Here is a 91680-nt window from a genome sequence, read left to right on the forward strand (position 1 = left end):
CGGCTGCCACACCTGCTCGGTCACCTGCAAGCAGGCGTGGACCAACCGCAGCGGCACCGAGTACGTGTGGTTCAACAACGTCGAAACCCGCCCCGGGCAAGGCTATCCGCGCACCTACGAGGACCAGGAGCGCTGGCGCGGCGGGTGGATCCGCGACAAGAAGGGCCGGCTGCGGTTGCGCGACGGCGGCCGGCTGAGCAAGCTGCTGCGGATCTTCGCCAACCCCAAGCTGCCGACCCTCGACGAGTACTACGAGCCGTGGACCTACGACTACGAGAACCTGACCACCGCACCGGCGGGCGATACGTTCCCGACCGCCGCGCCGCGCAGCCTGATCACCGGCAAGCCGATGAAGGTCTCGTGGGGTCCGAACTGGGACGACAACCTGGCCGGGTCACCGGAAATCCTTTCCGGCGACCCGATTTTGAAAAAGGTCTCCGAGGACGTCAAGCTCAAGCTCGAAGAGACCTTCATGTTCTACCTGCCGCGGATCTGCGAGCACTGCCTCAACCCCTCCTGCGTCGCGTCGTGCCCGTCGGGCGCGATGTACAAGCGCAGCGAGGACGGCATCGTGCTGGTCGACCAGGACCGCTGCCGCGGATGGCGGATGTGCGTGTCCGGATGCCCCTACAAGAAGGTGTATTTCAACCACAAGACCGGCAAGGCCGAGAAGTGCACGCTGTGCTACCCGCGGATCGAGGTCGGCCTGCCGACGATCTGCTCGGAGACCTGCGTGGGCCGGCTGCGCTATCTCGGGCTGGTGCTCTACGACGCCGACCGGGTGCTGGAGGCCGCGTCGGTGGAAAACGACACCGATCTCTACGAGGCGCAGCGCCGGATCCTGTTGGATCCCAACGCTCCCGAGGTGATCGCCGCCGCGCGGGCCGAGGGGATCGCCGACGAGTGGATCGAGGCCGCGCAGCGCTCGCCGGTGTACGCGTTGATCAACAAGTACAAGGTGGCGCTGCCGTTGCACCCCGAATACCGGACCATGCCGATGGTCTGGTACATCCCGCCGCTGTCGCCGGTGGTCGACGCGGTCAGCCGCGACGGGCACGACGGCGAGGAACTGGGCAACCTGTTCGGCGCGCTCGACGCGCTGCGCATCCCGATGCAGTACCTGGCCGAGTTGTTCACCGCCGGCGACACCGCCGTCGTCGAGGGTGTGCTGCGGCGGCTGGCGGCGATGCGCTCGTACATGCGCGACATCAACCTCGGCCGCGACACCCAGCCCCACATCCCGCATGCCGTCGGGATGACCGAAGAAGAGATCTACGAGATGTACCGGCTGCTGGCGATCGCGAAATACGAAGAGCGCTACGTCATCCCGACCGCGTTCAGCCCGCAGGCCAAGGACCTGGAGGAGATGGGCTGCTCGCTGTCGGGCGAGGGCGGCCCGGGGATGTACGAATCCGGCCCGTTCGGCGACGGCAGCGGCGCCCCGGTGCCCGTCGCCGTGGAGACCTTCCACGTCCTCAAGCAACAACGCCAGCGCGGGGACGGCGCGGAAGACGGCGATCGCCCCCGCGGCGGCGGCCGCTCCCGGGTCAACCTGCTCAACTGGGACGGCAACGGCACCCCCGCCGGCCTGTTCCCCGAGGCCGGCGAATGAGGCTACTCAGGCAGGCCCGGGACCGCGCGGGCAATAGGACGATGCAGGACCGGTTGGTGTGGCAGGCGGCGTCGCTGCTGCTGGCTTACCCGGACGAGGGGCTGGCCGGCCGGCTGGACACCGTCGAGGAACTGCTGTCCCACCTCGCCGGGACCGCGGCGGCGCAGCTGGGCCACACGGTCGCGGCCCTGCGCGGTCTCGACCCGATGGCCGCCGAGATCGGCTACGTCGAGACGTTCGACATGCGCCGGCGCAACACCATGTACCTGACGTACTGGACGGCCGGGGACACCCGCAACCGCGGCCGGGAGATGCTGGCGTTCGCGACCGCCTACCGCGACGCCGGCGTCGAGCCGCCGCGCACCGAGGCGCCCGATCACCTGCCCGTCGTGCTCGAGTTCGCCGCGACCGTCGACGCCGAGGTGGGGCGCCGGTTGCTGACCGAGCACCGGGTTCCCATCGACGTGTTGCGGAAAGCGCTGGCGGACACCAACTCTCCCTATGAACACACCATCGCGGCGGTCTGCGAGACGCTGCCGGCGGGCACCGACGAAGAGGCGCGCCGCGCCGAACGCCAGGCCCGCCATCTCTGGGAGGCCGGCCCGCCCACCGAAGCCGTTGGGCTGCAACCGTTCACCTTGACCGTTCCGCCGAAGCGCACCGAGGGGGCCTGACGTTGGTTCACATGAAGTTGCTCGAGATCTTCTGGGACGACATCCCCTACGCCGTCCTGGCGGCCGCGGCCGTGGGCACCTGGTGGCGCTACCGTTACGACAAGTTCGGCTGGACCACCCGCTCGTCGCAGATCTACGAGTCCAAGCTGCTCTCGATCGGCAGCCCGCTGTTTCACTTCGGCAGCCTCGCGGTCATCGCGGGCCACATCATGGGCCTGTTCGTCCCGGAATGGCTGACCGAGGACATCGGGATGAGCGACCACATCTATCACCTGCAGGCGCTGCTGCTCGGCGTGCCCGCCGGGTTCGCCACCCTGATCGGCATCGGGCTGCTGGTCTACCGGCGGCGCGCCTACGGCGCCGTCTACCTGGCCACCACCCGCAACGACAAGCTGATGTACCTCGTGCTGGTGTGCGCCCTGGTGGCCGGCATGGCCTGCACGCTGGCCGGGGCCACCCACTTCGGCGAGCTGCACGACTACCGGCAAAAGGTGTCGGTCTGGTTCCGGTCGATCTGGATCCTCGATCCGCGCGGGGACCTGATGGCGCACGCCGCGTTCTACTACCAGATCCACGTGTTCATCGCGCTCGCGTTGTTCGCGCTGTGGCCGTTCACCCGGCTGGTGCACGCGTTCAGCGCCCCGATCGCCTACCTGTTCCGGCCCTACATCGTGTATCGCAGCCGGGAAGTGTCGGACAAACCGGAGCTGATCGGCTCGGCGCCGCGGCGCCCCGGCTGGTAGGCGGCCAACAGCCGGTTCGCTATCTGGGGCGCAAGGCTGCCAGAATCTCCGACGTGCCATTTCGCAACGTCGCCATCGTCGCCCACGTCGACCACGGGAAAACCACCCTGGTCGACGCCATGCTGCGGCAGTCCGGCGCGCTGCACCACCGCGGTGACGACACCCAGGAACGCATCATGGACAGCGGTGACCTGGAGAAGGAAAAGGGCATCACGATCCTGGCCAAGAACACCGCCGTGCACCGCCACCACGAGGATGGAACCGTCACGGTCATCAACGTGATCGACACGCCCGGGCACGCGGACTTCGGCGGCGAGGTCGAGCGCGGGCTGTCCATGGTCGACGGGGTGCTGCTGCTGGTCGACGCCTCCGAGGGCCCGCTGCCGCAGACGCGGTTCGTGCTGCGCAAGGCGCTGGCCGCGCACCTGCCGGTCATCCTGGTCGTGAACAAGACCGACCGGCCCGACGCGCGCATCGCCGAGGTCGTCGAGGACAGCCACGACCTGTTGCTCGACGTGGCATCGGATCTCGACGACGAGGCGGCCGCCGCGGCCGAGCACGCGCTGGGCCTGCCGACGCTGTACGCCTCCGGGCGCGCCGGCGTGGTCAGCACCACCCAGCCCACCGACGGCAGTGTTCCCGACGGCACCAATCTGGACCCGCTCTTCGAGGTCCTCGAGGAGCACGTGCCGCCCCCCAAGGGCGACCCGGACGCGCCGCTGCAGGCCCTGGTCACCAACCTGGACGCGTCGGCGTTTCTGGGCCGGCTGGCGCTGATCCGCATCTACAACGGGCGCATCCGCAAGGGCCAGCAGGTGGCGTGGATGCGCGAGGTGGACGGGGTGCCCGTCATCACCAGCGCCAAGATCACCGAATTGCTTGCGACCGAAGGCGTCGAGCGCAGCGCCACCGACGAGGCGGTCGCCGGCGATATCGTGGCCGTGGCGGGGCTGCCGGAGATCATGATCGGCGACACGCTGGCCGACCCCGACCACGCCCATGCGCTGCGGCGGATCACCGTCGACGAGCCGGCCATCTCGGTGACGGTGGGCACCAACACATCTCCGTTGGCGGGCAAGGTGTCCGGGCACAAGCTGACCGCACGCATGGTGCGCGGCCGGCTGGACACCGAGTTGGTGGGCAACGTCTCCATCCGGGTCGTCGACATCGGCCGGCCCGACGCGTGGGAGGTGCAGGGCCGCGGCGAACTGGCGCTGGCCGTGCTGGTCGAGCAGATGCGCCGCGAGGGTTTCGAGCTCACCGTCGGCAAGCCGCAGGTGGTCACCAAGACGATCGACGGCCGGCTCCATGAGCCGTTCGAGGCGATGACGATCGACTGTCCCGACGAATTCGTCGGAGCGATAACGCAATTGATGGCCGGCCGCAAGGGCCGCATGGAGGAGATGACCAACCATGCCGCCGGCTGGGTCCGGATGGATTTCGTGGTGCCCAGCCGCGGCCTGATCGGCTTCCGGACCGACTTCCTCACGATCACCCGGGGCACCGGCATCGCCAACGCCGTTTTCGACGGCTACCGGCCGTGGGCGGGGGAGATCCGGGCCCGGCACACCGGCTCGCTGGTGTCCGACCGCTCGGGCGTCATCACCCCGTTCGCGCTGCTGCAGCTCGCCGACCGCGGCCAGTTCTTCGTCGAGCCGGGCCAGGACACCTACGAGGGCATGGTCGTCGGAATCAACCCGCGCCCAGAGGATCTCGACATCAACGTCACCCGCGAGAAGAAGCTGACGAACATGCGCTCGTCGACCGCCGACGTGATGGAGACGCTGGCCAAGCCGCTCGAGCTCGACCTCGAACAGGCCATGGAGTTCTGCGCGGCCGACGAATGCGTCGAGGTGACGCCGGAGATCGTGCGGGTACGCAAGGTCGAGCTGGACGCCACCACGCGGGCCCGCAGCCGGGCGCGGGCCAAGGCCCGGGGCTAGCGCGCGTGCCGCCGGGACCCGGCTCGATACCCTGATGACCGTGCCGCGCCGAGCCCGCCGACTGTTCCTGACGGTCGGCGCCGTCGTCTCGCTGGCCGGGCTGGTGCTGGCGGCGTGCACCGTCAACCCGCCGCCGGCCCCGCAAAGCACCGACACGCCGCACAATTCGGCGCCGCCCCCGCAGCGGCCGACCCAGATCATCATGGGCATCGACTCGATCGGCGCCGGGTTCAACCCGCACCTGCTGTCGGATCTGTCGCCGGTGAACGCGGCGATCAGCGCGCTGGTGCTGCCCAGCGCGTTTCGGCCGGTGCCCGACCCCACCACGCCGACGGGCTCGCGCTGGGAGATGGACCCAACCCTGCTGGTGTCGGCGGAGGTGACCGGCCAAAACCCGTTCACCGTGGCCTACAAGATCCGGCCAGAGGCGCAGTGGACCGACAACGCCCCGATCGCCGCCGACGACTTCTGGTACCTGTGGCGCCAGATGGTCAGCCAGCCCGGCGTGGTCGACCCGGCCGGCTACGACCTCATCACCGGCGTGCAGTCGCTGGAGGGCGGCAAGCAGGCCGTGGTCACCTTCGCCCAGCCGTACCCGGCCTGGAAGGAGCTGTTCAGCGACATCCTGCCGGCGCACATCGTCAAGGACGTCCCCGGCGGTTTCGCCGCCGGGCTGGTCCGCGCGCTGCCGGTCACCGGCGGGCAGTTCCGGGTGGAGAGCATCGACCCGCAGCGCGACGAGATCCTGATCGCCCGCAACGACCGGTACTGGGGGCCGCCGGCCAAGCCCGCCCTGATTTTGTTCCGCCGGGCCGGGGCGCCGGCCGCGCTGGCCGACTCGGTGCGCAACGGCGACACCCAGGTGGCCCAGGTGCACGGCGGCTCGGCGGCCTTCGCGCAGCTGTCGGCCATCCCGGACGTGCGGACCGCCCGGATCGTGACGCCGCGGGTCATGCAGCTCACGCTGCGCGCCAACGAGTCGAAGCTGGCCGACGCGCAGGTCCGCAAGGCGATCCTGGGGCTGCTCGACGTCGACCTGCTCGCGGCCGTGGGGGCGGGCAGCGACAACACCGTCACGCTGGACCAGGCGCAGATCCGGTCGCCGAGCGACCCGGGCTACGAGCCGACCGCCCCGCCCGCGATGACGACGCCGGCGGCGCTGGCGCTGCTGTCGGCGTCGGGCTTCCAGGTCGAGGCGACCTCGTCGACCTCGCCGGCGCCCACCCCGCCCACCACGGGGCCGCCGGAGGTGATCCGCGGCCGGATCAGCAAGGACGGCCAACAGCTTTCGCTGGTGATCGGGGTCGCCGCGAACGACCCCACCTCGGTCGCGGTGGCCAACACGGCCGCCGACCAGCTGCGCAACGTCGGCATCTACGCGACCGTGCTGGCGCTCGACCCGGTGACGCTGTATCGCGACGCGCTGACCAACAACCAGGTGGACGCGATCGTCGGCTGGCATCAGGCCGGCGGCAACCTGGCGACGCTGCTGGCCTCGCGCTACGGCTGCCCCGCGCTGCAGTCCACGCAGGTGCCGACCTCGAATGCGGCGGCGCCCGGTTCCTCCACCCCGGCCGCGCTCACGCCGACCGCCGCCCCGGGCCCGAGCACCACCCCCACCCCGTCGCCGCCCGCCAACCCGCCCGAGCCCGGCGCGCTGGTGCAGGCGCCGTCGAACCTCACCGGCATCTGCGACCGCAGCATTCAGTCCAACATCGATGCCGCGCTCAACGGCACCAAGGCCATCAACGACGTGATCACCGCGGTCGAACCGCGGCTGTGGAACATGTCGACGGTCCTGCCGATCCTGCAGGACACCACGATCGTCGCCGCCGGGCCCAGCGTGCAGCACGTCAGCCTGTCGGGCGCGGTGCCGGTCGGCATCGTCGGCGACGCCGGCCAGTGGATCAAGACCGGGCCGTAGGGCGGTGCCGGGGCTTCAAATTCTGAAAACCGCACTTTCCGAAACGCCGGTTTTCGTCTGGACGAGGCGCTACGCTCGGGACGTCCCCAGCAGCCCTGCGGCCGGAGGTGCACGATGTCCTTCCTGATCGCGACGCCGGAATTGGTTTCCGCGGCGACGACGGACCTGGCGAACCTCGCCTCGACGATCGGCTCGGCCAACGGCGCGGTGGCCGCCGCGACAACGGGGATTTTGCCGGCCGCCGCCGACGAGGTGTCGGCGGGGATCGCGGCGATGTTCGGCGCGCACGGCCAGCTGTATCAGGCGCTCAGCGCGCAGGCGGCGCAGTTCCACGAGCAGTTCGTGCAGACCATGGCGGCCACGGCCGGCGCGTATGCCAACGCCGAGGCCAATGTGGTGCAGACCCTGACGGGTTCCACGCCCGCGGCCGTCCAGGCGGCCGCGAACACGCCGGGCAGCCTGCTGCAGCAGATCGAGACGGCGCAGGTCAACTTCAACACCAACCTGGTCGCCGGCGAGCTCAAGTTCAACCAGTCGCTGCTCACCAACGAGGTGGGGCTGGAGAAAGCGATCTTCGGCACCGACAGCGCCCTCAACGGGGTCGTCAACCGCGGCTTCAACGTCGGCAACCTGCTGTGGGGGACGGGCCAGCAAGCGCTCAATACCCTTGTGGGAGCGCCGGTTCCGACGAACTTCACGTCCAGCCTGCTGCTCGGCAGCGCGCAGCAGGTGTTCAACAGCGGCGCGATCGGCGGCCCTCTGGGGGCCTTCGATCAGAGCCTGGTGGTCGGCGCCGACTTCGCCGGGCTGGTCCTGGGCAGCCCGCCCGGCCAGGCGATGCTGAGCGTGCTGCCCGCGTCCACCCAGGCGGCGATCGTCAGCGCGCCGGCGAATTTCCTGCAGGGGCTGGAGACGGCGCAGATCAATTTCAACACCAACCTGATCAACGGCGAGTTCAACTTCAACCACACGTTGCTCACCAACGAGATCGGGTTGGAGAAGGCGATCTTCGGCACCGACTCCGCACTCAACGGCACCGTCAACCGCGCGTTCAACGTCGGCAACCTTTTCGTCGGCACCGGTGAGCAGGTCGTCAACGGCTTCTCGGGCGCGTTGCCCCCGCAGCTGGCCTTCAACCAGAGCCTGCTCACCGGTAGCGCACAGCAAACCTTCAACGGCGGACAGATCGCCGGCCCGGTGGGATCCTTCGACCAGAGCCTGGCGTTCGGCGCCGATCTGGCCGGCCTCTTCGTCGGCGCCTGACGTCCGGCGGCCGCGCGATCCGATGGCGCATCGGGCACGCATCGGGCCGGTGAATCGAATGTAACGAATTAATCACGGTTTTGCCGGATCGACCATTCACTACGGCAATACTTGCAAATAGGCATTTTCAGCACGCCATTTCGATACGCTGCGGGCATCGTGAAACCCGCCCAATGGGCAAAAGGGGGGGATTGCGGTCACTTTGCGCTGAACCGGGGAGGTCAGAATGTCGTTTCTCGTCGTGGGGCCGGAACTAATCGCCGATGCCGCATCGAATTTGGCGAACATCGGGTCCCTGATCGGTACGGCGAACACCGCGGCGGCCGCCGCGACCACGGGGGTGCTGCCCGCCGCAGCCGATGAGGTTTCGGCGCAAATTGCCGCGCTGTTTTCCTCGCACGCGGCCGGCTACCAACAACTCAGCGCACAGGCGGCGGCGTTCCACCAACAGTTCGTGCAAAATCTGACCGCCGGCGCCACCACCTACGCGGCCGCCGAGGTGAACGTCGTGCAGACCCTGGCGAGCGCGGTGCCCGCGGCGGCCTTCGACTTCAGCGCCGGGCTGGGCGGGCTGCAGGCCGCCCTGACCGCCGAGTTGGCCGGGCTCGGCGCCTCGATCAACGGCGCCCTGACGGCGACGTTCGGCGCCAACCTGCTCGGGCTGGCGCCGCTCGGCGCGGCCATCGCGACGCAAATCAACGGCGGGCTGTCGACCCTGGCGCAGACCGGCGGCGCCATCGCCACCAACCTCGGCAGCGGCCTGTCCGGGCTGGCCGGCGGCTTCAACGCCGCCCTGCCGGGGCTGTCGGCCAGCCTCAACGGCGGCCTGTCCGGGTTGGGCGGTTCGTTCAACGGCGCTCTCAACGCCGCCCTGTCGGGCAGCCTCAACGGCAGTCTCGCGGGGCTGGTCCCGCTCGGCGCCGCGCTGACGGCGGGCTTCAACAGCGGGCTGTCGACGCTGGCGCAGACCAGCGGGGCTCTGGCGAACAGCTTCGCCGCCGGAATCAATGGCCTGGCAACCGCTTTCGGCGCCGCGCTGCCCGCGCTCTCGGGCGGCTTCGCCGCCATGCTGCCGGGGCTGTCGGCCAGTTTGGGTGGCAGCCTGTCGGGCCTGGGCGGGGCGATCAATGCCGCCCTGTCGGGCGGCCTCAACCTCGGCGGCAGCCTGGCGGGGCTGGGGCCGCTCGGCGCAACGCTGGCGGCGAACATCAACAGCGGCCTATCGGGATTGGCGCAGACCGGCGGGGCGCTGGCGACGAGCCTGGGCGCCGGGCTCTCCGGCCTGACCGCGGGGCTGCCGGGGCTGGGCGCGATCAACGCCGCGCTGAACGCGGCTCTGTCGGGCGGCCTCGGCGGCAGCCTGTCCGGCCTGGGCGGCCTGCTGCAGACCGGCGCGTCGCTGTTCGCCAACCTGCCCGGCCTGGCCGGCGGCTTCGCGCTGCCGGCCAACCTGAACGCCGCGCTGGCGGCGCTGGGCGGCATCTTCGGGTTCAGCCCGAACCTGGCCGCCAACATCGGCATCGGCCTGTCCGGCCTGGGCGCCCAGCTCAGCGCCGCGCTGAACGGCGGCCTCGCCGCCGGGATCACCGGGCTGCCCACCATGCTGGCCAACATCATCGCCCCGTACCAGACGTTGTTCGCCTCGACCTCGCCCGCCGCGTTCTTCGCGCAGCTGCAGGGCATGGAACTCGGCTTCAACGCGAACCTGATCGCCAACGAGCTCCTCTTCAACGGGGCCCTGGTCGCGCAGGAGACGGCGATCGAGACGGCCCTGTTCGGCGGCACCGGAGCCGTGGGCGGCGTGCTGGACAGCGTCTTCAACGCCGCGAACATGCTGGTGGGCGCCGGCGAGGTGGGCTTCGACAGCCTCCTGGGAGCGCAGCTTCCCGCCGGCGGCGCGCTGCTGGCCAGCCTCCTCATGGGCAACCCGGCCAACATCATCGGCGGCGGCGCGCTCGGCGGGATCCTGGGCGCCATCGACACCAAGTTCCTGTGGGACCTCAACGTCGTCGGCGCGGTGGCCAGCGCGTTCACCGGCAACGGTGCCCTGCAGGCCTCGCTGGGCGCGGCCATCAACGGCCTGGGCTTGCAGGCCTCGCTGACCGGGGCCCTCAACGGCTCGCTGCTGGCCGGGCTGCCCACGACGGGGGCGGCGCTGGTGGCCGCGCCGATCGCCGGGCTGCAGGGGCTGGCGTCGGGCCAGATCGCGTTCCTCAACAACGTGGTCGCGGCCGAGACGGGCTTCAACAACAACCTGCTCGCCAACGAGATCGCTTTCGAGACAGCCACATTCGGGACCAACAGCGCCTTCAACGGGGCACTCAACCGGCTTTTCAACGTGGGCAACCTGTTCATCTCCACCGGCGAGCAGACGGTCAATGGGCTGGTGAGTGGAATTCAGGCCCCGCCGCTGTTCCTGACCGGCAGCGCGGCGCAGGTCTTCAACGCCGGCAACATCGGCGGCCTGGAGGGCATCTTCAACCAGAGCCTGGCGTTCGGCGCCGACCTGGCCGGGCTCCTCTAACCGGCGCGAACGGCCGCCAGCTCAGCCGCCGGCCCGCCGGCGCGGCGGAATCACGGTGTCGACGACCAGCGCCAGCTCGCGCCGGTTCGGCGGCTCCCCGGTGAGCAGGAAGTGGTGGTTGATCAACGCCGGCCCGACCCGCGCGGTCAGCGGGGTGACCGTGGCCGCGTCGATATCGCCGTCGTCGACGGCGGCCCGCAGGATCGACTCGACCATCTCGAGGCGGGGGGTCACCACCGCGTCGGCGAAGATGGCGCGCATCTCCGGCTCGTGCAGCAGCTGATGGATGATCTCCAGGCCGGGGAAGGCCGTCTTCCCCGCCAGGATGTCGCGGTGGTTGGTGAACACCGCCAGCAGGTTCTCCCGTGCCGAGCGGCCCGACCGCAATTCCGAGACCGGCGGCAGGGTGTAGACGAGGGCGGCGTGCACCAAATCGTGCTTGCTGCACCAGCGCCGGTAGAGCGCCGCCTTGCCGGTGTGGGCGCGCGCCGCGATCCCCTCCATCGTCAGCCCGCCGTATCCGACTTCGGCCAACTCCGCCAGCGTGGCTTCGTACAGCGCCCGCTCCAGCACCTCGCCACGGCGGCGGCTCCGGGCGCCACGGCGGTCCCCGGCTAGCTGCGGCATTGCTCGATAGTAGCCGCCCGCGTTCCTATTCGCCGCGCGGTAGGGTGCCTCACATGCCCGAGACGCCGCGGTTGTTGTTCGTCCACGCCCACCCCGACGACGAAACCCTCGGCAACGGCGCCACCATCGCGCACTACGCCGCCCGCGGGGCGCGGGTGCGCGTCGTGACCTGCACGCTCGGCGAGGAGGGCGAGGTCATCGGCGACCGCTGGGCCGGGCTCGCCGTCGATCGCGCGGATCAACTCGGCGGCTACCGGATCGGCGAACTCGGCGCCGCCCTGCGCGCGCTGGGCGCCGGCGAGCCCTGCTATCTCGGCGGTGCGGGGCGGTGGCGCGACTCGGGCATGCCGGGCACGCCAAAACGACTGCGGCAGAGGTTCATTGACGCCGACGAGCGCGAGACCGTCGGCGAACTTGTCGCCATCATCCGCGAGCAGCGCCCCCACGTCGTCGTCGGCTACGACCCCAACGGCGGCTACGGCCACCCCGACCACGTCCACGCCCACACCGTCACGACGGCGGCGGTGGCTGCTGCCGCCTCGCCGGACTTTGCGGGTGAGCCCTGGGCGGTGCCGAAGTTCTACTGGGGGGTGTTCGCCGCCAGCGCCTTCGCGGCCGGCTGGGCGGCGCTGGAGAGCCGAGACCTGCTGGCGCAGTGGACGATTCCGCCGTACGACGAGTTCGACTTCGGATACGCCGACTCCGGCATCGGCGCCGTGGTGGCGACCGGTCCGGACGCGCTGGCCGCCAAAGTGGCCGCGCTGGCCGCGCACGCCACCCAAGTCGTCGTCGGCCCGACGGGCCGGGCCTGCGCGCTGTCCAACAACATGGCGCTGCCGATCCTGGGCGAGGAGCATTACGTGCTGGCCGGCGGAGTCGCGGGGGAGCGCGACGGGCGCGGCTGGGAAACGGATCTGCTCGCGGGACTTGACTTCGCCGCCCCCGCAACGCGGTAAGCTGCCAAGCAGGCAGCCACGGAAGGAATTCGCATGGACCCCGACCTGGACCCTAACCTGCAGCACTGGCAGGACCGGCTCGACAACTTCCAGTGGGTCATCGGCTCGATCCTCTCCAACATCGACAGCGTCCCGACCTGACCGAAACCCGGCCACGCGCCGCGTCCGTCCACGACGGCGGCGCGACAGATCCCGCGATTCGTTTCGTTGTCCTGACGCTGCTGGCCGTCGACGGCATCCTCTCGGCACTGGCCGGCGCGCTGCTGCTGCCTTCCTACCTCGGCGCGATCCCGTTTCCGATCAGCGGGCTGGTCAGTGGACTGCTCAACGCGGCGCTGGTGTGGGCCGCCGGCCTGTGGACGAGGTCGGCGCGGGTGGCCGCGCTGCCGCTGTGGACGTGGCTGGTCACGGTGGCCGTGATGAGCATGGGCGGACCCGCCGACGACGTGATCCTGGGCGGCCGGGGACTGATGGCCTACGGGGCGCTGGTGCTGATCGTGCTGGGTGTGGTGCCGCCGGTGTGGGTGCTGTGGCGGCACAGCCGGTCTAGCTAAGGCAGGTTGACGCCGATCGGCGGCAGCGGCGGCAGGAAGCTCAAGAACCAGTTGATCTCGGTCTGGATGAAATTGTTGACCGACGCCGAGGTGGCGGTGACGAAGTTGTTCAGTCCCTGGACGAACGTGATCGAACCGCCCAACCAGTCCAGGATGTTGAACAGACCGCTCTGCACCATGGGCTCGAACAGGTTGTAGAAGTACATGATCTGTGGTGCCACTATCCAGCCGATCCAGGGCAACCAGCCCGCCGCGTACGAGGCCAATTGGAAGCCGTACTGCACCCACGGCTCGATCGCGAGATAGGCGGACTCGATCGCGGCTCCGATAGGAGCGAATACGTTCGCCGCGGTCACCGCAGCCGCGTTGGTCACGGCGGCCGGGGCCAACAGGGCGCCGGCCGCGGTCAGGGCGCTGACGCCGGCGGTCGGCTGCAGCAGCGCGGCGGCCTGACCGGCGATCGCCTGCACCCCGCCGGGGAGGCCGGAGCCGATCAGCCCCAGCCAGTTGGAGCCCGCGACGGCGCCCTCGATCTGGCTCACGGCCGCCGCCGCCCCCGAGCCGCCCAGCAGCGTGGCGGCGGGCGCGTTCACCGCGCTGGCCAGGGTCTGCGCGGCGCCGGCCTCGGCCGAGGAGTACGCGTTCGCGCCGGCGCTCAGAACCTGCACGAACTGCTCGTGAAACTTGGCGATCTGGGCGCTGACCTGCTGATATCCCAGGCCGTGCTGGGAGAGGAAGGCGGCCACCTGTGCCGAGACGTCGTCGGCGGCGGATGCCACCACCGCGGAGGTGGGCACCGAGGCGGCCGCGTTGGCCGTGCTGAGCGTCGAGCCGATCCCGGCCAAATCCGAAGCCGCCGAGGCCAGCGCCTCGGGGGCCGCGAACAGGAACGACATTCGGCACCTCCTTGTGGACGGATGGTATCGCGATCGCCGGTGGCTAGCGGGCAAGTCCGCAAAACACATAGACAAGGTGCCCCCGTGTACCGCCGCGGGCGCCGGGATGTCGACCGCGGGCCGGCGCGGGCCTGACGCTACTGTTGCGCGTATGGCACCGCGGCCCCAGAAATTCCCAGGTTGGACGGGTGTGAAAAGTGCATAGAACGCGGATGAAATTCGATCGCGGGGAAGTTACACCAACGTGCCGCTAACACCGGAGCCCATCGCTTTGCCCACCCCCGGCACGTCGGCGTTGCGGCGGGTCCTGCGCCGCGCGCGCGACGGCGTCGCGCTGAACCTCGACGAGGCGGCCGTCGCGATGACCGCCCGCGGGGGCGAGCTCGCCGACCTGTGCTCGAGCGCGGCGCGCGTGCGCGACGCGGGCCTGGAATCGGCCGGGCGGCGCGGGCCCACCGGCCGGCTGCCGATCAGCTATTCGCGCAAGGTGTTCATCCCGGTCACCCACCTGTGCCGGGACACCTGCCACTACTGCACCTTTGTCACCGTCCCGGGCAAGCTGCGTGCCGCCGGGGCCGGCATGTACCTGGAGCCCGACGAGATCGTCGACCTGGCCCGGCGCGGGGCCGAACTCGGCTGCAAGGAAGCGCTTTTCACCCTCGGCGACCGGCCCGAGGACCGCTGGCCGGAGGCGCGCGACTGGCTCGGCGAGCGCGGCTACGACTCGACCCTGTCCTATGTGCGGGCGATGGCGATCCGGGTGCTGGAGGAGACCGGGCTGCTGCCGCACCTGAACCCGGGCGTGATGAGCTGGTCGGAGATGTCGCGGCTCAAGCCGGTGGCGCCGTCGATGGGCATGATGCTCGAGACGACGTCGCGGCGACTGTTCGAAACCAAAGGCCTGGCGCACTACGGCAGCCCGGACAAGGACCCGGCGGTTCGGCTGCGCACCCTGACCGACGCCGGGCGGTTGTCCATCCCGTTCACCACCGGGCTGCTCGTCGGCATCGGCGAGACGCTGGCCGAACGCGCCGACACCCTGCACGCGATCCGCAAGTCGCACAAGGAGTTCGGGCACGTCCAGGAAGTGATCGTGCAGAACTTCCGGGCCAAGGAGCACACCGCGATGGCCGCGGTCCCCGACGCCGGGATCGAGGACTACCTGGCGACGGTGGCCGTCGCGCGGCTGGTGCTCGGCCCGGGCATGCGCATCCAGGCGCCGCCCAACCTGGTGTCGCGCGACGAATGCCTGGCGCTGGTCGCGGCCGGTGTCGACGACTGGGGCGGCGTCTCGCCGTTGACCCCCGACCACGTCAACCCCGAGCGGCCGTGGCCCGCGCTGGACGAGCTGGCCGCCGTCACCGCCGAAGCCGGATACGACCTGGTGCAGCGGTTGACGGCCCAGCCCAAATACGTGCAGGCCGGGGCGGCGTGGATCGACCCGCGGGTGTCCGGACACGTTGCGGCGCTGGCGGACCCGGCCACCGGCCTGGCCCGCGACGTCAACCCCGTCGGGCTGCCCTGGCAGGAGCCCGACGACGTGGCGTCCGCCGGCCGGGTCGACCTGCACGCGGCGATCGACACCGACGGCCGCAACACCGAGGCCCGCAGCGACCTCGACAGCGCCTTCGGGGACTGGGAGTCGATCCGGGCGCGCGTGGGCGAGCTCGCGGCGCAAGGCGCCAAAGCGCCAGAACGCCTGGACACCGACGTGCTCGCCGCGCTGGCCTCCGCCGAACGCGACCCCGCCGGCTGCACCGACGACGAGTACCTCGCGCTGGCCACCGCGGACGGCCCCGCACTCGAAGCCGTTGCCGCGCTGGCGGATTCGCTGCGCCGCGAAGCCGTCGGCGACGACGTGACGTTCGTGGTGAACCGCAACATCAACTTCACCAACATCTGCTACACGGGCTGCCGGTTCTGCGCGTTCGCGCAACGCAAGGGCGACGCCGACGCGTATTCGCTGTCCACCGATGAGGTCGCCGACCGCGCGTGGGAGGCGCACGTCGAGGGCGCGACCGAGGTGTGCATGCAGGGCGGCATCGACCCCGAGCTGCCGGTCACCAGTTACGCCGAGCTGGTCCGCGCCGTCAAGGCCCGGGTGCCGTCGATGCACGTGCACGCGTTTTCCCCGATGGAGATCGCCAACGGGGTGACCAAGAGCGGGTTGAGCGTTCGCGAATGGCTGACCAGTCTGCGCGAGGCCGGCCTGGACACCATCCCGGGCACCGCCGCCGAAATCCTCGACGACGAGGTGCGCTGGGTGCTCACCAAGGGCAAGCTGCCGACGTCGATGTGGATCGACATCGTGACCACCGCGCACGAGGTGGGCCTGCGGTCGTCGTCGACGATGATGTACGGGCACGTCGACAGCCCGCGGCACTGGGTCGGCCACCTCAACGTGCTGCGCGAGATCCAGGACCGCACCGGCGGTTTCACCGAGTTCGTGCCGCTGCCGTTCGTGCACCACAACTCGCCGCTGTATCTGGCCGGCGCCGCGCGCCCCGGGCCCACCCACCGCGACAACCGGGCGGTGCACGCTCTGGCCCGAATCATGTTGCACGGCCGCATCTCCCACATCCAGACCAGCTGGGTCAAGCTCGGCATCGAGCGCACGCGGGTGATGCTCAACGGCGGCGCCAACGACCTGGGCGGCACGTTGATGGAGGAGACCATCTCGCGGATGGCCGGCTCCGAGCACGGGTCGTCGAAGACGGTGGCGGAACTGGTCGCGATCGCCGAGGGCATCGGGCGCCCGGCGCGCCAGCGCACCACCACCTACGCTTCGCTCGCGGCCTGAGTTTCCGGCCGCCGGCTACGCCGCGATCGCAATGGCCGGCCCCGAAGGGCCGGCCATGCGGCTACTGAGTTACGCGCTGGGTCAGTAGTTGTTGCAGCTGCCCGCCACGGCCAGCACGTCGTTGAAGTACGGCGCGGCCCCAGGCATGGCCTGGATCTGGTGGGCCATCTGCAGGCGCTTCGACGGCGGCGAGGCGAGGAACTGGTTCAGGTAGCTCACCGCGACCGGTGACGCGGACAGCTGCGCGGCAGCGGCCGGGTCCTGCGCGTTCAGGGCGGCCATCACCTGCCCGTAGTTACAGGTTGTGTTCACGACCGGGTCCAGGGGATCTGCGGATGCGATCCCGGAACCGGCCGTCAACGCGAACGCGACACCGCCAACGGCAGCGGCAATTTTGGTCAACGACAGCCTTACCATCTGTGGACACCTTCCCCATTCAATGCACCGTCGGAAAAACGGCGACGACATCTGCCCAACGGTTGCCGTCTGCGGTCGACGTTACCAGGCCCCGCGAGCTTTCTTCTATCGCAAGGGATATCGCACAGCAAGCTCTAATCGTAACTATCCGCAGGTCAGCGCCGGTTCGCGGCGCTGTTCGCCGACAGTGAAACCCGGCCGGCCCCGGCAACGGGTCGTCGCTGGATCGCCGCCGGCCGGCGCGGGTGGTCCGACGCGTGTCCCCGGTAGTTGACCTGTATGTGCAACGTCTAGTATCAGTAACCGAAAGCTTTCGCCGAAGCGGCCGTGGTGTCGCGGCGAGCCGAACAGCAGCCCACATGCGGTACATGGAGGAGACGCCTGTGACGTACACGATCGCCGAACCCTGCGTCGACATCAAGGACAAGGCATGCATTGAGGAGTGCCCGGTCGACTGCATCTACGAGGGCGCCCGGATGCTGTACATCCACCCCGACGAATGCGTCGACTGCGGGGCCTGCGAGCCCGTCTGCCCCGTCGAGGCGATCTACTACGAAGACGACGTGCCCGAGCAGTGGAGCCAGTACACGCAGATCAACGCCGACTTCTTCGTGGAGCTGGGGTCTCCGGGCGGCGCGGCCAAGGTCGGCATGACCGAGAACGACCCGCAGGTGGTCAAGGACCTGCCGCCGCAGGGCGAGGGCGACTGAGCGGGCCGGTGCGCCACCAGCCCGGGGGCGTCTCGGCGTCGCTGCCGGAGTTTCCCTGGGACACCCTGGCCGACGCGAAGGCGCTGGCCCAGGCCCATCCCGACGGCATCGTCGACCTGTCGGTCGGCACCCCCGTCGACCCCGTCGCGCCGCTGATCCGCGAGGCGCTGGCCGCCGCCAGTTCCGCCGCGGGATATCCCGCCGCCGCCGGCACCGCGCGGCTGCGCGAGGCGGCGGCGTCGGCGCTGGCCCGACGCTTCGGCATCACCGGGGTGAGCGAGGCGGCGGTGCTCCCGGTGATCGGCAGCAAGGAGCTCATCGCCTGGCTGCCGACGCTGCTGGGCCTGGGCGCCGACGACGCGGTCGTGGTCCCGGAGCTGGCCTACCCGACGTACGACGTCGGGGCCCGGCTGGCCGGCGCCCGGGTGTTGCGCGCGGACTCGCTGACCCAGCTCGGGCCGCAGACCCCCGCGCTGTTCTACCTGAACTCGCCGAGCAATCCGACCGGGCGGGTGCTGGGCGCCGACCACCTGCGCAAGGTCGTCGGATGGGCGCGCGAGCGGGGCGTGGTGGTCGCCTCCGACGAGTGCTACCTGGGCCTGGGCTGGGCGGCCCAGCCGCTGTCGGTGCTGCATCCTTCGGTGTGCGGCGGCGACCATGCCGGGCTGCTCGCGATCCACTCGCTGTCGAAGAGCTCGTCGCTGGCCGGCTACCGGGCCGGCTTCGTCGCGGGCGACCCGGCGCTGGTCGCCGAGCTGCTGGCGGTGCGCAAACACGCCGGGATGATGGTGCCCACGCCGGTGCAGGCCGCCATGGTGGCCGCCCTCGACGACGACGCCCACGAACAGCAGCAGCGCGCGCGATACGAACGACGCCGCGACGCCCTGCTGCCGGCGCTGCGGTCGGCCGGCTTCGCCGTCGACCACTCCGAGGCGGGCCTTTACCTGTGGGCCACCCGCGGCGAGCCGTGCGCGGACAGCGTGGCGTGGCTGGCCGCCCGCGGGGTGCTGGTGGCGCCCGGCGATTTCTACGGCCCGGGCGGCGCCCGGCACGTGCGGGTCGCGCTGACCGCCACCGACGAACGCGTCGCCGCCGCCGTGCAGCGGCTTATCGGGGGCTGAGTTAGCCCTACCGCCTGCCGCGCCGACCGGGGGCCCGGCACAATGCATTCGTGACCACTTCGGCCAGCACGTCGGCCCGCAAGCTGCGCATCCCCGCGTCGATCGGTGACATCGCCAAGCGAATCTTTCTGGGCAAGCCGCTGATCACCGAGGAACTCAGCTCCGAGAGGTTGTCGAATCCGGTTGCCCTCGGCGCCCTTTCGCCCGACGCGATCTCGTCGACGGCCTACGGCCCCGAGCAGATCCTGATCGAGCTGCTGCCGCATGCGGGGTTGGCGGCGTTCGTGCTGCTGCTGCCGGTCACCGGCGTCATCCTGCTGATCCTGGTCCTGGTGGCCGCGTCGTATCGCCAGGTCGTCATGGCCTACACCCGCGCCGGCGGCTCCTACATCGTGGCGCGGGAGAACTTCGGTCCCCGGGTGGCCCAGGTCGCCGCCGCGGCGTTGTTGATCGACTACGTGGTCACCGTGGCGGTGCAGTCGGCGGCCGGGACGGTGGCCGTGGTGTCGGCGGTCCCGTCGCTGGGCCCGCACAGCCTGGAGATCACGATCGGCGTGGTGCTGTTCATCTGCTACCTGAACCTGCGCGGGCTGCGGGAAGCGGGCTGGCAGTTCGCCTTTGCGACCTACTTCTTCGTCGTCATGGTCGGCCTCACGATCGTGGTGGGCGTGGCGCGCGTGCTGTTCGGCGACCTGCCGGTCTACGACGCCGCGCGGCTGCCGGGAACCGTGCCCGTTCATCAGGGCAGCGCGCTGGTGATGGGCGCGACCGTGCTGACGCTGTTGCGGGCGTTCGCCAACGGCGGTTCGTCGCTGACGGGCGTCGAGGCCATCTCCAACACGGTCGATGTCTTCCGGAAACCGCAGGGCCGCAACGCACGTCGTGTGCTCACCGCGATGGCGAGCATCCTGGGAGTGTTGCTCGCGGGCGTCGCGTTCCTCGCCTACATGACCCACGCCACGCCGTACCTCAGCGAATACCCGTCGGTCCTGTCGCAGATCGGGCGCGCGGTCTTCGGCCGCGGCGTGCTGGGCAACGTGTTCTTCGCGCTCGTCCAGACCGCCACGGCGGCCATCCTGTTCACCGGCGCGAACACCAGTTTCAACGGGTTTCCCGCCTTGGCCAGTTTCGTCGCCGAGGACCGCTTCCTGCCGCGGCAGCTGACCAAACGCGGTCACCGACTGGTGTTTTCGAACGGCATCATCGCGCTCACGGCTCTGTCGGTGGCGCTGCTGCTGACCACCGGCGGCTCGGTCAACGCGCTGGTCCCGTTCTACGCGATCGGCGTGTTCACCGGGTTCTCGATGGCCGGCTACGGCATGACCAAGCACCATCTGACGCACCGGGAACGGGGCTGGCGGCACCGGCTGGCGATCAACCTGTCCGCGGGCGTGCTGTCGACGATCGTGGTGGGCATCTTCGCGGTGGCCAAGTTCACCGAGGGCGCGTGGCTGGTGGTCGTGGTGTTCCCGGTGCTGGTGTTCCTGCTGATGCGGCTCAACCGCGAATACCGCGCCGAGGCGGCCATTCTCGAGATGTTTCGCACCGACCGGCCCGAGCTGGTGAAGTACGCCCGGCACAAGGTGTTCGTGTTCGTGAACTCGGTCGACCTCGCGGTGATCGAGGGGCTGCGCTACGGCAGGGGATTGCGGGCCGACGAATTGGTCGCGGTCCACTTCATGGTCGACGAGGCCCACGCCAAGGTGCTGCGAAAGCGTTGGGACCACTTCGAACTCGACACGCCACTGCGCGTCGTCGACTGCCCTGACCGCCGGGTCACCCGGGCCGCGCAGGTGCTGGTGGCCAAGGAGCGCGACGAACATCACAACACCAACGTCACGGTGTTGCTGCCGCGCCGGACTTATGCGCCGCTGCTGGGGCGCCTGCTGCACGACCGCACCGCGGACAAGGTGTCCCGCGCGGTCGGTCTCATCCCGGATGCCGCGGCGACGATCGTGCCCTACGACGTGCAGTCCCGGATCAAGGAGGCGTTCCCCGACGGCTTCGAGCAGCGGATCGCGCGCGAGCTCGACAAGATCGAGGCGTGGGTGACCAGCAGCGAGGAGGAGAGCGTCGAGGCCTACGAGCACCCCGAGCGGCCGTCGGTGATCACCGTGGCCGGCCTGATCCCGGGGCAGCGCGCCACGTTCGAGGGGCGGGTCAACGAGGTCCAGGACATCAACAACCGCAGGCGGACGGTGCGCGAGGTCATCGTCGCCGACAACAGCGGCGAGATCACCGTGATGTTCCGGTCCGGCCGCGGGGGCGCCGACATCCAGCCCGGTCAGCTGTTGCGGGTCACCGGCAAGCCCAAGCAGAGCGGCAACCGGCCCATGGTGCTGGTCGACCCTGCGTATCACGTGATCGACGACCCGGCGGTCGATGAATCGTGAGGCGCTTGGCGGCCGTCGTGGTGTCGATGCTGGGCCTGGCGTTGACGACCTCACCCGCGAGCCCTTCCGCCCGGCGTCGCCGATCACGCACATATCCGCCGACGCGCCAACGTTTTTCGTGCTGCACGGCACCGACGATTCGCTGATCCCGGTGCAGCGGGCCCGCAGCTTCACCGCGCGCCTGCGCGAGGCCAGCCGGCAGCCGGTGGTGTACCGCGCTGGCCGTCGAGCAGTTCCTCGCCGAGGTCTACGCGCCGTCAGGCGCCCGTTAGGCCGACGGCCAGCAGCACGCAGCCCACGGTCCCCAGCAGGGCCGCGACCTCGGCACGGCGCCGCGACCGGATCCAGTCGTGCAGCGCACCCATCCACGCGCGCGTCGCCGCGGGTGCCAGCAGGTACGCCAGTAGCGGGATCTCCACCAGCGCGAACGCGACCACATTGAACATCAGCAACGCCCCGACCTGCGTCGTCGCCGCCGCGCCCGAGGCCAGGATGACGGCCAGGGCGGCCAGGTAGTCCACCGACGGCAGCGCCATCCCGAGTCCGGCCATGCCGGCCACCCACAGCGACGGACCGACCGCCAGCCGTTGGGCCCGCGACGCCAGGCGGCCCGATCCTCTGCCTTTGACGCCTTTGACGCCTTTGACGCCTTTGACGCCTTTGACGCCTTTGACGCCTTTGACGCCTTTGACGACCAGCACGGCGACGGCGGCCAGCAGGGCCAGCGCGCCGATGAAGATCTGCACCCGGGGCAGGGTGAAGTACGTCGACACCGGCAGCCGGCGCCGCAGGACGAACAGGACGACGCCGCCCACCGTCATGCCCATCACGAAGCCGCCGGCCAGAAACGCGAGCAGTTGCAGCATCGGCCGGGGTCGGTTCAGCATCAGCACCGTCATGCCGATCCGGAACGGTTCGAGGCTCACGGCGAGCGCCATCACCAGGATGGTGATCAACATCGCCGATCAGGTTACCGCTCCGCTATGTGGCCCAGTTTGACCGCCGGCGCGGCGGTTGCGCCGGCCAGGGGTGTCGCCCAAAACCCGCGGCGGCGCAACGGCTGTGCGCGTCAGGTGGGCAGCGCGTTCTTTTCGGCGTCGGCGCGGTAGCGCTCCACCCACTCGTCGGAGCGTTGGTCGGCCTGGCGTTCCAGGGCCGGTTCGGGCGCCAGCCGCGGGTCGAGACCCAAGGCCTCCAGGACGGTGGCCACCACCTGAGTCAGGTTGCGCCACAACACCGGATACGGAACTTCCATCGGCGTGACATCTTCCTCGGCGAACCAGGTTCGCCAGCCCTCCTCCTGGGCGCGCAGCATGGTGACGACGTGCGCGATCGCCCCGGCGTGATAGATCGCGCGGGCATCGCGCGCCGGGTCGGGCCGGCCGCGCCACACCCGCGTCTGCACCGCTCGCCAGAACGACACCGCCTGGGAGACGACGTCGGGGCGGTGGACGTGGATCAGCAGCGGTTCCTCGCCGACGACGTCGCGGATCGCGGCGAGCAGGCCGTCGCCGGAGCGGTCCGGCAGGTCCTTCGCGCGGTTGCGTAGCAGCGGGGTCTGGTTCCACATCAGCTTGCCGCCCCACACTCCGTTCGGCGTCCTGCCGACCGTGCGGATGTAGTCCCGCCAGATCTCGGCCGGCGCGAGGTCGGGCGTCCCGGCGTCCAAGGGGTCGAGCAGGGCCAGGATCGACTCGTCGTCCACGCCGGCGAACCACTCCCGCGGCTGGGGGGCCTGGCTGGTGCGGGGCATGTACTGGAAGAACTCCTGCGGCTCGCCGGCCACGCCCGTGGCGCGCAGCGACTCCACGAGCAGCGTGCTGCCGCTGCGCTGAGAAGCCAGCACCAGATACGACGACGGCGTCGGGTTCACCACCGCAGCCTAACCGCAGGAAAACACAGTGCACGGCATTCACATTCGGGCAGTGTGAACATAACCGTTGCGTGGTGTCGACCGGGGTTTCGGCGTCGGCGCACGGTGGCGCAGGACGGATGCGATGATTACCGTCCGACCGCACTCCAATAACCGACGGGAAGACCGCATCGTGCAGAACTCCGCCAAAGAGTCGGCCCGCCGGATCATCTGGCGGGCCGACCGGGCCACCACCGCCGCACTCCGGCGGCGGTTCGTGGCGCTGGACCCGGCGGTGGTGGACAAGTTTCGGGAGCACCTGCTGGAAACCTGGGCGAGCCCGGAGTATTGGGATTCCGAGGTGGGCCGCCTCGACCTCGAGGAGCACACCGTCGAGCGGCTGACCTACAGCCGGCACGAATACGTGCCCTGGCTCAACGCGCTGCGGCCCCTGGAGGGGGCACGTGTCTTCGAAATCGGCTGCGGGACAGGCTCGTCCGTCATGGCGCTGGTCGAGCAGGGCAGCGAGGTAACCGGCATCGACGCGGTGCCGGAATCCGTCGAGGTGTCGCGGGCCAGGATGCGTCTTTTCGGCCTCGACGAACCGCCGCTGCATCACATGAACGCGACCGAGATCGGCACGCAATTCGCGCATGGCAGCTTCGATTTCGTCATCTTCTTCGCATCGCTGGAGCACATGACCTACGGCGAGCGGTTGAGCAGCTTGCGCGCCGCGTGGCAGCTGCTGGCCGACGGCGGCATCCTCTGCATCGTCGAAGCGCCCAACCGGCTGTGGTTTTTCGACGACCACACCGCGGATCTGCCGTTCTTCCATTGGTTGCCCGACGAGATCGCGCTGGAGTACCTGAAGCGGACGCCGCGGTTCCAGGCGTCCGCGTTCGACACCGCGTCGGAGGGCGCCAGCCTGGAGCTCAGCCGCCGCGGCCGGGGCGTGAGCTATCACGACCTCGAGCTGGCCCTCGGGCCCATCGGCGAGCTGGACTTCCTGGTCGACCGGCAGAGCTTCCAAACCCGGCAGAACCCGCTGCGCTGGCTGTACTACCGGCAGTCCACCAACCGCCGCTTTGCCAACTTGTTGCACCGGCAATGCCCGGAGTTGCCCCCCGGGCTCTTCATGCCGTACCTCAATATCGCGATCCGCAAGGGGCCGGCCGCGGCCTGACAGGGGGTGCGGGTAGGCCGCCGCTAGAACGGCGGGGGCCGGTTTCGTTCGGCGACGTGCTCGGCGTTGAGGGCGCGTTCGGCGGCGATGCGGCGGGCGCGGTCTTGTTCTCGGGTTCGTCGTCGTCGCGGCATCATGACGCCACTGTCGCCGTCGGGGGTTGTGGGGGTTGGTGTTCGGGGTAATGGGGCGGTGGTGGTGTTCCAGGTGGGAAAGAAGATGCGGCTGCCGGGGTTGGTGGTGTAGGTGCGCCCGTTGGGGGCGGTCCAGATCACGGTCCCGTCGGGCAGTTGCACGTCGTGCCAGCCCGGCCAGAAAGTTTTCAACAAGTGGTGTTTTCTGCAGTCGCACTTGAGGTTTGAGGCGTGGGTGGGCCCGGCCGGCCAGGGTATGGTGTGGTCGATGTCGCAGAATTCGGCGGGCACGTCACAGCCGGGAAACCGACAGGTCATGTCGCGGATGCGGACGAACTCGGCCAGTTTGGCCGAGGGCCGGTAGTGCGGTTCGGGCGGGAGGTCGCCCGGATGGCGGACTTCGCTGATCGTGGCGCCGCCGCGGATCAATTCGGCGACCAGCGACCCGGGCACCACCCCGCCGCCCGTGATCAGAGCCGGCGGTGCCGGTGTCACGGGCACATCGGGCTCGGGTTCGGGGTCGAGCGCCAGGATATCGGCCACGGTCATGCCAGGGGTGACGAGCCGCCCGGGCGGCGCCTCGCCGGATAGGTGCGGGTCGGGGTGGGCCTCGAGCGCGGCGGCTTGGCCGAGCAGGTGCAGGACCACGCCGCCGGCCCGCTGGTCGGTGCCGGTAGCGCAGGGGCATTCGGGGCTACCGCAGGTACAGGCGAGCCGGTCGGCGCCGGCGGCCAGTGCGCCCAGGGCGTCGGCGCGGCGCTGGGCGAGGGTGCGGGGATCGTCGTCGCACACGTCGTGGGCCATCTGGGCCAGTCGCCGGTCCAGCCGGGCGGCGTCTGTCGAGTAGAGCCGGCCCCACAGCGCGGCCGTGGCGGTGTCGTCGTCGGGTTCCCCGATGTGCACGTCGCGGCTGCGGGCGGAGGCGCGCGTGTGCCGCAGCGCGCCGGGGTCGTGGCGGTCGATCCACCAGTCGATGGCCTGCTCGAGCTTGGTCACCGACAGCGGCCCCCAGTCGCGGGCGTGGTCGGCCAGGGCGGCATCGATGCGCCGTAGTGCGTCGGGGTCGCGCACCAGATGAGTGCGCCAGGCGATGACCGACATCAGCCGCGAACTCAGCCGCCCGGACAGATACAGCGCGGCCACGGCCGGCAGCCGATTCAGGGCCAGACTCAACCGCATCTGGGCCGAGGCGCCGCGGTGGCTGAGCCCCAGTGCCGCGGCGACTTCGGCGGCCGCGCAATCCCATTCGTCGCAAGCCCAGTCCGCGTGCTCGTCGCTGCCGGTGCGCCGGCCGGTCAGCTCGGCGATCGCCGACAACCGCCGCGCGCCGGCGGCCGCCTCGGCGCGCGCGCACTCCTCGATCGCGGCGACCAGCGCGGCGTCGTCGGAACGGCGCAGGTCAGCCCGGTCGGGTAGGGATAATTCGAACACATTTGCGAATCTAGCGCGGGCCGGCGACGCCCGCCGCATCCAAGACCCCAGCCTGTGGACAAAGGTCGAACTGTGGATAACTCCGGGGCCTAGGCGGGGCGCTCGGTCGCCCGCAGCCCGACCGAGAACAGCAACCGCACCTCGGGATCGGCCAGCGAGGTCGCCATCAGCTTCTCGATCCGCCGCACCCGGTACCGCACGGTGTTGGGATGCACGCGCAGCGTCCGCGCGGCGGCGCCGATGTCGCCGAAGCTGTCCAGGTAGGCCCGCAGCGTCTCGGCCAACACGGGGTCCCGGGCGCGCAAGTCCCGTATCCGCGGATCGACCAGGCGCTCGTCGGCGCCGACAGCGGTGACGATCTCGTCGAGCAACACGGTGGTGCGCGCCTCCGCGAGGGTGGTGACCTGACCTATCGAAAACGGGTGTCGCTCAGCGCTATCGAGCACCCGGTCGACCTCGATGCGCGCCGCGGCTACCTCCGCCGGGCCGGCGACCGGCGCAGCGATGGCGGCCCGCAGTTCGACGCCGAGTTCGGTGCGCAGGGCGCCGATCGTGCCGCGCACCCACGAGGTGACCGGCCGGGTCTGGGTCTTCGGCAGCAGCACGTAGATGCGCGAGTTGTGCGAGGCAACCTGGGCGTCACGACGAAAAGCGCTGGCGCTCAACGCCACAACGTCGGCCACGCGCGGATGGCGGGTGCCGGCGGTGTCCCAGCCGATCAAGGCGGTGGTCCCGTCGGGCGGGAGACCGAGTTCGCGGGCAAGGGCACCCGGGTCGGTGGGTTCGTCGGATTCGCCGGATAGGCCGAGCAGTTGCCGCACCCGCCGCGCGTGCGTGGACGGCCGGGCGGCCAGCCGAAACATAATGCGGGCGGCCAAAACTGCCGCGCCGCGCAACATCTCGTCGGCGTCGTCGGCCAGCGGCCGCGAACCCTGCTGCACCCAGATCGCGCCGGCGAACGTCGGCGGTCGGTGCGCATCGGCCGGCGGCTGATGAATCCCGACCGCCAGCCGCGGGCGCAGGCCCAGCTCCGGACGCTCGGTAACGCGCACCACCTCGTCGCCGGCCCGCAGCGCGTCGAAGATGCCCCACTGGCCGATCCACTTCAGGTGTTCGGGTGGGCCGGCGCGACCGAGGATGGACAGGCGGCGCAGCTCGTCGGCCTCGTCGTTGGAGGCCGAGTACGCCAGCACGTGTGATTGGGCGTCTTCGATGCTGACCATGCCGTGGATGCGGTCGGCCAGTGATTGCGCCAGGCCGAACAGGTCGGTGCCGGAGTCGTCCACCGCGTCGCCGCGGTCGCCGTGATGCTCCAAGACATGGTTGACCAACCGGTATAGGCGCTCCCACCGCGCCCGCGGTTCCACGGCCACCACGGCCGACCCGGCCCCCACCGCGGCGGCCACCAGGGCCTGCGACGGGCGCTTGACGAAGATCGCCGCCGGGACGCGCTGACGCGACTGCGTGTCGACCCAGCGCAGCGCCTCCTCGTCGGCCACGCCGAGCAGGAAGAAGATATCCGCCGACCCGGCCGCGGCCGCCAGGCCCAGGCGCACGTCGTCGGAATCGATCAGCGCGGCCGACCGCACCGCCAGGTCCAGGCCGCGGGGCGCGTCGACCAGGGTGACCAGCGTCGCGTCCAGCGCGAGCAAGAGTTGTCCCAGGCCGACGCCGCGCATATTGTCCGATCCTACTACGTGAGAGCGATGAGCTTGTCCGATCCGCTAATCCAAACGGCCGCCGCGCCGAGGACCCTGGGCAGCATGGATGCGATCATTCAGGTGCCCGCCCCCGCCAACGAGCCGGTCCACGACTATGCGCCGCAATCCCCGGAACGCGGCCGCCTGCTCGCCGAGTTGCGCGCGCTGGCCGGCAATCCGATCGACCTGCCGCACGTCATCGGCGGCGAGCACCGAATGGGGGCGGGCGAGCGCATCGATGTCGTCCAGCCGCATCGGCACGCCGCGCGGCTGGGCACCCTCGCCAACGCGGTGCACGCCGACGCGGCGGCCGCCGTCGAGGCCGCGATGGCCGCGAAGAGCGCCTGGGCGGCCATGCCTTTCGACGAACGCGCCGCGGTGTTCCTGCGCGCGGCCGACCTGCTGGCCGGGCCGTGGCGGGAAAAAATCGCGGCCGCAACGATGCTCGGGCAATCCAAGTCGGTCTATCAGGCCGAGATCGACTCGCCGTGCGAGCAGGTGGACTTCTGGCGGTTCAACGTCGCGTTCGCCCGTCAGCTGTTGGCGCAGCAGCCGATCAGCGGCCCCGGCGAGTGGAACCGCAGCGACTACCGTCCGCTGGACGGCTTCGTGTACGCGATCACGCCGTTCAACTTCACCTCGATCGCCGGGAACCTGCCGACCGCGCCCGCGCTGATGGGCAACACCGTCGTGTGGAAGCCGTCGATCACCCAGACCCTGTCGGCGTACCTGACGATGCGACTGCTCGAGGCCGCGGGGCTGCCGCCCGGTGTGATCAACCTGGTCACCGGGGACGGCATGGCGGTTTCCGATGTAGCCCTTGATGACCCGCGCCTGGCGGGCATCCACTTCACCGGTTCGACGGCCACCTTCCAGGGGTTGTGGCAGCGGGTAGGCGCCAACATCGGGCGTTACCGCAGCTATCCGCGGCTGGTCGGCGAGACCGGCGGCAAGGACTTCGTCGTCGCGCACGCCTCGGCGCGCCCGGATGTGTTGTGCACCGCCCTGATTCGCGGCGCGTTCGACTATCAGGGACAGAAATGCTCGGCGGCGTCGCGGGCCTTCATCGCGCACTCGGTGTGGCAGCGCATGGGCGACGACTTCCTGGGCGCGACGGCCGCGCTGCGCTACGGCGACGTCACCGACCTGGACAACTACGGCGGCGCGCTGATCGACCGCCGCGCCTTCATCAAGAATGTCGACGCGATCGAGCGGGCGAAGGGCGCGCCCGGCGTGACGATCGCGGTGGGCGGCGAATATGACGACAGCGTGGGGTATTTCGTGCGGCCGACCGTGCTGCTGTCCGACGACCCGACCGACGAGTCGTTCGCGACCGAGTACTTCGGCCCGCTGCTGTCGGTGCACGTCTATCCCGACGACCAGTACGAGCGGATTCTGGACGTCGTGGACACCGGCTCGCGCTACGCGCTGACCGGCGCGGTGATCGCCGACGACCGCGCGGCCGTCCTGGCGGCGGCAGACCGGTTGCGGTTCGCCGCCGGCAACTTCTACGTCAACGACAAGCCGACCGGGGCCGTGGTCGGGCGCCAGCCGTTCGGCGGCTCGCGCGGTTCGGGCACCAACGACAAGGCCGGATCGGTGCTGAACCTGGTGCGCTGGACGTCGGCCCGCACCATCAAGGAGACGTTCGTCCCGGCCACCGACCACACCTATCCGCACATGGCGGCCGACTGATGGGCGGGTTGTTCGCGCGCACGCTGCGGCCGGCGATCATGGCGGCCGGGCGGCGCGAAGGGTTGCGCCGGGCCGCCGAACGATGGCCCGTCACCCGCAGGGTAGTGCGGCGGTTTGTGCCGGGGGAGACGATCGAGTCATCATTGAATACCGTTGCGGCGCTGCGGGCGTCGGGCCGGTGCGTCAGCGTCGACTACCTGGGCGAGGACGTCACCGACGTCGGCGACGCCGACGCCGCGGTGGCGGTCTATTCGGATCTGATCGAGAGGTTGGGGCGGCTCGGCGGTGACGGGCTCGAGGTGTCGGTGAAGTTGTCGGCGCTGGGCCGGGCGCTGGAGCGCGACGGCGAGAAGGTGGCGCGGGAGAACCTGTGGTCGATCTGCGCCGCCGCCCAGCGGGCGGGTGTCCGGGTGACGGTGGATGCGGAGAACCACACCACGACCGATTCGACGCTGTCGATCATTCGCGACTTGCGCACCGAATTCCCTTGGCTGGGAGTTGTTTTGCAGGCCCACTTGCGGCGCACGCTGGGCGATTGCCGGGAGTTCGCCGCGGCCGGAGCGCGGATCCGGCTGTGCAAGGGCGCCTACGACGAACCCGCGTCGGTGGCCTACCGGGATGCCGCCGCGGTCACCGATTCGTACCTGGCCTGCCTTAGGGTCTTGATGGCGGGCCGCGGGTATCCGATGGTGGCCACGCACGACCCCGCCGTTATCGCGGCCGTCGGCGCCATTGCCCGCGAATCGGGCCGCGGCGCAAAAGATTTCGAATACCAGATGCTGTACGGCATCCGCGACCGCGAACAGCTCAGGCTCGCTCAGTCCGGCAATCGCGTCCGCGTGTACGTGCCGTTCGGCACGCAGTGGTACGGGTATTTCATGCGCCGATTGGCCGAACGACCGGCCAATGTGGCGTTCTTCCTGCGGGCGCTGGCGGGTACTAAGCGCGGCGGGGCCGGGAGCGCTCGCTGGCGAATCCGCGCACCACGTGCGCGCGCACGAACTCCGCGGCCACGTCGGGGTCGTCCATGTCCAGCGCCGACGACGGTGTGCTGAAGAGCGAGAACAGTATTCGCGCGAACCATTCGCCGGCCGCCTCGACGTCGAGGTCCTTGCGGACCTCGCCGGTGAGCCGGGCCGCCGACAGGTAGGGGGCGAAGAAGTCGACGCACTCGCGCAGCAGCACGGCGGCGTCCTTGGTCAGCAACAGGCTGACCGCATCCTCGTCGAAGTACTTTTCGGAGGCGATGGCCCGCCGCGCCTGGGTCACGAACACCGCCGCGCGGCTCAACTTGTCCTCGAGCGAGCCGCCCCGGTCCATCGCCGTGGACATCTCGCGATAGAACCGCTCCGAGGCGTGCTCCGCGCATGCCTCGACGATGGCCGACTTGTCGCTGAAGTATTCGTAGACGGTGCTGCGGGAAACCCCTGCCGTGCGGGCGATGTCGACGATCGTCGCCTTCTGCAGGCCCTGTTTGGCGAAACAGGCGTACGCGGATTCCACGATGAGCTCGCGGGTATCGGTCGCCTGCGTCATCAGGCCGGCGCGAGGATCAGCCCACTGGTGGGCACCCCGGTGCCCGACGTCACCAGCACGTGCTCGACGTCGTCGACCTGGTTGTACGACGTGCCGCGCACCTGACGGACGCCCTCGGTGATGCCGTTCATGCCGTGGATGTAGGCCTCGCCGAGCAGCCCGCCGTTGGTGTTGATCGGGAAGTCGCCGCCCAGCGAGAGTCTTTCGACGGTGGCGAAGTCCTTGGCCTCGCCGCGCCCGCAGAAGCCGAGCTCTTCGAGCTGGGTGAACACGAACGGCGTGAAATGGTCGTAGATGAAGGCGGTTTGGATGTCCTGCGGCTTGAGACCTGAGTCGCGCCACAGCCGGTCGGCGACCACGCCCATCTCCGGCAGCCCGGTGATGTCGTCGCGGTAGTAGCTGGTCATCATCTCGCCGTTGGCGGCCGCGCCCTGGGCGGCCGCGGTGATGATCGCCGGCGGCTGGCGAAGGTCGCGGGCGCGCTCCGCGCTGGTCACCACCAGCGCGACCCCACCGTCGCTCTCCTGGCAGCAATCCAGCAGGCGCAGCACGGGTTCGACGATCCAGCGCGAATTCTGGTGATCCTCCAGCGTGATGGGGCGCTGGTAGAACCACGCGTCGGGATTCTTGGCGGCGTGGGCGCGGTCGACGACGGCGATCCGGCCGAAGTCCTCGTTGGTCACCCCGTAGGTGGACATGTAGCGCTGGGCGTGCATCGCGACCCACGCTGCGGGAGTGAGCAATCCGAACGGCGCATAGTGCGCCATGAACAGGGGGGTCTCGGCGCTGGTGCGCCCGCTGCCGCCGAACCGGAACCCGGAGCGCTCGTTGAAGGCGCGCCAGCACACCACCACGTCGGCGACGCCGGTCGCGACGGCCATCGCGGCGTGCACGACCGTTCCGGCGGCCGCGCCCCCGCCGTGATGCACGCGCGAAAAGAAGCTCAGGTCGCCGATGCCCACGTTGCGGGCGATGTCGATCTCGTCGCTGGAGTCCATGGTGAAGGTGACCATGCCGTCGACGTCGCCCGGCGTCAGGCCGGCGTCGTCGAGCGCGGCACTGACCGCCTCGCAAGCCAATTGGAGCTCGCTGCGCCCGGACTGCTTGGAAAACTCGGTCTGCCCGATCCCCACGATGGCGCAGCTGCCGGGCAAAGAGCTCATGCCTCGTCCCTTTCAAAGGCCCCGTCGAGCAGGCTGAGCACCGCCGTGCCCGACACGTGATCGCCGAGGCTGTTGGAGCCCTTGAAGCTCACCTCGACGAAGTTCTCGCCGGCGGGGCCTTGGGTTTTCGCGGTCACGGCACCGGTGAAGCGCAGCGGATCGTCGGGGAAGCACGGCACCCCGAGGCGGATCGAGAGGTTTTTCACCATCGACTCGGGTCCGGCCCAGTCGGTGAGGAAGCGCACGCAGTACCCGTTGGTGGTCAGGATGTTCATGAACAGGTTGGGCGAGCCCTGCTTGTTGGCGTAGTCGCGGTCGTGGTGCACCGGCATGAAGTCCCGCGAGGCGATGGCGCCGGCGACGATCATCGTTGTGGTGACCGGGATTTCGAGCGGGGTGACCTCGTCGCCCACGTTGACATCGGCCCACCGCAGGGTGGTGGCGGTCGTCATCGGGTTCCTTCGTTCGTCCGGGACCGGAACTGGTGCAGCACAAGGTCGTTGTCGAAAGGCTCGTAGTACACCTCGACGGGCATCCCGGCGGTGACGTCGGCGGGGTCGACGCCGCACAGGTTGGACACCAACCGGACCCCCTCGTCGAGCTGCACCAGCGCCACGATGAAGGGGTAGTCGAAGAACGGGAACCGCGGCTCGTGCGGCATCACGTAGCTGTAGACGGTGCCGCGGCCGGACGATTCGATCGCCTCCCACTCGAGGGAACGGCACTGGGGGCACATGGGGCGGGGCGGGTGGCGCAGCGTGCCACACCCGCCGCAGCGCTGGATCAGCAGCTTGTGCTCGCGCAGCCCGTTCCAGAAGAACTCGGTGTCCGGGCTGATCGCCGGGGCCAGACGGGAGGCCATCAGTTGTCCGGCCGGAATCGCAGCACGCGGAATCGCTGTCGCCCCAGCACTTCACCGTGCTGGTCGGTGTAGGTGGTCAGCCAGGTCAGAAAGAAGCCGGTGCCCAGCGCCGTCTTCTTCTCCGCGGAGACGGTCTCGTACACCGCCGTCGCGCTGATGACGTCGCCGAGGCGGGGATAGCGCTCGATCTCGAACTCCGAGTTGGTCGCGACCGTGCTCGTGTAACCCGCCTCGTCGAGGAATGCCGTCGGGTTGCCGGTGATCTCGGTGGGGGCGCCGCCCCGATCCCCGATCCCTTCCAGCTTCGGCGACGGCATCGTCCAGGTTTGCAGCATCACCGGCGGCGACACGATGCCGCCGAACCGCGACGACGCCGCGAACTCGGGATCGAGGTAGGCGGGGTTCATGTCGTCGAGCGCGTGCGCCCAGTGCCGGATCATCGGCTGGTTGACCGGATCCGGTGCCACCGAAGGCTTTCCGCTTCCGCCGGTGGGCTGGCCGACCAGCGCCCGGACTTTGGCGCTGACGGTCTCTGAATCGGTCACCAACCCTGCCTCCTGACGTGCTCGACCCGACAGTCGGCCCGGATCTGTCTGCGACCTTGTGTGTACTCTGCGCGTGCCGTCACTGTCAATACGCCCGAACGCCATGAGATAGCGGGAATTTCGCGCCGTCGATGATTGACGCCGAACTCCGGCGGGGTGAACACTGAGTCTTTATCTGACCGGCGTTCGGGTGAGGGAATCAGATGGGACTTGTCGACGCTTACCGGCTCTACATCGACGGTGGCTGGGTCGAACCGGAGGACGGTCGCTACGACGACGTCGACCCGGGCACCGAAAGGGTCATCGCCACCGCGCCCGATGCCAGCGTCGCGCAGACCGGCGCGGCGATCGCCGCCGCGCGCCGGGCCTTCGACAGCGGCCCGTGGGGCACCGCGAGCCCCGAGGACCGGGCCGGCTGCCTCAACCAGCTCGGCGACGCCCTGACCAAGCACGCCGACGAGTTCTTCGCGCTGTCGCAGACGGAGTGGGGCTGCGTCGCCAACGAGCGGGTGATGCAGATCGACGGCGCGGGGTTCATGTCCATGCACGCGGCCCAGCTCGCCACGAAGCTGACCGACGAGCCGGTCACCGGGATCGGCGCCGGGACGACGCTGCTGCGCCGCGAACCGCTCGGGGTGGTGTCGATCCTGACGCCGTGGAACTTCCCGCACTGCCTCAATGTGATGAAGGTGAACAACGCGCTGGCCGCCGGCAACACCGTCGTGCTCAAGCCGTCGCCGCTGACGCCGCTGGCCGGACTCGCGCTCGCCCGAATCATCCACGAGCACACCGACATTCCACCGGGCGTGGTCAATGTCGTGACGCCGTCGGGCGTCGAGGCGGCCAAGCTGCTCACCACCGACCCGCGCATCGACATGATCAGCTTCACCGGCAGCTCGGCGGTCGGCTGCGAGGTCATGCGCGCGGCGGGCGACGCCATGAAGCGGCTGCTGCTGGAGTGCGGCGGGAAATCGGCCAGCATCGTCCTCGACGACGCGCAGGTGACCGACGAGATGCTGCGGCAGATGCTGTTCGACTGCTGCTCGCTGCACGCCGGGCAGGCCTGCATCCTGCACAGCCGGCTGCTGCTGCCGGACTCGCTGCACGACGACGTCGTCGACCGCCTCGTCGCGCTCGCCCGCGACGTCAAGGTCGGCGACCCCAGGGACCCCGACACGCAGATGGGGCCGCTGATCAGCGCGGCGCAACTGGAGCGCGTGCGCGCGCACGTCGCCGGCGCGCTCGGCGACGGGGCCAAGCTCGCGACCGGCGGCGGCCGCCCCGCCGGCCTGGACACGGGCTTCTACTTCGAGCCGACGATCCTCACCGGCGTCGACCCGGATTCCGCGATCGCCCAGGAGGAGGTGTTCGGGCCCGTGCTGTCGGTGCTGCGCTACCGCGACGACGACGACGCGGTCGCGACCGCCAACAACTCGCGGTACGGGCTGTCGGGCGCGGTGTGGGGCACCGACGTGGACCGGGCCGTCGGCGTCGCCCGTCGCCTGCGCACCGGCCAGGTGGCGGTCAACGGCGTCGGGCCCGGCGACGCCCCGTTCGGCGGGTTCAAGCTCAGCGGGTTCGGCCGGGAGAGCGGCGGAGTCGCCGGCCTGCACCAGTACATGGAGGTGAAGGCCATCGGCGTCCCGGCCTGACGGCCCGGACTTTCGAAGAGCACTTACCGCGTGCAAAGCTGCTGGCATGGCCCTCGAGATCGCCCGCCCCAAGCTGGAAGGCAACGTCGCGGTCGGGAAGAACCGTCAGCTCGGCTTCGCCGAATTCGGTGACCCGCAGGGCCGCGCGGTGTTCTGGTTGCACGGCACCCCCGGGGCGCGCCGGCAGATCCCGACCGAGGCCCGCGTCTACGCCGAACAGCACGGCATCCGCCTGATCGGCATCGACCGGCCGGGCATCGGCTCGTCGACGCCGCACCGCTACGAGAACATCCGGGCGTTCGGCGAGGATCTGGGGACCATCGCGGACACACTCGGCATCGACAAGATGGCGGTCATCGGCCTGTCCGGCGGCGGCCCGTACTCGCTCGCGTCCGCTGCGGTGCTGCCCGACCGGGTGGTGGCGGCCGGCGTGCTGGGCGGCGTCGCGCCGTTCCTCGGCGACGAGGGAATCACCAGCGGCCTGATGAACCTCGGCAAGCGGGTGGCCCCGTTGCTGCGGCTGGGCGGGGACCCGCTGCGGATCGGGGCGAGCCTGGTGGTCCGCGCGATCCGCCCGGTCGCGAACCCCGCGCTGTATTTGTACGCCGCGATATCGCCGGAAGCCGACCGGCGGCTGCTGACCCGGCCCGAGTTCGGCGCCATGTTCCTCGACGACCTGCTCAACGGCAGCCGCAAGCAACTCGCCGCCCCGTTCAACGACATCATTCTGTTCACCCGGGACTGGGGATTCCGGCTCGAGGAGGTCAAGGTCCCGGTCCGGTGGTGGCACGGCGACCACGACCACATCGTCCCGTTCGCCCACGGCGAGCACGTCGTGGCCCGGCTGCCCGATGCCGAGCTGTTCCAGCTGCCCGGGGAGAGTCACCTGGCGGGGCTGGGCCGCGGCGAGGAGATCCTGTCGACTCTGATGAAGGTCTGGGACGAGCGGGGCTCCGGGTAGCCTGCTCACGTGCTGCTCGCGTCCCTGAATCCCGCCGGAGTTGTCGGCGCCACCGACCTCGGTGACGCGGTGCGCATCGACGGCGTCGCGCTGAGCCGCGGCGACCTGGTCGGCGCCGCCACGTCGGTGGCCGAGCGGGTGGCCGGCGCGCAGCGGGTGGCGATCCTGGCCACGCCGACCGCGTCGACGGTGCTGGCGGTCACCGGCTGCCTGATCGCCGGCGTGCCCTTCGTCCCGGTACCCTCCGACGTCGGGGTGGCCGAGCGCCGGCACATGCTCACCGACTCGGGCGCGCACGCGTGGCTGGGCCCGCGGCCGGAGGATCCGGAAGGGTTGCCGCACATACCCGTTCGGCTGCACGCCCGCTCCTGGCACCGTTATGCCGAGCCGCCACCCGACGCCACCGCGATGATCATCTACACCTCGGGCACCACCGGGCTGCCCAAGGGCGTGCAGCTGAGCCGCCGGGCGATCGCCGCCGACCTCGACGCGCTGGCGGAGGCCTGGCAGTGGACGGCCGAGGACGTGCTGGTGCACGGCCTGCCGCTGTTCCACGTGCACGGGCTGGTGCTGGGCCTGCTCGGGTCGCTGCGGGTCGGAAATCGCTTCGTGCACACCGGAAAACCGACGCCCGCTCTTTATGCGGAGGCGGGTGGCACGCTGTATTTCGGGGTGCCCACCGTGTGGTCGCGGATCGTGGCCGACGCGGCCGCGGCCGAGGCGCTGCGACCGGCGCGGCTGCTGGTGTCCGGCAGCGCGCCGCTGCCGGTGCCGGTGTTCGACCGACTGGCCGCGCTCACCGGGCATCAGCCCATCGAGCGGTACGGCACCTCGGAATCGCTGATCACCATCTCCACGCGGGCCGACGGCGAGCGCCGCGCCGGCTGGGTGGGCCTGCCGCTGGCCGGCGTGCAGACCCGGCTGCTCGACGATGACGGAAACCCGGTGCCTGATGACGGGGAAACCGTTGGGCGCCTTCAGGTCCGCGGCCCGACGATGTTCGACGGCTACCTGAATCGGCCCGAGGCCACCGCGGACGCCTTCGACGCCGACGGCTGGTATCGCACCGGGGACGTCGCCGTCGTCGACGCCGGCGGCATGCACCGCATCGTCGGGCGCGAGTCCGTCGACCTGATCAAGTCCGGCGGATACCGCATCGGCGCGGGCGAGATCGAAACGTCGCTGCTGGGCCACGCCGGCGTGCAGGAGGCCGCCGTCGTCGGGCTGCCCGACGACGACCTGGGCCAGCGGATCGTCGCGTTCGTCGTCGGTGCTCCGGACCTGAACGCCGATGAACTGATCGACCATGTCGCCCAGGAGCTTTCGGTACACAAGCGGCCCCGTGAGGTACGGCTGGTCGAGGAGCTGCCGCGCAATGCCATGGGCAAGGTGCTCAAGAAGCAGTTGCTGGCCGACGGCTGAGCGCTGGCCTCGGTGTTGGCCGCCGCGAGCGCCCCTAAATGCACACGTTTTGCGGCGTGTCGGCGTACAGACACGCGCGCTCGCGGCAACTGGCCGCGTCGCGGACCGTCACCTACCGTCGTACGGGTGAACTCCACCGTGGTGGCCGGGTCCACGCCGATGCGGCGCGTGGCGGCCGCGTGTCTGGTCGGCTCGGCGATCGAGTTCTACGACTTCCTGATCTACGGCACCGCCGCGGCCCTGGTGTTTCCGATGGTGTTCTTCCCGCACCTCGGCCAAGCCGCCGCGACGATCGCCTCGATGGGCACGTTCGCGACGGCATTTTTGTCCCGGCCGCTCGGTGCCGCGGTGTTCGGGTACTTCGGCGACCGGCTGGGCCGCAAGAAGACCCTGGTCGCCACGATGCTGATCATGGGCCTGTCGACGGTGGGCGTGGGCCTGGTCCCCAGCACCGGGACGATCGGCGCGGCCGCCCCGCTGACCCTCGTCGCGCTGCGGCTGCTGCAGGGCTTCGCCGTCGGCGGCGAATGGGCGGGGTCGGCGCTGCTGAGCGCCGAGTACGCGCCGGCCGACAAGCGCGGCCGGTACGGCATGTTCACGCTGCTGGGCGGCGGCACCGCGGCGGTGCTGAGCAGCGCGACCTTCCTCGCGGTGAACCTCACCATCGGCGCGGACAGCCCGGCGTTTCTGCAGTGGGGGTGGCGGGTGCCGTTTTTGCTCAGCGCGGCGCTGATCGCGCTGGCCCTGTATGTGCGGCTGAACATCGAGGAGACGCCGGTGTTCGCCGCGGAGAAAGCGCGGGAACTGGTGCCCAAAGCCCCGCTCGCGGAGCTGCTGCGGCTGCAGCGCCGCGAGATCGCGCTGGTCGCCGGCAGCATCGTCGGCGCGTTGGGGTTCATCTACATGGCCCACACGTATCTGGCCGTCTACGCGCACTCCCACCTGGGGTATTCGCGCAACTTCATCTGGTTCGTCGGCGCGCTGGGCGGGCTGGCGAGCATGACGTTCATGGCGGCCTCGGCCATCCTGAGCGACCGGCTCGGGCGCCGGCGCCTGATGCTGGTGGGCTGGACCGGGTGCCTGCTGTGGGCGTTCGCGGTGATGCCGCTGCTGAACACCGGCGGGCCCGCCGGGTACGCGGTGGCGATCGTCGGCATGTGCACCGCCGCGGCGATCGGCTCGGGCCCGACGGCGGCGTTCATCCCCGAGCTGTTCGCCACCCGCTACCGCTACAGCGGGGTGGCGCTGGCGCAAAACCTCGCCGGCCTCGTCGGCAGCGCCACGCCGCCGCTGATCGCCGGGACGCTGCTGGCGACCTACGGCAGCTGGGCGATCGGGCTGATGCTGGCCACCCTGACGTCGGTCAGCCTGGTGTGCACCTCTGTGCTGCCCGAAACCAACGGGACGGCGCTCGGCATCTAGTTGGCGTGCAGGTCCTCGTTCAGGGCGATCCCCTGACCGTCGCGGGCCACCACCTCGACGGCCCCGGTGACCGAATTGCGCCGGAACAACAGGTTATTGGCGCCGGAGAGCTCACGGGCCTTGACCGATCCGCCGTCGGGCATGGCGACCTTGGTGCCCGCGGTGACGTACAGGCCGGCCTCGACGACGCAGTCGTCGCCCAGTGAGATGCCCACGCCCGCGTTGGCGCCGAGCAGGCACCGCTTGCCGAGCGAAATCACTTGCGTGCCACCGCCGGACAGCGTGCCCATGATCGACGCCCCGCCGCCGATGTCGGTGCCGTCGCCCACCACCACGCCGGCCGAGATGCGGCCCTCGACCATCGAGGCGCCCAGGGTGCCGGCGTTGTAGTTGACGAAACCCTCGTGCATCACCGTCGTACCGGGCGCCAGGTGGGCGCCGAGGCGCACCCGGTCGGCGTCGGCGATGCGCACGCCGGTCGGCAGGACGTAGTCGACCATCCGCGGGAACTTGTCGACGCCGTAGACGGCCACCGGCCCGTGCCGGCGCAGCCGCGCGCGCACGGCCTCGAAACCCTCGATCGCGCAGGGCCCGCGATTGGTCCACACGACATTGGTCAATACCCCGAACAAGCCGCCGGCGTTCAGCCCGTGCGGCGCCACCAACCGGTGCGAGAGCAGATGCAATCGCAGGTAGGCGTCGTAGGCGTCGGCGGCCACCTCGTCCAGCGCGCCGATGACCGTGCGCACCGCGACGGTCTCGGTGCCGCGGTCGTCGTCGCGGCCCACCAACGCGGCCAGCTCCGGCGGCACGTCCGAGAGTGCGAGCCTGGTGGTGGCGGTGGTGTCGGCGTCGGCCAGTTCCGGTGCGGGAAACCACGTGTCGAGCACCGACCCGTCGGAGGCCAGCGTCGCCACCCCGATACCTGCAGCTCCAGTCACGGCGGCCAGGTTACTTGGCCCGGCGCGCCAGATACCCTTGGGGCGTGCTGGACCTACGTGGCGACCCCGTCGAGCTGACCGCGGCGCTGGTCGACATCCCCAGCGAATCGCGCGACGAGGCGCGCCTGGCCGACGAGGTGGAGGCCGCGTTACGGGCCCAGGCGCCCGGCTTCGACGTCGTCCGCAACGGCGACGCCGTGCTCGCGCGCACGTCGCTGGGCCGGCCGACGCGGGTGCTGCTGGCCGGGCACCTCGACACCGTGCCGGTGGCGGGCAACCTGCCCAGCCGCCTGGCGGGCGGCGACCTCTACGGCTGCGGCACCGCGGACATGAAATCCGGTGACGCGGTCTTTTTGCACCTGGCCGCCACCGTGGCCGAGCCTTTGCACGACCTCACCCTGGTGTTCTATGACTGCGAGGAAATCGACGCGGCCGCAAACGGTTTGGGCCGCATCGAGCGCGAGCTGCCGGATTGGCTGGCCGCCGACGTCGCCATTCTCGGCGAGCCCACCGGCGGCTACATCGAGGCCGGCTGCCAGGGCACGCTGCGCGTGGTGATCAGCTCCGCCGGGACCCGCGCCCACTCGGCGCGAGCGTGGTTGGGCGACAACGCCATTCACAAGCTGGGCGCGGTGCTGGACCGGCTGGCCTCCTACAGTGCGCGCGCCGTGGACATCGACGGCTGCGAGTACCGCGAGGGCTTGTCGGCGGTGCTTATCGGCGGCGGCGTCGCCGGCAACGTGATCCCCGACGCGGCGTCGGTGACGGTCAACTTCCGCTTCGCGCCGGACCGGTCGGTGGACGCCGCGCTGGCGCACGTGCACGAGGTGTTCGACGGGCTCGACGTCGCCATCGAGCAGACCGACGCCGCCGCGGGCGCGCTGCCCGGCCTGTCGCAGCCCGCGGCCAAGGCGCTGGTCGAGGCGGCCGGCGGGCGGGTGCGCGCCAAGTACGGCTGGACCGACGTGGCGCGGTTCGCCGCGCTGGGCATCCCGGCGGTCAACTTCGGTCCCGGCGATCCGAACCTGGCGCACACCCGCGACGAGCGGGTGGCCGTCGCCGACATCACCGCCGCGGTGGAGTTGCTGCGGGGATACTTGAGCGCGTAGCGAGCTGTAGCACATTCTGCTACGATCGATGAGTGGTTCGGACTATCGCCCAGCGCGAACTGCGCAATGAGAACGCGAAGGTGATCGAAGCGGTCACCGCGGGTGAGACCTTCGTCGTCACCCGAAATGGCGAACCCGTGGCCGAACTCCGACCGATCCGGACCGGTCGTCGTACTTTCGTCTCCCGCGACGACGTCGCCGCACTGGCGACCGCCGCCGTGCGTATCGACCACCGTCGCTTCCGTGCGGACCTCGACCGGTCGATCGATCAAGGACTCTGAGGGTGCCGTCGGGCCTCCTCGACACCTCGGTGGTCGTCGATTGGCACGACCCGGCAGTGGTGCCCATGTTGCCCGACGAGATCGCCATTTCTGCAATCACCGCGGCCGAATTGGCCGCCGGTCCGCTGCTGGCGGCGGACCCGGTGGAAGCCGCGAAGCGGCAGGCCCGGCTGCAAGAGGTCGAATCGATACTCGAGCCGATTCCGTTCGACGCGGGCGCCGCGCGCAGCTACGGGCTCGTCGTCGCCGCCGTCGTCCGCGAAGGAACGAAGCCGCGCAGCCGTTTCGCCGACCTGCTCATCGCGGCGACGGCGCACGCCAACCGGCTCGATCTCTACACCCGAAACGGCGACGACTTCGCGGGACTGGACGGCCTCGTCCGCGTCGTTGCCATCTGAGCGCCGGTTCGGAGCGACTGCAGCTTCGGCGATTTCGTCCCATCGTCGTCACGACCCTGCACGCGGCGCGGCGACCGTGATTCCCAGTGCATGAGCGGCCGCAGCAAGGCGACCGTCGTAGGTGACCATTGCTGTCAACGGCGCAGTCGCACCGGCGATCTGAGCCGTGGCCAGGTGGATGGCGTCCAGGGAGCGCAGCGCAGGGTCGACGTAGGCCGCCGCCGTCGAGCGAAGCACTGCGTCAACCTCAAACCGGTCCAGCCGGGCCAGGACTGCCGGGACCGCGGCTAAGCCGTCGGGGGCGGCCGCCCGGATAGCGCGGGTCAGCTCGACTTCGGTGAGAACCGAAGTGACCCAGGGAGATTCTCTTCGTTGATCAAGCCAGTCACCAAGCGCCTCGGATTCCGGCTCGATCCGGATGAGCTTGACCAGCGCCGAGGTGTCCAGATAGATCACGGTCAGTAGCGTTCTTCCCCGCGCATACGTTCCAGCAGTGCGCCGGCTTCCGGGCCGTTCCGCATGGGGACAGTCGGCCGAGGTGCGGGGCCGTGCAGCGTGGACGGTTGCACTCTGCCGGAACTGATCAGCGCATCCAACGGACTGGCAGACGCCGGAATTATGCGGGCGATCACCTCGCCGCGCTCCGTCACGGTGATTTCCTCACCGCGCTTCACACGCGCCAACACCCTGGAGGTTTCCTGGTTCAGCACTCGCACGGGTACTTCGCTCACCCACACAATGTACTACGAAATCGTTCTACAGTCGACGGCTTCACGGCGTCACGGTGACGTCGACGGTCCCGGCGCCCGCGTTGGCGACGACGGCCAGCACGGGGGCGTTGGGCGGCGAAACCACCTGTCCGCCAGTCACACTCACGTGATAGCCGTTGGGATACTCGATCGGCGGCACCGAGACGAGGGTCTGCGCGGCGGGGGAGAAGCCGCCCGCGCGGTCGGCCCGCTGGGTCGTGTAACACAGCCGGAAGACGCCACCCCGGAAGGACCAATCCCGAGGCGTGCCGGCGATCACCTGCGGGTAGGGCGCGGCGAGTACGGCGAGCTTGGCGGTGTTGACGTTGGCGCCCGTCGGCGGCTGGCCGGGGTCGAACACCAGCGCCTGACCGGTCGGCGACGAGCTGGTCTTGTCGTTGCCGGTGTAGGCCCACTCGAACCAGCCCATCCGGTGGCGGTCGGTGTGGCGCATCACCTCGGCGAGGTTGCTCAGGTCGTTGGTCGCGCCGAACTCCGTCAGCAGTGGCGGGATGTGCATGATGTCCGCGTACAGGCTGGCGTTGGTGATCGTGAGGCCGTCCTCGAAGCGGCAGCCGATGTTCTTCTGCAGCACCGACTCGATGGCGCAGTAGTCGTGGAAGGTGAACCCGGTGCTCGGATCGACCACCCGGCCGACGTCGGTGTGGATGCCCTCGGCGAACAACGTGTTCGGCTCGTAGAACACCAACTTGGTCGGGTCGGCCGCGCGAATCGTCGGCACTACCTTGCGATAGAACACGGTCAGCTTGTGGTCCTGCAGCGGGCAGCCCAGGATCGGGTCGAAACATCCCTCCCAGATGAAGCCGGGCCACGGCTCGTTGAGCACCTCGTAGCCGAAAACCCCTGGGTTGCCGCGGAAGAACGACGCGACGTGCGCCCAGGCCCGCGCGTAGTGGTCCTGCAGCCCGATGCCGTCGGGCGCGGGGGCGTCGCTCCAGAAGGCGTGCCAGGCGTGCTCCTCGGCGGGGTTGAGGAAGTAGTTGCCGGGAAAGCCGAGTTGCGGGTTGGGCAGTCCCGCGGTCTGCACCGCCCACGCCGGCGCGCCCTCGCCCTGGAACGCCTCGTTGTAGAGGTCCTGATGGAAGTCGAGCAGGCTGACGATGCCGTGCGACGCCAGCGTCGCCACGGTCTGCGCGATCGAGGTGAGGTAGTTGTCGTCGTAGCTGAGCGGCTGGGGCTCCACCGCCGCCCAGATGACCCCGACCCGCATCGCGTTGAACCCGCTGGCTTGCAGGAAGGCCGCGTCGTCGTCGCCGAACCCGTCGGCCGACGGCTCGTACGGCGGCACCTTGTACACCTGGTTGAGCCCGTGCAGGATGACGACGCGCCCGTCGGTGTCGGTCAGCCACCGCCCGGCGTGCCCGAGCGGCAGCGTCGGCCCGGTGGCCGCGGCCACGGCGTGCGGCGGTGCGACGACCGAGGCCGCGTCGGTGGTCAGCGCGGCGATCAGCAGGCCGACGGCCACCACGCTGAGCGCGCGGGAAGGGCGCATTCGCATCGTGCCTCCGAAACACTTTCGCCAAACAGTGAGGCGTCATGGTCACCGCAGTGGCACGGCAGCGTCACGGTTCGCGCACAATGCGGCGCGCCTGCGCGGCCGCTGAAATTGCCGACGCCGCGGCCGCGCGCATCCCGGCCGCCGCCAGCTCGTCCGACACCGCGCGCAGCGCCGCCTCGTCGCCGGCGCTCAGCGCCCGCGCGTGGGCGAGCGCGAGCCTGCCCGCCGCGCAGTCGATTTCGCCGCACAGCCGGGCCAGTGCATCGACCGCGCGGGTGTCGCCGAGGCGGACGGCCTCGTGCCAGGCGCGCAGCGCCACCGCGGACTGCCCGCCGCGCTCGGCCGTGCGGGCGGCGTCGCGGGCGGCGGCCACCGCCCCGTGCGTATCGCGCATGACGGCCAGCCGCCACGCCCGCGCCACCCCGAGCTCCGCGCTGAACAGCGCCGACTTGGTTCCGTGCCGGGATTCCGCGCGGCTCAGGGCTTTTGCCGTCGCGGCGGTGTCGCCCTGCTGGGCCAGCGCGGTGGCCAGCAGCGTCAGCGACAGCGGTCCCCACGAGTAGCCGGTGCGTTCCAGGGTGGCGGCCGCGGGGCCGAGTAGCGCTGCGGCCCGGGCGAATTCGCCCTCGACGATCAGCACGTGGGAAAGCAGGACCTCGCCGATCGCGCGGCCGGGCTGCTGCAGCTCGGCGAAGTCGGTGAACTGCTGGGCCAGCTCGCGCGCGGCGTCGAGGCGGCCGGCCATCAGCAGCGCGGTGGTCTGGCCGAACCCGATCGTGAAGCGCAGCAGCCCGGGATGCTCGGCGGCCAGGGCGCGCCGCGCCAGCGGCTCGACGTCGCCGAAGCGGCCCTGCCGCGCCGCGCACAGCGCCGAGGCGCTGGCGGCCCAGGCCACCGCCTGGTCGTCGGCCCCCGGCGCGTGAAGCACCTCGCCGGCGACCTTGACCGCGTAGGCGACGTTGCCGGCGTTCATCGCGAAGGTGGCGCTCAGCGCGTCGAGGGTGAGGCGCGGCCCGGCGTCCGAGACCCGGCCCCGGATGGTCCGCAGGAACGCGGTGGCGCGCTCCGGTTCGCTGAGCATCCAGAACTGGTTGGCCGCGCGCAGCAGCGCCCAGTCCATGAGCGCCGGCTCGGCCAGCGCGGCGGAGTCGACCTCGGCCAGCACCGCGTCGGCCTCGCGGCCCCGGCCCTGCCACCCCAGCGCGTGGGCCAGCGCCAGCCGCGCCGCCAGGCCGCCGGTGCGCCGCAGCGCCGAGCGGGCCAGCCGCTCGCCGAGCGCGAGGTCGCCGAGCCGCAGCGCCTGCTGCGCGGCGGCCACGACGTCGGCGACGGGCTGCGGGGTGTCGCTGTCCAGCGCCAGCGACGCCAGCCGCAGCCGGTCGCTGAGGTGCTCCGACGGCCGCCGCGCCAGCGCCTCGACGACCCCGGTGCGCAGCCGCCGCGCGTCGTCGGCGCCGAGCGCCGCGCGCGCCCGCTCGGCGAACAGCGGGTGCGCGGTGTACACGACGGGGTCGCCGCCCCCGCGCTCCCGGGTCTCGGCCGCCCCCAGCTCCTCGGCCGCGCCGACCGCGCCGTCGCCGGCCAGGACGGTCAGGTCGGCCAGCGCCAGCGGCTCCGCGACGGCAAGGTAGTCGAGCACCGCGCGCGCCGGGGCGGGCAGCCCGGCGATGAACGCGTCCACCTCGCCAGGTGTGCTCGCGCCGCCGGGCGCCTCGACGTCGATGCGCGGCAGCAGGTCGTCGGTCCACAGCGCAGCGATGGCCTCGGGCGCGGCGTCAGCGCGGGCGGTGACGATCATCCGGGCGTCGCCGGCCAGGGCGAGCTGGTACACCAGGGTGGCGGACAGGACGTCGAGCTCGTGGGCGTCGTCGACGATCAGCAGCAGCTCGTCGTGCCCGGCGCTCAGCGACTCCCGGGCCGCACGCAACAGCGCCGCCGGCTTGCCGATCTCGGAGATCGCGACCAGGTGGCTGAACGCGCCGAACGGGACGGCGCGCTCGGTGGGGGTGCCGGTGACCCAGCGGACCAGCGTGTGCGCACCGTCGTAATCCTCGGCGGCCAGCCGGGCCAGCGTCGATTTGCCGCAGCCGTCGGGACCCAGGACGACGGCCCCCCGGCCGGCCACCAGGGCGTCGCCCAGCCGCTGCAGCGCCGCCTCGTGCTGGGGGACGTTCCAACGCATCGGCACCAGCGGGATTTTATTGCGCGCGGTGTGCGGCGCGCACCCCGCGTGGTCTACGTTTCGGGGTATGCCCACGCCCAGCGATCCCGCGCCGCCGTGGGCGGTGTGTGTGTACTGCGCGTCGGGCCCCGAGCATCCCGAATTGCTGGAGCTGGCTTCGGAACTCGGCGCGGCGATCGCCGAGCGCGGCTGGACGCTGGTCTGGGGCGGCGGCCGGGTCTCGGCGATGGGCGCGGTGGCCGGCGCGGTGCGCGCCCGTGGCGGGCGGACCGTCGGCGTCATCCCGCAGCACCTGATGCGCCTCGAGGTCGCCGACACCCGGGCCGACGAGCTGATCGTCACCGACACCATGCACGAACGCAAACAGGTCATGGAAAGCCGCGCCGACGCGTTTCTCGTGCTGCCCGGCGGCATCGGCACGCTGGACGAGCTGTTCGACGCCTGGACCACCGGTTCCCTCGGCGTGCACGACAAGCCCGTCGTCCTGCTGGACCCCTTCGGGCACTACGAGGGCCTGTGGCTGTGGCTGTGCGGGCTGCTCGACGGCGGATACATCACGCAAGCGGCGATGGACCGGTTGGTGCTGGTCGATAAGGTGGGGGCCGCAGTGGAGGCGTGCGCTCCCGCCTGAGGACCGGCGTCCGCGGGGGGATCACGGGAATAGGGGTACCAATTGTCCGATCACGACGGGGGAGCGCGCACCGCGGTCCGGCTGGCCGACATCGCGGCCCGGGTGCCGAGGGTGCTGGCCGACGTGCCGACGATCGTGCGCGGGACGCTGACCGGGCTGCTGGCCCAGCCGGGCTCGCACAAGTCGATCGGCACGGTGTTCGCCGAGCGGGCCGCCCGCTACGGTGACCGGGTCTTCCTGCGGTTCGGCGATCAGCAGCTGACCTACCGCGACGCCAACGCGGCCGCCAACCGGTATGCCTCGGTGCTGGCGGCGCGCGGCGTGGGCAGCGGCGACGTGGTCGCGATCATGCTGCGCAACTCGCCGCACGCGGTGCTGTCGATGCTGGCCGCGGTCAAGTGCGGTGCGGTCGCCGGCATGCTCAACTACCACCAGCGCGGCGAGGTGCTGGCCCACAGCCTGGGCCTGCTGGACGCCAAGGTCCTGGTCGCGGAGACCGATCTGGTCAGCGCCGTGGCCGAGTGCGGCGGCGCGGGCGCCACCGAGACGCTGACCGTCGAGGACCTGGAGCGATTCGCCGTCGGCGCGCCCGCGGCCAACCCGGCGTCGGCGTCGGCGGTGCGGGCACGCGACACCGCGTTCTACATCTTCACCTCGGGCACAACGGGTTTCCCCAAGGCCAGCGTGATGACGCATCGCCGGTGGCTGGCCGCCCTGGCCGCGTTCGGCGGGCTGGGGTTGCGGCTGAAAAGCTCCGACACGCTCTACAGCTGCCTGCCGCTGTACCACAACAACGCGCTGACGGTCGCGTTGTCGTCGGTGATCAACTCCGGGGCGGCGCTGGCGCTGGGCCGCTCGTTTTCGGCGTCGAAGTTCTGGGACGACGTGATCGCCTACGACGCCACGGCGTTCATCTACATCGGCGAGATCTGCCGCTACCTGCTCAACCAGCCGGCCAAACCGACCGACCGCGCGCACAAGATCCGGGTGATCGCCGGCAACGGGCTGCGCCCGGAGATCTGGGACGAGTTCACCAAGCGATTCGGGATCGCGCGGGTGTGTGAGTTCTACGCGTCCAGCGAGGGCAACACCGCGTTCATCAACATCTTCAACGTGCCGCGGACCACCGGCATCTCGCCGATGCCCCTTGCCTACGTGGAGTACGACCCCGACACCGGCGAGCCGCTGCGCGGCGCCGACGGGCGGGTGCGCAAGGTGCCGGCCGGCCAGCCCGGGCTGCTGCTCAGCCCGGTCAACAAGCTGCAGCCGTTCGACGGCTACACCGATAAGGAGTCGACCGAAAAGAAGTTGGTGCGCAACGCTTTTCGCGAGGGCGACTGCTGGTTCAACTCGGGCGACGTGATGAGTCCGCAGGGCATGGGGCACGCCGCGTTCGTCGACCGGCTCGGCGATACGTTCCGGTGGAAGGGCGAGAACGTGGCCACCACGCAGGTCGAGGCGGCGCTGGCCTCCGACGCGTCCGTCGAGGAGTGCACGGTGTTCGGCGTGGAGATCCCGCGCACCGGCGGGCGCGCCGGGATGGCCGCGGTCCAACTGCGCGAGGGCGCCGAGTTCGACGGGGCGTCTTTGGCCCGGGCGGTGTACGGCCAGCTGCCCGCCTACGCGTTGCCGCTGTTCGTGCGGGTGGTCAAGACGCTGGAGCACACGTCGACGTTCAAGAGCCGCAAGGTTGAGCTGCGCGAGCAGGGGTACGGCGCCGATGTCGAGGACCCGCTGTACGTGCTGGCCGGCCGCGACGAGGGCTACGTGCCGTACTACGACGGCTATCCCGAAGAGGTTGCGGGCGGTAAGCGGCCGAAGGGCTGAGATTTTGGGCGCCGAGACTGCGCTGAGAGCGTGTTTGCGCGCCCGGGGATAGCACTGGATGCAGTTTCGATGCGTCGGGCGGGGCAGTATGGACGCGTGCACTCGACGCTGTGCGGCCGCCCGGTCGCCGGGGATCGCCCGCTGATCATGGCGATCGTGAATCGCACCCCGGATTCGTTCTACGACCGGGGCGCGACCTTCAGCGACGAGGCCGCCCGCGACGCCGCGCACCGGGCCATCGCCGACGGCGCCGACGTCATCGACGTCGGCGGCGTCAAGGCGGGCCCCGGCGAGGCCGTCGACGAGGATACCGAGATCGCCCGGCTGGTGCCGTTCGTCGAATGGCTGCGCGGCGCCTACCCCGACCAGCTGATCAGCGTCGACACCTGGCGCTCGCGGGTGGCGAAGGTGGCCTGCGCCGCGGGCGCGGACCTGATCAACGACACCTGGGCCGGCGTCGACCCGGTCCTGCCCGAGGTGGCCGCCGAGTTCGGGGCGGGGCTGGTGTGTTCGCACACCGGCGGCGCGCTGCCGCGCACGCGGCCGTTCCGGGTCAGCTACGGGACCAGCACGCGCGGGGTCGTCGACGACGTCATCGGCCAGGTCACCGCCGCGGCGCAGCGGGCCGTCGCGGCCGGCGTGGCCCGCGACCGGGTCCTGATCGACCCCGCCCACGACTTCGGCAAGAACACATTCCACGGCCTGGCGCTGCTGCGCCACGTGGGCGATCTCGTCGAAACCGGCTGGCCGGTGCTGCTCGCTTTGAGCAACAAGGACTTCGTCGGGGAGACTCTGGGTGTGGAACTGACCGAACGGCTCGAGGGAACGCTGGCGGCCACCGCGCTGGCCGCGGCGGCCGGCGTCCGGATGTTCCGGGTGCACCAGGTCGCGGCCACCCGGCGGGTGCTGGAGATGGTGGCCGCGATCCAGGGCACCCGCCCGCCCGCGCGCACGGTGAGGGGACTCGCATGACCGAGCTGGTCGACCTTGCCGGTACGGGCGTCCTCGCCGCGCGGCCCGGCGACGTCTGGCTGTCCGACCGCAACTGGAGCCGTCCCGCCTGGACCGTCGGCGAACTCGAGGACGCGAAGGCCGGGCGGACGATCTCGGTGGTGCTGCCCGCCCTCAACGAGGAGGCCACCGTCGAGTCGGTGATCGACAGCATCTCCCCGCTGGTGGACGGCCTGGTCGACGAGCTGATCGTGCTGGACTCCGGCTCCACCGACGACACCGAGATCCGCGCCATCGCCGCCGGCGCCCGCGTCGTCAGCCGCGAACAGGCCCTGCCCGAGGTGCCCACCCGGCCCGGCAAGGGCGAGGCGCTGTGGCGCTCGCTCGCGGCCACCAGCGGCGACGTCGTCGTGTTCGTCGACTCCGACCTGATCAACCCGCACCCGATGTTCGTGCCGTGGCTGGTGGCGCCGCTGCTCACCGGTGACGGGATCCACCTGGTCAAAAGCTTCTACCGGCGGCCGCTGGCGGTCGGCGACGCGGGCGGCGGCGCCGGCGCCACCGGCGGCGGGCGGGTGACCGAGCTGGTGGCCCGGCCGCTGCTCGCGGCGCTGCGCCCCGAGCTCGGCGGCATCCTGCAGCCGCTCGGCGGCGAGTACGCGGCCAGCCGGGAGCTGCTGACCTCGCTGCCGTTCGCCCCGGGCTACGGCGTGGAGATCGGCCTGCTGGTGGACACCTTCGACCGGTTGGGGCTGGACGCGATCGCCCAGGTCAATCTCGGCGTGCGGGCGCATCGCAACCGGCCGCTGGCCGAGCTGGGCGCGATGAGCCGCCAGGTCATCGCGACGCTGTTGTCGCGCTGCGGGATTCCCGACTCCGGGGTCGGGCTGACCCAGTTCTTCGCCGACGGGCCGGCCGGCTACACCGCCCGGACCGCGCCGGTGTCGCTTCAGGACCGCCCGCCGATGAACGGCGTAAGGCCACGCTGACCGGAATGGCGGCGGTGTCGGCGCAATAGGGCAATATCGAACGCGTGGCGTTGGTGTTGCTGTACCTGGTGGTGCTGGTCCTGGTGGCGATCGTGCTGTTCGGCGCGGCCAGCCTGCTGTTCGGTCGCGGCGAGCAGCTGCCGCCGTTGCCGCGGGGGACGACGGCCACGGTGCTGCCCGCCTTCGGCGTGACCGGCGCCGACGTCGACGCCGTGAAGTTCACCCAGGTGCTGCGCGGCTACAAGACCAGCGAGGTGGACTGGGTGCTGGACCGGCTGGCCCGCGAGCTCGAGGCGCTACGCGGGCAGCTCGGTGCAGTGCACGCTGGTGCCGAGAACCAGACCGACGGAGACTCCGTGGAACCGGAGGACGCCGAGGAGCGTCAGGACACAGTGTGAGCGATGACGGGCTGATCCGGTGCGGCTGGGCGGGCATTCGGCCCGGGCCGGACTTTCAGATGTACCGCGACTACCACGACCAGGAATGGGGCCGCGAACTGCGCGACGGGGTGGCGTTGTTCGAGCGGATGAGCCTCGAGGCATTCCAGAGCGGGCTGTCGTGGCTGATCATCCTGCGCAAACGGGAGAACTTCCGGCGTGCCTTCGACGGGTTCGACATCGAGACCGTCGCCGGCTACACCGACGCCGACGCGGCGCGGCTGATGGCGGACGCGGGAATCGTGCGCAACCGGGCCAAGATCGACGCCACCATCGCCAACGCCCGCGCCGCCGCCGAGCTGGGGTCCGCGGCGGACCTGTCGACGCTGCTGTGGTCGTTCGCGCCGTCGTCGCGGCCCCGCCCCGCCGAGGCGTCCGAAATCCCCTCGGCCACAGACGAATCGAAGGCCATGGCCCGGGAGCTGAAACGGCGGGGGTTCCGCTTCGTCGGGCCGACCACCGCCTATGCGCTGATGCAGGCAACGGGCATGGTCGACGACCATCTGCGCGATTGCTGGGTGCCCGGGGCGGCCTGATCGGGCGCCAGAAGCGGGTCTTTGTATAACTGCCGACCCGGATAGGGAACAATGGGGGGGTGATTTGGCAGTCGACGCAGTCCGAATCTGGAGGGAGCACTCGATGGCGGCGATGAAGCCCCGTACCGGAGACGGTCCTTTGGAGGCGACCAAGGAGGGGCGCGGGATCGTGATGCGGGTACCGCTCGAGGGTGGTGGTCGGCTGGTCGTGGAGCTGACGCCCGACGAAGCCGCCGCCCTGGGCGACGAACTCAAGGGCGTCACCAGCTAACTGCGGCTCACGCGCGCACCTTCCGATAGATCTCGAGCGTCTGCTCGGCAACCTGCGCCCACGAGAAGTCCTCGACGCAGCGCTGGCGTCCCGCCTCGCCATAGCGCTTTGCCTTGTCGGGATCGGCGACCAACGCGTTGACCGCGTCGGCCAGCGCGGCCTCGAAACCGGCCGGATCGTCGGGCTCGTAATGCACCAGCGTCCCGGTGACGCCGTCGGCGACCGCCTCCGGGATCCCGCCGACGTCGGAGGCCACCACCGCCGTCGCGCACGCCGCCGCCTCCAGGTTCACGATCCCCAGCGGCTCATACATCGACGGGCATACGAAAACCGTTGCTGCCGATACTATTTCGCGTATCTCCGCGGTGGGCAGCATTTCCGGGATCCAGAACACCCCCGCCCGGCTGCGGGCCAGCGCCGCTATCGCGGCGCCGACCTCGTCGGCCAGCTCCGGGGTGTCGGGCGCGCCTGCACACAGCACCACCTGCACCCCGGGCGCGAACCGGTGCGCGGCCGCCACCAGGTGGGCGACCCCCTTCTGCCGGGTGATGCGCCCGACGAACGCCACGATGGGCCGTTGCGGATCGACGCCGAGTTCGGCCAGCACCGATCCGGTTTCCCCCGGGCCCGCGGGATGCCAGACGCCGGTGTCGACCCCGTTGCGGATGACGTGCACCAGGCTGGGATCCAGGGTCGGGTACACGCGCAGGATGTCCTCGCGCATCGCCGCGCTGACCGCGATCACGGCGCCGGCGGCCAGCACCGCGGTGTGCTCCACCCACGTCGACACCCGGTACCCGCCGCCGAGCTGTTCGGCCTTCCAGGGCCGCAGCGGCTCGAGCGAGTGCGCGGTCAGGACGTGCGGGATGTCGTAGAGCAACGCGGTCAGGTGCCCGGCCAGGCCGGTGTACCAGGTGTGCGAATGCACGACGTCGGCGGCCGACGCGACGTTGGCCATCATCAGGTCCGCCGAGAGCGCGGCCAGCGCCGGGTTGGCGCCGGGCATGCGCGGGTCGGGCTGCTGGGCGAAGGCGTCCGGGCGGGGCGCGCCGATGCAGTGCACGTCGACCGCGCACAGCCGGCGCAGCTGGGCGACGAGTTCGGTGACGTGTACCCCCGCTCCGCCGTAGACCTCGGGCGGGTACTCCCGGGTCATCATCGCCACGCGCATATCCGCACGGTAGTTCGGAGACGTGGCGGCGCGCGAGTGGGCCGTGGGCATAATGGAGTAATCGGGTCCTGGATCACGCCAAACACCTTGACTGACAATCCGTCAGCACAGCGGGCACGCCGGTTCCCGCTGGCAGCGGTTGGCGGCGGCCGATAGTTTGGAGCCATGAGGGAAGCGCCACACGTGCTGGGCATTGTCCTGGCCGGCGGTGAGGGCAAGCGGTTGTACCCCCTGACCGCGGACCGGGCCAAACCCGCCGTTCCCTTCGGGGGTGCCTACCGGCTGATCGATTTCGTGTTGTCGAATCTCGTCAACGCCCGCTATTTGCGGATCTGCGTTCTGACCCAATACAAGTCGCATTCGCTCGACCGACACATTTCGCAGAACTGGCGGCTGTCGGGCCTGGCCGGTGAATACATCACGCCGGTGCCGGCCCAGCAGCGCCTCGGCCCGCGGTGGTACACCGGCTCCGCCGACGCGATCTATCAGTCCCTCAACCTGATCTACGACGAAGACCCCGACTATCTCGTCGTTTTCGGCGCCGACCACGTCTACCGGATGGACCCCGAGCAGATGGTCCGCTACCACATCGACAGCGGGGCCGGCGCGACCGTGGCCGGCATCCGGGTGCCGCGCGCCGAGGCCTCGGCGTTCGGCTGCATCGACGCCGACGAGTCCGGCCGCATCCGCGATTTCGTGGAAAAGCCGGTGGATCCGCCGGCCACGCCCGGCGACCCCGCGTCGACGTTCGTGTCGATGGGCAACTACATCTTCACCACCAAGGTGCTCGTCGACGCGATCCGCGCCGACGCCGACGACGACCACTCCGATCACGACATGGGCGGCGACATCATCCCGCGGTTGGTGGACGACGGGATGGCCTCGGTCTACGACTTCTCCGACAACGAGGTGCCCGGCGCCACCGACCGCGACCGGGGCTACTGGCGTGACGTCGGAACGCTGGACGCGTTCTACGACGCGCACATGGACCTGGTGTCGGTGCATCCGGTGTTCAACCTCTACAACAAGCGCTGGCCGATCCGCGGCGAGTCGGAGAACCTGGCGCCGGCCAAGTTCGTCAACGGCGGCTCGGCCCAGGAGTCGGTGGTGGGCGCCGGCAGCATCATCTCGGCGGCCTCGGTGCGCAACTCGGTGCTGTCGTCGAACGTCGTCGTCGACGACGGCGCGATCGTGGAGGGCAGCGTGATCATGCCGGGCGCCCGCGTCGGCCGCGGCGCGGTGGTGCGCCACGCGATCCTGGACAAGAACGTCGTCGTGGGGCCCGGGGAGATGGTCGGCGTGGACCTGGAGAAGGACCGCGAGCGTTTCGCGATCAGCGCCGGGGGCGTGGTCGCCGTGGGCAAGGGCATCTGGATCTAGGGCGCGGGGGTCACCACACGTGGGGCACCAGCCGGTAGCGTACGCGCTGCGTGTACTCGCGGTAGCCGGGCAGCTCCTGGGCGAGCAACCGCTCCTCGTCGCGGATGCGCAGCACATGCACCGCGACGCCCGGCACGAGGAACAGCAGCCCCCAATACGAGCCGAGCGCGAGGGGTATGCCGGGCATCAGGAACATGTTGCCGACATACATCGGGTGCCGCACGTGCTTGTAGAGGCCGGTGGAGACCACCGTCTGACCAGACTCCACCGTGACCGTGGTTGCCGCGTAACCGTTTTGGATGACCACCAGCATCGCGATGCCGAGCCCCGTCGCCACCAGGACGTCGCCGAGCACCGACACCCACGCCGGCACCGACGACCACCCCATCCGATGGTCGAACGCGCTGAACACCACGACGCCGAACAGGGTCAAAAACGCCAAGGTGATCACCACCTTTTGCACCGGCCGGGTCTCGGCCATCGGGCCGCCGCGCATCCGGCGCTGCAGGGCCGCCGGGTTCGTCCGCAGCAGGTAGATGCTCGGGATGGTGGTGGCCACGGTGAACGTGGCGGCGAAAGCCCATGCCTGCCAATAGTTCAGCGTGCCCGCCGGCAGGAACAGCATCAACCCCAATCCGACGAGCCCGCACACCGACGACGTCGCGGCCTGCGCCCCGGTCCTCATAGCCGCAGATCCCTCCGTCGAAAGGCGATGGCCCCCAAGGTGATCAGTGCCGCGTCGATCGCCAGCAACCACAGCAGCGGTGCCGCGGTGAAGTCGGCGCCGACCCGGGGAATGTGGGCGAACGGTTCGAGGTCGAGCACCCACTGCGGAAACCGGGCCAGCGAGCCGATCAGGTAGATCGCGACGATGGCGACCAGCACCCCCCACGCCACCGGGGTGAACCGCGGCACCACGCCGAACACGCCGACCGTGACCGCGGCGAGCAGCCAGACGGCGGGCAGTTGGACCATTGCGGCGCCGACGACGATACCCAGCTTGCCGCCGACGTCACCGGCCGCGGCGCCGTAGACCAGCCCACCCGTCACTCCGGCGGCCAGCAGCGCGGCCGCGGGCCCGAGCAGCGCGGCGGCCAAATGGCTTGCCAGCCAGCGGGTCCGGGAGACCGCGCCGGCCAGCATCGGCTCGGCGTGTTGGCTTGTCTCCTCCTGGTGCAGCCGCAGGGTGAGCGAAATGGCGAACGCGGCGGCCGCCATGCCGATCATGGTGAAGGCCACCGCGATGAAGGCGTCCTCCAGTGCGCTGGTGCCGCCCATCCGCGCGACGATGTCGCGTGCGGTGGTGCCGTCACCGAGCTCGTCGCCGATGCCGTGCACGACGCTGCCCATCAGCAGGCCGTACAGGCACAGGCCCACGGTCCACAGCAGCAGCGCGCCGCGGTCGAGTCGCCACGTCAGCCCGTCGACACCGCGCAATCGCGTTCCGGCGGAGCCCGGTCCGGCGCGTTCGGCGATGAGCCCGGCGCCCACGTCGCGCCCGGCGAGCAGCCGGTAGGCCACCAGGGTGAGCGCGGCCGTCGTCACCAGATGCAGCAGCAGGACCCACCAGCGGTCACCCGCGTACGGCCGCACCTGCAGCGACCAGCCAAGCGGGGAGAGCCACGACAGCTTTCCGTCGCCGGCGTCGCCGACGGCGCGCAGGGTGAACGCGGTGCCCAGCGCGGCGAACGCGGCGCCGCGGGCGAACCGGGAGCTCGGCGAGAGCTGTGCGGTCACCGCGGCGACGGCGGTGAAGACCAGGCCCGAGCAGGCCAGCGCGGCGCCGAAAGCGAGCGACCCGCCGGCCGGGACGTCGGTGCCCAGCAAGCCGGCCGCGCCGATCGCGCCGGTGGCGATGGACGCTCCGAACGCCAGCAGCAGCGCCGCGCTGAGGGCGGCGTACCGGCCGACCGCGGTGGAGTCCATCAGTTCGGTGCGCCCGGTCTCCTCGTCGGCGCGGGTGTGGCGGATCACCGTCAGGATGACGGCCACCGCGATCAGCAGGTGGAACATCCCGGCCTTCCAAATGCCAACGGCCCCAAGGCTATCGTTGTAGACCTGCCCGTACAGGGCGCGCTGGGCGGGGCTGGCCATGATGGAGGCCGCGAATCCGGCGCGGTCGGCCTGGTGTGGGTAGACCTTTTCGATGCTGCCGACGTACACGGTGGCCAGCGGCACCGACAGCAGCAGCACCCACAGCGGCATCGACACCCGGTCGCGGCGCAGGTAGAACCGCAGCATCCCGAGCGTGCCGGAGAAGTTGGACGCGGCCCGCGGTTGCGCGGGGCGCGGCCTTTCCAGGGTCGCGGTGCTCATGCGGACACCTTGGTGGTCTCGGCGCCGTTGTAGTGGCGCAGGAAGAGCTCCTCGAGGGTCGGGGGCTGGCTGATGAGGCTGCGCACCCCGGCGTCGCCCAGGGTCCGGATGAGCTCGCCGAGGCTTTCGCTGTCGACCTGGGCGCGCAGCGTGTTGCCGTCGAAGCTGACGTCCTCGACACCCTTGATGCGGCTGAGATCGCCTGGGTCGCCGATCATTTCGGCCTTGATCGAGGTGCGGCTGAGGTGGCGCATCGACTCCAGCGTTCCGCTCTCGACGGTCCTGCCGGCGCGGATGATGGTCACCCGTTCGCACAGCGCCTCCGTCTCGGCCAGGATGTGGCTGGACAGCAACACCGTCGTGCCGCGGTCGCGGGCCTCGGCGACGCATTGCTGAAACACGTTCTCCATCAACGGGTCCAGGCCGCTGCTGGGCTCGTCGAGTAGGAGCAGCCGCGCGTGGGACGAGAAGGCCGAGATCAAGGAGACCTTTTGCCGGTTGCCCTTGGAGTAGGTGCGCGCCCTCTTGTGCGGGTCCAGGTCGAAGCGCTCGATGAGCTCGGCGCGGCGGCGTTCGTCGATGCCGCCGCGCATGCGGGCCAGCAGGTCGATCGTCTCGCCACCGGTCAGCGACGGCCACAGCGTCACATCGCCGGGCACGTAGGCGATGTCGCGGTGCAGCGCGACGGCGTCGGCCCACGGGTCGCCGCCGAGCAACCGCACGCTGCCGCCGTCGGCCCTCACCAGGCCCAGCAGGATGCGGATGGTCGTCGACTTCCCGGCCCCGTTGGGCCCCAGGAACCCGTGCACCTCGCCTTCGCGCACGGACAGGTCCAGGCCGTCCAGCGCCCGTACCGTCCCGAAGTTCTTTGTCAGGCCCCGGATTTCGATGGGCGCGCGGTGGTCAGTTGTCATGGGATTCTCCTTGATCATCGGCGGCCAAAAATGCGTCGTACATGGTGCGGTCGACCATGAGGCCTTCGGTGTAGATCTCCAGCGCGGGCAGCACCATCTCGTCGGCGTAGTCGCGCAGTACCGCGCGGATGTCCGTTGGGGTGTCGTGCATTTGCAGGTACAGCAGAAAACCGCCGCCCCCGGTGATGCCCAGGTAGCGGGCCCGGGCGCGCGGGTCGCGACTGGCCTTGATGGTGCCGGCCCGAACGCCCTCGTCGAGGTATTCCTCGGTGTTGTCGACCATCCTGCGCCACAATGTCGTCGCGAGCTGGCCGCCGGACTGCATGCTGCGCACCAGGTAGGCCATCAGCGGTGCGTAGTCCTCGATCTCGGCCAGCTGCGCGAACCACGTGGCCGGGTCCTTGGACTGCATCGCCTCGATTTTGGAGCTGCGGATCTCGGCGGCGATGTAGTCGTCGCAGGCGTTGCGCAGGCCGTCCTTGGAGCCGAAGTGGTGGATGACCAGCGCGGCGCTCACCCCCGCGGCCTCGGCGATGGCGCGCAACCCGATGCCGAACCCGTGCCGGCCGAACTGCTCGATGGCCGCGTCGCGGATCCGGGCGGCGGCGGTCAGGTCGGCTGAACGCATGTTCAGTAGACTAAACGCACGTTCAGGCCGGCGTCAAGGAGGCGTCGGCGCTTGGGCGGATTTCGCGTTCACCCTGCGCCTATGGCGTTGTCTTCTCGCATTTTGGCGCCATAGCCGCAGAGCCAATTGGCCAAAATTAGTCGCGGACCGCGGCCAGCAGGCCGTCGCCCAGCGGGACCAGCGCGGGCGTAAGGCGCTCGTCCTCGGCGATGAGCCGGGCGGCCTCGCGCACCGCGGTCACCTCGGCGTCGCGGGCGGCGGGATCGCCGGCCCGGCCGCCCAGCGCCGCGCGGTGCACCACGATCACACCGCCGGAGCGCAGCAGCCGCACGCCCTGCACGACGTAGTCCGGCTGGTCGATCGGGTCGGCGTCGATGAACACCAGGTCATAGGATTCGTCGGCGAGCCGGGTGAGCACCTCCTGGGCGCGGCCACCGATCAGCCGGGTGCGCGACGGCCCGACGCCCGCCTCGGAGAACGACTGCTTGGCCAACCGCAGATACTCGGGCTCGATGTCGATGGTGGTCAACACGCCGTCGTCGCCCATGCCGGACAACAACCACAGCCCGCTGACCCCCGCGCCGGTGCCGACCTCGGCGACGGCCTTGCCGCCGCTGAGCTTGACCAGCAGGCTCAACAGCGCGCCGACGGCGGGCGTCACAGCCCCTGCCCCGATCTCCTCCGCGCGCTCGCGGGCGGCGGCCAGCAACGCGTCCTCGGATATCGACGCCTCGGCGTGCGCGCACAGCGAGTCGGCCCGACTCGGTGCCGCCGGGGGTTCGGTGTCGGTGCCGTCCATGCCCCGCAGCGTATGCCAATTCGCCGCGCGGTCGGGCAGGCGCGCCTGATTCGGGCCGCGGCGACACGCCCGGCATCCGCGTAGCGAGCAAGCTCACTCGCGGCGAGGTTCGCCCTGATCAACCCGGGTAACGATCTGGTTTCTCAGCCAAACCTCAGTCTGCTCCTATGCCCCGCATACGCCGATGGGCGACGGTATGCGTATGGAGCGTGGAGGTCGGGGGACCGGGAATACAAATCACCGGAATGGGAATACGCACTGGCAGCTTCGCGTTGACGCCGACGAACTGCCAAACCTGGAGGATCCAATCACCACAGCGCTTTTGAGCCCGACGACCATGTCGCACCCGCAGGAGTGCCGCGACGACGAATGGGTGGAAACGACCGAAGAGCTGCAGGGCACCGCGGTGTTCGACGCAACGGGGGACAAGGCGACGATGCCGTCCTGGGACGAGCTGGTCCGCCAGCACGCCGACCGCGTCTACCGCCTGGCCTACCGGCTTTCGGGCAACCCGCAGGACGCCGAGGACCTGACCCAGGAGACGTTCATTCGGGTCTTCCGTTCGGTGCAGAACTACCAGCCGGGAACCTTCGAAGGCTGGCTGCACCGCATCACCACCAACCTGTTCCTCGACATGGTGCGCCGGCGCGCGCGCATCCGCATGGAGGCGCTGCCCGAGGACTACGACCGGGTGCCCGCCGACGAGCCCAATCCCGAGCAGATCTACCACGATTCGCGGCTGGGTCCAGACCTGCAGGCCGCGCTGGATTCGCTGCCGCCGGAGTTCCGTGCCGCGGTGGTGCTGTGCGATATCGAGGGGTTGTCGTACGAGGAGATCGGCGCCACCCTGGGCGTGAAGCTGGGCACCGTGCGCAGCCGCATCCATCGCGGACGCCAGGCGCTGCGCGACTACCTGGCCGCGCACCCCGAGCACGGCGAGCGCGCCGACGCGGCCCGGATCTGACACTTTCGGCGAGCTAACGGGGCCATTTCGGCCCGGCGTCGCGCTACATTCGAGGGATAAGTGTGCGACGAAGGGATTTGTCGATGGCCGACCGGGGAGAGGTGTTTCGCCGCGCGTTCTCCTGGCTGCCCGCACAGTTCGCGTCCCAGAGCGACGCGCCCGTCGGCGTGCCGCGCCGGTTCCGCTCCACCGAGCACCTGTCCATCGAGGCCGTCGCGGCGTTCGTCGACGGCGAGTTGCGGATGAACGCCCACCTGCGCGCCGCGCATCACCTGTCGCTGTGCCCGGAATGCGCGGCCGAGGTCGAGGATCAGGGCCGCGCGCGTGCGGCGCTGCGCGACTCGCGCCCGATCCACATCCCCAGCAACCTGCTGGGGATGCTGTCGGAAATTCCGCATCATCCGTCGGATGACGAGGCGACATCCGAGTTCGACGAGCGCGACCAGCGTAAGCGCCGCTAGCCGCCGCACCCGTGGATACTAGGGTGGACACGGACAACGGCCGTGCGCCCAAACCGGCCGGTAAGCGGCATGTTTCGAGGGGATGATGTGACCTCCGACGCCAATAACAGCGGCAACGACAACGGCGAGCGCCTGCCGCCGCGCCCCATCTCCCGGCCACCGGTCGACGCCGCCTCGCGTCAGATGTTCAGCCGCCCCGCCGGGCTGCGCGGCTCCTTCATCGCCGAGCGTGTCCGCCCGCGGAAGTACCGCGAGGAGGTCGAGTACGTACCCCACGAGCAACCGGCCGACCCCGTCCTCGGCGAGGCGTTCGGGCGGCCCGTCGGCACCGTGGAGTCGCTGCAGCGCCACCCGATCGACGCCGGTGCGCTGGCCGGCGAGAAGGACGGCGCCGAGGCCGAGGCCGCCGCCGACCCGTGGCGTGACCCCGCCGCCGGGGCCGCGCTGGGGACCCCGGCGGTGGCGCCGGCGGGACCGCACGGCGTGCCGGGCTACCGCGGCAAGCTCGGGGTCCGCGACGTGCTGTTCGGGCGCCACGTGTCCTACCTGGCGCTGGGCGTCCTGCTGGCGACCGCGCTGGTGATCGGCGCGATCGGCGGGGTGATCGGGCGCAAGACGGCCGAGGTCGTCGAGGCGTTCACCACCTCGAAGGTGACGTTGTCGACCAGCAACAACGGCGAATCACCGGCCGGCCGGTTCGCCAAGGTGGCGTCGGCGACGGCCAACTCGGTGGTGACCATCGAGTCCAAGAGCGACCAGGAGGGCATGCAGGGCTCCGGCGTCGTCATCGACGGACGCGGCTACATCGTCACCAACAACCACGTCATCTCCGAGGCGGCCAACAACCCCAGCCAGTTCAAGACGACGGTGGTGTTCAACGACGGCAAGGAGGTGCCGGCCAACCTGGTCGGCCGCGACCCCAAGACCGACCTGGCGGTGCTCAAGGTCGACAACGTCGACAACCTGAGCGTGGCCCAGCTCGGTGACTCCGACAAGATCCGCGTCGGCGACGAGGTGCTGGCCGCCGGCGCGCCGCTGGGCCTGCGCAGCACCGTGACCCATGGGATCGTCAGCGCGCTGCACCGGCCCGTCCCGCTGTCCGGCGAGGGCTCCGACACCGACACCGTCATCGACGCCGTGCAGACCGACGCCTCGATCAACCACGGCAACTCCGGCGGCCCGCTGATCGACATGAGTTCGCAGGTGATCGGCATCAACACCGCCGGCAAATCGCTGTCGGACAGCGCCAGCGGGCTGGGCTTCGCCATCCCGATCAACGAGGCCAAGCAGGTCGCGCAGACGCTGATCAAGGACGGCAAGATCGTGCACCCCACGCTGGGCGTCAGCACCCGCAGCGTGAGCAACGCGATCGCGGCCGGCGCCCAGGTCGCCAACGTGAAGGCGGGCAGCCCCGCGCAAAAGGGCGGGATCCTGGAGAACGACGTGATCGTCAAGGTCGGCAACCGCAAGGTCGCCGACGCCGACGAGTTCGTCGTCGCCGTGCGGCAGCTGACGATCGGGCAGGACGCCCCGATCGAGGTCGTCCGCGACGGCCGGCACGTCACGCTGACGGTGAAACCCGACGGGGATAAGGGCTAGATGTTCGCCAACGTCGGCTGGGGAGAAATGCTCGTCCTCGTGGTGGTCGGGCTGCTGGTCCTCGGCCCCGAGCGGCTCCCCGGCGCCATCCGCTGGAGCGCCACCGCGCTGCGCCAGGCCCGCGACTACCTGTCCGGCGTGACCAGCCAGCTGCGCGAGGACATCGGCCCCGAGTTCGACGACCTGCGCGGTCCCCTCTCGGAGCTGCAGAAGCTGCGCGGCATGACGCCGCGCGCCGCGCTGACCAAGCATTTGTTGGACGGCGACGACTCTTTCTTCACGGGCAACTTCGAGAAGCCGGTAAACGGCGCGGCGCCGAAGCCGGTGGCGCCCGGGCCTGCTTCGGGGCCGGCACCGTTCGACGCCGACGCGACGTAATCCTCGGGCGCGATCCTCGGGCGCGAGCGACCCCAAATGCACGCCCTGGACGGCGTGTCGGTGTACAGACACGGCCGCTCGCGGGTAGGGGGGTTAGTGCTTGGTCGGGTCGAGCCCCAGCGACACGCCCGCCAGGCCGCGCCGTCGCGAGGACAGGCTGTCGGCCACCCCGCGCAGTTCCTTGCCGGCGGGGGAGTCGGGCGCGCTCAATACGATCGGAACGCCGGAATCGCCGGCGGCGACCAGCGCCGGGTCCAGCGGGATCTGGCCCAGCAGCGGCACGTCGGCGCCGACCGCGCGCGACAACCGCTCGGCGACCTGCCGCCCGCCGCCCTCGCCGAACACCGCCAGCGTGCTGCCGTCGGGCAGCGTCAGCCCGGACATGTTCTCCACCACGCCGACGACGCGCTGGCGGGTTTGCAGCGCGATGCTGCCGGCGCGTTCGGCGACCTCGGCCGCGGCCTGCTGCGGCGTGGTCACCACCAGGATCTCCGCGCTGGGCAGCAGCTGCGCCAGCGAGATGGCGACGTCGCCGGTGCCGGGCGGCAGGTCGAGCAGCAGCACGTCCAGGTCGCCCCAGTAGACGTCGGACAAGAACTGCTGCAGCGCGCGGTGCAGCATCGGGCCGCGCCACACCACCGCGGTGTTGCCCTCGGTGAACTGCGCGATCGAGATGATCTTCACCTCGTGGGCGATGGGCGGCAGGATCATCGACTCGACCTGGGTGGGCCGGTCGGTGCTGCCCATCATCCGGGGCACGGAGTGGCCGTGGATGTCGGCGTCGAGTACGCCGACCGACAGGCCGCGCGCGGCCATCGCCGCAGCGAGATTGACTGTGACGCTTGACTTCCCGACGCCGCCCTTGCCCGACGCGACGGCGTACACCCGGGTCAGGGAGTTGGGTTGGGCGAACGGGATGACCGGCTCGCGGGCGTCCCCGCGCAGCTGCTTGCGCAACTCGGTGCGCTGCTCGTCGCTCATCACGTCGAGGGTGACCTTGACCGTGCCGGTGCCGGGGACGTCGGCGGCCACGGCGGTGACGCGCTCGCTGATTTCGGTCTTCTTCGGGCAGGCGGCGGTGGTCAGGTAGATCGCGACGTGCACGTCGCCGCTTGGTTCGACGTCGACGCTTTTGACCATCCCGAGTTCGGTGATGGGACGGCGCAATTCGGGGTCGATCACCTTCGCCAGTGCGGTGCGGATGGCGGCGCTCAGCTCGGCGGCATCATTGTTGGACATCGCCACCGAGTGTAGGCGTGCCCCGGGTGAGGCTCCTCAGCCGCCCGCCGGGCCCGGCCCCGCGGGCCGCGGAGCGCCGGCCGCCGGGGCCGGCGGCATCGGCGGGGGCGGGGCGAAGGCGGGCGGCGCGAAAGCCGGCGGCGGCGCGAACGCGGGTGGCGGCGGCGGGCTTTGCGGACCGATGCAGATCACGGTGCAGCCGGGCAACTGTGTGGGTGCCTGCTGCTGTTGCGGGGGCGTCATCCACGGGAACATCGGCTGCTGCTGCGCAACGGTGGGTTGCGTCCCGCTCAGGTCGAACAGCGGCGTGCGCGCGAACGGATCGTCGGTCGGCAGCCCGATGACGTTCATCGGCAGGCCGGGGCCCAGGCCCTCGGGGTTCTCGTCGTGCGCGTTGCCCAGCGGCGGCGGCGGCCCCGTCATCGGCGGCAGGTCGACCGGGACCACGCCGGTGGCGTATGCCGCGGCCCACCCCAGCACGTTCTGCGCGTAGGCCATCGAGTTGTTGTAGCGCAGGATCGCGGACATGACCTGTGCCGGGTCGCGCAGGTTGAGCCCGCCGCTGCACAGGTAGCGGGCGGCCGCGAGCGCGGAGTCGAACAGGTTCTGCGGGTCGGCGGTGCCGTCGCCCTTGCCGTCGACGGCGTAGCGCGCCCAGGTACCGGGCAGGAACTGCATCGGCCCCATGGCGCGCGCGTAGGTGGGACGGCTGCCGACGCTGCTCTGCAGGATGACCTCGTTGCCGGGCAGCGTGCCGTCCAGCGCCGGGCCGTAGATCGGGACGACCGCGGTGCCGCGCGCGTCGACGGCCCCGCCGCCCGCGTGGCCCGACTCGATGCGCCCGATGCCGGCGAGCAGGTTCCAGCTGAGCCCGCAGCCGGGCGCGACGGAGGCCATCTTCATCTCCGCGCTGCGGTATGCGGCCAGCGCGATCGACGGGATCCCCAGCGCGCCAGGGGCATTCACGATCATCGGCGGCGGCGGTGCGGACGGGGCGGCCTCGGCGATGTGGAACGCCGTCGGCGCGCGGTCGAGGGCGATGACCACCGGACCGGTGGTGTCGGGGACCGTCGGCGAGACCGCGGCGACCGGAAAAATGGCCGCGCTCACCGGCGCGACCTGGCTGTGGACCGGCGGGGCCTGCCCCGGAACGGCGGGCGCCGCGGCCCCGACCGCTCCGGCGAATATCAGGGGGCTGATCACGGCGACGCCGAATGCCGGGCTTCTCGTCATGCCGCTCAAGTGAAGTGCTCGCGGCCGGTCCGCCGCGGCGGCCGGGCGTGCACCCCAGCGTCCCCCAATGCGCACTCGACCGTCCTAAGGTCGGGAAACTACCTGCTTAGCTTCGTGAACCAGATCACAATACATAACCCCCGTGACGGGAGTGGCGCAATGGTGGATTTGATAATTAGCGGGATTTCTTAGCCGCCCGCTCCCCGTCGTCACCCGCACCCACGGCCTCCCCGTCCGCGCCTTCCGGCAGTAGCCCGGCCAGCATAGTGCGGATGTCCTCGAGCTCGTGACGCAGGTATTCGCGCGTCGCGACCTCGCCCACGGCCAGCCGCAGCGCCGCCAGCTCGCGGGCCAGGTATTCGGTGTCGGCCTTGGTCTGTGCGGCGCGGCGGCGGTCCTCGTCGAGCGCGACACGGTCGCGGTTCTCCTGGCGGTTCTGGGCCAGCAGGATCAGCGGCGCCGCGTAGGCGGCCTGCGTGGAGAAGGCCAGGTTGAGCAGGATGAACGGGTAGGGGTCCCAGCGCACCGCCACCGCGAACACGTTCAGCAAGATCCACAACACCACCGCGATCGTCTGCAACAGCAGGTAGCGGCCGGTGCCGAAGAACCGCGCGATGGACTCGGTGATCTGCCCGACGGCCTCGGGGTCCAGCCGCGGCGAGTACCTGCGCGACGTCCGGGGGGTGTACAGCCGTCGCGGCGCCGTGGTTTTGCTCACCCGGATCCCTCCAGTCGTCGTTCGATGCGGCCGGTGGTGTCCAGCTCCTGCGCGTCCCGGCGCCAGTCGTGCGGCAGCAGGTGGTCGAGCAGGTCGTCCACGGTGACCGCCCCCAGCAGATGGTTCTGGTCGTCGAGCACCGGCCCGCAGACCAGGTTGTAGGCGGCGAGGTAGCGGGTCACCGCGCCCAGCGGGGTCTCCGGCGTCAGGGTGAGCAGGTCGCTGTCGACGATCCCGCCGACCAGCTCGGCCGGCGCCTCGCGCAGCAGCCGCTGCAGCTGGACGACGCCCAGGTAGCGCCCCGTGGGGGTGGCCGTCGGCGGGCGCGCCACGAAGATCATCGACGACAGCGCCGGGGTGAGGTCGGGATCGCGGACGCGGGCCAGCGCCTCGGCGACCGAGGTGTCCGGGGTCAGCACCACCGGGTTGGAGGTCATCAGGCCGCCGGCGGTGTCGGGGGAGTGGGTGAGCAGCCGGCGCACCGGCTCGGACTCGTCGGGATCCATCCGCGTCAGCAGCATCTCGGCGTCGGTCGGATTCAGCACGCCGAGCAGGTCGGCGGCGTCGTCGGGATCCATCTCTTCGAGCACGTCGGCGGAGCGGTCGGTGCCCAGCTGGGAGAGCACGTCGGCCTGGTCCAACTCGGGCAGCTCCTGCAGGATGTCGGCCAGCCGCTCGTCGTTGAGGGCCTTGAGCACCTCGTAGCGGCGCTTGGGCGGCAGCCCGCGGATCGCGTCGGCCACGTCGACGGCCTTGCGGCCTTCGAACTGGTCGAGCAGCTGCGCCACCCCCTGGCCCGGCAGCGCCAGCGCCGACGGGGTCAGGCCCTGCACGTTGTGCCAGTCCACGACGTGCACGGGACCGCGCCGTCCCAGCCGCCGGTGGGTGCGCACGGCGACCCGGGTCACCAGCCAGTCGCGGGTGCGGATCTGCTCGATGCCCAGGTCGGTGATGACGACCTCGAGGCCGGCCAGCTCAGGAAGTTCGGGGTCGGCGACCTTGACCGGCGTGTCGAGCACCTGGCCCATCGCCAGCACCTCCCCGGGCCGCTGCTCGAAGTGGCGCAGCGACACGTTGCCGGTGTTGAGCGTCACCGCGTTGGGCTCGATCGCCGCCACGCGCAACATCGGGATGAAGATGCTGCGGCGCGTGGCCAGGTCGACGACCAGCCCCAGGACACGGGGCTGCTGGCGGACGATGCTGATGCTGATCACGACGTCGCGGACGCGGCCGAAGCTTTCGCCGAGCGGGCCCAGCACCAACATGCGCGGCAGCCGCGCGACGTAGACCCTGTTGACCGATCCCATAGGGAGAGCCTATTCAGCCGCCGTGCGGAAGGCAGTCTTGAGCTAGCGCGAATGGATGCTGAACATCGCGATGATCAAGAACACCACCAGGGTGCCGACGCCGATCACGATGCCGGCCACGGCCAGGCCGTAACCGTCCTGGCGCGTCTGCTTGATCTGGTTCAGCGCGATCACGCCCAGCACGATGGCCAGCGTCGAGCCGATGACGCACAACAGAAATCCGGTGAACGACGCGACAAACGAGGCGATCGCCAAGCTATTGGTCCCGGCCTGAACCGGGTAGCCCGGCGGCGGAGGGCCATACCCCGGCGGTGGGCCGTACGCGGGCGGCGGGCCGTAGGCGGGCGGGGGGCCGTAGGCGGGCGGCGGATTCCAGGGCGGTGTCCAGTCGTCCCGGCCGCCCTGCGGCGGGTGGGCCTCGTCGCCGAAGCCACCGCCGGGAGCTGACATGGATTCAACCTAACGCATGGGGTGCGGCCGACTCGGCCGCGAAATGACGGCCCGGAGGTGAGAAGATGGCCGAGGCGGAGGAGAGTGAGCAGCGATGACTAGTCCGTTCCAGCCGGGGCAGGTTCCCGGCGCCACGCCCCAGGGCCCCGCGGCCGGCCGGCGTGGCGTGCCGTCGTTGCCGACGCCGCCCAAGGGCTGGCCGGTCGGGTCGTATCCCACCTACGCCGAGGCGCAGCGCGCGGTCGACTACCTGTCCGAGCAGGAATTCCCGGTGCAGCAGGTGACCATCGTCGGCGTGGACCTCATGCAGGTCGAGCGCGTCACCGGCCGGCTGACGTGGCCGAAGGTGCTCGGCGGCGGCGTCCTCAGCGGGGCCTGGCTCGGCCTGTTCATCGGCTTGGTGCTCGGCTTCTTCAGCCCCAGCCCATGGGGGGCGCTGGTCACCGGCCTGGTCGCCGGGGTGTTCTTCGGCCTGATCACCTCGGCCGTCCCATACGCAATGGCCAAAGGCACAAGGGATTTCAGCTCGACGATGCAATTGGTGGCCGGCCGCTACGACGTGCTCTGCGATCCGCAAAACGCAGAGAAGGCGCGGGATCTGCTGGCGCGCCTGGCGATCTGAGTGACCGACGGTCCTGGGCGGGCGCGCCGGATGGGCGCAATCGCCCTGGTGCTGCTCACCGTCGCGCTGTCCGGGTGCGGGTCCGGCGGGAGCGGCGTGGTGGTCACCGTTTACACGCCGGCCACCGACGCGGCCACCTTCACCGCGCTCGCGGCGGAGTGCACGCGACAGTTTCGGGGACGTTTCGCCATCCGGCACGTGAGCCTGCCGCGGGGGCCCGGCGAGCAGCGGGTGCAGCTTGCGCGGCGGCTGAGCGCCCACGACCGCGGCCTGGACGTGATGGCGCTGGACGTGGTGTGGACCGCGGAGTTCGCCGAGGCGGGCTGGGCGCTGCCGCTGTCCGACGACCCGGCGGGGCGGGCCGAGGCCGACGCCCTCGCCGACACGCTGCCCGGCCCGCTCGCGACGGCCCGGTGGAAGCACCGACTGTACGGCGCGCCGGTGACGACCAACACCGAATCGCTATGGTACCGGCCGGATCTGGTGAGCCAACCGCCGGCGACGTGGGACGCCATGGTGGCCGAGGCCGCCAGGCTGCACGCCACCGGCGGGCCGGCGTGGATTGCCGTGCAGGCCAACCAGGGCGAGGGCCTGGTGGTGTGGTTCAACACGCTGTTGGTCAGCGCCGGGGGTCAGGTGCTCTCCGAGGACGGCCGGCAGGTCACGCTGACCGACACGCCCGACCACCGCGACGCCACCGTGCGCGCGCTGCGGATCCTCAAAGCCGTCGCCACCGCGCCGGGGGCCGACCCGTCGATCAGCCGGACCGACGAGGGCACCGCGCGGCTGGCGGTGGAGCAGGGTAGGGCCGCACTGGAGGTCAACTGGCCGTATGTGCTGGCGTCGCTGCTGGAGAACGCGGTGAAGGGCGGCGTGCCGTTTCTGCCGCTGAACCGCGACCCCGCGCTGGCCGGCGCCGTCAACGACGTCGGGACGTTCGCGCCCACCGACGAGCAGTTCCGCATCGCCTACGACGCCAGCCGGAGGGTGTTCGGCTTCGCGCCGTATCCCGGCGTGGCCCGGGACCGCCCGGCCAAGGTGACGATCGGCGGGCTGAACCTGGCGGTGGCCGGCACCACCCGTCACCGCGCCGAGGCGTTCGAGGCGGTGCGCTGCCTGCGCAGCGTGGCGAGCCAGAGGTACGTGTCGATTCAGGGCGGGCTGCCCGCGGTGCGCGCATCGCTGTATTCCGATCCGCAGTTTCAGGCCAAGTACCCGATGTGGGCGGTGATCCGCCGGCAGCTCACCGACGCCGCCGTGCGCCCGGCGACGCCGGTGTATCAGGCGCTGTCGCTGCGGCTGTCGTCGGCATTGAGCCCGATCACCCGGATCGACCCGGAGCGCACGGCCGACGAACTCGCCGCGCAGGCGCGCCAGGCCCTCGACGGCCGGGGGCTGTTGCCGTGACCGAACGGCGGCTCGCGTTTTTGCTCGTCGCGCCGGCGGCGACCCTGATGCTGGCGGTGACGGCATACCCGATCGGCTACGCGGTGTGGCTCAGCCTGCAGCGCAACAACTTTGCCACCCCGAATGACACCGCGTTCGTCGGGTTGGGTAACTACGTCACAATTTTGACCGACCGGTATTGGTGGACGGCGCTGGCGGTGACGCTGGGCATCACGGTGGTGTCGGTGGCGATCGAGTTCGCGCTCGGCCTGGCGCTGGCGCTGGTGATGCACCGCACGCTCGTCGGCAGGGGTTTGGTGCGCACCGCGGTGCTGATCCCGTACGGCATTGTCACCGTCGTCGCGTCGTACAGCTGGTACTACGCGTGGACGCCGGGGACCGGCTACCTGGCGAATTTGTTGCCCGCTTCGAGCGCGCCGCTGACGCAACAGATTCCGTCGCTGGGCATCGTGGTGCTCGCCGAGGTCTGGAAGACGACGCCGTTCATGTCGCTGCTGCTGCTGGCGGGGCTGGCGCTGGTGCCCGAGGACCTGATGAAGGCCGCCCACGTCGACGGGGCGGGCGCCTGGCGGCGGCTGACCCGGGTCATCCTGCCGATCATCAAGCCGGCCGTGGTGGTGGCGCTGCTGTTCCGGACGCTGGACGCCTTCCGCATCTTCGACAACATCTACGTGCTGACCGACGGCGCCAACAACACCGACTCGGTGTCGATCCTGGGCTACGACAACCTGTTCAAGGGCTTCAACGTGGGCCTGGGTTCGGCGATCAGCGTGCTGATCTTCCTGTGTGTGGGGGTGATCGCGTTGGTCTACATCAAGGTGTTCGGCGCGTCTCAACCAGGATCAGCGCCCGGCGGTGCGGCCGAATGAACGGGCGACGGGTTGCGTTCTGGGCCGTGGTCGACGCTCTTGTCGTGGTTTACGCGCTGCTTCCGGTGGCCTGGATTGTGTCGCTCTCGCTCAAACCGGCGTCAATGGTCAAGGACGGCAGGCTGATTCCGTCGTCGGTGACGCTGGAGAACTATCGCGGCATCTTCCGGGGCGAGTTCTTCAGCTCGGCGCTGGTCAATTCCGTCGGGATCGGGCTGATCACCACCGCGATCGCGGTGGTCCTCGGCGCGATGGCGGCCTATGCGATCGCCCGGCTGGACTTTCCGGGCAAGCGGCTGCTGATCGGGGCCGCCTTGCTGATCGCCATGTTCCCGGCCATCTCGCTCGTCACACCGTTGTTCGACATCGAGCGCGTTATCGGGCTGTTCGACACGTGGCCCGGCCTGATCCTGCCCTACATCACTTTCGCGCTGCCCCTGGCCATTTACACGTTGTCGGCCTTCTTCCGCGAGATCCCGTGGGATTTGGAGAAGGCGGCCAAGGTGGACGGCGCCACGCCGGGTCAGGCCTTCCGCATGGTGATCGTGCCGCTGGCGGCACCCGGGCTGGTGACCGCGGCGATCCTGGTGTTCATCTTCGCCTGGAACGACCTGCTGCTGGCGCTGTCGCTGACCGCCACCGAGGCCGCGATCACCGCACCGGTGGCGATCGCGAACTTCAGCGGCAGTTCGCAGTTCGAGGAGCCCACCGGATCGATCGCGGCCGGCGCCGTGGTGATTACCGTCCCGATCATCGTTTTTGTTCTAATTTTCCAACGACGGATTGTCGCCGGGTTGACCTCTGGCGCTGTGAAGGGATAGCGCGATGGCCGAGATTGTCTTGGAGCACGTCAGCAAGAGCTACGCCGACGGCTCCCCCGCGGTGCGCGACCTCAACCTCGCCATCGGCGACGGCGAGTTTTTGATCCTGGTCGGGCCCTCCGGCTGCGGCAAGACCACCACGCTGAATATGATTGCCGGGCTTGAGGATATCTCGTCGGGCGAGCTGCGCATCGACGGCGTGCGGGTGAACGACAAGGCGCCCAAGGACCGCGACATCGCGATGGTCTTCCAGTCGTATGCCTTGTACCCGCACATGACCGTGCGGCAGAACATCGCGTTCCCGCTTACGCTGGCCAAGATGAAGAAGGCCGCGATCGCGCAGAAGGTCGCCGAGACGGCGAAAACCCTAGACCTGACCGAGCTTTTGGACCGCAAGCCCGCCCAATTGTCGGGCGGGCAGCGGCAGCGGGTCGCGATGGGCCGGGCGATCGTGCGCCAGCCCAAGGCGTTTTTGATGGACGAGCCGCTGTCCAACCTGGACGCCAAGCTGCGGGTGCAGATGCGCGGCGAGATCGCCCGGTTGCAGCGCAGGCTGGGCACCACCACCGTCTACGTCACCCACGATCAGACCGAGGCCATGACGCTGGGCGACCGGGTGGTAGTGATGCACGGCGGTGTGGCGCAGCAAATCGGCACGCCCGAAGAGCTTTACGAGCGGCCGGCCAACCTGTTCGTCGCGGGCTTCATCGGCTCGCCGGCGATGAACTTCTTCCCCGCGACCCTGACGTCTTTCGGGCTGACGCTGCCCTTCGGCGAGGTGACGCTGGCGCCCGAGGTGTGTCAGGTGATCGAGCGGCACCCCAAACCCGCGGCCGGCGTTATTGTCGGGGTGCGTCCCGAGCACCTGGCCGACGCCGCGCTGATCGACGGCTATACGCGCATCGGGGCCCTGACGTTCCAGGCGAAGGTCGAGTTGGTCGAGTCGCTCGGCGCCGACAAGTACGTCTACTTCGCCACGGCGGGCCCGGCCGTGCACGCCGCACAGCTGGACGAGCTGGAGGCCGAGGGTGAGATGCACGAAAACCGGTTCGTGGCAAGGGTTCCCGCCGAGTCCCGGGCTTCGCTGGGACAGTCGATCGAGCTGGCGCTGGACACGTCGAAGGTGGCGGTGTTCGACGCCGCCTCCGGGGCGAACATGACCGTCGCGCCGTGACCGCGATCGTGGACCGCGTGCGCGCGCACCTGGTCGGGCACTATGGGGGGCGGCCGGATTCGGCGAGCGTGACGTTTCTGGGCGTCGAACCGATCGAGGTGGCGCGATTCGTTGTGGGCACGCTGGCGCACTACGTGTCGCTGGGCTGTGCGCGTCAACCCATGGTCGATCCGGCCGAGTTGATCGCCGACCCGCTGCGTGGCCCGCGCGCCGAAGTCGTGCTGCGGCTGCGTAACCCGGGCCCGTTGGCCGGGCTGGTGCGCGGTTTGGCGATCGTCGCGGCCACGCCCGCCGTGGAGGGAACGGTGCTGGTGCCCGACGCGCTGATCGACCTCGGCGCGCCGCTGTGGGCGGGCGCGCCGTTCACCGCGGTGCTGCTGGGGCATTGCGACATCCCGGAGTTGCCGCTGGACCCGCCCGCCGACCCGGTGACATTTTTATCGGCGACGCCGATCACCGCGACCGAGGCCGCCTGGGTGCGGCTCAAGGGCGTCGACGCGATGCGCCAGGCGTGGGAGACCGACGGCGTCGACGTGCTGGACCCCAAACGCCCCGCCGCGCAACCACGCTGAGGCCTGCTGGCTGTTCGCCGAGCGTGCTCTCATGGCGAGAATCTGGCCGCTTTTCCGCTTTTTTCCGCCACAGTTTCACGCTCGGCGAAGGGGGAGGGGCGGGTGGGGGCGCTCGGCGAAGGGGGGAGGGGCCGGCGAGCCTAGAGCCAGTTGCGGTTGCGGAATTGGAAGTACAGCACCAGGCACACCACGGCCATGGCGGCCATCACCGCCGGGTAGCCCCACGTCCAGTTCAGCTCCGGCATGAAATGAAAGTTCATCCCGTAGATGGCGGCCACCATGGTGGGAACCGCCAGGATGCCGGCCCAGGCCGCCATCTTGCGCATGTCGTTGTTCTGCTGCATGCCGACGCGGGCCAGCGCGGCCTGCACCAGCGAGTTGAGCATGTCGTCGTAGCTGGCGATCTGGTCGGCCGCCTCGGTGTGGTGGTCGGTGACGTCGCGGAAGTAGCGCCGCACCTCCTTCGAGACGAGGTCCTTGTACTCGGTCTGTATGCGCCCGAACGCAACGCCCAACGGGTTGACGCACCGGCGCAGCTCGACGACCTCGCGCTTGAGCAGGTAGATCGGTTCGACGTCGATCTTGCGGCCGGGCGAAAACGCCACCTCCTCGATGGCGTCGATGTCGTTTTCCATCAGGCCGGTCACCTCGAGGTAGTGGTCCACCACGCAGTCGGCGATGGCGTGCATCACCGCGGCCGGGCCCAGCCGCAGCTGGTCGGGGTCGGCCTCCATGTGCTTGCGCACGTCGGCCAGGCCGCCGTGCTCGCCGTGGCGGACGGTGACCACGAAATCCTTGTCGACGAAGACCATCACCTCGCCGGTCTCGACGATCTCGCGGGCCAGCGCGACGGACTCGTGCGGCACATAGTTGACGGTCTTGAGCACCAGGAACAGCGTGTCGTCGTAGCGCTCCAGCTTGGGCCGCTGGTGGGCGTGCACGGCGTCCTCGACGGCCAGCGGGTGCAGGCCGAAGACGTCGGCCACCTCCTGCATGTGGGTTTCGTCGGGCTCGTGCAGCCCGATCCAGACGAATCCCTGCTGGCCTCCGGTGGCCTCGATCTCGCGCACCTTGCCGCGCGCCGCGGCGTAGCCGAAGGTGCCGGGCAGCCGCCGGCCGTCGACGTAGACGGCGCAGTCGACCAACGCGGGCTGGGCAGCGGGGTCAGTGGGATGGGCGTCGGGCACGGGACGCGGCTTGGCGACCGGTCGCAGCGCTTCCGGCAGTGCGTCGAACCCGGGAAACACGGTGCATCATGCTACGCGTCGGGCCTGGTAGCGGACCGCGATCCGGCACGCGGCGCGGGTGCGCTAGTTTCGAGCTGATCCGAAAACCACAAGGAGTAAGACGACGTGAGCGCAAGTCCTCTCAAGGTTGCCGTCACCGGCGCCGCCGGCCAGATCGGCTACAGCCTGTTGTTCCGCCTGGCCAGCGGCTCGCTGCTGGGCCCGGACCGCCCGATCGAGCTGCGCCTGCTGGAGATCGAGCCCGCGCTCAAGGCGCTCGAGGGCGTGGTGATGGAGCTCGACGACTGCGCCTTCCCGCTGCTGTCCGGCGTCGAGATCGGCGCCGACCCGAACAAGATCTTCGACGGCGTGAACCTCGCCCTGCTCGTCGGCGCCCGCCCCCGCGGCCCGGGCATGGAGCGCGGCGACCTGCTCGAGGCCAACGGCGCGATCTTCACCGCCCAGGGCAAGGCGCTCAACTCGGTGGCCGCCGACGACGTGCGCGTCGGCGTGACCGGCAACCCGGCCAACACCAACGCGCTGATCGCGATGAGCAACGCCCCCGACATCCCGCGTGAGCGGTTCTCGGCGCTGACCCGCCTGGACCACAACCGCGCGATCACCCAGCTGGCGCGCAAGACCGGCGCCAAGGTCACCGACATCAAGAAGATGACGATCTGGGGCAACCACTCGGCCACCCAGTACCCCGACATCTTCCACGCCGAGGTCGGCGGCAAGAACGCCGCCGAGGCCGTGGGCGACCAGGCGTGGATCGAGAACGACTTCATCCCGACCGTCGCCAAGCGCGGCGCGGCGATCATCGACGCGCGCGGCGCCTCCTCGGCCGCCTCGGCCGCGTCGGCGACCATCGACGCGGCCCGCTCCTGGCTGCTGGGCAGCCCGGCCGGCGACTGGGTGTCGATGGCGGTCTACTCCGACGGCTCCTACGGCGTGCCGGAGGGTCTGATCTCGTCGTTCCCGGTGACCACCAAGGACGGCAACTGGTCGATCGTGCAGGGGCTCGAGATCGACGAGTTCTCCCGCGGCCGCATCGACAAGTCGACCGCCGAGCTGGCCGACGAGCGCAAGGCCGTCACCGAGCTCGGCTTGATCTGACGCGCAAATTAGGCCTACTAACCGGTAGTCAGTACCCTGATTCCGTGCCAGAAACCGCGCATCCACAGGTCGCCATCGGAGACGACGAGATCTTCGAGGCGCACGTAGGCGGCAAGCTCTCGGTGGCGCTGCAGTCCCCGCTGGACACCCAGCGCGCCCTGTCGATCGCCTACACCCCGGGCGTGGCGCAGGTCAGCCGCGCGATCGCCGCCGATCGCACCCTGGCCGCCCGCTACACCTGGTCGAACCGGCTGGTGGCCGTCGTCAGCGACGGCAGCGCCGTGCTCGGGCTGGGTGACATCGGGCCCGAGGCGTCGCTGCCGGTGATGGAGGGCAAGTGCGCCCTGTTCCAGGCGTACGGCGGGCTGAACGCGATCCCGATCGTGCTGGACACCAAGGATCCCGACGAGATCGTCGAGACCCTGGTGCGGCTGCGGCCGACGTTCGGCGCGGTCAACCTCGAGGACATCTCCGCCCCGCGCTGCTTCGAGATCGAGCGCCGCGCCATCGAGGCCCTGGACTGCCCGGTGATGCACGACGACCAGCACGGCACCGCGATCGTCGTGCTGGCCGCCCTGATGGGCGCTTCCAAGCTGCTCGGCCGCGACATGTCCTCGCTGCGCGTGGTGGTCTCCGGCGCCGGCGCCGCGGGTGTCGCATGCACGAAACTCCTTCTGACGATGGGGGTTTCGGACATCACGGTGCTCGACTCGCGCGGCATCCTGCACGCCGGGCGCGACGACATGAACGTCGTCAAGACCGACCTGGCCCGGTGCACGAACCCCGACGGGCTGACCGGCGGAATGGTCGAGGCGCTCGAGGGCGCCGAGGTGTTCCTCGGGCTGTCGGGCGGCGTGGTGCCCGAGGAGCTGATCGCCACCATGGCGCCCGGCGGGATCGTGTTCGCGCTGAGCAACCCCGACCCGGAGATCCACCCCGACGTCGCTTCGAAGTACGCGGCCGTCGTCGCCACCGGCCGCAGCGACTTCTGCAACCAGATCAACAACGTGCTGGCGTTCCCCGGCGTGTTCCGCGGCGCGCTGGACGCCGGGGCGCGGCGGATCACCGAGAAGATGATGGTGTCCGCGGCCGAGGCGATCTTCTCCGTCGTCAGCGACGACCTCGCCGTCGACCGGATCGTGCCCAGCCCGCTGGACGCGCGCGTCGGGGAGGCGGTCGCCGCCGCCGTCGCGATCGCCGCCGACGCCTCCGTGTGAGCAGGCTGGTTTTAGCCCTGCTGGCCGCGCTGCTCGCGGTGGCCGGCTGCGGATCGGGCCGTCCCGCCGCGGAATTGGTGGTCGGCGCACGGCCCGAGTTGGCGCTGCTGGCCGGCGTCTACGCGGCGGCGCTGCGGTCCTACGGTTTCCCGGCGCGGCCCGAGACCGCCGCCGACCCGCTCGCCGGGCTGGACTCCGGCGCCGTCACCGTCGTCCCCGCCTTCACCGGCCGCACGCTGGCCCGCGTGCAGCCCGGCTCGACCGCGTTGGGCGACGCGCAGGTCTACCGCGCGATGATCGCGGCGCTGCCCGAGGGCGTGCTGGCCGGCGACTACACCACCGCGGCCGAGGACAAACCCGTGCTGCTGGTCACGCAGGCCACCGCCCGCGCGTGGGGCGGGCACGACCTGAGCTTGCTGGCGCAGCATTGCGACGGGTCGACGGTCGGGGCGGTTGCCGGTTTTGACGCGCCCGCGTCGGTGGGCTCCTGCCGGTTAGTGCCGCGCGAATTTAGTTCTGGCGCGGCGGTTTTCGACGCCGTGCGGGCCGGCGCGCTGACGGCGGGGTGGACCACCACCGCCGACCCCGACAGCCCCGCCGACCTGGTGGCGCTGGCCGACGGCAAGCCCGCGCTGATCCGCGCGGAGAACGTGGTGCCGCTGTATCGGCGCAACGCGCTGAGCGATCGGCAGCTGCTGGCGATCAACGAGGTGGCCGGCGTGCTGGACACCGCGGCGCTGGCCGACATGCGCCGGCAGGTGGCCGCCGGCGCCGACCCGCAGGCGGTGGCCGGCGGGTGGCTCGCCGAGCACCCGCTGGGGCGCTGAGTTTCGCGCATCGAAACTGCGCCCAGAGCGTGCTTCGACGCCTTTTGGGCGCGCTGAGCGCAGTCTCGGCGAAGAGGGTGGGCGTCAGGTCTTCGGCAGCAGGCGGCCCATCACGGGCCCGAAGAGCTGCTGATAGTAAGGCCCCGCCATACGCACCATCAGGTCCAGCAGCTTGGCGTCGGTGCCGACGAGCACCCGGGCCTTCTTCTTGCGGACGGCCTCCAGGATGATCTTGGCGGCCTTTTCCGGGCTGGTCCGGGCGAGCCGCTTGTCGAACAGCTTGGCCAGTTGCTCGGGGTCGAGGCCGTCGGCGGCGGTGGCGTTGCGCGCGATCGCGGTCTTGATGCCGCCGGGGTGCACCGTGGTCACCGCGACGGGGTGGTGGGCCAGCACCATCTCCTGGCGCAGGGCCTCGGTGAAGCCGCGCACGGCGAACTTGGCCGCGTTGTAGGCCGCCTGCCCCGGCACCGAGAACAGCCCGAACACGCTCGAGACGTTGACGACGTGGCCGTCGCCGGAGGCGATGAGGTGCGGCAGGAATGCCTTGGTGCCGTTGACGACGCCCCAGAAGTCGACGTCGATCACCCGCTCGATGTCCTTGAACTGGCTGACCTCGATGTCGCCGGTGAACGCGATGCCGGCGTTGTTGTAGATCTGGTTGACCTTGCCGAAGTGCTCGGCGACCTGGTCGGCGTAGGCCAGGAAGGCCTCGCGCTCGGTGACGTTGAGCCGGTCGGCTTTGACGTCCGCGCCGATCGCCTTCAGCTTCTCCTCGGTCTGCGCCAGGCCTTCGGCGTCGACGTCGCTGATCGCCACCTTGGCGCCCGAGCGGCCCAATTCGATGGCCAGCGCCTGCCCGATGCCCGATCCCGCGCCGGTGACCACCGCGACCTTGCCCGCGAACCCCTGCATGAGCGCCCTCCTGTCGGTCGGTCCTCGTCGAGGCTAGCCGGTACCCGGGGTATCGGGCGCAAGGGGGGAGAGCGTCGGCGATATTCCCGCCCGGCGGCGGGCCGATCTGGGATGCTTCGGAGCGTCCGGCGATCCGACCCCTGGAGGCTGCGCTGCAATGAAACAAGATCCACGCGCCGACGTCGTCTCCCAACAGTACGAGCGGTGGCGCTACCCGCAGCCCATCACGGACCTCACGCAGCTGCCCGACGGCATCTGGCACTGGTACGACCCCATGCACTTTCACCGAAACCTGTGGCCGGACCGGGATTACCAGCCCGACCTCGACATCCTCATCGCGGGCTGCGGCACCAACCAGGCGGCGGTCTTCGCGCACCGGAACCCCGGTGCGAAGGTGGTGGGCATCGACATCAGCCGGCCGTCACTGGACCACCAGCAATACCTCAAGGACAAGCACGGCCTGTGGAACCTGGAGCTGCACCTGCTGCCGATCGAGGAAGTGGGTTCGCTGGGCCTGGACTTCGATCTGATCGTCTCGACCGGCGTCCTGCACCACATGGCCGATCCGTTGGTGGGGATGAAGGCGCTCGGCTCGTGTTTGCGCAAGGACGGCGCGATCGGGCTGACGCTCTACGCCAAATACGGGCGCGTGGGCGTGGAGATGCTGCAATCGATCTTTCGCGACCTGGGGCTGCGCCAGGACGAGGCGTCGGTGGAGATCGTCAAAGAGCTGATGGCGCTGCTGCCGGCGGATCATCACATCCAGAGCTACCTGCGGATCGAGGGAGCCGAGCTGCGCTACGACGGCGCCGTCGTCGACACCTTCCTGCACGGCCGCGACCGCAGCTACGACGTCGACGACTGCATCGACCTGGTCACCTCGGCCGGACTGGTTTTCCAGGGCTGGCTGCTCAATGCGCCGTATTACCCGCATGATTCGTTCGCGCCGGGGACCGGCCTCAACCGCGCCGTGAATGCGTTGCCGGAGCGCCAGATCTGGTCGGTGATGGAGCGGGTGCACACGTTCGCCGGCTGTCACTTCTTCATGGCGTGCCGCCCCGAGCGGCCGAAAGAGAGCTACACGATTGACTTTTCGGCCGATGGCTGTCTGGACTACGTGCCGATGTATCGCATGCGCTGCGGGCTGTCCGGCAGCGAGATCTTCCGCGTGGATTGGCGCATGGCGCTCAACGCGGCGCAACTGCCGTTCGTGCAACACGTCGACGGCCGCCGCACGATCCGCGAGATCGCCGAAGCCGTGGCTTTAAGCGGCGCGTCGCCGCAGGCCGGCCTGGCCGACGTAGCTGGGTTCGCCCGCAAGCTGTTTCAGTCGCTGTGGCGGCTGGACTTCCTCGCGATGGGGCTGCCGGCCGTTTAGCGGAACGCCGTGTCGAGGATCTCCTGCTGCTCGACGGCGTGCACCTTCGACGAACCTGACGACGGCGCCGACATCGCCCGGCGCGAGATGCGCTTGAGCCCAACCAGCTTGTCGGGCAACAGCTCCGGCAGCTCGAGGCCGAACCGCGGCCAGGCGCCCTGGTTGGCCGGCTCCTCCTGGACCCAGAAGAACTCCTCGGCGCCCGGGTAGCGGTCCAGCGTCTCGTTGAGCCGGCGCTTGGGCAGCGGGGCGAGCTGCTCGATGCGCACGATCGCGACGTCCTCACGGTTGTCCTTGGCCTTGCGGGCGGCCAGCTCGTAGTAGATCTTGCCGCTGGTCAACAGGATCCGCCGGACCTTGCTCCGGTCGCCGATGCCGTCCTCGTAGGCGGGCTCCTCGAGCACCGAGCGGAACTTGATCTCGGTGAAGTCCTTGATGTCGCTGACCACGGCCTTGTTGCGCAGCATGGACTTCGGCGTGAACACGATCAGCGGGCGCTGGATGCCGTCCATGGCGTGGCGGCGCAGCAGGTGGAAGTAGTTGGACGGCGTCGAGGGCATCGCGACCGTCATCGAACCCTCGGCCCACAGCTGCAGGAAGCGCTCGATGCGGGCCGAGGTGTGGTCGGGGCCCTGGCCCTCGTGCCCGTGCGGCAGCAGCAGCACCACGTTGGACAGCTGGCCCCACTTGGCCTCGCCGGAGCTGATGAACTCGTCGATGATCGACTGCGCGCCGTTGACGAAGTCGCCGAATTGGGCCTCCCACAACACAAGTGCGTCCGGGTTGCCCACGGTGTAGCCGTACTCGAAGCCGACGGCGGCGTACTCCGACAGCGGCGAGTCGTAGACCAGGAACTTACCTCCGGTGGGGCTGCCGTCGAGGTTGGTCGCCAGCAGCTGCAGCGGGGTGAACTCCGCGCCGGTGTTGCGGTCGATGATCACCGAATGCCGTTGGGAGAAGGTGCCGCGCCTGGTGTCCTGCCCCGACAGCCGCACCAGCTTGCCCTCGGACACCAGCGAACCCAGCGCCAGCAATTCACCGAACGCCCAGTCGATCTTGCCCTCGTAGGCCATCTCCCGGCGCCGGTCGAGCACCGGCTGCACGCGCGGGTGCACGGTGAACCCGTCGGGCACGTCGAGGAACGCGTCGCCGATGCGGGCCAGCAGCGACTTGTCCACGGCCGTCGACAGTCCCGCCGGAACCTGCTGGTCGGCCTCGACCGACTCGCTGGGCTGCACGCCGTGCTTTTCCAGCTCACGGACCTCGTTGAACACCCGCTCCAGCTGGCCCTGGTAGTCGCGCAGGGCGTCCTCGGCCTCCTTCAGCGAGATGTCACCGCGGCCGATCAGGGCCTCGGTGTAGCTCTTGCGGGCCCCGCGCTTGGTGTCGACGACGTCGTACATGTACGGGTTGGTCATCGACGGGTCGTCGCCCTCGTTGTGGCCGCGGCGGCGGTAGCACAGCATGTCGATGACGACGTCCTTCTTGAACCGCTGCCGGAAGTCGACGGCCAGCTGGGCCACCCACACGCAGGCTTCCGGGTCGTCGCCGTTGACGTGAAAGATCGGCGCCCCAACCATTTTCGCGACATCGGTGCAGTACTCGCTGGACCGCGAGTACTCCGGCGCGGTGGTGAAGCCGATCTGGTTGTTGACGATGAGGTGAATCGTTCCGCCGACGCGGTAGCCCGGCAGGTTGGCCAGGTTCAGCGTCTCGGCCACCACCCCCTGGCCGGCGAAGGCGGCGTCGCCGTGCATCATCATCGGCACCACGGAGAAGGCCTTCTCGTCGCCGTGGTCCTCGGCGCCGCGGTTCAGCAGGTCCTGCTTGGCCCGCACCAGGCCCTCCATTACCGGGTCGACGGCCTCCAGATGCGACGGGTTCGCGGTCAGCGACACCTGAATGTCGTTGTCGCCGAACATCTGCAGGTACACCCCGGTGGCGCCGAGGTGGTACTTGACGTCGCCGGAGCCGTGGGCCTGCGACGGGTTGAGGTTGCCCTCGAACTCACTGAAGATCTGCGAGTACGGCTTGCCGACGATGTTGGCCAGCACGTTGAGCCGGCCGCGGTGCGGCATCCCGATGACCACCTCGTCGAGGCCGTACTCGGCGCACTGGTCGATCGCCGCGTCCATCATCGGGATCACGCTTTCCGCACCCTCCAGCGAAAAGCGTTTCTGCCCAACGTATTTGGTCTGCAAGAACGTTTCGAAGGCCTCGGCGGCGTTCAGCTTGCTCAGGATGAACTTCTGTTCGGCCACAGTGGGTTTGACGTGCTTGGTCTCGACGCGGTGCTGCAGCCACTCCTGCTGCTCGGGCTCGAGGATGTGGGTGTACTCCACGCCGATGTGGCGGCAGTAGGCGTCGCGCAGCAGCCCCAGCACGTCGCGCAGCTTCTTGTACTCGGCGCCGGCGAAGCCGTTGACCTTGAAGACGCGGTCGAGGTCCCACAGCGTCAGGCCGTGGTTGAGGATCTCGAGGTCGGGGTGGCTGCGGAACCGGGTGCCGTCCAGGCGCAGCGGGTCGATGTCGGCCATCAGGTGCCCGCGGTTGCGGTACGCCGCGATGAGTTCCATGACCCGGGCGTTCTTGTCGACGATCGAGTCCGGGTTGTCGGTGCTCCAGCGCACCGGCAGGTACGGGATGGACAGCTCGCGGAAGATCTCGTCCCAGAAGGTGTCCGAGAGCAGCATCTCGTGGATGACGCGCAGGAAGTCGCCGGACTCCGCGCCCTGGATGATGCGGTGGTCGTAGGTCGACGTCAGGGTGATCAGCTTGCCGATGCCCAACTCGGCGATGCGCTCCTCGCTGGCCCCCTGGTATTCGGCGGGGTACTCCATGGCGCCGACGCCGATGATGGCGCCCTGCCCGGCCATCAGCCGGGGCACCGAGTGCACGGTGCCGATGGTGCCGGGGTTGGTCAGCGAAATCGTCACGCCCGCAAAGTCTTCGGCGGTCAGCTTGCCGTCACGCGCCCGGCGGACGATGTCTTCGTACGCGGTGACGAACTGCGCGAAGCGCATGGCCTCGCAGCGCTTGATGCCGGCCACCACCAGCGCGCGCTTGCCGTCCTTGCCCTGCAGGTCGATCGCCAGCCCGAGATTGGTGTGCGCCGGGGTGACCGCATTCGGCTTGCCGTCGATCTCGGCGTAGTGGCGGTTCATGTTCGGGAACTGCTTGATCGCCTGCACCAGCGCGTAGCCGAGGATGTGGGTGAACGAGATCTTGCCGCCGCGGGTGCGCTTGAGTTGGTTGTTGATGACGATGCGGTTGTCGATCAGCAGCTTGGCCGGGACGGCCCGGACGCTGGTCGCCGTGGGCAGCGCCAGCGACGCGGACATGTTCTTGACGACGGCGGCGGCCGCGCCGCGCAGCACCTGCACCTCGTCGCCCTCGGCGGGCGGGGGAGCGGCGGGCTTCGGCGTCGCTTTGGGCGGGGCTGCTGCGGGGGCCTCTTTGGCCTCTTTGGTCTCTGCCGGCTTGGCGGGGGCGCCGTTGCCGGCCGGGGGCGTCGGCTCCGCGGGCTTCGCCGGCTCTGGCGCGGGAGTGGGGGCGGCCTGCCCGTCGCCCGGGGCCGCGTCCGTCGTCGGCCCGGGGTTGTAGTCGACCAGGAACTCGTGCCAGCTCGGGTCCACCGACGAGGGGTCATCGCGGAACTTGCGATACATCTCCTCGACCAGCCATTCGTTTTGCCCGAATGGAGAAAAGTTGCTCACGGCCGCTGTTCGCCTCAATTCTGTGGTCCTGGAACGATTCCGCCCCAATAAAGGCTAGCCGTTCGCGGGGAATGTCGGGCGATCGAGTCTGCGTAGAGATCGCGTTTCACCCGGTCAGGGACGCTCTGAGTGCAGTCTCGGCGCGGAGGTAAGGGTCAGCCCACCCCGTGGACCGGCGGCGGCAGCAACCGCAACGCGCCCGGCCAGCGGGCCGGCGGCGCGCCGAACGCGTCGCGGGCGTTGCGGACGATCTTCTTGCCCGCCATCCGATTGCCGGCACCCCCGACGACGGCGCCGATGCCGACCGGCAACAGCTTGCCGAACATCAGCGCCCCCTTGCGCACCGTGTACCGCTTGACGAAGTAGCGCAGCATGCGGTTGTTCAGCCGCGACAGCGTCGGCAATGGCACCGACGCCATGCCCTCGGCCAGCCAGCCGCCATTGGTGCGGCCCGGGCCGATCAGCTCGCCGATGGCGCGCTTGCTGTCGTCGCCGACCAGGACGGACAGCACCAGCGCGCGGCGGCGTTCCCGGTGGTCGGCCGGGACGTTGTAGACCACGGCCTTCGCCAGCACGAACAGCGCGGTGGCCTCGATGAAGAAGACGGTCTCCCCGGCGCCGGCCGACACCGCCGTCAGCGTGCCGACCCCCGGGAACGTCGCGGCCGACCCGACGGCGGCGCCACTGGCCGTCAGCGCGGCCAGGAAGCGCTTTTCCAGCTTGGCGTCGATCTGGGCGGGGCTGGCGCCAGGGTGCGCCCGTCGCAGCCGCGCCACATACGCCTGCGCGGCGGGGCCGTGGACCCGGGTGCTGCGCTCGATGACCTGCGCCAACGCCCGCGCCGACGCCTTGGGCCGGCCGCCGTCGTCCGGCTCTGAGATATGTGAGGCTCTGTTCCGTCGGGCCCGCATATTGTCTCTCCTGCCAATTTCGTCCCTTCAGGCTAACGCGCCGCCCGTTGGCCCACCCGCAATAATGCGGTCAGGGTTCGGGAGCGAAGCGAGGTGGGGACATGACGTGGGCGACGTCCCGGTCGGACAACCCCTGGCACGCGCTGTGGGCGATGATGATCGGCTTTTTCATGATCATGGTCGACTCGACCATCGTCGCGATCGCCAACCCGACGATCATGGCCGACCTGCGCATCGGCTACGACGCCGTGGTCTGGGTGACCAGCGCCTACCTGCTGGGCTACGCGGTGGTCCTGCTGGTGGCCGGGCGCCTCGGGGACCGGTTCGGGCCCAAGAATCTCTACCTGATCGGCCTGGTGGTGTTCACCGTGGCCTCGATGTGGTGCGGGCTGTCGGGCAGCGCGGCCATGCTGATCGCCGCGCGGGTGGTGCAGGGCGTCGGCGCCGGGGTGCTCACCCCGCAGACCCTGTCGACGATCACCCGGATCTTCCCGGCGGCCCGCCGCGGCGTCGCCGTGAGCCTGTGGGGCGCCACCGCCGGCGTCGCCAGCCTGGTGGGCCCGCTGGCCGGCGGCGCTCTGGTCGACGGGCTGGGCTGGCAGTGGATCTTCTTCGTCAACGTCCCGATCGGCGTGCTCGGGCTGGCGCTGGCGGTGCGGCTGGTGCCGGTGCTGCCCACCCAGGCCCACCGGTTCGACCTGCTCGGCGTCGCGCTGTCCGGGGTGGGCGTGTTCTTGATCGTGTTCGGCCTGCAGCAGGGGCAGGCCGCGCACTGGCAGCCGTGGATCTGGGCGATGATCGTCGCCGGCGTCGGGTTCGTCACGGCGTTCGTCTACTGGCAGTCGGTGAACACCGGCGAGCCGCTGATCCCGCTGGCGATCTTCGCCGACCGCGACTTCGGCCTGTGCAACGCCGGGGTGGCCATCGTGTCGTTCGCGGCGACGGCGATCATGCTGCCGCTGACCTTCTACGCGCAGGGGGTCTGCGGGCTGTCGCCGACGCGCTCTGCGCTGCTGATCGCGCCGATGGCGGTGGCCAATGGGGTGCTCGCGCCGTTCGTCGGCAAGCTGGTCGACCGCTACCATCCGCGGCCCGTGCTCGGGTTCGGCTTCTCGGTGCTGGCGATCGCGCTGACGTGGTTGTCGTTCGAGATGTCGCCGACGACGCCCATCTGGCGGCTGGTGCCGCCGTTCTTCGCGGTGGGCGCCGGGATGGCGTTCGTGTGGTCGCCGCTGACGGCCACCGCCACCCGCAACCTGCCGCCATCCCTGGCGGGTGCGGGGTCGGCCGTGTACAACTCGGTCCGCCAGCTCGGGGCGGTGCTCGGCAGCGCGGGGATGGCCGCGTTCATGACGTCGCGGATCGGGGCGGAGATGCCCGCGGGGGTTTCGGCCTCTGAGGGTGCCGTCGGACTGCAGCTGCCGTCGTTTCTGCGCGAGCCGTTTTCGGCCGCGATGGCGCAGTCGGTGTTGTTGCCGGCGTTCATCGCGTTGTTCGGGATTGTGGCCGCGCTGTTTCTGGTGGGGTTCGTTGGGGCCGCCGGCCCGGTGGAGGACTTGGACGGCTCAGACGGCTCGGAATCTGACGACTACGACGACTACGTCGAGTTCCTACTGGTCCGCGAACACGACGCCGGCGCGCCGCGCGTCTGACGCGGTTTCGGTGAGCGCCAGGAACGCGCCGAGGTCGATCAGGCCCGCGGGCGTGCCGGGCAGGTACTCGGTCAGCAGCTGCGAGCGCACGATCACCGCCGCGTATTGCGCCCGGCTGACCGCGACGTTGAGCCGATTCCTGTTGAGCAGGAACGAGATTCCGCGCGGCACGTCGTCGATGGACGACGCCGTCATCGACACGAACACGACCGGCGCCTGGCCGCCCTGGAACTTGTCGACGGTGCCGACCCGCACCGCGTCGAGCCCCGCGGAGTCCAGCCGCCCGCGGATCAGCGTCACCTGGGCGTTGTAGGGCGCCAGCACCAGCACGTCGGCCGCGGCCAGCGGACGGGTGCCGCGTTCGTCGGTCCACGCCCGGCCGAGCAGCCGCCCGATCTGTTCGGCGATCGCCTCGGCCTCCTCCGGGCTCTCCGTCGAATTTCCCTGATGGGCAACCGAACTCACGTGCACCCCGGGGGCGTACCCGTCGAGACGGCGCGCCGCGGCGCAGTCGTGGGCGCGCAGGCGGCCCTCGTAGGACAGCGCGGACACCGCGGCGCACACCGCCGGGTGCATGCGGTAAGACAGGTTCAGGAAGTAGCCGCGCTCGTCGGGCAGCGTGCGCGCGCCGTCGACCAGCCAGTCCAGCGCCGACGTGTCGACGGGCTCGGGATGGGTGCCCTGGCTGACCTGCGGCAGCTGCCGGGGGTCGCCGAGCAGCAACAGGTTGGTCGCCGCCGGCGCCACGGCGATGGTGTTGGCCAGGCAGAACTGGCCCGCCTCGTCGATCACCAGCAGGTCCAGGCTGCCCGGGGTTATCCGGTTGGCGTTGGCGAAATCCCATGCCGTGCCGCCGATCACGCAGCCGGGATGATCCGCGATGAACGCCGCGTACTGGCCGCCGTCGATCTCCTGCCAGCGCGGGGCGTCGCGGTGGTGGGGCTTCTTGGCGACCCGGGCGGGATCCAGCCCGGCGTCGATCACGCAGTCCAGCAGGTTCTCCACCGTGGCATGCGATTGCGCCACCACGCCGACTCGCCAGCCGCGCTCGGTGACCAAGCTCTTGATCACCCGGGCGGCGGTGTGGGTCTTGCCGGTGCCGGGCGGGCCGTGCACCGCGAGGTACGACGAGTCCAAATCGGCTGCGGCGGCGGTCATGTCGGCCACGACGTCGGCGCTGCGTGGCAGCGCGGCCCCGCTGCGGGTGCGCGGCGCGCGGCGCAACAGGATGTCGACGACGGCGGTGTCCGGCAGCCGCGGCAGCCCGTCGGCCACGGCGGCGGCCGTCGCCTCGATCGAGTCCCGCAGCGCCGTCGTCGGGATGGGCGGCCCGGGGGTGAGGGCGAACGGTAGTTGGTGAAAGGTGTTGCCGTCGTTGCCGACTCGTTCGCAGATCACGACCCCGGTGGGCACCGCCGGATCGTCGACGCCTATCACCTCGGCGCGCCCGGCCGCACGCCGGTCGGGGTTGTCGGCCATGCCGGGCGGGGCCGGGGGTTCGTAGAGCGCGAAGACGTCCCTGGCCAGGTCGCCGCGCGCCAGCTCCCCGCGCAGCCGCACCTCGCGGCGCGCCTTGCGCGCGCGGGGCGGGGTGTGCCAGTCGGTTTCGAGCGACGCCGCTTCGGCGAGGAAGACGTCGGTGTCGTCGGACCATTCCTCGACGGGGAAGTTCAGCCGGTCGAAATGCGCCCACCAGAACGGCTTGTCCTCGCGCCGGTGGTAGCCCCGCGCGGCCGACACCAGCGCCACCGCGATCTGCTCGGGCGTGCGGTCACCGACGCCCGCGTCGCCGGCGAACGCCGCCAGCGTCGCGGCCAGCCGGTCGCGGTCCTCGACGATGTTGCCGTCCGGAACCGGTTGGGCGCCAACGGGCACCACGCCGGACTCGTAGGCACGCAGCATCAGCCAGTTGCGCAGCTCGCGGGTCGAGCGGCAGTCGTAGTGGTTGTAGTCCTCGATTTCCTTGAGCACCGATGCTGCGTCGTCGGGCCGGCCGGCGGCCTGCAGCTCGCAGTAGCGGGCGTAGGAGGTGATGGAGTCGGCGGCCGTGGTGACCTCGCCGGCACGCAGCTGGGCACCCATGTAGAGCGGTTCGAGCGCCTTGAGGCCGAACGACTCCGCACCCGTCCGAATGCTCTTGCGCACCAACGGATACAGGTCGACCAGCGTCCCGCTGCGCAGCAGCTCGTCCACGTCGTCCTCGCCCACACCGTAGCGCCCGGCCAGCCGCAGCAGCGCGGTCTTCTCGTAGGGCGCGTAGTGGTAGATGTGCATGTGGGGATAGCGCCGGCGGCGCTTGTTCACCAGCGCCAGGAAGTCGATGAGCGCCTTGCGCTCCTCGGCCCGGTCGTGCGCCCACAGCGGGTGGAAGTCGCCGCCGACACCCAGGACGCCGAACAGGTATTCCAGGCCCCAGTCGTGCCCGTCGGCCGTCCACAGCGGGTCGCCCTCGAAGTCGAAGAACAGGTCGCCGGGGTTCGGCTCGGGCAGTAGGGCCAGCGGCTGCGGGTCGACGACCTCGTACCGCGGGACGCCGGTGTCGCGTTGGTGCACTTGCAGTTTGGCCTGTTGGGCGAGTTTGCCCAACGCTCCGGACAGCTCCTGTTCGGCCAGCTCGGTGACCGTGGTGATCCCGGCTTCGATGAGCGTGTCGCGCTGGGAGATTCGCATGCCGGCGACCAGCAGCAGGTCGTCGGTGGCGCGGACCTGCTCGGTGCACAACGGACAGCGCATGCACGCGTTGACGCCCTGGTCGTCCCAGCGCACCGGGGCGCCCGCCGCGTAGTGCTCGTCGAGCAGGCGCTGCAGCAGCGCGCGCTGGGAGCGGTAGACCGGGATCAGGTCGGCGACGCGGTAGGGCACGACGGTGCCGTCGCCCAGTTCCAGCTCGGCCTCCGGCGCCACCGGGACACCCGAGGCGGCCAGCGCGTCGGCGTAGGCGGCCAGCTGTAGCAGTGCGGTGACCTTGGGCGAGCGCGCGAGTTTGGTGTCGGTGACGCGATAGCGCTCGCCGTCGCGCACCAGGAAGTCGGCGAACCCGACGAAGCGGCCGTCGAACATCGCGGCCTGGTACACGACCGGCGCACCGTTGGCGATCGCGCGCCGCGTCGCCTCGGCGGCGGCCGTCAGCCCGGCGAGCGTGTAGGCGGGGCGCTCGATGATCGCAACGCCGTCGCCGAACTCGTCGCGCAGCTTTTCCAGCCGGCGCCGCTCGTGCTCGGTGCCCAGCGCCGACGTCCGCGCCAGCAGCTCGTCCTCGACGGACACCGCGGGCCCCCAGCCGAGTTTCGCGTCGAAATCGCGCAGCAGCGCGTACTCGCAGCGCGCCGCGCCCGCGAGATCCGTCGCGCTGTAGACGACGCTGTCGCCGGTGACGAACACAGCCGCAACTGTAGGCGGGACGTCCGACGCCGACGGGCGGCCGCGCGCCACGCCCCCAACGGGAGGTAGCTTTGGCCAGGTGATCGTCACCGGGGCTTTTCTCGCCGAAGCGGCCTGGGTGGTGGACAACAAACTCTGCGTGAGCGGCGGCGTGCTGTCCCGGTACGTGGTCGGCCCCGACCGGTGGGCGACCTTCCTGCTCGTGGTGCTGACCCAGTCGGAGGCCGGCGAATCCGATCAGCGCGTGCACGTCGAGATCTGGCCCCCGGCCGGCGACGAGCCCATGCGCGTCGTGTACGAGATGCCCGAACAAGCCACCGTCGGCGAGATCGGCTTCGCATTCTTCCCGGTCGAGGTCACCCTGCCCGACGACGGCCGCTGGGTGATCGTCGTGGCCGGCGGGCCCGGGGTGATCTCGCTTCCGCTCGTGGTCAGCGGCTGACGCGATTTGCTGGGCGACGCGGCCGCGCAGAAATTTGCAGTACCGTCAACCAAGCGAAATCGGCGTTTAGCCGACTGACGCCCTGCCATCCGCGCGTTCCCTCGTCTAAGGGTCTCCGCAAACCGGCACATATGTCCCTCCCGCCGCGTCAGCCACGATGGTCTCAGGAGTGTTCTTTTGAAAATAAAACGAATTGGGAGATTTGCCCGAAACCGGAAACGCCATGTGCTATGCGCGTACAGTCCCGGAGCTAATACAGGTCGTGCAGCCCAGGGAACGGGGGCCCGAGATGGCGTCGTTTGTCATCGCAACACCCGAGTCGGTGGCGGCGGCGGCCGCGGATTTGACCGGGATCGGGTCGGCGGTGCGGTCGGCCAATTTGGCGGCGGCGGGGTCAACGACGCAGGTGCTGGCGGCGGCCAAGGACGAGGTGTCGGCAGCGATCGCGACGTTGTTCGGCACGTACGGCCAGGATTTTCAGGCTCTTTCTGCGCAGGCCACGGCGTTCCATGAACAGTTCGTGCAGACGCTGACGGGTGCGGGCGCTGCCTACGGCTTCGCCGAGGCGGCGAACGTCTCGCCGTTGCAAACGCTGCAGGACGACATTCTGGGCGCGATCAACGCACCCACGAACCTGCTGCTGGGGCGCCCGCTGATCGGTAATGGCACCGACGGGGCAGCCGGCACTGGCCAGGCCGGTGGTCCCGGCGGGATGTTGTGGGGGAATGGCGGAAACGGCGGCTCGGGTGGGGCCGGCCAGGCCGGTGGGGCCGGCGGCGCGGCGGGCTTGTTCGGTACCGGCGGTACCGGCGGCGCCGGCGGCGCCGGTGTCAACGGCGGGTCCGGCGGGGCAGGCGGCATGGGCGGTGCCGGCGGGTTGTTGGGTGGCAACGGTGGTACCGGCGGCGCCGGCGGTGCCGGGGGTGAAGGCCTTGCCGGCGCTGCCGGGGGCGCCGGGGGTGTGGGCGGCACCGGGGGCATCGACCGGGCGATGATGGGCTGGTCCGGCGGGGCCGGCGGGGCCGGCGGCGCCGGGGGTACCGGCGGTATTGGCACCACCGGTGGGGTCGGCGGGCTGGGCGGAACCGGAGCCGGTGGCGGGCTCGGCGGCGCCGGGGGCAGCGGCGGTGCGGACGCGGGCATGTTCGGCACGGGTGGGCTGTTGGGCTCGGGCGGCACCGGCGGTCTCGGTGGCGCCGGCGGAGTTGGTGGCATGGGCGGGACCGGCGGCAGCGGCGTCGGGCATGGTCTGGCCGGCGGCACCGGCGGGCAGGGCGGCATCGGTGGCGACGCGGGCGCAGGCGGAGCCGGCGGCTCGGGCGGCTCTTTAGGCAGCGCGGGTGCCGCGGGCGTCTACGGCTCGGGCGGGACCGGCGGGGCTGGTGGGACCGGCGGGGCCGGTGACGTTGGTGCGCTGGGCGCGGCCGGTGGTGGTCAGGGCGGCAGCGGTCTGGCCGGTGGGGCCGGCGGCACCGGCGGGCAGGGCGGTGGATCGGCCGGGGGCATCGCGGGCTCGGGCGGGGCCGGCGGTCAAGGTGGCACGGGCGGCGGCGGCGGCCAGGGTGGTGCCGGAACCGACAACACCCTCAACGCCGGCGTGGCCGGGGGTCAGGGCGGTATCGGCGGCACAGGCGGCACAGGCGGAGGTGCCGGTAGCGGTGGCGCGGCCGGGCTGGGCGCCACGGCTGGGACCGCGGGCGCGGCGGGCGTCGCCGGCAATGGCGGCCAAGGCGGTCAGGGCGGCACCGGTGGTGGCGGCGGCCAAGGCGCGGTGGGTGCGGCCGGTGGCGGTCAGGGTGTGCAGGGCGCCGACGGCGGGGCCGGCGGTCAGGGCGGTCAAGGCGGGGCGGCCGGCAGCGGGAGCGGGGGGCATCAGGGTGTCGGCGGTCAGGGCGGCACCGGCGGCACCGGCGGAGTCGGTGGCCAGGGTGGGGCCGGCACCGACAACACCCTCAACGCCGGCGTGGCCGGCGGCGCCGGCGGCATCGGGGGCACGGGCGGCACCGGCGGCGACGCCGGCACCGGCGGTAGCGGGTTTGGCGGCACGGCCGCCTCGGGCACCGCGGGAAGTGGTGGCCAGGGCGGGCTGGGCGGCACCGGGGGCGGTGGTGGCCTGGGCAGCATCGGCGCGACTGGTGGCGGTCAGGGTGTTCAGGGCGCCGACGGAGGCGCCGGTGGCCAGGGCGGTCAGGGCGGGGCGGCCGGTAACGCCCATGGCGGTACGGCCGGGCAGCTGGGCGTTGGCGGTCAGGGCGGCACCGGCGGCACCGGCGGAGTCGGTGGCCAGGGTGGGGCCGGCACGGACAACACCCTCAACGCGGGAGTGGCTGGCGGTCAGGGCGGC

At 70.4% G+C, this 91680-nt stretch carries 80 protein-coding genes and 2 pseudogenes (1 of these 82 running past the window's edge); 49 read left to right on the plus strand and 33 right to left on the minus strand.

Annotation, left to right across the window (positions count from 1 at the left end; genetic code table 11):
• The 7 genes from narH to AC5Y43_RS19960 form a co-directional block, all read left to right on the plus strand.
• Window positions 1-1612, plus strand: partial view of a nitrate reductase subunit beta gene (gene narH, locus AC5Y43_RS19930; RefSeq protein ID WP_499975257.1) — the 3' portion only. 50 nt of this gene lie to the left of the window's left edge; 1612 of the gene's 1662 nt are visible here — the last part of the coding sequence; the start codon falls outside the window, past its left edge; it ends in the stop codon at window positions 1610-1612.
• Complete coding sequence (narJ, locus tag AC5Y43_RS19935) at window positions 1609-2286, plus strand: nitrate reductase molybdenum cofactor assembly chaperone (RefSeq protein WP_499975258.1); 678 nt, start codon at window positions 1609-1611, stop codon at window positions 2284-2286. The genes narH and narJ overlap by 4 nt, the downstream gene beginning before the upstream one ends.
• 11 nt (window positions 2287-2297) lie before the next feature.
• Window positions 2298-3029, plus strand: coding sequence for a respiratory nitrate reductase subunit gamma (gene narI / locus AC5Y43_RS19940; protein ID WP_499975259.1), 732 nt, complete (start codon window positions 2298-2300; stop codon window positions 3027-3029).
• Between the two features lie 53 nt (window positions 3030-3082).
• Entirely contained in the window at window positions 3083-4972 is a 1890-nt protein-coding gene (typA, locus tag AC5Y43_RS19945) for a translational GTPase TypA (protein WP_499975261.1), read from the plus strand.
• Between the two features lie 34 nt (window positions 4973-5006).
• The gene (locus AC5Y43_RS19950; RefSeq protein ID WP_499975262.1) at window positions 5007-6896 is read left to right on the plus strand and encodes an ABC transporter family substrate-binding protein; all 1890 of its coding nucleotides are present in this window, start codon (window positions 5007-5009) and stop codon (window positions 6894-6896) included.
• A gap of 114 nt (window positions 6897-7010) precedes the next feature.
• Window positions 7011-8159 carry a PE family protein gene (locus AC5Y43_RS19955; RefSeq protein WP_499975263.1) on the plus strand — a complete coding sequence of 383 codons (1149 nt, stop codon included), beginning with the start codon at window positions 7011-7013 and terminating at the stop codon, window positions 8157-8159.
• 226 nt (window positions 8160-8385) lie between these two features.
• Window positions 8386-10683: a PE domain-containing protein gene (locus AC5Y43_RS19960; RefSeq protein WP_499975265.1), complete on the plus strand. Its 2298-nt coding sequence runs from the start codon at window positions 8386-8388 to the stop codon at window positions 10681-10683.
• A 21-nt stretch (window positions 10684-10704) separates the two neighbouring features.
• Here AC5Y43_RS19960 and AC5Y43_RS19965 read toward each other — a convergent pair whose 3' ends face one another.
• Window positions 10705-11310: a TetR/AcrR family transcriptional regulator gene (locus tag AC5Y43_RS19965; RefSeq protein WP_499975266.1), complete on the minus strand. Its 606-nt coding sequence runs from the start codon at window positions 11308-11310 to the stop codon at window positions 10705-10707.
• A 53-nt stretch (window positions 11311-11363) separates the two neighbouring features.
• Between AC5Y43_RS19965 and mshB the strand changes: the two genes are divergently transcribed.
• Together mshB and AC5Y43_RS19975 are read left to right on the plus strand one after the other, a co-directional pair.
• Window positions 11364-12266, plus strand: a complete 903-nt coding sequence (mshB, locus tag AC5Y43_RS19970) for an N-acetyl-1-D-myo-inositol-2-amino-2-deoxy-alpha-D-glucopyranoside deacetylase (protein WP_499975268.1) — start codon at window positions 11364-11366, stop codon at window positions 12264-12266.
• A gap of 92 nt (window positions 12267-12358) precedes the next feature.
• A complete protein-coding gene (locus AC5Y43_RS19975) occupies window positions 12359-12820 on the plus strand; it encodes a hypothetical protein (RefSeq protein ID WP_499975269.1) in 462 nt (153 codons plus the stop codon).
• Here AC5Y43_RS19975 and AC5Y43_RS19980 read toward each other — a convergent pair.
• Complete coding sequence (locus AC5Y43_RS19980) at window positions 12817-13716, minus strand: PE family protein (RefSeq protein ID WP_499975271.1); 900 nt, start codon at window positions 13714-13716, stop codon at window positions 12817-12819. The two genes, AC5Y43_RS19975 and AC5Y43_RS19980, sit on opposite strands and share 4 nt — an antisense overlap.
• A 244-nt stretch (window positions 13717-13960) precedes the next feature.
• Here AC5Y43_RS19980 and AC5Y43_RS19985 point away from each other — a divergent pair, with 244 nt between their 5' ends.
• Window positions 13961-16516, plus strand: coding sequence for a bifunctional FO biosynthesis protein CofGH (locus AC5Y43_RS19985; RefSeq protein WP_499975273.1), 2556 nt, complete (start codon window positions 13961-13963; stop codon window positions 16514-16516).
• Window positions 16517-16597: 81 nt separating this feature from the next.
• On the opposite strand, the gene AC5Y43_RS19990 is transcribed toward AC5Y43_RS19985, so the two are convergent.
• Window positions 16598-16933 carry a hemophore-related protein gene (locus tag AC5Y43_RS19990; RefSeq protein WP_499975274.1) on the minus strand — a complete coding sequence of 112 codons (336 nt, stop codon included), beginning with the start codon at window positions 16931-16933 and terminating at the stop codon, window positions 16598-16600.
• A gap of 383 nt (window positions 16934-17316) precedes the next feature.
• Here AC5Y43_RS19990 and fdxA point away from each other — a divergent pair, with 383 nt between their 5' ends.
• The 4 genes and pseudogenes from fdxA to AC5Y43_RS20010 form a co-directional block, all read left to right on the plus strand.
• On the plus strand, window positions 17317-17643 hold the full coding sequence (fdxA, locus tag AC5Y43_RS19995; protein WP_007168467.1) for a ferredoxin: 327 nt from the start codon (window positions 17317-17319) through the stop codon (window positions 17641-17643).
• Between the two features lie 8 nt (window positions 17644-17651).
• Window positions 17652-18764 (plus strand): succinyldiaminopimelate transaminase, encoded by a 1113-nt coding sequence (gene dapC, locus AC5Y43_RS20000; RefSeq protein ID WP_499975276.1) that lies wholly within the window; start codon window positions 17652-17654, stop codon window positions 18762-18764.
• Between the two features lie 50 nt (window positions 18765-18814).
• On the plus strand, window positions 18815-21157 hold the full coding sequence (locus tag AC5Y43_RS20005) for an APC family permease (protein ID WP_499975277.1): 2343 nt from the start codon (window positions 18815-18817) through the stop codon (window positions 21155-21157).
• A 58-nt stretch (window positions 21158-21215) separates the two neighbouring features.
• A pseudogene (locus AC5Y43_RS20010) lies at window positions 21216-21429 on the plus strand (alpha/beta hydrolase); the annotation flags it as partial.
• Here AC5Y43_RS20010 and AC5Y43_RS20015 read toward each other — a convergent pair.
• The gene (locus tag AC5Y43_RS20015) at window positions 21415-22116 is read right to left on the minus strand and encodes a GAP family protein (protein ID WP_499975278.1); all 702 of its coding nucleotides are present in this window, start codon (window positions 22114-22116) and stop codon (window positions 21415-21417) included. The pseudogene AC5Y43_RS20010 and the gene AC5Y43_RS20015 sit on opposite strands and share 15 nt — an antisense overlap.
• A gap of 110 nt (window positions 22117-22226) precedes the next feature.
• Window positions 22227-23030 (minus strand): trehalose 2-sulfotransferase, encoded by an 804-nt coding sequence (gene stf0 / locus AC5Y43_RS20020; RefSeq protein WP_499975280.1) that lies wholly within the window; start codon window positions 23028-23030, stop codon window positions 22227-22229.
• A 124-nt stretch (window positions 23031-23154) separates the two neighbouring features.
• Here stf0 and AC5Y43_RS20025 point away from each other — a divergent pair, with 124 nt between their 5' ends.
• Window positions 23155-24192 carry a class I SAM-dependent methyltransferase gene (locus AC5Y43_RS20025; protein WP_499975282.1) on the plus strand — a complete coding sequence of 346 codons (1038 nt, stop codon included), beginning with the start codon at window positions 23155-23157 and terminating at the stop codon, window positions 24190-24192.
• Window positions 24193-24215: 23 nt separating this feature from the next.
• Here the strand turns inward: AC5Y43_RS20025 and AC5Y43_RS20030 are convergent, their stop codons facing one another.
• Together AC5Y43_RS20030 and AC5Y43_RS20035 are read right to left on the minus strand one after the other, a co-directional pair.
• A complete protein-coding gene (locus tag AC5Y43_RS20030; protein WP_499975283.1) occupies window positions 24216-25757 on the minus strand; it encodes an HNH endonuclease signature motif containing protein in 1542 nt (513 codons plus the stop codon).
• 89 nt (window positions 25758-25846) lie between these two features.
• Entirely contained in the window at window positions 25847-27436 is a 1590-nt protein-coding gene (locus AC5Y43_RS20035) for a PucR family transcriptional regulator (RefSeq protein ID WP_499975285.1), read from the minus strand.
• A gap of 84 nt (window positions 27437-27520) precedes the next feature.
• Here AC5Y43_RS20035 and pruA point away from each other — a divergent pair, with 84 nt between their 5' ends.
• Window positions 27521-29152 (plus strand): L-glutamate gamma-semialdehyde dehydrogenase, encoded by a 1632-nt coding sequence (gene pruA / locus AC5Y43_RS20040; RefSeq protein WP_499975286.1) that lies wholly within the window; start codon window positions 27521-27523, stop codon window positions 29150-29152.
• Window positions 29152-30099 (plus strand): annotated as a pseudogene (locus AC5Y43_RS20045) (proline dehydrogenase family protein); the annotation flags it as partial. The gene pruA and the pseudogene AC5Y43_RS20045, both read left to right, overlap by 1 nt.
• Here AC5Y43_RS20045 and AC5Y43_RS20050 read toward each other — a convergent pair.
• The 5 genes from AC5Y43_RS20050 to AC5Y43_RS20070 are packed head-to-tail and all read right to left on the minus strand — an operon-like array spanning window position 30092 to window position 33258.
• Complete coding sequence (locus AC5Y43_RS20050) at window positions 30092-30688, minus strand: TetR/AcrR family transcriptional regulator (RefSeq protein ID WP_499975287.1); 597 nt, start codon at window positions 30686-30688, stop codon at window positions 30092-30094. The pseudogene AC5Y43_RS20045 and the gene AC5Y43_RS20050 overlap by 8 nt on opposite strands.
• The gene (locus tag AC5Y43_RS20055) at window positions 30688-31851 is read right to left on the minus strand and encodes a lipid-transfer protein (RefSeq protein WP_499975288.1); all 1164 of its coding nucleotides are present in this window, start codon (window positions 31849-31851) and stop codon (window positions 30688-30690) included. The genes AC5Y43_RS20050 and AC5Y43_RS20055 overlap by 1 nt, the downstream gene beginning before the upstream one ends.
• Window positions 31848-32303 (minus strand): MaoC family dehydratase, encoded by a 456-nt coding sequence (locus AC5Y43_RS20060; protein ID WP_499975290.1) that lies wholly within the window; start codon window positions 32301-32303, stop codon window positions 31848-31850. The genes AC5Y43_RS20055 and AC5Y43_RS20060 overlap by 4 nt, the downstream gene beginning before the upstream one ends.
• Window positions 32300-32713 (minus strand): Zn-ribbon domain-containing OB-fold protein, encoded by a 414-nt coding sequence (locus tag AC5Y43_RS20065; protein WP_499975291.1) that lies wholly within the window; start codon window positions 32711-32713, stop codon window positions 32300-32302. The genes AC5Y43_RS20060 and AC5Y43_RS20065 overlap by 4 nt, the downstream gene beginning before the upstream one ends.
• Complete coding sequence (locus tag AC5Y43_RS20070) at window positions 32713-33258, minus strand: FAS1-like dehydratase domain-containing protein (protein ID WP_499975293.1); 546 nt, start codon at window positions 33256-33258, stop codon at window positions 32713-32715. The genes AC5Y43_RS20065 and AC5Y43_RS20070 overlap by 1 nt, the downstream gene beginning before the upstream one ends.
• A gap of 203 nt (window positions 33259-33461) precedes the next feature.
• On the opposite strand from AC5Y43_RS20070, the gene AC5Y43_RS20075 reads away from it, so the two are divergent.
• From AC5Y43_RS20075 to AC5Y43_RS20090, 4 genes are all read left to right on the plus strand, one after another.
• On the plus strand, window positions 33462-34910 hold the full coding sequence (locus AC5Y43_RS20075) for an aldehyde dehydrogenase family protein (RefSeq protein ID WP_499975294.1): 1449 nt from the start codon (window positions 33462-33464) through the stop codon (window positions 34908-34910).
• Between the two features lie 46 nt (window positions 34911-34956).
• Complete coding sequence (locus tag AC5Y43_RS20080) at window positions 34957-35871, plus strand: alpha/beta fold hydrolase (RefSeq protein ID WP_499975296.1); 915 nt, start codon at window positions 34957-34959, stop codon at window positions 35869-35871.
• Window positions 35872-35880: 9 nt separating this feature from the next.
• A complete protein-coding gene (locus AC5Y43_RS20085) occupies window positions 35881-37293 on the plus strand; it encodes an acyl-CoA synthetase (protein ID WP_499975297.1) in 1413 nt (470 codons plus the stop codon).
• A gap of 159 nt (window positions 37294-37452) precedes the next feature.
• Window positions 37453-38715, plus strand: coding sequence for an MFS transporter (locus tag AC5Y43_RS20090; protein WP_499975393.1), 1263 nt, complete (start codon window positions 37453-37455; stop codon window positions 38713-38715).
• Here the strand turns inward: AC5Y43_RS20090 and dapD are convergent.
• A complete protein-coding gene (gene dapD, locus AC5Y43_RS20095; RefSeq protein ID WP_499975395.1) occupies window positions 38712-39665 on the minus strand; it encodes a 2,3,4,5-tetrahydropyridine-2,6-dicarboxylate N-succinyltransferase in 954 nt (317 codons plus the stop codon). The two genes, AC5Y43_RS20090 and dapD, sit on opposite strands and share 4 nt — an antisense overlap.
• A gap of 35 nt (window positions 39666-39700) precedes the next feature.
• Here dapD and dapE point away from each other — a divergent pair, with 35 nt between their 5' ends.
• Genes dapE through AC5Y43_RS20110 form a run of 3 tightly spaced genes read left to right on the plus strand, consistent with a single transcriptional unit; the run spans window position 39701 to window position 41444 of the window.
• Window positions 39701-40765, plus strand: coding sequence for a succinyl-diaminopimelate desuccinylase (gene dapE / locus AC5Y43_RS20100; RefSeq protein ID WP_499975299.1), 1065 nt, complete (start codon window positions 39701-39703; stop codon window positions 40763-40765).
• A gap of 32 nt (window positions 40766-40797) precedes the next feature.
• Window positions 40798-41046, plus strand: coding sequence for a type II toxin-antitoxin system Phd/YefM family antitoxin (locus AC5Y43_RS20105; RefSeq protein ID WP_499975300.1), 249 nt, complete (start codon window positions 40798-40800; stop codon window positions 41044-41046).
• Window positions 41047-41048: 2 nt separating this feature from the next.
• Entirely contained in the window at window positions 41049-41444 is a 396-nt protein-coding gene (locus tag AC5Y43_RS20110) for a type II toxin-antitoxin system VapC family toxin (protein ID WP_499975302.1), read from the plus strand.
• A 48-nt stretch (window positions 41445-41492) separates the two neighbouring features.
• Here the strand turns inward: AC5Y43_RS20110 and AC5Y43_RS20115 are convergent, their stop codons facing one another.
• The 4 genes from AC5Y43_RS20115 to AC5Y43_RS20130 form a co-directional block, all read right to left on the minus strand.
• A complete protein-coding gene (locus tag AC5Y43_RS20115) occupies window positions 41493-41900 on the minus strand; it encodes a type II toxin-antitoxin system VapC family toxin (RefSeq protein WP_499975303.1) in 408 nt (135 codons plus the stop codon).
• Window positions 41901-41902: 2 nt separating this feature from the next.
• The gene (locus AC5Y43_RS20120; RefSeq protein ID WP_499975304.1) at window positions 41903-42175 is read right to left on the minus strand and encodes a type II toxin-antitoxin system Phd/YefM family antitoxin; all 273 of its coding nucleotides are present in this window, start codon (window positions 42173-42175) and stop codon (window positions 41903-41905) included.
• A 40-nt stretch (window positions 42176-42215) separates the two neighbouring features.
• Entirely contained in the window at window positions 42216-43712 is a 1497-nt protein-coding gene (locus AC5Y43_RS20125) for a cellulase family glycosylhydrolase (protein ID WP_499975305.1), read from the minus strand.
• A 64-nt stretch (window positions 43713-43776) separates the two neighbouring features.
• Window positions 43777-45900, minus strand: a complete 2124-nt coding sequence (locus AC5Y43_RS20130; protein ID WP_499975307.1) for an AAA family ATPase — start codon at window positions 45898-45900, stop codon at window positions 43777-43779.
• A gap of 61 nt (window positions 45901-45961) precedes the next feature.
• On the opposite strand from AC5Y43_RS20130, the gene log reads away from it, so the two are divergent.
• From log to AC5Y43_RS20165, 7 genes are all read left to right on the plus strand, one after another.
• Window positions 45962-46525: a cytokinin riboside 5'-monophosphate phosphoribohydrolase gene (gene log, locus AC5Y43_RS20135; protein ID WP_499975309.1), complete on the plus strand. Its 564-nt coding sequence runs from the start codon at window positions 45962-45964 to the stop codon at window positions 46523-46525.
• 42 nt (window positions 46526-46567) lie between these two features.
• Window positions 46568-48352: a long-chain-acyl-CoA synthetase FadD6 gene (gene fadD6 / locus AC5Y43_RS20140; RefSeq protein WP_499975311.1), complete on the plus strand. Its 1785-nt coding sequence runs from the start codon at window positions 46568-46570 to the stop codon at window positions 48350-48352.
• Between the two features lie 69 nt (window positions 48353-48421).
• The gene (gene folP / locus AC5Y43_RS20145; protein WP_499975313.1) at window positions 48422-49324 is read left to right on the plus strand and encodes a dihydropteroate synthase; all 903 of its coding nucleotides are present in this window, start codon (window positions 48422-48424) and stop codon (window positions 49322-49324) included.
• Window positions 49321-50292 (plus strand): glucosyl-3-phosphoglycerate synthase, encoded by a 972-nt coding sequence (locus tag AC5Y43_RS20150; RefSeq protein ID WP_499975315.1) that lies wholly within the window; start codon window positions 49321-49323, stop codon window positions 50290-50292. The genes folP and AC5Y43_RS20150 overlap by 4 nt, the downstream gene beginning before the upstream one ends.
• A gap of 44 nt (window positions 50293-50336) precedes the next feature.
• Window positions 50337-50690 (plus strand): DivIVA domain-containing protein, encoded by a 354-nt coding sequence (locus tag AC5Y43_RS20155; protein WP_499975317.1) that lies wholly within the window; start codon window positions 50337-50339, stop codon window positions 50688-50690.
• Complete coding sequence (locus AC5Y43_RS20160) at window positions 50687-51265, plus strand: DNA-3-methyladenine glycosylase I (RefSeq protein ID WP_499975318.1); 579 nt, start codon at window positions 50687-50689, stop codon at window positions 51263-51265. The genes AC5Y43_RS20155 and AC5Y43_RS20160 overlap by 4 nt, the downstream gene beginning before the upstream one ends.
• A gap of 103 nt (window positions 51266-51368) precedes the next feature.
• Window positions 51369-51536, plus strand: a complete 168-nt coding sequence (locus AC5Y43_RS20165) for a DUF3117 domain-containing protein (protein ID WP_003406247.1) — start codon at window positions 51369-51371, stop codon at window positions 51534-51536.
• Window positions 51537-51543: 7 nt separating this feature from the next.
• Here AC5Y43_RS20165 and glgA read toward each other — a convergent pair whose 3' ends face one another.
• On the minus strand, window positions 51544-52707 hold the full coding sequence (gene glgA / locus AC5Y43_RS20170) for a glycogen synthase (protein ID WP_499975320.1): 1164 nt from the start codon (window positions 52705-52707) through the stop codon (window positions 51544-51546).
• A 165-nt stretch (window positions 52708-52872) separates the two neighbouring features.
• Here glgA and glgC point away from each other — a divergent pair, with 165 nt between their 5' ends.
• Window positions 52873-54087: a glucose-1-phosphate adenylyltransferase gene (gene glgC / locus AC5Y43_RS20175; RefSeq protein ID WP_499975321.1), complete on the plus strand. Its 1215-nt coding sequence runs from the start codon at window positions 52873-52875 to the stop codon at window positions 54085-54087.
• 10 nt (window positions 54088-54097) lie between these two features.
• Here the strand turns inward: glgC and AC5Y43_RS20180 are convergent, their stop codons facing one another.
• The 5 genes from AC5Y43_RS20180 to AC5Y43_RS20200 all read right to left on the minus strand — a co-directional run bounded on the left by AC5Y43_RS20180 (window position 54098) and on the right by AC5Y43_RS20200 (window position 58744).
• Window positions 54098-54772 carry a methyltransferase family protein gene (locus tag AC5Y43_RS20180; protein ID WP_499975322.1) on the minus strand — a complete coding sequence of 225 codons (675 nt, stop codon included), beginning with the start codon at window positions 54770-54772 and terminating at the stop codon, window positions 54098-54100.
• Entirely contained in the window at window positions 54769-56403 is a 1635-nt protein-coding gene (locus AC5Y43_RS20185) for an ABC transporter permease (RefSeq protein WP_499975324.1), read from the minus strand. Before AC5Y43_RS20185 ends, AC5Y43_RS20180 begins: the two co-directional genes overlap by 4 nt.
• Complete coding sequence (locus AC5Y43_RS20190; RefSeq protein ID WP_499975325.1) at window positions 56400-57317, minus strand: ABC transporter ATP-binding protein; 918 nt, start codon at window positions 57315-57317, stop codon at window positions 56400-56402. Before AC5Y43_RS20190 ends, AC5Y43_RS20185 begins: the two co-directional genes overlap by 4 nt.
• Complete coding sequence (locus tag AC5Y43_RS20195; protein ID WP_499975328.1) at window positions 57307-57945, minus strand: TetR/AcrR family transcriptional regulator; 639 nt, start codon at window positions 57943-57945, stop codon at window positions 57307-57309. Before AC5Y43_RS20195 ends, AC5Y43_RS20190 begins: the two co-directional genes overlap by 11 nt.
• 136 nt (window positions 57946-58081) lie before the next feature.
• Window positions 58082-58744 (minus strand): O-methyltransferase, encoded by a 663-nt coding sequence (locus AC5Y43_RS20200; RefSeq protein ID WP_499975329.1) that lies wholly within the window; start codon window positions 58742-58744, stop codon window positions 58082-58084.
• A 202-nt stretch (window positions 58745-58946) separates the two neighbouring features.
• Between AC5Y43_RS20200 and sigE the strand changes: the two genes are divergently transcribed.
• The 4 genes from sigE to tatB all read left to right on the plus strand — a co-directional run bounded on the left by sigE (window position 58947) and on the right by tatB (window position 62146).
• The gene (gene sigE / locus AC5Y43_RS20205; protein WP_499975331.1) at window positions 58947-59708 is read left to right on the plus strand and encodes an RNA polymerase sigma factor SigE; all 762 of its coding nucleotides are present in this window, start codon (window positions 58947-58949) and stop codon (window positions 59706-59708) included.
• Between the two features lie 83 nt (window positions 59709-59791).
• Window positions 59792-60169, plus strand: a complete 378-nt coding sequence (gene rseA / locus AC5Y43_RS20210; protein ID WP_499975332.1) for an anti-sigma E factor RseA — start codon at window positions 59792-59794, stop codon at window positions 60167-60169.
• 69 nt (window positions 60170-60238) lie between these two features.
• Window positions 60239-61768: a serine protease HtrA gene (gene htrA / locus AC5Y43_RS20215; RefSeq protein ID WP_499975334.1), complete on the plus strand. Its 1530-nt coding sequence runs from the start codon at window positions 60239-60241 to the stop codon at window positions 61766-61768.
• Complete coding sequence (gene tatB, locus AC5Y43_RS20220; RefSeq protein WP_499975335.1) at window positions 61769-62146, plus strand: Sec-independent protein translocase protein TatB; 378 nt, start codon at window positions 61769-61771, stop codon at window positions 62144-62146.
• 93 nt (window positions 62147-62239) lie between these two features.
• On the opposite strand, the gene AC5Y43_RS20225 is transcribed toward tatB, so the two are convergent.
• The 5 genes from AC5Y43_RS20225 to AC5Y43_RS20245 all read right to left on the minus strand — a co-directional run bounded on the left by AC5Y43_RS20225 (window position 62240) and on the right by AC5Y43_RS20245 (window position 67093).
• The gene (locus AC5Y43_RS20225) at window positions 62240-63385 is read right to left on the minus strand and encodes an Mrp/NBP35 family ATP-binding protein (protein ID WP_499975337.1); all 1146 of its coding nucleotides are present in this window, start codon (window positions 63383-63385) and stop codon (window positions 62240-62242) included.
• Between the two features lie 36 nt (window positions 63386-63421).
• On the minus strand, window positions 63422-64693 hold the full coding sequence (locus AC5Y43_RS20230) for a lytic transglycosylase domain-containing protein (protein ID WP_499975338.1): 1272 nt from the start codon (window positions 64691-64693) through the stop codon (window positions 63422-63424).
• 100 nt (window positions 64694-64793) lie between these two features.
• A complete protein-coding gene (locus AC5Y43_RS20235; protein ID WP_499975340.1) occupies window positions 64794-65336 on the minus strand; it encodes a DUF1003 domain-containing protein in 543 nt (180 codons plus the stop codon).
• Window positions 65333-66643 (minus strand): magnesium transporter MgtE N-terminal domain-containing protein, encoded by a 1311-nt coding sequence (locus AC5Y43_RS20240; protein WP_499975341.1) that lies wholly within the window; start codon window positions 66641-66643, stop codon window positions 65333-65335. The genes AC5Y43_RS20235 and AC5Y43_RS20240 overlap by 4 nt, the downstream gene beginning before the upstream one ends.
• A gap of 42 nt (window positions 66644-66685) precedes the next feature.
• Window positions 66686-67093, minus strand: a complete 408-nt coding sequence (locus tag AC5Y43_RS20245; protein ID WP_499975342.1) for a DUF4190 domain-containing protein — start codon at window positions 67091-67093, stop codon at window positions 66686-66688.
• 94 nt (window positions 67094-67187) lie between these two features.
• On the opposite strand from AC5Y43_RS20245, the gene AC5Y43_RS20250 reads away from it, so the two are divergent.
• From AC5Y43_RS20250 to AC5Y43_RS20275, 6 genes are read left to right on the plus strand one after another with little or no spacing between them, the layout of a single operon-like run.
• On the plus strand, window positions 67188-67715 hold the full coding sequence (locus tag AC5Y43_RS20250; RefSeq protein ID WP_499975344.1) for a YflT domain-containing protein: 528 nt from the start codon (window positions 67188-67190) through the stop codon (window positions 67713-67715).
• Window positions 67716-67745: 30 nt separating this feature from the next.
• Window positions 67746-69122, plus strand: a complete 1377-nt coding sequence (locus AC5Y43_RS20255; protein ID WP_499975346.1) for an extracellular solute-binding protein — start codon at window positions 67746-67748, stop codon at window positions 69120-69122.
• Window positions 69119-69991, plus strand: a complete 873-nt coding sequence (locus tag AC5Y43_RS20260) for a carbohydrate ABC transporter permease (RefSeq protein WP_499975348.1) — start codon at window positions 69119-69121, stop codon at window positions 69989-69991. The genes AC5Y43_RS20255 and AC5Y43_RS20260 overlap by 4 nt, the downstream gene beginning before the upstream one ends.
• Window positions 69988-70812 carry a carbohydrate ABC transporter permease gene (locus AC5Y43_RS20265; protein WP_499975350.1) on the plus strand — a complete coding sequence of 275 codons (825 nt, stop codon included), beginning with the start codon at window positions 69988-69990 and terminating at the stop codon, window positions 70810-70812. Before AC5Y43_RS20260 ends, AC5Y43_RS20265 begins: the two co-directional genes overlap by 4 nt.
• A 4-nt stretch (window positions 70813-70816) precedes the next feature.
• Window positions 70817-71986 (plus strand): ABC transporter ATP-binding protein, encoded by a 1170-nt coding sequence (locus tag AC5Y43_RS20270; protein WP_499975351.1) that lies wholly within the window; start codon window positions 70817-70819, stop codon window positions 71984-71986.
• A complete protein-coding gene (locus AC5Y43_RS20275) occupies window positions 71983-72558 on the plus strand; it encodes a suppressor of fused domain protein (RefSeq protein WP_499975354.1) in 576 nt (191 codons plus the stop codon). The genes AC5Y43_RS20270 and AC5Y43_RS20275 overlap by 4 nt, the downstream gene beginning before the upstream one ends.
• 140 nt (window positions 72559-72698) lie before the next feature.
• Here AC5Y43_RS20275 and corA read toward each other — a convergent pair whose 3' ends face one another.
• Window positions 72699-73805, minus strand: coding sequence for a magnesium/cobalt transporter CorA (corA, locus tag AC5Y43_RS20280; RefSeq protein ID WP_499975356.1), 1107 nt, complete (start codon window positions 73803-73805; stop codon window positions 72699-72701).
• A gap of 105 nt (window positions 73806-73910) precedes the next feature.
• Between corA and AC5Y43_RS20285 the strand changes: the two genes are divergently transcribed.
• Genes AC5Y43_RS20285 through AC5Y43_RS20295 form a run of 3 tightly spaced genes read left to right on the plus strand, consistent with a single transcriptional unit; the run spans window position 73911 to window position 76944 of the window.
• The gene (locus AC5Y43_RS20285) at window positions 73911-74900 is read left to right on the plus strand and encodes a malate dehydrogenase (protein ID WP_499975358.1); all 990 of its coding nucleotides are present in this window, start codon (window positions 73911-73913) and stop codon (window positions 74898-74900) included.
• A gap of 44 nt (window positions 74901-74944) precedes the next feature.
• Window positions 74945-76117, plus strand: a complete 1173-nt coding sequence (locus AC5Y43_RS20290) for an NAD(P)-dependent malic enzyme (protein ID WP_499975360.1) — start codon at window positions 74945-74947, stop codon at window positions 76115-76117.
• A complete protein-coding gene (locus AC5Y43_RS20295) occupies window positions 76114-76944 on the plus strand; it encodes a glycine betaine ABC transporter substrate-binding protein (RefSeq protein WP_499975362.1) in 831 nt (276 codons plus the stop codon). The genes AC5Y43_RS20290 and AC5Y43_RS20295 overlap by 4 nt, the downstream gene beginning before the upstream one ends.
• Before the next feature lie 84 nt (window positions 76945-77028).
• Here the strand turns inward: AC5Y43_RS20295 and AC5Y43_RS20300 are convergent, their stop codons facing one another.
• A complete protein-coding gene (locus tag AC5Y43_RS20300) occupies window positions 77029-77856 on the minus strand; it encodes an SDR family NAD(P)-dependent oxidoreductase (RefSeq protein ID WP_499975364.1) in 828 nt (275 codons plus the stop codon).
• A gap of 157 nt (window positions 77857-78013) precedes the next feature.
• On the opposite strand from AC5Y43_RS20300, the gene AC5Y43_RS20305 reads away from it, so the two are divergent.
• On the plus strand, window positions 78014-79234 hold the full coding sequence (locus tag AC5Y43_RS20305; RefSeq protein ID WP_499975366.1) for a class I SAM-dependent methyltransferase: 1221 nt from the start codon (window positions 78014-78016) through the stop codon (window positions 79232-79234).
• On the opposite strand, the gene AC5Y43_RS20310 is transcribed toward AC5Y43_RS20305, so the two are convergent.
• On the minus strand, window positions 79231-82902 hold the full coding sequence (locus AC5Y43_RS20310; RefSeq protein WP_499975397.1) for a multifunctional oxoglutarate decarboxylase/oxoglutarate dehydrogenase thiamine pyrophosphate-binding subunit/dihydrolipoyllysine-residue succinyltransferase subunit: 3672 nt from the start codon (window positions 82900-82902) through the stop codon (window positions 79231-79233). The genes AC5Y43_RS20305 and AC5Y43_RS20310 overlap by 4 nt on opposite strands.
• Window positions 82903-83105: 203 nt before the next feature.
• Window positions 83106-83861 (minus strand): hypothetical protein, encoded by a 756-nt coding sequence (locus AC5Y43_RS20315; RefSeq protein WP_499975367.1) that lies wholly within the window; start codon window positions 83859-83861, stop codon window positions 83106-83108.
• 101 nt (window positions 83862-83962) lie between these two features.
• On the opposite strand from AC5Y43_RS20315, the gene AC5Y43_RS20320 reads away from it, so the two are divergent.
• The gene (locus tag AC5Y43_RS20320; protein WP_499975368.1) at window positions 83963-85513 is read left to right on the plus strand and encodes an MFS transporter; all 1551 of its coding nucleotides are present in this window, start codon (window positions 83963-83965) and stop codon (window positions 85511-85513) included.
• Here AC5Y43_RS20320 and AC5Y43_RS20325 read toward each other — a convergent pair.
• Window positions 85472-88894, minus strand: a complete 3423-nt coding sequence (locus AC5Y43_RS20325) for a TM0106 family RecB-like putative nuclease (RefSeq protein WP_499975370.1) — start codon at window positions 88892-88894, stop codon at window positions 85472-85474. The two genes, AC5Y43_RS20320 and AC5Y43_RS20325, sit on opposite strands and share 42 nt — an antisense overlap.
• A gap of 82 nt (window positions 88895-88976) precedes the next feature.
• Here AC5Y43_RS20325 and AC5Y43_RS20330 point away from each other — a divergent pair, with 82 nt between their 5' ends.
• Together AC5Y43_RS20330 and AC5Y43_RS20335 are read left to right on the plus strand one after the other, a co-directional pair.
• On the plus strand, window positions 88977-89336 hold the full coding sequence (locus AC5Y43_RS20330) for a hypothetical protein (RefSeq protein WP_499975399.1): 360 nt from the start codon (window positions 88977-88979) through the stop codon (window positions 89334-89336).
• 289 nt (window positions 89337-89625) lie between these two features.
• Window positions 89626-91680, plus strand: a 2055-nt coding sequence (locus tag AC5Y43_RS20335) for a PE family protein (protein ID WP_499975371.1), incomplete at its 3' end; no start/stop codon positions are given.

The organism is Mycobacterium sp. NGS57 (assembly GCF_059812405.1).

Excerpts from the sequence above, each read along its gene's own strand:
- AC5Y43_RS20310 (WP_499975397.1), bottom strand. The coding sequence starts at position 82,902 with ATGTATCGCAAGTTCCGCGATGACCCCTCGTCGGTGGACCCGAGCTGG.
- AC5Y43_RS20055 (WP_499975288.1), bottom strand. The coding sequence starts at position 31,851 with ATGAGCTCTTTGCCCGGCAGCTGCGCCATCGTGGGGATCGGGCAGACC.
- AC5Y43_RS20015 (WP_499975278.1), bottom strand. The coding sequence starts at position 22,116 with ATGTTGATCACCATCCTGGTGATGGCGCTCGCCGTGAGCCTCGAACCG.
- AC5Y43_RS20195 (WP_499975328.1), bottom strand. The coding sequence starts at position 57,945 with ATGCGTTCAGCCGACCTGACCGCCGCCGCCCGGATCCGCGACGCGGCC.
- AC5Y43_RS20265 (WP_499975350.1), top strand. The coding sequence starts at position 69,988 with ATGAACGGGCGACGGGTTGCGTTCTGGGCCGTGGTCGACGCTCTTGTC.
- AC5Y43_RS19965 (WP_499975266.1), bottom strand. The coding sequence starts at position 11,310 with ATGCCGCAGCTAGCCGGGGACCGCCGTGGCGCCCGGAGCCGCCGCCGT.
- AC5Y43_RS20315 (WP_499975367.1), bottom strand. The coding sequence starts at position 83,861 with ATGCGGGCCCGACGGAACAGAGCCTCACATATCTCAGAGCCGGACGAC.
- AC5Y43_RS20025 (WP_499975282.1), top strand. The coding sequence starts at position 23,155 with ATGATTACCGTCCGACCGCACTCCAATAACCGACGGGAAGACCGCATC.
- glgC (WP_499975321.1), top strand. The coding sequence starts at position 52,873 with ATGAGGGAAGCGCCACACGTGCTGGGCATTGTCCTGGCCGGCGGTGAG.
- narI (WP_499975259.1), top strand. The coding sequence starts at position 2,298 with ATGAAGTTGCTCGAGATCTTCTGGGACGACATCCCCTACGCCGTCCTG.
- sigE (WP_499975331.1), top strand. The coding sequence starts at position 58,947 with ATGGAGCGTGGAGGTCGGGGGACCGGGAATACAAATCACCGGAATGGG.
- AC5Y43_RS20270 (WP_499975351.1), top strand. The coding sequence starts at position 70,817 with ATGGCCGAGATTGTCTTGGAGCACGTCAGCAAGAGCTACGCCGACGGC.
- tatB (WP_499975335.1), top strand. The coding sequence starts at position 61,769 with ATGTTCGCCAACGTCGGCTGGGGAGAAATGCTCGTCCTCGTGGTGGTC.
- AC5Y43_RS20190 (WP_499975325.1), bottom strand. The coding sequence starts at position 57,317 with ATGACAACTGACCACCGCGCGCCCATCGAAATCCGGGGCCTGACAAAG.
- AC5Y43_RS20090 (WP_499975393.1), top strand. The coding sequence starts at position 37,453 with ATGCGGCGCGTGGCGGCCGCGTGTCTGGTCGGCTCGGCGATCGAGTTC.
- AC5Y43_RS20060 (WP_499975290.1), bottom strand. The coding sequence starts at position 32,303 with ATGACGACCGCCACCACCCTGCGGTGGGCCGATGTCAACGTGGGCGAC.
- AC5Y43_RS20320 (WP_499975368.1), top strand. The coding sequence starts at position 83,963 with ATGACGTGGGCGACGTCCCGGTCGGACAACCCCTGGCACGCGCTGTGG.
- AC5Y43_RS20185 (WP_499975324.1), bottom strand. The coding sequence starts at position 56,403 with ATGAGCACCGCGACCCTGGAAAGGCCGCGCCCCGCGCAACCGCGGGCC.
- AC5Y43_RS20075 (WP_499975294.1), top strand. The coding sequence starts at position 33,462 with ATGGGACTTGTCGACGCTTACCGGCTCTACATCGACGGTGGCTGGGTC.
- AC5Y43_RS20125 (WP_499975305.1), bottom strand. The coding sequence starts at position 43,712 with ATGCGAATGCGCCCTTCCCGCGCGCTCAGCGTGGTGGCCGTCGGCCTG.
- AC5Y43_RS20305 (WP_499975366.1), top strand. The coding sequence starts at position 78,014 with ATGAAACAAGATCCACGCGCCGACGTCGTCTCCCAACAGTACGAGCGG.
- AC5Y43_RS20300 (WP_499975364.1), bottom strand. The coding sequence starts at position 77,856 with ATGCAGGGGTTCGCGGGCAAGGTCGCGGTGGTCACCGGCGCGGGATCG.
- AC5Y43_RS20250 (WP_499975344.1), top strand. The coding sequence starts at position 67,188 with ATGACTAGTCCGTTCCAGCCGGGGCAGGTTCCCGGCGCCACGCCCCAG.
- AC5Y43_RS19950 (WP_499975262.1), top strand. The coding sequence starts at position 5,007 with ATGACCGTGCCGCGCCGAGCCCGCCGACTGTTCCTGACGGTCGGCGCC.
- AC5Y43_RS20150 (WP_499975315.1), top strand. The coding sequence starts at position 49,321 with ATGACCGAGCTGGTCGACCTTGCCGGTACGGGCGTCCTCGCCGCGCGG.
- AC5Y43_RS20240 (WP_499975341.1), bottom strand. The coding sequence starts at position 66,643 with ATGGGATCGGTCAACAGGGTCTACGTCGCGCGGCTGCCGCGCATGTTG.
- AC5Y43_RS20225 (WP_499975337.1), bottom strand. The coding sequence starts at position 63,385 with ATGTCCAACAATGATGCCGCCGAGCTGAGCGCCGCCATCCGCACCGCA.
- mshB (WP_499975268.1), top strand. The coding sequence starts at position 11,364 with ATGCCCGAGACGCCGCGGTTGTTGTTCGTCCACGCCCACCCCGACGAC.
- AC5Y43_RS20200 (WP_499975329.1), bottom strand. The coding sequence starts at position 58,744 with ATGGACGGCACCGACACCGAACCCCCGGCGGCACCGAGTCGGGCCGAC.
- glgA (WP_499975320.1), bottom strand. The coding sequence starts at position 52,707 with ATGCGCGTGGCGATGATGACCCGGGAGTACCCGCCCGAGGTCTACGGC.
- AC5Y43_RS19990 (WP_499975274.1), bottom strand. The coding sequence starts at position 16,933 with ATGGTAAGGCTGTCGTTGACCAAAATTGCCGCTGCCGTTGGCGGTGTC.
- AC5Y43_RS20255 (WP_499975346.1), top strand. The coding sequence starts at position 67,746 with ATGGGCGCAATCGCCCTGGTGCTGCTCACCGTCGCGCTGTCCGGGTGC.
- htrA (WP_499975334.1), top strand. The coding sequence starts at position 60,239 with ATGTTTCGAGGGGATGATGTGACCTCCGACGCCAATAACAGCGGCAAC.
- AC5Y43_RS20065 (WP_499975291.1), bottom strand. The coding sequence starts at position 32,713 with ATGGCCTCCCGTCTGGCCCCGGCGATCAGCCCGGACACCGAGTTCTTC.
- AC5Y43_RS20080 (WP_499975296.1), top strand. The coding sequence starts at position 34,957 with ATGGCCCTCGAGATCGCCCGCCCCAAGCTGGAAGGCAACGTCGCGGTC.
- narJ (WP_499975258.1), top strand. The coding sequence starts at position 1,609 with ATGAGGCTACTCAGGCAGGCCCGGGACCGCGCGGGCAATAGGACGATG.
- AC5Y43_RS20245 (WP_499975342.1), bottom strand. The coding sequence starts at position 67,093 with ATGTCAGCTCCCGGCGGTGGCTTCGGCGACGAGGCCCACCCGCCGCAG.
- AC5Y43_RS19955 (WP_499975263.1), top strand. The coding sequence starts at position 7,011 with ATGTCCTTCCTGATCGCGACGCCGGAATTGGTTTCCGCGGCGACGACG.
- rseA (WP_499975332.1), top strand. The coding sequence starts at position 59,792 with ATGGCCGACCGGGGAGAGGTGTTTCGCCGCGCGTTCTCCTGGCTGCCC.
- AC5Y43_RS19980 (WP_499975271.1), bottom strand. The coding sequence starts at position 13,716 with ATGTCGTTCCTGTTCGCGGCCCCCGAGGCGCTGGCCTCGGCGGCTTCG.
- AC5Y43_RS19960 (WP_499975265.1), top strand. The coding sequence starts at position 8,386 with ATGTCGTTTCTCGTCGTGGGGCCGGAACTAATCGCCGATGCCGCATCG.
- AC5Y43_RS20165 (WP_003406247.1), top strand. The coding sequence starts at position 51,369 with ATGGCGGCGATGAAGCCCCGTACCGGAGACGGTCCTTTGGAGGCGACC.
- AC5Y43_RS20050 (WP_499975287.1), bottom strand. The coding sequence starts at position 30,688 with ATGACGCAGGCGACCGATACCCGCGAGCTCATCGTGGAATCCGCGTAC.
- pruA (WP_499975286.1), top strand. The coding sequence starts at position 27,521 with ATGGATGCGATCATTCAGGTGCCCGCCCCCGCCAACGAGCCGGTCCAC.
- folP (WP_499975313.1), top strand. The coding sequence starts at position 48,422 with ATGCGTCGGGCGGGGCAGTATGGACGCGTGCACTCGACGCTGTGCGGC.
- AC5Y43_RS20180 (WP_499975322.1), bottom strand. The coding sequence starts at position 54,772 with ATGAGGACCGGGGCGCAGGCCGCGACGTCGTCGGTGTGCGGGCTCGTC.
- AC5Y43_RS20035 (WP_499975285.1), bottom strand. The coding sequence starts at position 27,436 with ATGCGCGGCGTCGGCCTGGGACAACTCTTGCTCGCGCTGGACGCGACG.
- log (WP_499975309.1), top strand. The coding sequence starts at position 45,962 with ATGCCCACGCCCAGCGATCCCGCGCCGCCGTGGGCGGTGTGTGTGTAC.